Source organism: Streptomyces sp. NPDC005963, assembly GCF_040638655.1.
Classification (GTDB): Bacteria; Actinomycetota; Actinomycetes; order Streptomycetales; family Streptomycetaceae; genus Streptomyces.
Genome location: NZ_JBEXVD010000001.1, coordinates 403,701 through 517,262 on the forward strand (window position 1 = coordinate 403,701; position 113,562 = coordinate 517,262).

General features: G+C 68.3%; 103 protein-coding genes, 1 pseudogene and 1 riboswitch (2 of these 105 running past the window's edge). Of the genes and pseudogenes, 44 read left to right on the forward strand and 60 right to left on the reverse strand.

The genetic code is table 11. From position 1 onward, the window contains the following. The 8 genes from ABZ348_RS01650 to ABZ348_RS01685 form a co-directional block, all read right to left on the reverse strand. Nucleotides 1-1,152, reverse strand: the 5' portion of a protein-coding gene (locus tag ABZ348_RS01650) for a bi-domain-containing oxidoreductase (protein WP_358928197.1). Its footprint begins 1,065 nt before the window's first position; only the first 1,152 of its 2,217 coding nucleotides appear in the window; its start codon is at nt 1,150-1,152; the stop codon falls past the left edge of the window. Between the two features lie 25 nt (nt 1,153-1,177). After that, the gene (gene asnB / locus ABZ348_RS01655) at nt 1,178-3,106 is read right to left on the reverse strand and encodes an asparagine synthase (glutamine-hydrolyzing) (protein ID WP_358928199.1); all 1,929 of its coding nucleotides are present in this window, start codon (nt 3,104-3,106) and stop codon (nt 1,178-1,180) included. 3 nt (nt 3,107-3,109) lie between these two features. Next, entirely contained in the window at nt 3,110-4,681 is a 1,572-nt protein-coding gene (locus ABZ348_RS01660; protein ID WP_358928201.1) for a Wzz/FepE/Etk N-terminal domain-containing protein, read from the reverse strand. Continuing rightward, entirely contained in the window at nt 4,678-6,045 is a 1,368-nt protein-coding gene (locus ABZ348_RS01665; RefSeq protein WP_358928203.1) for a Wzz/FepE/Etk N-terminal domain-containing protein, read from the reverse strand. Before ABZ348_RS01665 ends, ABZ348_RS01660 begins: the two co-directional genes overlap by 4 nt. Continuing rightward, nucleotides 6,042-7,319: a glycosyltransferase family 4 protein gene (locus ABZ348_RS01670; protein WP_358928205.1), complete on the reverse strand. Its 1,278-nt coding sequence runs from the start codon at nt 7,317-7,319 to the stop codon at nt 6,042-6,044. Before ABZ348_RS01670 ends, ABZ348_RS01665 begins: the two co-directional genes overlap by 4 nt. Beyond that, nucleotides 7,309-8,625: a nucleotide sugar dehydrogenase gene (locus ABZ348_RS01675; protein WP_358928207.1), complete on the reverse strand. Its 1,317-nt coding sequence runs from the start codon at nt 8,623-8,625 to the stop codon at nt 7,309-7,311. The genes ABZ348_RS01670 and ABZ348_RS01675 overlap by 11 nt, the downstream gene beginning before the upstream one ends. 82 nt (nt 8,626-8,707) lie before the next feature. Further along, nucleotides 8,708-10,186: a sugar transferase gene (locus ABZ348_RS01680; protein WP_358928209.1), complete on the reverse strand. Its 1,479-nt coding sequence runs from the start codon at nt 10,184-10,186 to the stop codon at nt 8,708-8,710. A 1,245-nt stretch (nt 10,187-11,431) separates the two neighbouring features. After that, nucleotides 11,432-11,719: a hypothetical protein gene (locus ABZ348_RS01685; RefSeq protein ID WP_358928211.1), complete on the reverse strand. Its 288-nt coding sequence runs from the start codon at nt 11,717-11,719 to the stop codon at nt 11,432-11,434. Nucleotides 11,720-12,743: 1,024 nt separating this feature from the next. Between ABZ348_RS01685 and ABZ348_RS01690 the strand changes: the two genes are divergently transcribed. The 6 genes from ABZ348_RS01690 (at nt 12,744) to ABZ348_RS01715 (ending at nt 18,773) form a co-directional block, all read left to right on the forward strand. Beyond that, a complete protein-coding gene (locus ABZ348_RS01690; protein WP_358928213.1) occupies nt 12,744-13,280 on the forward strand; it encodes an EF-hand domain-containing protein in 537 nt (178 codons plus the stop codon). A 662-nt stretch (nt 13,281-13,942) separates the two neighbouring features. Next, complete coding sequence (locus tag ABZ348_RS01695) at nt 13,943-14,776, forward strand: zinc-binding alcohol dehydrogenase (RefSeq protein WP_358928215.1); 834 nt, start codon at nt 13,943-13,945, stop codon at nt 14,774-14,776. After that, nucleotides 14,773-15,816 carry a DegT/DnrJ/EryC1/StrS family aminotransferase gene (locus ABZ348_RS01700; RefSeq protein ID WP_358928217.1) on the forward strand — a complete coding sequence of 348 codons (1,044 nt, stop codon included), beginning with the start codon at nt 14,773-14,775 and terminating at the stop codon, nt 15,814-15,816. The genes ABZ348_RS01695 and ABZ348_RS01700 overlap by 4 nt, the downstream gene beginning before the upstream one ends. Next, entirely contained in the window at nt 15,813-17,000 is a 1,188-nt protein-coding gene (locus ABZ348_RS01705) for a hypothetical protein (protein WP_358928219.1), read from the forward strand. The genes ABZ348_RS01700 and ABZ348_RS01705 overlap by 4 nt, the downstream gene beginning before the upstream one ends. Further along, nucleotides 16,997-18,130 carry an LLM class flavin-dependent oxidoreductase gene (locus ABZ348_RS01710; protein ID WP_358928221.1) on the forward strand — a complete coding sequence of 378 codons (1,134 nt, stop codon included), beginning with the start codon at nt 16,997-16,999 and terminating at the stop codon, nt 18,128-18,130. Before ABZ348_RS01705 ends, ABZ348_RS01710 begins: the two co-directional genes overlap by 4 nt. After that, complete coding sequence (locus tag ABZ348_RS01715; RefSeq protein WP_358928223.1) at nt 18,123-18,773, forward strand: nucleoside deaminase; 651 nt, start codon at nt 18,123-18,125, stop codon at nt 18,771-18,773. Before ABZ348_RS01710 ends, ABZ348_RS01715 begins: the two co-directional genes overlap by 8 nt. Nucleotides 18,774-18,820: 47 nt before the next feature. Here ABZ348_RS01715 and ABZ348_RS01720 read toward each other — a convergent pair whose 3' ends face one another. After that, nucleotides 18,821-19,567, reverse strand: coding sequence for an IclR family transcriptional regulator (locus ABZ348_RS01720; protein WP_358928225.1), 747 nt, complete (start codon nt 19,565-19,567; stop codon nt 18,821-18,823). A gap of 357 nt (nt 19,568-19,924) precedes the next feature. On the opposite strand from ABZ348_RS01720, the gene ABZ348_RS01725 reads away from it, so the two are divergent. The 9 genes from ABZ348_RS01725 (at nt 19,925) to ABZ348_RS01765 (ending at nt 27,883) form a co-directional block, all read left to right on the forward strand. Then, nucleotides 19,925-20,032: a putative leader peptide gene (locus ABZ348_RS01725; RefSeq protein ID WP_358928227.1), complete on the forward strand. Its 108-nt coding sequence runs from the start codon at nt 19,925-19,927 to the stop codon at nt 20,030-20,032. Between the two features lie 259 nt (nt 20,033-20,291). Beyond that, on the forward strand, nt 20,292-21,308 hold the full coding sequence (locus tag ABZ348_RS01730; RefSeq protein WP_358928229.1) for an ABC transporter substrate-binding protein: 1,017 nt from the start codon (nt 20,292-20,294) through the stop codon (nt 21,306-21,308). Between the two features lie 5 nt (nt 21,309-21,313). Further along, the gene (locus ABZ348_RS01735; protein ID WP_358928787.1) at nt 21,314-22,315 is read left to right on the forward strand and encodes an NrtA/SsuA/CpmA family ABC transporter substrate-binding protein; all 1,002 of its coding nucleotides are present in this window, start codon (nt 21,314-21,316) and stop codon (nt 22,313-22,315) included. Then, nucleotides 22,312-23,142 (forward strand): ABC transporter permease, encoded by an 831-nt coding sequence (locus ABZ348_RS01740; protein ID WP_358928231.1) that lies wholly within the window; start codon nt 22,312-22,314, stop codon nt 23,140-23,142. The genes ABZ348_RS01735 and ABZ348_RS01740 overlap by 4 nt, the downstream gene beginning before the upstream one ends. Further along, nucleotides 23,139-24,032 carry an ABC transporter ATP-binding protein gene (locus tag ABZ348_RS01745; RefSeq protein ID WP_358928233.1) on the forward strand — a complete coding sequence of 298 codons (894 nt, stop codon included), beginning with the start codon at nt 23,139-23,141 and terminating at the stop codon, nt 24,030-24,032. The genes ABZ348_RS01740 and ABZ348_RS01745 overlap by 4 nt, the downstream gene beginning before the upstream one ends. After that, on the forward strand, nt 24,029-24,895 hold the full coding sequence (locus tag ABZ348_RS01750) for an ABC transporter substrate-binding protein (protein ID WP_358928235.1): 867 nt from the start codon (nt 24,029-24,031) through the stop codon (nt 24,893-24,895). The genes ABZ348_RS01745 and ABZ348_RS01750 overlap by 4 nt, the downstream gene beginning before the upstream one ends. A gap of 3 nt (nt 24,896-24,898) precedes the next feature. After that, nucleotides 24,899-25,969, forward strand: coding sequence for an LLM class flavin-dependent oxidoreductase (locus ABZ348_RS01755; RefSeq protein ID WP_358928237.1), 1,071 nt, complete (start codon nt 24,899-24,901; stop codon nt 25,967-25,969). An 86-nt stretch (nt 25,970-26,055) separates the two neighbouring features. After that, on the forward strand, nt 26,056-26,820 hold the full coding sequence (locus ABZ348_RS01760) for a tetratricopeptide repeat protein (RefSeq protein ID WP_358928239.1): 765 nt from the start codon (nt 26,056-26,058) through the stop codon (nt 26,818-26,820). 175 nt (nt 26,821-26,995) lie between these two features. Beyond that, nucleotides 26,996-27,883, forward strand: a complete 888-nt coding sequence (locus ABZ348_RS01765; protein ID WP_358928241.1) for a GNAT family N-acetyltransferase — start codon at nt 26,996-26,998, stop codon at nt 27,881-27,883. Between the two features lie 58 nt (nt 27,884-27,941). Here the strand turns inward: ABZ348_RS01765 and ABZ348_RS01770 are convergent, their stop codons facing one another. The 3 genes from ABZ348_RS01770 to ABZ348_RS01780 form a co-directional block, all read right to left on the reverse strand. Then, nucleotides 27,942-28,664, reverse strand: coding sequence for a class I SAM-dependent methyltransferase (locus ABZ348_RS01770; RefSeq protein WP_358928243.1), 723 nt, complete (start codon nt 28,662-28,664; stop codon nt 27,942-27,944). Nucleotides 28,665-28,985: 321 nt separating this feature from the next. Then, nucleotides 28,986-29,261 carry a hypothetical protein gene (locus tag ABZ348_RS01775; RefSeq protein WP_358928245.1) on the reverse strand — a complete coding sequence of 92 codons (276 nt, stop codon included), beginning with the start codon at nt 29,259-29,261 and terminating at the stop codon, nt 28,986-28,988. A 482-nt stretch (nt 29,262-29,743) separates the two neighbouring features. Continuing rightward, nucleotides 29,744-30,910 carry a low temperature requirement protein A gene (locus ABZ348_RS01780; RefSeq protein ID WP_358928247.1) on the reverse strand — a complete coding sequence of 389 codons (1,167 nt, stop codon included), beginning with the start codon at nt 30,908-30,910 and terminating at the stop codon, nt 29,744-29,746. A 490-nt stretch (nt 30,911-31,400) separates the two neighbouring features. Between ABZ348_RS01780 and ABZ348_RS01785 the strand changes: the two genes are divergently transcribed. Next, nucleotides 31,401-31,955 (forward strand): AAA family ATPase, encoded by a 555-nt coding sequence (locus tag ABZ348_RS01785; protein WP_358928248.1) that lies wholly within the window; start codon nt 31,401-31,403, stop codon nt 31,953-31,955. A gap of 191 nt (nt 31,956-32,146) precedes the next feature. Here ABZ348_RS01785 and ABZ348_RS01790 read toward each other — a convergent pair whose 3' ends face one another. The 4 genes from ABZ348_RS01790 to ABZ348_RS01805 form a co-directional block, all read right to left on the reverse strand. Then, entirely contained in the window at nt 32,147-32,719 is a 573-nt protein-coding gene (locus ABZ348_RS01790; protein ID WP_358928250.1) for a dihydrofolate reductase family protein, read from the reverse strand. Between the two features lie 75 nt (nt 32,720-32,794). After that, nucleotides 32,795-33,532, reverse strand: a complete 738-nt coding sequence (locus ABZ348_RS01795) for an SRPBCC domain-containing protein (RefSeq protein ID WP_358928252.1) — start codon at nt 33,530-33,532, stop codon at nt 32,795-32,797. Next, on the reverse strand, nt 33,529-34,215 hold the full coding sequence (locus tag ABZ348_RS01800) for a helix-turn-helix domain-containing protein (protein WP_358928254.1): 687 nt from the start codon (nt 34,213-34,215) through the stop codon (nt 33,529-33,531). The genes ABZ348_RS01795 and ABZ348_RS01800 overlap by 4 nt, the downstream gene beginning before the upstream one ends. Before the next feature lie 115 nt (nt 34,216-34,330). Next, entirely contained in the window at nt 34,331-35,320 is a 990-nt protein-coding gene (locus ABZ348_RS01805) for an alpha/beta hydrolase (RefSeq protein WP_358928256.1), read from the reverse strand. Nucleotides 35,321-35,463: 143 nt separating this feature from the next. On the opposite strand from ABZ348_RS01805, the gene ABZ348_RS01810 reads away from it, so the two are divergent. Next, nucleotides 35,464-36,093 carry a helix-turn-helix transcriptional regulator gene (locus ABZ348_RS01810; protein ID WP_358928258.1) on the forward strand — a complete coding sequence of 210 codons (630 nt, stop codon included), beginning with the start codon at nt 35,464-35,466 and terminating at the stop codon, nt 36,091-36,093. Between the two features lie 125 nt (nt 36,094-36,218). On the opposite strand, the gene ABZ348_RS01815 is transcribed toward ABZ348_RS01810, so the two are convergent. After that, entirely contained in the window at nt 36,219-36,842 is a 624-nt protein-coding gene (locus tag ABZ348_RS01815) for an anthrone oxygenase family protein (RefSeq protein ID WP_358928260.1), read from the reverse strand. Nucleotides 36,843-37,167: 325 nt separating this feature from the next. On the opposite strand from ABZ348_RS01815, the gene ABZ348_RS01820 reads away from it, so the two are divergent. After that, nucleotides 37,168-38,541 carry a serine/threonine-protein kinase gene (locus ABZ348_RS01820; protein WP_358928262.1) on the forward strand — a complete coding sequence of 458 codons (1,374 nt, stop codon included), beginning with the start codon at nt 37,168-37,170 and terminating at the stop codon, nt 38,539-38,541. A 329-nt stretch (nt 38,542-38,870) separates the two neighbouring features. Further along, entirely contained in the window at nt 38,871-39,974 is a 1,104-nt protein-coding gene (locus ABZ348_RS01825) for a hypothetical protein (RefSeq protein ID WP_358928264.1), read from the forward strand. Nucleotides 39,975-40,106: 132 nt separating this feature from the next. Here ABZ348_RS01825 and ABZ348_RS01830 read toward each other — a convergent pair whose 3' ends face one another. Next, nucleotides 40,107-40,652 (reverse strand): type 1 glutamine amidotransferase domain-containing protein, encoded by a 546-nt coding sequence (locus ABZ348_RS01830; protein WP_358928266.1) that lies wholly within the window; start codon nt 40,650-40,652, stop codon nt 40,107-40,109. A 311-nt stretch (nt 40,653-40,963) separates the two neighbouring features. Here ABZ348_RS01830 and ABZ348_RS01835 point away from each other — a divergent pair, with 311 nt between their 5' ends. Together ABZ348_RS01835 and ABZ348_RS01840 are read left to right on the forward strand one after the other, a co-directional pair. Beyond that, on the forward strand, nt 40,964-41,212 hold the full coding sequence (locus ABZ348_RS01835; RefSeq protein ID WP_358928268.1) for a DUF397 domain-containing protein: 249 nt from the start codon (nt 40,964-40,966) through the stop codon (nt 41,210-41,212). Nucleotides 41,213-41,316: 104 nt separating this feature from the next. Beyond that, the gene (locus tag ABZ348_RS01840; protein ID WP_358928270.1) at nt 41,317-42,273 is read left to right on the forward strand and encodes a helix-turn-helix transcriptional regulator; all 957 of its coding nucleotides are present in this window, start codon (nt 41,317-41,319) and stop codon (nt 42,271-42,273) included. 16 nt (nt 42,274-42,289) lie between these two features. On the opposite strand, the gene ABZ348_RS01845 is transcribed toward ABZ348_RS01840, so the two are convergent. The 4 genes from ABZ348_RS01845 to ABZ348_RS01860 form a co-directional block, all read right to left on the reverse strand. Then, the gene (locus ABZ348_RS01845) at nt 42,290-43,102 is read right to left on the reverse strand and encodes an SAM-dependent methyltransferase (RefSeq protein ID WP_358928272.1); all 813 of its coding nucleotides are present in this window, start codon (nt 43,100-43,102) and stop codon (nt 42,290-42,292) included. A 174-nt stretch (nt 43,103-43,276) separates the two neighbouring features. Beyond that, nucleotides 43,277-43,735, reverse strand: coding sequence for a hypothetical protein (locus ABZ348_RS01850; protein WP_358928274.1), 459 nt, complete (start codon nt 43,733-43,735; stop codon nt 43,277-43,279). Beyond that, a complete protein-coding gene (locus tag ABZ348_RS01855; protein ID WP_358928276.1) occupies nt 43,692-44,252 on the reverse strand; it encodes a helix-turn-helix transcriptional regulator in 561 nt (186 codons plus the stop codon). Before ABZ348_RS01855 ends, ABZ348_RS01850 begins: the two co-directional genes overlap by 44 nt. Before the next feature lie 1,144 nt (nt 44,253-45,396). Beyond that, entirely contained in the window at nt 45,397-46,356 is a 960-nt protein-coding gene (locus tag ABZ348_RS01860; RefSeq protein ID WP_358928278.1) for a LuxR C-terminal-related transcriptional regulator, read from the reverse strand. A gap of 366 nt (nt 46,357-46,722) precedes the next feature. Here ABZ348_RS01860 and ABZ348_RS01865 point away from each other — a divergent pair, with 366 nt between their 5' ends. After that, nucleotides 46,723-47,886 (forward strand): S8 family peptidase, encoded by a 1,164-nt coding sequence (locus ABZ348_RS01865; protein WP_358928279.1) that lies wholly within the window; start codon nt 46,723-46,725, stop codon nt 47,884-47,886. Between the two features lie 498 nt (nt 47,887-48,384). Here the strand turns inward: ABZ348_RS01865 and ABZ348_RS01870 are convergent, their stop codons facing one another. Beyond that, nucleotides 48,385-50,991, reverse strand: coding sequence for a tetratricopeptide repeat protein (locus tag ABZ348_RS01870; protein ID WP_358928281.1), 2,607 nt, complete (start codon nt 50,989-50,991; stop codon nt 48,385-48,387). 257 nt (nt 50,992-51,248) lie between these two features. Between ABZ348_RS01870 and ABZ348_RS01875 the strand changes: the two genes are divergently transcribed. Together ABZ348_RS01875 and ABZ348_RS01880 are read left to right on the forward strand one after the other, a co-directional pair. Next, entirely contained in the window at nt 51,249-51,869 is a 621-nt protein-coding gene (locus ABZ348_RS01875; RefSeq protein ID WP_358928283.1) for a TetR/AcrR family transcriptional regulator, read from the forward strand. After that, a complete protein-coding gene (locus ABZ348_RS01880) occupies nt 51,866-52,285 on the forward strand; it encodes a DUF6069 family protein (RefSeq protein ID WP_358928285.1) in 420 nt (139 codons plus the stop codon). The genes ABZ348_RS01875 and ABZ348_RS01880 overlap by 4 nt, the downstream gene beginning before the upstream one ends. A gap of 157 nt (nt 52,286-52,442) precedes the next feature. Here ABZ348_RS01880 and ABZ348_RS01885 read toward each other — a convergent pair whose 3' ends face one another. After that, nucleotides 52,443-53,714 carry a collagen-like protein gene (locus ABZ348_RS01885; protein ID WP_358928287.1) on the reverse strand — a complete coding sequence of 424 codons (1,272 nt, stop codon included), beginning with the start codon at nt 53,712-53,714 and terminating at the stop codon, nt 52,443-52,445. 632 nt (nt 53,715-54,346) lie between these two features. Between ABZ348_RS01885 and rfbA the strand changes: the two genes are divergently transcribed. From rfbA to rfbD, 4 genes are read left to right on the forward strand one after another with little or no spacing between them, the layout of a single operon-like run. Further along, a complete protein-coding gene (gene rfbA, locus ABZ348_RS01890; RefSeq protein ID WP_358928289.1) occupies nt 54,347-55,276 on the forward strand; it encodes a glucose-1-phosphate thymidylyltransferase RfbA in 930 nt (309 codons plus the stop codon). A gap of 34 nt (nt 55,277-55,310) precedes the next feature. Beyond that, entirely contained in the window at nt 55,311-55,943 is a 633-nt protein-coding gene (gene rfbC, locus ABZ348_RS01895; protein WP_358928291.1) for a dTDP-4-dehydrorhamnose 3,5-epimerase, read from the forward strand. Then, nucleotides 55,928-56,902: a dTDP-glucose 4,6-dehydratase gene (rfbB, locus tag ABZ348_RS01900; protein ID WP_358928293.1), complete on the forward strand. Its 975-nt coding sequence runs from the start codon at nt 55,928-55,930 to the stop codon at nt 56,900-56,902. The genes rfbC and rfbB overlap by 16 nt, the downstream gene beginning before the upstream one ends. Continuing rightward, a complete protein-coding gene (gene rfbD / locus ABZ348_RS01905) occupies nt 56,899-57,834 on the forward strand; it encodes a dTDP-4-dehydrorhamnose reductase (RefSeq protein WP_358928295.1) in 936 nt (311 codons plus the stop codon). Before rfbB ends, rfbD begins: the two co-directional genes overlap by 4 nt. A gap of 28 nt (nt 57,835-57,862) precedes the next feature. On the opposite strand, the gene ABZ348_RS01910 is transcribed toward rfbD, so the two are convergent. The 4 genes from ABZ348_RS01910 to ABZ348_RS01925 all read right to left on the reverse strand — a co-directional run bounded on the left by ABZ348_RS01910 (nt 57,863) and on the right by ABZ348_RS01925 (nt 62,208). After that, nucleotides 57,863-59,137 (reverse strand): glycosyltransferase, encoded by a 1,275-nt coding sequence (locus tag ABZ348_RS01910; RefSeq protein ID WP_358928297.1) that lies wholly within the window; start codon nt 59,135-59,137, stop codon nt 57,863-57,865. 5 nt (nt 59,138-59,142) lie between these two features. Continuing rightward, on the reverse strand, nt 59,143-59,787 hold the full coding sequence (locus tag ABZ348_RS01915; RefSeq protein ID WP_358928298.1) for a tetratricopeptide repeat protein: 645 nt from the start codon (nt 59,785-59,787) through the stop codon (nt 59,143-59,145). Between the two features lie 305 nt (nt 59,788-60,092). Then, nucleotides 60,093-60,905, reverse strand: coding sequence for a DUF4253 domain-containing protein (locus ABZ348_RS01920; RefSeq protein WP_358928299.1), 813 nt, complete (start codon nt 60,903-60,905; stop codon nt 60,093-60,095). A 91-nt stretch (nt 60,906-60,996) separates the two neighbouring features. Beyond that, nucleotides 60,997-62,208, reverse strand: coding sequence for a helix-turn-helix transcriptional regulator (locus ABZ348_RS01925; RefSeq protein ID WP_358928300.1), 1,212 nt, complete (start codon nt 62,206-62,208; stop codon nt 60,997-60,999). Nucleotides 62,209-62,455: 247 nt separating this feature from the next. Here ABZ348_RS01925 and ABZ348_RS01930 point away from each other — a divergent pair, with 247 nt between their 5' ends. Both ABZ348_RS01930 and ABZ348_RS01935 read left to right on the forward strand, forming a co-directional pair. After that, entirely contained in the window at nt 62,456-62,614 is a 159-nt protein-coding gene (locus tag ABZ348_RS01930; protein ID WP_358928302.1) for a type II toxin-antitoxin system HicA family toxin, read from the forward strand. A gap of 147 nt (nt 62,615-62,761) precedes the next feature. Beyond that, nucleotides 62,762-63,586 (forward strand): hypothetical protein, encoded by an 825-nt coding sequence (locus ABZ348_RS01935; RefSeq protein ID WP_358928304.1) that lies wholly within the window; start codon nt 62,762-62,764, stop codon nt 63,584-63,586. A 207-nt stretch (nt 63,587-63,793) separates the two neighbouring features. Here ABZ348_RS01935 and ABZ348_RS01940 read toward each other — a convergent pair whose 3' ends face one another. The 4 genes and pseudogenes from ABZ348_RS01940 to ABZ348_RS01955 all read right to left on the reverse strand — a co-directional run bounded on the left by ABZ348_RS01940 (nt 63,794) and on the right by ABZ348_RS01955 (nt 69,061). Continuing rightward, a complete protein-coding gene (locus tag ABZ348_RS01940) occupies nt 63,794-64,066 on the reverse strand; it encodes a hypothetical protein (protein WP_358928306.1) in 273 nt (90 codons plus the stop codon). A 674-nt stretch (nt 64,067-64,740) separates the two neighbouring features. Beyond that, nucleotides 64,741-65,818 (reverse strand): annotated as a pseudogene (locus ABZ348_RS01945) (4-hydroxy-3-methylbut-2-enyl diphosphate reductase). A gap of 226 nt (nt 65,819-66,044) precedes the next feature. Next, nucleotides 66,045-67,193 carry a flavodoxin-dependent (E)-4-hydroxy-3-methylbut-2-enyl-diphosphate synthase gene (ispG, locus tag ABZ348_RS01950; RefSeq protein WP_358928308.1) on the reverse strand — a complete coding sequence of 383 codons (1,149 nt, stop codon included), beginning with the start codon at nt 67,191-67,193 and terminating at the stop codon, nt 66,045-66,047. Further along, complete coding sequence (locus ABZ348_RS01955) at nt 67,193-69,061, reverse strand: 1-deoxy-D-xylulose-5-phosphate synthase (protein WP_358928310.1); 1,869 nt, start codon at nt 69,059-69,061, stop codon at nt 67,193-67,195. Before ABZ348_RS01955 ends, ispG begins: the two co-directional genes overlap by 1 nt. Before the next feature lie 756 nt (nt 69,062-69,817). On the opposite strand from ABZ348_RS01955, the gene ABZ348_RS01960 reads away from it, so the two are divergent. Next, on the forward strand, nt 69,818-71,035 hold the full coding sequence (locus ABZ348_RS01960; RefSeq protein WP_358928312.1) for a hypothetical protein: 1,218 nt from the start codon (nt 69,818-69,820) through the stop codon (nt 71,033-71,035). 209 nt (nt 71,036-71,244) lie between these two features. Here the strand turns inward: ABZ348_RS01960 and ABZ348_RS01965 are convergent, their stop codons facing one another. The 5 genes from ABZ348_RS01965 to ABZ348_RS01985 all read right to left on the reverse strand — a co-directional run bounded on the left by ABZ348_RS01965 (nt 71,245) and on the right by ABZ348_RS01985 (nt 75,345). After that, nucleotides 71,245-71,985 (reverse strand): (2Fe-2S)-binding protein, encoded by a 741-nt coding sequence (locus ABZ348_RS01965; RefSeq protein ID WP_358928314.1) that lies wholly within the window; start codon nt 71,983-71,985, stop codon nt 71,245-71,247. Next, nucleotides 71,982-72,809, reverse strand: coding sequence for an ABC transporter ATP-binding protein (locus tag ABZ348_RS01970; RefSeq protein WP_358928316.1), 828 nt, complete (start codon nt 72,807-72,809; stop codon nt 71,982-71,984). The genes ABZ348_RS01965 and ABZ348_RS01970 overlap by 4 nt, the downstream gene beginning before the upstream one ends. Then, nucleotides 72,806-73,807 (reverse strand): iron ABC transporter permease, encoded by a 1,002-nt coding sequence (locus ABZ348_RS01975; RefSeq protein ID WP_358928789.1) that lies wholly within the window; start codon nt 73,805-73,807, stop codon nt 72,806-72,808. The genes ABZ348_RS01970 and ABZ348_RS01975 overlap by 4 nt, the downstream gene beginning before the upstream one ends. A gap of 104 nt (nt 73,808-73,911) precedes the next feature. Continuing rightward, the gene (locus ABZ348_RS01980; RefSeq protein ID WP_358928318.1) at nt 73,912-74,898 is read right to left on the reverse strand and encodes an ABC transporter substrate-binding protein; all 987 of its coding nucleotides are present in this window, start codon (nt 74,896-74,898) and stop codon (nt 73,912-73,914) included. Between the two features lie 57 nt (nt 74,899-74,955). After that, on the reverse strand, nt 74,956-75,345 hold the full coding sequence (locus ABZ348_RS01985) for a (2Fe-2S) ferredoxin domain-containing protein (RefSeq protein ID WP_358928320.1): 390 nt from the start codon (nt 75,343-75,345) through the stop codon (nt 74,956-74,958). A gap of 60 nt (nt 75,346-75,405) precedes the next feature. Continuing rightward, a riboswitch (cobalamin riboswitch) is annotated at nt 75,406-75,530 on the reverse strand. A 254-nt stretch (nt 75,531-75,784) separates the two neighbouring features. On the opposite strand from ABZ348_RS01985, the gene ABZ348_RS01990 reads away from it, so the two are divergent. Continuing rightward, nucleotides 75,785-76,369: a dihydrofolate reductase family protein gene (locus tag ABZ348_RS01990; RefSeq protein ID WP_358928322.1), complete on the forward strand. Its 585-nt coding sequence runs from the start codon at nt 75,785-75,787 to the stop codon at nt 76,367-76,369. A 306-nt stretch (nt 76,370-76,675) separates the two neighbouring features. Here ABZ348_RS01990 and ABZ348_RS01995 read toward each other — a convergent pair whose 3' ends face one another. Then, nucleotides 76,676-77,371 (reverse strand): substrate-binding domain-containing protein, encoded by a 696-nt coding sequence (locus ABZ348_RS01995; RefSeq protein WP_358928324.1) that lies wholly within the window; start codon nt 77,369-77,371, stop codon nt 76,676-76,678. Between the two features lie 75 nt (nt 77,372-77,446). On the opposite strand from ABZ348_RS01995, the gene ABZ348_RS02000 reads away from it, so the two are divergent. The 7 genes from ABZ348_RS02000 to ABZ348_RS02030 all read left to right on the forward strand — a co-directional run bounded on the left by ABZ348_RS02000 (nt 77,447) and on the right by ABZ348_RS02030 (nt 84,518). Beyond that, nucleotides 77,447-78,214, forward strand: coding sequence for an IclR family transcriptional regulator (locus ABZ348_RS02000; RefSeq protein ID WP_358928326.1), 768 nt, complete (start codon nt 77,447-77,449; stop codon nt 78,212-78,214). A 103-nt stretch (nt 78,215-78,317) separates the two neighbouring features. Next, nucleotides 78,318-79,529 carry a 4-hydroxybenzoate 3-monooxygenase gene (locus tag ABZ348_RS02005; protein WP_358928328.1) on the forward strand — a complete coding sequence of 404 codons (1,212 nt, stop codon included), beginning with the start codon at nt 78,318-78,320 and terminating at the stop codon, nt 79,527-79,529. 25 nt (nt 79,530-79,554) lie between these two features. After that, nucleotides 79,555-80,580, forward strand: a complete 1,026-nt coding sequence (locus tag ABZ348_RS02010) for an amidohydrolase family protein (RefSeq protein ID WP_358928329.1) — start codon at nt 79,555-79,557, stop codon at nt 80,578-80,580. Between the two features lie 19 nt (nt 80,581-80,599). Continuing rightward, nucleotides 80,600-81,289 carry a 4-carboxy-4-hydroxy-2-oxoadipate aldolase/oxaloacetate decarboxylase gene (ligK, locus tag ABZ348_RS02015; protein WP_358928331.1) on the forward strand — a complete coding sequence of 230 codons (690 nt, stop codon included), beginning with the start codon at nt 80,600-80,602 and terminating at the stop codon, nt 81,287-81,289. 1 nt (nt 81,290) lies between these two features. Then, entirely contained in the window at nt 81,291-82,208 is a 918-nt protein-coding gene (locus ABZ348_RS02020) for an amidohydrolase family protein (protein WP_358928333.1), read from the forward strand. A 26-nt stretch (nt 82,209-82,234) separates the two neighbouring features. After that, a complete protein-coding gene (gene ligA, locus ABZ348_RS02025) occupies nt 82,235-83,542 on the forward strand; it encodes a protocatechuate 4,5-dioxygenase subunit alpha (RefSeq protein ID WP_358928335.1) in 1,308 nt (435 codons plus the stop codon). A gap of 1 nt (nt 83,543) precedes the next feature. Further along, nucleotides 83,544-84,518 carry a Gfo/Idh/MocA family oxidoreductase gene (locus tag ABZ348_RS02030; RefSeq protein WP_358928337.1) on the forward strand — a complete coding sequence of 325 codons (975 nt, stop codon included), beginning with the start codon at nt 83,544-83,546 and terminating at the stop codon, nt 84,516-84,518. Between the two features lie 342 nt (nt 84,519-84,860). On the opposite strand, the gene ABZ348_RS02035 is transcribed toward ABZ348_RS02030, so the two are convergent. The 4 genes from ABZ348_RS02035 to ABZ348_RS02050 all read right to left on the reverse strand — a co-directional run bounded on the left by ABZ348_RS02035 (nt 84,861) and on the right by ABZ348_RS02050 (nt 88,819). After that, nucleotides 84,861-86,126 carry an FAD-dependent monooxygenase gene (locus ABZ348_RS02035; RefSeq protein WP_358928339.1) on the reverse strand — a complete coding sequence of 422 codons (1,266 nt, stop codon included), beginning with the start codon at nt 86,124-86,126 and terminating at the stop codon, nt 84,861-84,863. A 62-nt stretch (nt 86,127-86,188) separates the two neighbouring features. Then, nucleotides 86,189-86,833, reverse strand: a complete 645-nt coding sequence (locus ABZ348_RS02040; RefSeq protein ID WP_358928341.1) for a maleylpyruvate isomerase family mycothiol-dependent enzyme — start codon at nt 86,831-86,833, stop codon at nt 86,189-86,191. A 1-nt stretch (nt 86,834) separates the two neighbouring features. Further along, nucleotides 86,835-87,668, reverse strand: a complete 834-nt coding sequence (locus ABZ348_RS02045) for a fumarylacetoacetate hydrolase family protein (RefSeq protein WP_358928343.1) — start codon at nt 87,666-87,668, stop codon at nt 86,835-86,837. Then, complete coding sequence (locus tag ABZ348_RS02050) at nt 87,665-88,819, reverse strand: cupin domain-containing protein (RefSeq protein ID WP_358928345.1); 1,155 nt, start codon at nt 88,817-88,819, stop codon at nt 87,665-87,667. Before ABZ348_RS02050 ends, ABZ348_RS02045 begins: the two co-directional genes overlap by 4 nt. A gap of 71 nt (nt 88,820-88,890) precedes the next feature. Between ABZ348_RS02050 and ABZ348_RS02055 the strand changes: the two genes are divergently transcribed. Further along, nucleotides 88,891-89,697, forward strand: a complete 807-nt coding sequence (locus ABZ348_RS02055) for an IclR family transcriptional regulator (RefSeq protein ID WP_358928346.1) — start codon at nt 88,891-88,893, stop codon at nt 89,695-89,697. A gap of 249 nt (nt 89,698-89,946) precedes the next feature. Here ABZ348_RS02055 and ABZ348_RS02060 read toward each other — a convergent pair whose 3' ends face one another. The 8 genes from ABZ348_RS02060 to ABZ348_RS02095 form a co-directional block, all read right to left on the reverse strand. After that, nucleotides 89,947-90,402 carry a VOC family protein gene (locus ABZ348_RS02060; protein WP_358928348.1) on the reverse strand — a complete coding sequence of 152 codons (456 nt, stop codon included), beginning with the start codon at nt 90,400-90,402 and terminating at the stop codon, nt 89,947-89,949. A gap of 193 nt (nt 90,403-90,595) precedes the next feature. Beyond that, nucleotides 90,596-91,348: a class II aldolase/adducin family protein gene (locus ABZ348_RS02065; protein WP_358928350.1), complete on the reverse strand. Its 753-nt coding sequence runs from the start codon at nt 91,346-91,348 to the stop codon at nt 90,596-90,598. Next, nucleotides 91,345-92,589: an FAD-dependent oxidoreductase gene (locus tag ABZ348_RS02070; protein ID WP_358928352.1), complete on the reverse strand. Its 1,245-nt coding sequence runs from the start codon at nt 92,587-92,589 to the stop codon at nt 91,345-91,347. Before ABZ348_RS02070 ends, ABZ348_RS02065 begins: the two co-directional genes overlap by 4 nt. Before the next feature lie 130 nt (nt 92,590-92,719). After that, the gene (locus ABZ348_RS02075; protein WP_358928353.1) at nt 92,720-92,917 is read right to left on the reverse strand and encodes a ferredoxin; all 198 of its coding nucleotides are present in this window, start codon (nt 92,915-92,917) and stop codon (nt 92,720-92,722) included. A 29-nt stretch (nt 92,918-92,946) separates the two neighbouring features. Then, entirely contained in the window at nt 92,947-93,732 is a 786-nt protein-coding gene (gene hcaB, locus ABZ348_RS02080) for a 3-(cis-5,6-dihydroxycyclohexa-1,3-dien-1-yl)propanoate dehydrogenase (protein ID WP_358928355.1), read from the reverse strand. Next, nucleotides 93,729-94,037, reverse strand: coding sequence for a hypothetical protein (locus ABZ348_RS02085; RefSeq protein WP_358928357.1), 309 nt, complete (start codon nt 94,035-94,037; stop codon nt 93,729-93,731). The genes hcaB and ABZ348_RS02085 overlap by 4 nt, the downstream gene beginning before the upstream one ends. Further along, entirely contained in the window at nt 94,034-94,660 is a 627-nt protein-coding gene (locus ABZ348_RS02090) for a 3-phenylpropionate/cinnamic acid dioxygenase subunit beta (protein ID WP_358928359.1), read from the reverse strand. The genes ABZ348_RS02085 and ABZ348_RS02090 overlap by 4 nt, the downstream gene beginning before the upstream one ends. Beyond that, entirely contained in the window at nt 94,657-96,069 is a 1,413-nt protein-coding gene (locus tag ABZ348_RS02095; protein WP_358928361.1) for a Rieske 2Fe-2S domain-containing protein, read from the reverse strand. The genes ABZ348_RS02090 and ABZ348_RS02095 overlap by 4 nt, the downstream gene beginning before the upstream one ends. Nucleotides 96,070-96,386: 317 nt before the next feature. On the opposite strand from ABZ348_RS02095, the gene ABZ348_RS02100 reads away from it, so the two are divergent. Beyond that, a complete protein-coding gene (locus ABZ348_RS02100) occupies nt 96,387-97,181 on the forward strand; it encodes an IclR family transcriptional regulator (protein WP_358928363.1) in 795 nt (264 codons plus the stop codon). 184 nt (nt 97,182-97,365) lie between these two features. Here the strand turns inward: ABZ348_RS02100 and ABZ348_RS02105 are convergent, their stop codons facing one another. After that, complete coding sequence (locus ABZ348_RS02105; protein ID WP_358928365.1) at nt 97,366-98,727, reverse strand: MFS transporter; 1,362 nt, start codon at nt 98,725-98,727, stop codon at nt 97,366-97,368. 519 nt (nt 98,728-99,246) lie between these two features. On the opposite strand from ABZ348_RS02105, the gene ABZ348_RS02110 reads away from it, so the two are divergent. Further along, entirely contained in the window at nt 99,247-100,230 is a 984-nt protein-coding gene (locus ABZ348_RS02110; RefSeq protein WP_358928367.1) for a TAXI family TRAP transporter solute-binding subunit, read from the forward strand. A 433-nt stretch (nt 100,231-100,663) separates the two neighbouring features. Next, nucleotides 100,664-101,647 carry a hypothetical protein gene (locus ABZ348_RS02115; protein ID WP_358928369.1) on the forward strand — a complete coding sequence of 328 codons (984 nt, stop codon included), beginning with the start codon at nt 100,664-100,666 and terminating at the stop codon, nt 101,645-101,647. A 225-nt stretch (nt 101,648-101,872) separates the two neighbouring features. Here ABZ348_RS02115 and ABZ348_RS02120 read toward each other — a convergent pair whose 3' ends face one another. Together ABZ348_RS02120 and ABZ348_RS02125 are read right to left on the reverse strand one after the other, a co-directional pair. After that, nucleotides 101,873-102,922: an alpha/beta fold hydrolase gene (locus tag ABZ348_RS02120; protein ID WP_358928371.1), complete on the reverse strand. Its 1,050-nt coding sequence runs from the start codon at nt 102,920-102,922 to the stop codon at nt 101,873-101,875. A 182-nt stretch (nt 102,923-103,104) separates the two neighbouring features. After that, nucleotides 103,105-104,364, reverse strand: a complete 1,260-nt coding sequence (locus tag ABZ348_RS02125) for a helix-turn-helix domain-containing protein (RefSeq protein WP_358928373.1) — start codon at nt 104,362-104,364, stop codon at nt 103,105-103,107. Between the two features lie 151 nt (nt 104,365-104,515). Between ABZ348_RS02125 and ABZ348_RS02130 the strand changes: the two genes are divergently transcribed. After that, nucleotides 104,516-104,974 (forward strand): hypothetical protein, encoded by a 459-nt coding sequence (locus ABZ348_RS02130; protein WP_358928375.1) that lies wholly within the window; start codon nt 104,516-104,518, stop codon nt 104,972-104,974. Between the two features lie 69 nt (nt 104,975-105,043). Here the strand turns inward: ABZ348_RS02130 and ABZ348_RS02135 are convergent, their stop codons facing one another. From ABZ348_RS02135 to ABZ348_RS02165, 7 genes are all read right to left on the reverse strand, one after another. Then, nucleotides 105,044-106,921 (reverse strand): hypothetical protein, encoded by a 1,878-nt coding sequence (locus ABZ348_RS02135; protein ID WP_358928377.1) that lies wholly within the window; start codon nt 106,919-106,921, stop codon nt 105,044-105,046. Nucleotides 106,922-107,169: 248 nt separating this feature from the next. Continuing rightward, the gene (locus ABZ348_RS02140; RefSeq protein WP_358928379.1) at nt 107,170-108,396 is read right to left on the reverse strand and encodes a flavin reductase; all 1,227 of its coding nucleotides are present in this window, start codon (nt 108,394-108,396) and stop codon (nt 107,170-107,172) included. Then, nucleotides 108,393-109,886 carry a 4-hydroxyphenylacetate 3-hydroxylase N-terminal domain-containing protein gene (locus ABZ348_RS02145; protein WP_358928381.1) on the reverse strand — a complete coding sequence of 498 codons (1,494 nt, stop codon included), beginning with the start codon at nt 109,884-109,886 and terminating at the stop codon, nt 108,393-108,395. The genes ABZ348_RS02140 and ABZ348_RS02145 overlap by 4 nt, the downstream gene beginning before the upstream one ends. A gap of 38 nt (nt 109,887-109,924) precedes the next feature. Beyond that, nucleotides 109,925-111,601 carry a thiamine pyrophosphate-binding protein gene (locus tag ABZ348_RS02150; RefSeq protein ID WP_358928383.1) on the reverse strand — a complete coding sequence of 559 codons (1,677 nt, stop codon included), beginning with the start codon at nt 111,599-111,601 and terminating at the stop codon, nt 109,925-109,927. Nucleotides 111,602-111,669: 68 nt separating this feature from the next. Beyond that, entirely contained in the window at nt 111,670-112,446 is a 777-nt protein-coding gene (locus ABZ348_RS02155; protein ID WP_358928385.1) for an SDR family oxidoreductase, read from the reverse strand. Next, entirely contained in the window at nt 112,431-113,333 is a 903-nt protein-coding gene (locus ABZ348_RS02160; RefSeq protein WP_358928387.1) for an alpha/beta fold hydrolase, read from the reverse strand. Before ABZ348_RS02160 ends, ABZ348_RS02155 begins: the two co-directional genes overlap by 16 nt. Beyond that, nucleotides 113,330-113,562, reverse strand: the final stretch of a protein-coding gene (locus ABZ348_RS02165) for an aspartate dehydrogenase domain-containing protein (protein ID WP_358928389.1). It continues 556 nt past the right edge of the window; 233 of the gene's 789 nt are visible here — the last part of the coding sequence; the start codon falls outside the window, past its right edge — the gene reads right to left on this strand; the stop codon is at nt 113,330-113,332. The genes ABZ348_RS02160 and ABZ348_RS02165 overlap by 4 nt, the downstream gene beginning before the upstream one ends.

Genomic DNA, 113,562 nt, shown 5'->3' on the forward strand with positions numbered 1-113,562 from the left:
GTGTTCCGACGCTTCGGTGGCTGCGGAGTGGTCGGGGTAGCGGAACAACACGGCCACGGCCTTGAGTTCGCCGTCCTTGAGGCTCTGGTACGTCTTCACGGCGTCGTCGAAGTCGGCAATGTGGGTGACCAAGGGCTCGACGTCGAGACGACCGCGGGCGGCGAGATCGAGGAAGCACGCCAGGTTGCGGCGCTCGGTCCAGCGCACGTAGCCGATGGGGTAGTCCCGCCCCTCAAGCTCGTACTCCGGGTCGTAGCGCCCGGGTCCGTACGAACGGGAGAAGCGGACGTCGAGCTCCTTCATGTAGTACGCGTTCCACGGCAGGTCCAGACGGCACTTGCCGATGTCGATGACCCGGCCGCGGTCCCGGCTCAACCGGACGGCCAGTTCCACGGGCTGATTGCTGCTGCCGCCGGCCGCCAGATACACCTGGTCCACGCCGTGACCTTCGGTGAGCTCGGCGACGGCACTCTCCACGGTCGCGGACGAGGGATCACCGCAGGCCGCAGCACCGAGGCGCGCGGCGAGCTCGCAGCGCACCGGGTCGGGGTCGACTCCGACGACACGGACTCCCGAGGCGGTCAGCAGTTGCACCACCAACTGGCCGATCAACCCGAGGCCGATGACCAGCGCCACGTCGCCGAGCTGCGACTCGCCGCGGCGGACGCCCTGCAAGGCGATCGAGCCGACGGTGCCGAAGGCCGCGTGCTGCGGCGCGAGGCCGTCCGGCACCGGTGCGTAGAGGTTCTTCGGCACCCAGTTCAGCTCGGCGTGCAGCGCGTGCTCATTGCCGGCGCAGGCCACGAGGTCGCCGACCTTCACATCGTCGATGCCGGAGCCGACCTGCTCGACCACCCCGCACAGCGAGTAGCCCAACGGCGTGTAGGAGTCGAGTTTGCCCATCACCTTGCGGTAGGTGGCGGGCACGCCGTTGGTGGCGACGCTCTGCATGACCTTGGCCACCTGGTCGGGCCGGGAGCGGGCTTTGCCCACCATCGACATGCCGGCCTCGGACACCTTCATCAGCTCGGTCCCGGTGGAGATCAGCGAGTAGGCGCTCCGGACCAGCACACCGCCCGGCTTGCACCCCGGCACCGGTACGTCGAGCAGCGCCAGCTCGCCGCTCTTGTAGTTCTGCACAACCTGTTTCACCCGAGCTCCTCTTGTTTCTACGCCGTCAAGCCGTCTGGCTCTGGCCGGAGCCAGAGGTCGCAGCGCGGTACCAGTACTCAAGGGTCAGCACGTGCCAAAGGTGCTTGGAGAAGTCCCGCTGCCCTGCGGCGTCCTCGGCGACCATCCGCGCCAGCGCTTCGCGGCGCAGAAGACCGGAGTTGACGAGTACGCCGTCGTGCACCACTTCGCGCACCAGCGGCGCCAGGTCGCGGCTCATCCAGGCCCGCAGCGGGGCGCTGAACAGGCCCTTGGGCCGGTACACGATCTCCCGGGGCAGGATCGAGGTGGCCGCCTCCTTGAGGACGGCCTTGCCCTGCCGTCCGACGATCTTGCGATCTCCGGGCACGGTGAACGCCGCCTTGACCACCTCAACGTCCACGTACGGCACCCGCACCTCGATCGACGCGGCCATGCTCGACCGGTCCGTGTAGGCGAGGTTCAGCCCCGGCAGGAACATCCGGGCGTCACCCAGGCACATGCGGTTGACGAAGTCATCGAGGTCGTTGTCCTCGTAGACGTCCCGATGTTCGGTCAGCACGTCGTCGACCGTCCCCGCCAGGTCGGGATCGACCAGGGCGAGCAGCTCGTTCTGGTCGTACATGGTGTAGCTGCGTCGGAACGCGGTCTCCTCCGGCAGATCGGCGAAGGAGAGGAACCGCTTGGCGAAGCGCACCGACCGGAATCCCCGGCGGGAGGTGGCGACCGGCAGCCGGTCCACGGTCGTGGACAGGCCGCGCCGCAGGGGCCGTGGGATGCGCTGGTAGCGCAGCGCGAGCAGGTTCGCGAGGTGCTTGCGGTACCCCGCGAACAGCTCGTCGGCTCCCATCCCCGAGAGCATCACCTTGACCCCGGCCTCACGGGCGGCCGAGCAGATCAGGAATGTGTTGATCGCGGCGGGGTCGCCGATCGGCTCGTCGAGGTGGTACGTCATCTGCGGCAGCAGGTCGGTGACCCGTGGGGCGATCTCGATCTCGTGCAGGTCGACGCCGAACTGCTCGGCGACCTGCCGGGCGTAGCGCAGGTCGTCCGGCATCGCCTCGAACCTGGTGTCCTCGGCGCGGAACCCGATCGTGTACGCGGAGATCCCGGGTCGGTGGCGGGCCGCCAGTGCCGTCAGATAGCTGGAGTCGAGCCCGCCGGAGAGGAAGGTCGCCACCGGTACGTCGGAGAGCAGGTGCAGACGGTTGGACTCCTCGACGATGGCGGCCACATCGGGCTGCTCGCCACTGCGGGCCCGTTCGCGGCCCTCGCTCGCGACGTCCCGGAGGTTCCAGAACCGGCCGCGGTCCACCCGGCCGTCGGGTCGGCACCGCAGCCAACTCCCCGGCGGCAGCTTCTCCGCTTCACGGAACGCGCAGCGCGAGTCCGGCACCCAGTAGTACAGCAGCGAGGCGACCAGCGCCGCGTGGTCGACCTCCAGCGTCCCACCGGTCGCCGTGGCGAGTGCCTTGAGCTCGGATGCGAACATCAGGCCCGTACCGCGCCTGAGCACGAACAGCGGTTTGATGCCGAGTTGGTCGCGGGCGAGGAACAGCTCGCCGGTCCGCTCGTCGAAGACGGCGAACGCGAACATGCCGCGCAGTCGGGGCAAGCACTCCGTGCCCCAGCGCCGCCACGCCTCCAACAGCACCTCGGTGTCGGAGGTTCCGCGGAAGCGCACCCCAGCGGCTGACAGCTCGGCACGCAGTTCGGGCGCGTTGTACAGCTCGCCGTTGTACGTCAGGGCGAGGCCGCCCGAGACCATCGGCTGGGCCCCGGTCTCGGACAGGTCGATGATGGCCAGTCGACGGTGCCCGAGGTGCACTTCGCCGTCACCGACGGGGTGGCCGTACCGGCCGGCCCCGTCCGGTCCGCGATGGGCGAGGACGTCGGTGAGCCGGTCGGTCACGACCTTCCCGTCCGGCCATCGGTAGGTGCCTGCGATGCCACACATGTTCTACTGCCCCTCCTGCTCGCTGTCCGGGACCAATGCGGCGGGCATCGACGACCGCTCCGTACGCAGCTGGCCCGTTCCGTTCTGGCGGGCCAGCCGCTCCTTGCGCAGGTGACCCGTCCCGTTCTGCCGGGCCAGCCGCTCGTGTTGGCCGCGCAACGCCGTGTGCAGCCCGTCCCATAGCGTGCCGTCCGTCCGATCCCGCGGATCGGGGTCGATCAACACCACACCGGCCACCGGTATGCGCTGGTCGGCGAGCTGCCGCGCCACGGTGTGCAGCCAGGCGGCGCTGCCGTGCCCGGCCCGTACGACGAGCACGGTCTGGCCGCCGAGGTACTGGAGGTCGGTCCACGCCGTGCCGGGCGCGACCGAGCCGACACCGAGCCTGCGCACCTCGTGCGGAACGGCGGCGGCTTCTTCGCCGCTGACCACGGTGATGCCTTCCGGCTGCTGGCGGCTCTTGGCGAGCTCCGGTCCGGGCAGACCGTCGATGACGGTGACCGGCCCGTCCGCCGCCAGTGCCCTGGCGACGTCCAGGGCGATCGCGCCCGTGCTGCGTGCACAGCCCAGTTCCAGCAGTGACACCGGATCCGTGGAGCCGCGCACGGTGCGGGCGAGGGTCACGGTGAGCCGTTCGCGTGCCGCCCGGGTGCGTCGACCCTGCCACCGTCCGGTCGACCGGCGCGGTACGCGGCGTATCTCCGCGATGACCGAGGCGCCCAGGTTGGCTGCGATCTCCCGGCGCAGCACGGGGCGGTCCGCCACGACCGTGCCGACCGCGGCCAGTGCGAGCCCGAGGACCAGCCCGAGGACCAGCCCGATCGCGGCATGGGTGACGAGGGCCTTGGGAAGGGAGTGCTGCACCGCCCGCGGGGCGTCCACGATCTGCGTGCCGGTGACGACCTGGGGCGAGCCGGTGCGCGCCTGGGCGGCGCGCTGGTCGAAATCGGCGATCCGCGAGTTGAGTTCGGCCCGGCGGGCGAAGAGCGACTCGATGCTCGCGGATGCCTTGGGGTCGCTTCCCTCCGTTGGGCCTCCTATGGCCTTGTTGACCCCGGCGAGCTCGACCCTCATGCGGTCGCGCTGGTCGAGCAGGGCCTTGGACTCGGCCTTCGCGGCTGCCCACATCCGACTCACGTGGTCCGCGACGAACGCATCGGCCAGTGCCTTGGCCCGAGCCACCGCCTGTGCGTCGCTGTCACCGGTCACATCGATCTGCAACAGGTTGTTGGTCAAGGCGGTGCCCCGATAGTCGCGCAGGAAGTCTTCGGGTCTTTCCGGGGACTTGAGGGACTTCAGGGCCTTGTCGGCGATCCGGGTGGTCCCCAGCAGTGCGACATCGGTGCGGATCAGTGTTCCGGTGTCGTTCGGCTGGTCCTCCTTGTGAGCGACCAGCACCTTGGTCACCGCGCTCGGCGGCGGCGGTAGCAGGATCGCCATGGCCGTGCCGGCCAGCAGCCCCAGGAGCGCCAGGGAGGACCAGAGGCGCCGACGTCTGCGTACCGCCACCACCAGTGACTGGAGGTCCAGCAAGGGAGTGGGGGGCGAGGACTGTGAGGTCGTGCTGGTTGTCACGCCGAACCTCCGGTCGCGGAGCCGTGCCCTGCGAGCGCAGGTGTGGCACTGCCCGAAGGGCGGCCCGCTGACGGCGCTGGACGGGGGCGGACCGTGCCGACGACGACGACGCCGACGACCTCATGCCGGCCGTCCGCACACGCCTCGGCGATGCCGGCGAGCTCCCCCGCGCTCCAGTTGCCCGCGCTGAGCACCACCAGGGCACCGGACTCGTCGTCCCGGTCCGGCAACATCGGTCGGGACACCGGGACCTCCACCACTCTCAACAACAGATCGCCCTGGGCTTCGGCGACGAGTTGCTCGGCGGCCCGACGGGCGTTCTCGTCACCGCCGGGTATGACCGCCAACAGCCTTTTGGGGGAGATAAGTTGATCATGCAGACGAGCACACACGCGGCGGTACCGGACACGTCTGCTCGCCTCGTCGCCGGACGCCTGCGGAGTGGGTACGTCCCATCGGGTGTCGATGTCCAGCAGTCGGCGGATCCTGGCTCGCGGACCACGGTCCTCGGGTCGGTGCGCCGGCCGTTCGGCAGACACGTCGACCGTACCCAGCAGCGCCGTACCCAGCGCAGCTGCGATCTCCGGTTCGGTGCGCAGTCGGTGGTTCATCCGTGCGGAGGCGAGATGTCCGATGACCGCGACCAGGAAGAACACCAGTGCCCCGGTGGCGATGAGCTGCAACCTCGTCGGCGGCGCCTCACCGGTCGGCCGGACCGCCGGCCCCATGAGGACCATGCCGGCCTTGCTGGTCGCCGGGTCGGCCTGGTCCAGCTTCTTCATGGCCTCTTCCAGCGCGGTGCGCAGCTTTTCGAGGGCGGTGCGGGCCTGCACGCTCTCCACGCTCCGCCCCGGATCGGCCGCCTTGGCCAGATCCGTGATGTGGCGGTTGGTCTGCACCACCTTCTGCCGCAGCGCCTCGGGTCCGGTGACGGCTTCCGGATCGTTGCCGTCGCCCGCGATCCGCGCGGCGAAGGCCACGAGTTGCTGGGCCACGTGGTCGGCGAGCTTCTGTGCGCGCTCCGGGGTTTCGGCCGTACCCGAGATCTGGATGATGTTCCCGTCGGCGGCCTCGGCGCTCACCCGGTCCCGGAGTTCGGCACCGCTGACGCCCTTCCAGCCCAGCGTGGCAGCCGCGCGGTCGACCACTGCCGAACTGGTGGCGATGTTCACCTGGGTCAGCAGTTCGCGCTCTTCCCACTGCCCCGGCAGCAGCACGGATGCCGATGCCGTGTATCGCGGCGGAAACACCACCGAGGTGCCGTAACCGACGAGTGCGCCCACCATCGCGATGACGGTGAGGAGCCGCCAACGCCGACGGATAATCCGCCCGATCGTGCCCAGGCGTATCGTGTCCTCGATCAACTGCGCGGCCTCTTCACGGTCCGGACCGGGCCTGCCGACACAGGGATGTGGTCGCGACAGGCAGCGGCGTAGGCGGCGAGCAGTGATCGCTGGGAGTTCCGCCAGGAGAGCTGTCCGCTGATCCGTTCCTGGCCGATCTTGCCCATGCGGGCCCGTTTCTCCGGATCGTCCAACAACAGCGCGATGAGCTTGGCGAACTCGGCCTCGTCGTTGGCGGGCGCGTAGAGGGCGGCGTCATCGGCGGAGACGCGCGCCTCCCGGAGGTCGAACGAGACGATCGGACGGCCCATCGCCATGTACTCGAGGACCTTGTTCATGGTCGACACGTCATTGAGCGGATTGCGCGGGTCCGGAGAGAGGCACACGTCCGCGGTGGACAGGTAGCGCGCCAGGTCGGCGTCCGGAATGCGCCCGGTGAACTGCACCTGGTCAGAGAGCCCGAGCTGCCGGGACAGCTCCACCATCGCGTCGAAGGCATCGCCGGAGCCGACGAACACCGCGTGCCAGTCGCTGCGCCCGAGTTCGTCACGCAGCTTCGCAAGGGCCCGCAGGGCGTAGTCGACGCCGTCCTGGGGGCCCATGACACCGAGGTAGCACAACAGGTGGGGCTTGCCGCGCTTCAGCTCCGGCTCGGCCGGTACGGGCTGGAAGCGGTCGACATCGGGCGCGCTGCGCACCACGAAGACGTCCTCCGGCCGCTGACCGCCACGGCTCGTCGCAACGTCCCGGTAGCTCTCGTTCGTGGCGAGCACGACGTCCGCCGCCCGGTAGGTCAGCCGCTCCAGCGCGCACACGGCGCGATAGAGCAGGTCTTCGCCGCGGTCGAACCGGGAGAGGTACAGCTCGGGCACCAGGTCGTGCTGATCGAAGACGAACCGCGCGCCGCGCCGCTTCAGCCAGAGGGCCGGCAGAAACAGCAGGTCGGGCGGGTTGCAGGCGTGGACCACGTCGACCGGGCCGACCTTGCGGGCCAACCGGGCCGTGTGCCACAACGCCGTTCCGTACTCCCGCAGATATCCGGCGGGCCCTCCGGTGGCAGCGCGCAAGGGGTAGCGGTGGATACGCACCCCGTCGATCTCCGTCTCCGCCTCCGTGTCCCGCTTGCTCCCCTGGGGACAGATGACGTGCACTTCCCAGCCCGCGTCACGCAGCGTCTTGCACTCCTGCCACACCCGCCGGTCGAACGGCACCGACAGGTTCTCGACCAGGATCAGCGCCCGCCGGCCCGGTCGGTCTCCACTGGCCTTGTCATCGAACGATGTTTCACCAAGCAAGGCCTATGTACCCCGGTTCAGTTCGGCGCGCCTCGGCGTCGGGAAGGTGGATGAGGTCGATGAGCACCGGGCCCTCGCCATGGGGCAGTGCGGACAGTACGGCCGGGTCCCTGGTCCCGATGAGACACACCTCGGCGTGTTCGAGGACCTCGTCGACGGAATCCGCGAGCAACTGCGCAAGATGGGGCAGCCGGGTTTCGATGTACTCGCGGTTCGCGCCGAGCAGCCGGGAGAGGCTCACATTGGCGTCGTAGATCCGCAGGTCGTAGCCCTTGCCGAAGAGCCTCTCCGCCAGCTCGACGAGCGGGCTCTCGCGGAGGTCGTCGGTGCCGGGTTTGAAGGACAATCCGAACAGGCCCGCCCGGCGCTTGCCGGTGCGCTCGACCAGTTCCACCGCGCGTTGGAGGTGCGCGGAGTTGGAGGGCAACACATTGGAGAGGATGGGGACCGAGACGTCGGCCCGCTGTGCCGCGTGGACCAGGCTGCGTAAGTCCTTGGGGAGGCAGGAACCTCCGAAGGCGAAGCCGGGCCGCAGATAGGCGGGGCTGATGTTCAGCTTGCGGTCGGCCAGGAACACATCCATCACCTGGTGCGAGTCCACCCCGAGCGCCTGGCACACCGCGCCCAGTTCGTTCGCGAAGCCGACCTTGAGGCCGTGGAACGCATTGTCCGCGTACTTGATCGCTTCGGCGGTCGGGATCGGCACCCGGAACACCTCGCCGGGTAACTCCTCGTACAGCGCCGCCACAGCATCGCCGCTCTTCGGGTCGAGCTCGCCGATGACGGTCTTGGGCGGGTCGAAGAAGTCCCGCACGCTCGTGCCCTCGCGCAGGAACTCCGGGTTGACCGCGACCCCGAAGTCCACTCCGGCCGTGCCGCCGACGTACTTCTCCAGAATCGGTACCAACAGTTTCAGACAGGTTCCCGGGAGCATGGTGCTCCGGAACACGACGGTCTGCCACCCGCCCCGCTCGGCCAGGACCGCACCGATCTCTTCGGTGACCCGCTCCAGGTACGTGGTGCACAGGCTGCCGTTGGGTTCCGACGGTGTGCCCACGCAGACCAGTGACACCTCGCTCTCCATGATCGCCTCACGGACGTCGGTGGTGGCGCGCAACGCGCCGGTCCGTACGACGCCGGCGATGAGCTCGCCGATCCGCTCCTCGACCACGGGGGCCTTGCCATCGTTGACCAGGTCGACCTTCACCTGGTTGACGTCCACTCCGATGACTTCGTGACCCATGCTGGCCAGGCACGCGGCTGACACGCAGCCCACGTAGCCGAGCCCGAAAACGCTGACCTTCATGACTCGTCCCTCCCCCCAGGCAGGCCCTGTTGGCCTGCGGTGTTCACGCCGGCGGGACCCTTGAGCCGTAGCCCCCCGCGCATCAGTACGCTCCCTGCCCGTAGAGCACCGCACGCAGCGTCTTCCACAAGATCACCGTGTCCAGGGCGAGCGACCAGTCCTCCACATACCGAAGGTCCAGGCGGACCGCTTCCTCCCACGGCAGGTCGCTGCGACCGCTTATCTGCCACAGGCCGGTGAGTCCGGGCTTGACCAACAGCCGCCGCCGGATGTCCGGGCCGTACGCAGCGGACTCCTCCGGTAGCGGAGGCCGCGGACCGACGAGCGACATCGATCCGGTGAGTACGTTGAAGAGTTGCGGAAGTTCGTCGAGTGAGTAGCGGCGCAACACCGTTCCCACTCGCGTCACCCGCGGATCCCTGCGGAGCTTGAACAGCAGGCCGGCGCCTTCGTTGCGGTCGGCCAGTGCGGCACGTGCCCGGTCGGCTCCGGCGACCATGGTGCGGAACTTGAGAATGGTGAACTCGCGGCCGTCCTTGCCGACCCTGCGCTGGCGGTAGAACGCCCCGCCCCTGCTGTCCATCAGCACCAGCAGTCCCACCAGCGCCATCAGCGGTGCGAACACCATCAGCAGGATCGCCGCGCCCATCCGGTCGACGACCGCTTTGACCACCCTGCGGCCCCCGGTGAAGGTCGGCATGCTGACCCTCAGCAGTGGTATTCCGAGCACCGCATCGACGTGTAACCGCGGGCCGGCCACCTCCATCAGCACGGGAGCGACGACCATCTCGGCGTCGCTGCCTTCGAGGTTCCAGGCCAGCCGCTGTAATCGGTCAGGTGACCAATGCGGGTCCGGTGTGACCGCGACGACGCGGTAGCCGTTGCGACGGACGTGATTGGCGACGTCCGCCAGTCGGCCGACCACCGGCACCCCGTCCAACTGGTCACCGTCGAGTCCGCGACCGTCCGTCGTGCACACCGCGTCCACCCGCCAGCCGAGGTGCGGGGACTTACGGGCCCGGGTGATCAGATCGCGTACGGTGGCCGGGCTCCCGGCAGCGAGCACCGGTCGCAGACACCGACCTTCTTTCCGCTGTTTGTGTAAGCGGAGACGCAACAGATATCGCGCGGTCATGGTGACGAGTGCGATCGCAGGGATCGCAACGAATATCCAGAGCTTGATGTTGCGCGAGGTGAGGGCGATCCCACCGAGCGCCAGTACGACGGCCGCCGTGAAAAGTGAACGTCCCAGCCGGCGGAACTCCTCGGCACCCTGGCCGAGCACGGCCGGCGCCCACGACCGGCTCGAAGCAAGCGCTCCCAGCACCAGCAGTTCGGTGCCGAATGCGAGTATTCCCCACTTCTCGTGCCAGTTGGCGGCGTCTCGGGCTCCGAAGAAGTTGCCGATCGCCGCCACCACTAAAGCGGTGGCCACGGTATCGCTGGTTATCACGGTACGGCGGTACCGCTCCTCCCAGTCGATCGCGGGTTGGCCCATTGCCCCGTTCGTCGGACGCCCGCGCGCCGACGAATACGGTTTGACTAACTCCCCCTGCTCCACAAAACCCCCCAGGTCACCAGCAGTTCGACGTACTCGCCTCACACTGTTCCTGTCTCGGGAGCTCCCGTCTCCCGAGCCGCGCTGTTCCTCCCCTCGGGAGGCCCCCGCCCCCCCGTGCACGACATCCCACCCATGGAAGTGCTACTCGAACAACCCACCCTGGCGGCAGCGGACTCGCATGTCCTGCCAGGCTCTTGTGGTGCACGGAAACCCGTCAAAACCTCGGGTGCTCCCCCGCACCGAAGGCCCCTGTCGGGCTCTTTGAACTGATCATCCCCAAGGTCTGGGGCCGGGTACTGCTGCCTGTTTGTAGCGCCGGATCTGTAGATCATTGACGTTCGCCTCGGGCCCGAACGGCTGAAGCACGGTCAATCTAGACCATCGGGGCCAGCATGAGGAGGGGATGTGTGTAATTTGTGCTTAGCCTTGAGATTGGGTCCGCTGAGCGGTGATCACCAAGGGGTGTCATGGCGGCGAAGACATGCGGTGTGACCTGTGGTGTTGGGAGTTATCCGGACTTCGGACACTGGGGACCCGAGGCGTCCGCCACCGCCAACGGGCCCGCCCGTGCCCTGCTCCGTCAGGTGGAGTCACTCATGGGCGCGGATCTTGATCCGACGCGCCGGCGGAGCACCGGCTCCCCCATGGTCGCGGCGGCGGAAGAGCGGTTTTCACCGTTGCCACTGAACACCACGGTGGCGTACGTGACTTCAGGTGCCACTGCAACCTCTGATGGTTGTGCGTCCGTCCAGTTGTGATGACCCCGATGACGCAACCCTGGCTGAGAATGTACGTCGTGTGAGCGCGGCCCGTTCCGCTGGGTCGAAGCGACGCCCCCACCTGACTCCATCTGACTCCGCCGACTGTCGACACACTCTTTCGGCCACGCACTGACCGGCGTCCAGCGGCCTTGGCCAGAAGACGGATGAGAGGACCGGCGCGCGGGTGGGGGGTGGAGAAACGGCAATAAATTGCAGACCCGAGCAAGCTGCCGGGGCCTGTCCGACCCACCCCCCATGGCCGCGAGTCCCTCACGATCTCCGTCCGGCCCATCGCCCGTGGGATCCTATCCCGGGGCACTGACATGGATGCTGACACTCGGGTTCCAGCACTGGTGTCAAACACTCGGGGGCCCTGGCGCGCATGGCTCGGCCATTGAGCTCATGCCCCCTTGGGCCGTCTCCGTGTGATGGTGCTCGGCTGCCGGAATCCGCCGTCACGGCTCCTGCCGGGGGCCACCCCGTCTCAGCCGAACGAATTCCGGAACGTCTCCTCGAATGCGGCCTGCACAACGGCCTCGACGGATTCCCAGCTCAGGTTGTGCTCCTCCGCCTGGCTCTCCAACTCTTCCTTCACTTCGTCCCAATGCCACTCGTACCAAAAGCCGACATCGTTGGCGACTGACTCCCAACCTCCGGATTCCCGGTACGCAAAGTCGCCACCCCGCCCCTCCGCCTCCTCGCGTGCCACGCCGATGAGTTCGGCTATGGCCGCCGACTCGGCGCTCGGTTCGCTCTTCGGGTGTTCTTCCATGACTCCACTCTGATTTCTTCAGATCGAATTTTCTCTGCGCAGGCCACGGCCCGCACTCTCTGTTGGGACGTGAGCCAGCGCATCACCGACACCGGGGTGGCATTGAAACGACGGAGAAGCGTGCCCGACAGTACGGCGGTGCCATCGCCTCGGTCCCTGCCCCGCAGATCGTCCGGCCATCCGCCTTTCACGGCTGGCCATCACCCTCAACCACTGGACCGTTCAGTCCCGCCCGTCAGCGGAACGCGTACGTCCCGCAGGGGTTCCCTACCGAGCACCTCGACGTACATGATCCGTCCGTTCACAACGTCCAGGACGAGCATTCCCTCAGCGGGCGACAGGGGTACGCACCGATGCCCCGGGCCGAACGGCTGCCCACTCGGGTGTGGTTCCGTTGTGAAACTCTGACAGCACTCGTCACCACAGTCACACGGAGCGACCCATCGGAGATCCCGAGCAGCGATCGCCAGTTCGTGCTCGCCGTCTTCCGCCAGAAGAGTCACCAACTCGTTGACGAGCTCAGGAAACCGTTCGCGAACGAGGGGGCGCTGGGGGCTCATGAGGCACGACGATACCCAACTCCTCCTCCCACCCGCACAGCTCGGGATCCCGTGAACAATAGGAAGTCAGGAACTCGTCCCGCTGCTGGAAGACCTCCCGTCGATCCGCCCCCGCCGGGCCCGGAGTCGCAGTTGCCCGGCCGGACGACCCTGACATCGAACTGGCGTCTCCTCCCGGCGCCAAGCCCATGGAGGTCACCGTCGCCACTCGTCCGAGCCCCGGCAGTACGACCGCGTTCCCAGTCGTGAGCCGTGTCATGCGCTGCGCTGGTGGTTTGCCTCCGATGGTGTGCACTCGGCGGATTTCGTGGCCCGGAGCCGGGGGCCGCCCGGATAGTGGGGCGCCAGCGGGGTCTGTCCCCGACAGCCTCCCCAGACCTGCCCACACACCCGCCAGTCTCCGTACGCCCGACAACCCCCACACCCACCGGTCTCCGTACACCAGGAAAGCAGAGGTATCCCCCATGCCCACCAACGAGGCCACCGCCCGCGCGCAGCTCGTGTTCTCCCTCTTCGACGCCGACGGCAACGGCTTCCTCGAACCGGCCGACTTCGAACTGATGGCACGCCGGACGGTCGCGGCCCTGCCATCCGCCGACGAGGAGGCCGGTCAGGCGCTCCTCTCCGCCTTCCGACGGTACGGCGACACGCTGGTGTCGGAGCTGGACGTCGACGGTGACGGGCGGATCAGCCCGGAGGAGTTCACCGCCGTCGTGCTCGATCCGCAGCGGTTCGACGCAGTCGTCGACGAGTTCGCCGAGGCGCTGTCCACAACGGGCGATCCGGACGGCGACGGGTTCGTCACCCGGCCGGACTTCTTCGCTCTGATGACCGCCATCGGGTTCGCACAGCCGAACATCGGCGATTTGTTCGATGTCTTCGGCCCGGTGGAGGGCGACCGCATCCCGGTCGCCGTCTGGGCGGAGGGCATCCGGGACTACTACCGTCCTGACAGGGCCGGCATCGCGGGCGACCGTCTCGTCCCGAGCGCGACTTCCTGACGGAACCGCCCCATCGAGCCGCACGGTACCGGTCACATACCGGCCGGGGATGGGTTCTTCGACCTGTCGACGGCTCTGTTGGCACCCGTGGCGGATTCATGGCTGTTGGCAGCCGTGGCGGAGCCGTTCGAGCAGACGGTTCAAGCAGTGCCCTACGGAGAGCGTTGTGATCGCCGCGTCACAACCGTCGAAGGCTACGGCCCGTCGGCGCCGACAACACACCCGGCGTCGACGGCCGTACCAACGACACCAACGACACCAACGAGTACGTCGACTGATCGCCGTGGCGGACGTCCTCCGCACCCAGCCTGCCAGTACGACGCCGTTCGCACCAGGGCGCACCCTGTGCGCGATCAGACGCGTGTGCCCCCGCGACTGTGCGCGCGTTCCGTTGGGTAGGGCCAGGGACGACCGACACGCCTAGCAGGAGGTGCTTCGTGCCGCTCCGTGTCATGTTGACGGCTGCCGAAACGATCCATCTGCAACCGTATAGCGCTGGAGAAATTGACCCCTACGGTGTTCGGCTCGAATCGCTGTACTCGGCCATCAGCCATGGCACCGAGTTAATGGCCTACAGCGGACAGGCACCGAAATTCTCCTACACCTGGGATACGGACTTACGACAACTCGTTCCGCGTTCACCGGCAAAGAGCCCGTACCCCATGGCCCTCGGATACGAAAACGTGGCGAAAGTCGTCCAGGTGGGAACGGAAGCCAGTGGTTTTGACCTGGGCTCACGGTATTGGTTGGACGCTCCCCATCAGACCACCCATTTGCTGGACACCCGGACCATGCCGCCGCACTTCCGCATACCGGATGCGGTCAGTCCGCGGGTCTTCAGCGTCTTCGCGCTCACCCGGGTGGCGCTCGGGGCGGTGCACGACGCCAACCCCCTGATCGGTGACATCGCACTCGTCACCGGGATGGGCGTGGTTGGACTCCTCACCGTGCAGCTGCTCAAGTTGGCGGGCGTGCGCCGGGTGATCGCGGTCGACCCGGACCCCTCCCGAATGGAACTCGCCGTCCGCTTCGGTGCCGAACCGGTCCGCGGGGCGCAAGAAGAAGTGGCCCATGCGGTGAAGCTCCTGGCCACCGAGATCGACTTCGCCATCGAGGCGTCCGGTCGCTACGAAGCCCTCGACGTGGCGGTCCGCTCCGTCAGGCCGGGTGGGCGGGTGGTCATCGTGTCGTCCTACGGCAACCAGGACGCCGGCCTGTTCCTCGGTCACGAGTTCCACCGCAACCGCGTCACGCTGCTCTCCTCCATGACGGTGAACGGCTGCGCCCACCGTGCGGCACCGCTGTGGGATCTCCACCGGTTGAACGCCGAATCGGCGCATCTGCTGTCCACGGGAGCACTCGACGTCGAGAGTCTCATCTCGGACGTCATGCCCTTCTCCTCGGCCCAGGCGGCGTACCGTCGCCTGACCGGTGACAGACCTCCGCTCAAAATCCTGCTCAACTACGCCGATGTCGACGGCGGGCGTTCGTTGTGAACGAGCGGGAAGCGCTGGAGCTCGCGCTGAGCAGCCCTAACCAGTCCGGAAAATCGGAGCTCGTCACCCGGTACGAGTCCGAGCTCGCGGCACACTTCGGAACCGCTCACGCGGTCGCGGTGAACTCGGGCAGCGCCGCGATCGAGGCGACCCTCGTCGCCCTCGGCGCTCGGCCCGGCAAACGTGTGCTCGTGTCGGCAGCGGCCCCACTGCCCACGCTGATGCCCATCCTGGCAACCGGCGCGGCGCCGAAGTTCGTCGACTGTCTGCCGCGCAGCCCGGCAATGGATCCCGACCAGGTCGTGCGCGCCGTGGACGACAGCGTGGTCGCCGCCGTGGAGGTGCCGCTGTGGGGGTACCCCTTCCCCCACACCGCGATGGAGCGTGCTGTGGCGGAGGTGAAGATCCCCCTGGTCGAGGACGCCTCCCACGCCCATGGCGCGCTGACGGCCGACGGGCGGCAGGTGGGCACCCACGGAACCGCCGGGTGCTTCTCCACCCACCATATGAAGATGCTCAGTACCGGTGAGGGCGGCTTCGTCCTCACGAACTCCGGTGACCTGGCCCGTTCCGTCCGAAGCTACTGTCGGCTCGGCGATCTGGACGGCAGCCACGACGGCCGCAACTACAAGCCGTCGGCGTTCACCGCGGCCATCGGACTTGCCAGGCTCGGCCAACTCGCACAGAAGGTCTCCGCCCGCCGCCAGATCGCGGTCGACACGATGGCTCTGTTGGCGGGACTGCCCGTGCGGGAGCTCGACGTGCACGGCACACCGAACGGCTACAACCTCGTCCTCTCACTGCCGGACGGGACCGAGTGGCGCTCGTTCCACCTGGCATTGAGGGCCGAGGGAATCGGCACCGACCCCATCACCTACCGCTACTCCGTCGGCCATGCGAAACCGCGCACCGAGCGGTGGGCGGTGGACTGTCCGAATGCAGAGGGGCTGGTCTGGCAACTCGTGCAGCTGCCCACTGCACGCACCACTCCGGAGGCGACGGCGGACGCGGTACTGCGAGCGTGGGAGCGGTGGGCTTGAGGGCATCCCTGGACTTCGACGGCGTCCTCACCCACCACGGCGAACTCGATCTGCGGGGGATTAATCCGCACGTCTTCTTCAGATCGCCGAGATCCGTGGCCGCCGCCGGGCCGAGACCCGGCGTACGGCAATTGGCCGCCCTCCTGGACTGTTTCGCCGAAGTCGTGATCCTCACGGCTCGACCCATCGACCATCATCCCGCGATCAAACAGTGGCTGTCGGAGTACGTGCCGGAGTTGGAGGAATGCGTCGTCTTCAGTTCCGGCGGCCGGAGCAAAGCCGTTGTCGCCGAGGAATTGGCGATCTCCCTCCACATCGATGACGATCCCATGGCCGCGTCCGACAGCGCGCCCGACGACCCTCGGATCGTGCTGTGGCGCCGCGAAGATCCCGCCCGCATCATGGCCGAAGTCGTAGACCGGCTCAACAGATTGATGGAGAACGGGACGGCGACGAAGGTCGTGGATGCGGCCCGGATCCGCGCGGTAGGGGTGTCGAGTGCAACGCCCGTCTTCCACGTCCTGCGCCGATCCCGGCAGAACCTCAAGATACGTCTGTTCGACAGCACCGGGCGCGCCGCGCTGGTTGCGAGGTTCCACCGTGAAGCACCCCATGGGGACGGGGGCGTACACGTACCGGACATCGTGTCGAGCACGCCGCTGACGATGACGACCCCGTGGATCGACGGCGACATGGTGCGGGACGTCGACGCGGCGGAGAGGAAGTCGATCATCCCCCGAGCAGCCGGGTTCCTTGCCGCGTTGCACGCGCTGGGCCCATCGGACTCCGGCTCATCGCGCCTGATCAGTTGTGCCATGGACGCGTACAACCTCTGCCGGACACCCGATGGGATGCTCCATCTGATCGATGTCGGGGACTGCACGATCGGTACGCGGTGGCTGGATGTCATGTGGACCGAGCAACTGCTCTGTGTCTCCGATGACGAGAGGGAGCATCTCGTGAACTGCTACATCAACGCATCGGGCCACCGGCCCACCGCCACGGAGGCGCAGGACGCCGCCGCCGAGTACTACGGCTATCTCCACAGCATCCTGATGCACTCGAAGCGGCTGCACACCGGTTCCACGAGCGCATGGCGACGGTGCGACGAAATCGCCCGCCGCAGACGGACGCCGGTGACGGCCAGTGCCCTGTTCTCCCGGGCCCAGGGGCTGCTCCCATGAAATTCCTCCACTACACCTCGGCTCCGTGGCCCGATCTCACCGAGCCGTTCGGCACCTTCCCCCATCCGAACCGGGCGTGCGATCCCGACCGCGCCGGTGAGGTCCTGCGGGACACCCTGGCGCACATGGTGGCCGCGGAGGACGTGGGGTTCGACTGGCTGGGCATGGGCGAGGAACACATGAACGCCTACGGCATGGTGCCGAATCCCACCCAACTCCTCGCCGTCGTCGCGGCCAGGACCCGTCGGGCGAGCATCGCGGTGTTGGGAAATCCGCTGCCCCTGCTGAATCCGGTCAGGGTGGCGGAGGAGTACGCGATGATCGACGTGCTCTCCGACGGGCGGCTCGTCGCGGGCTTCCCGAGGGGAGTGCCGCAGAACTACTCCGCCTACGGGATCAGTACCGACGACTCCCGCGACGTCCTGTGCGAAGCGATCGATTTGGTGCTCGCCGCCTGGGAACGCCCCGAGCCGTTCGCCTGGCAGGGCAAGCACTTCTCCTTCCCGGCGGTGTCCATCTGGCCACGCCCGGTGCAACGGCGTCCCGAGATTGTGATGTCCTCCAAATCGGCGGAGGGCGTGCGGATGGCCGCGAAGCGCCGCGCGGTCATGGCGGAGATCTTCGTGCGCGACGGGGCCGTGTTGGAACACTTCGAGACCAGCCGCACGATCTACCTGAGACAGGCGGCAGAGGACGGTTGGTCACCGGGCCTCGACCGTTTCGCCATCAACGTCCCGTGCGTCATCGCAAGCTCGGACGCCGCGGCCCGACGTCTGGCGGCCGGGGCTCTGCACTACCAACACACCTGTTTGACCGGGTCGTTCGAGGTCCAGAAACAGGCGCTCGCGAACCAGTACTACCAGGAGTCGGCGCATCTGCTGGGCCGTCGCTTCGACTCGGTGGCCGATCGCATCGCCTACGGCGGCCTGATCTGCGGGTCCCCGGGTACGGCGGTGGATCAGATACGGACTCTGCTGCGTCGCCACCCGGTCGGCGTACTGGGGCTACAGACGCACTTCGGCAACCTCACCCCGGATCACGTCCATGACAGCCTGGTCCTGTTCGGCGCCCGGGTGCGCGACGACGTCCTCACCTGGGACGCGGAAAGGACACGGCAACCGCATGAATGACCTCCCAGCGGACGGCGTGCTGCGTCATGTGCTGGACGCGGTCTGGACGTCGTTCGCCGCCGGAAACCACGGGATCGGCGCGGCCGTCGTGGATGCGGACGTGGCCCTGGTCGGTTCCGGTCACAACCAGATCTTCGACACCAGGGGTGACAGCCCGGCACTGAGCGGGTCACCGCTCGCCCATGCCGAGATCAACGCCCTCTACAGCTTGGGACGGGACCGCGCGCCGGGGTGCACGCTCGTCACCTCGCTGGCACCGTGTCCCTTGTGCGTGGGTGCCGCGGCAGTCTTCAGGATCTCCCGCATTCGCTACCTCGGCCACGATCCGTCCTGCGACGGCACCGAACCGGGCACCACCAGCGGGTCCTGGCGTCTGCCACACATCACCCAGGAAGCCGACACCAGTTGGTCCCTGTGGTGCGAGGTCCTGCCCATGGTGAGTTCCATTCAGCGCCATGGACGCGACAGCATCCTGCTGGGGTCGTACGAACGCTCGCGCCCGGACCTCCTGGCAGCCGTCCACAAGTTCGCCGAGGTGTGCCCCCTGGATGCGAAGGGGGTGCGGAACATTGCCTTCAGCGAAGCGCGTGCTGCCTTCTGGACCTTCTTCTCGGACACCTCACCCACCATCCCCCGGCTCTGACGTGCTCGTACACGATCGGCCGTCAGGGGTTTCGCTCGGTTCGGTAATCACGGCCGGGTGGTGGGGCGACGCTCGACCGGTGGCAGCAACAGGACCTCAAGGGCGGCGGCACAGGCCCGGGCCTGATCGACGAACCAGGGCAGACGGTCGTCCGTCAGCACGGTCGGGGTCGCGCGCAGGGCGAGCGCGAAGCGGGCGCGTTCGGTGTGGTCGAAGACGGGGACGGCCACCGTGCGCACACCGTGCGCCGACTCACCGTCATTGACGGCGTACCCCCGCTCGCGCACTCGTACGAGTTCGGTCCGCAGGGCCTGTGGATCGACGATGGTGCGATCCGTGAAGGCGGCCAGGCCGGGCAGCGCGTCCACCGGATCCTGGTCGTCGCCGGGCCAGGCGAGCAGAACCTTGCCGAGCGCGGTGGAGTGCAGCGGTCGGCGCAGTCCGATACCGGTGTTGTGACGTACTGAACCGCCGACGAGGATCAGCGCGTGAACGCCGTCACGCAGGGCGAGGTCGGCGGTGGCGCCGGTGCGTGCCCCGAGGTCGGCGAGTTCCGGGACGGTGAGGTGCAGTCCGCGTTGGTGGTAGGAGAGTTGGCCGAGTTCGGTGATGGCGGGGCCCAGTCGGTAGCGGGCGGTGTGTGTGTCCTGTTCGAGGAATCCTGCCGCGACGAGGGTCCGGGCCAGCCGGTGGGCCGTCGACACCGACAGGGAGGTGCGGCGCGCGATGTCCGAGGCACTCAGCGGGGTGCCGTTGTCTCGGAAACAGTGCAGAACGCCGAGAGCCCGGCTCACGGCCTGTGAACCGGTGGGGACGACCGGGGCCGTTGGCCCCGGCGGTCGGGGCTCGGATACGGGGTCCGCCGGTGCTTCGGCCGGTGCTTCGGTGGGCTTTAACCGCCCGGCGGATCGCGGGGCAGTCAGGTCATCATCGATTGGGCTTCCCATGATGTGGCAGCTTTCCCTGACTCCCGGTCCGGGTCAACTCACCCTGTTCTCAGGTGTCATAGCGTGGGAGGGCCCGCACCACTCTTGTGCAATGCGTTGGTGAGACCGAGGTATCCCACATTGTGGGAAGCAACTTGTCCCTGAGGCAAAGGGCGTGGCAGAGTCGGCGCACCGACCCCGTCGACCGTCGAGAGGAGCGCTGCCGTGACCGTCCGCCGGACCTTCACCGCCCTGGCGCCCTCGGTGACGCCTGCCCTCAGCAGCCGTCGCCACATCGATCTGGTCCGGGTCGCCAGCTCCGGCTGTCGCTGACCCCTGGAGCCCGGCCGCGCGCCACATCGCCCCACCGCACCATGTGAATCCTCCGCCGCATAGGCGTACGTCGGGCCGGGTCGCATCCCACTGACAGGTGCCGGCTCAACCAGCCACACCCGTACGCCCCTGGCATCCCCCGGCCACCGTCCCCTGGCCACCTGCACTCACTCTCCGCACGCACGGCGTCGCCGTGCGCATGCGTCGGTCTGTCGGTCCATGACGCGACCGCCACCACACCTACGGCCGAGAAGGGCCCATGACGCTTTCCACACCACCCGCAACCCTGTGGTTCACCCGCTGCCCCGTGCCCACCGCAACCGGAATCGCCGCCGACCTCGGCTGGTTGGACGACGAGTTCACGACCGACGGCATCTCCGTCCGTTCCCTCCAGGAAGCGCCCGCCGCCACCGCCCGGGACCACCACTACACCCATGCGCTGGACGGGCTCTTCCGCGAAGGCGGCAACGTGCCCGCCCTGTGGGCGCGTTCGCGCGGCGAACCCACCCGGCTCATCGGTCTCACCTGGATCGAGGAACGCCAAGTCGTCCTCGTCGCCGCCGACTCCCCCATCCAGGAGGCCGCCGAACTGCGGGGCCAACGGCTCGCCATCCCACGGCATCCGCTGCCGATCGACTTCTGGCGGGCGATGGCGCTCCGCGGCTTCGACGGTGCGCTGTCCACCGCCGGCCTCACCCTCGCGGACACCATCCCCGTCGACGTACCCGCCGAGGCGCACGCCGACCAGTGGTCCGCCGAACTCGCGGCCCTGCGCGCCGGAACCGTCGACGCCGTGTACGCGAAGGGGGCCACGGCCGTCGAGGCAGCGGCCCGGTACGGCGCGCGGATCGCCGTCGAACTCGATGACCACCCCGACCACCGCACCCGGATCAACAACGGCACCCCCCGCCCCATCACCGTCCGCGAGAGCCTGTTGGAAGAGCGGCCCGACCTGGTCTCACGCTTCCTCACCGTCCTCGTCCGGGCCGCCGACTGGGCCGCAGAGCACACCGACGAACTCGCCCACGTACTGAGCCGGGAGACCGGAGCGAACGCCGCGAGCGTCGCCGGCGCCTACCGCGCCCACACCCATCGCGATCTGCGCATCGACCTATCCGACGAGCGCCTCGACCTGCTCGCCCGCCAGGAGAGCGCCCTACGCGGCCACGGCTTCCTGGCCGCCCCCGTCGACGTACGGGACTGGACCGCCCACGAACCCCTCCGTCGGGCAGTCGCCCACAGCAACCGACCTTCCACCACAGAGGACCACCAGTGAACTCCCTGAACCGCCGGGCCAAGCGCACCGCCACCGCCTTCGCCGTGACCGCCGTCCTCCTCCCACTCGCCGCCTGCGGTACCGCCGAAGGGAACACGACGGGCGACAAGAAGACCGTCGTCATCCGCATCCCCGACCCGAAGAACTCGGGCGTCCTCGCGCTCGGCAAGAAGGACGGCAGCCTCGACAAGGCGCTCGCCCGGGTCGGGGCACGGGTCGAATGGACGGGCAGCAGCGGGCCGTTCGCCCCCGCCGCCCAAGCCCTCAACGCCGGACAACTCGACATCGCCACCGGATCCATCACCTCTGGAGTGACCGCCCTCACCCAGAAGCCCGGGTTCAAGCTGTTCAGCGCCATCACCCCGGACGGCGCGGGCGAGGGCATCCTCGTCCGCAAGGACTCCGGGATCAACACGGTCAAGGACCTCGCCGGGCGCAAGGTCGCCGTGAACCAGGGGGGCACCGGCGAGTACCTCCTCCTCAAGGCTCTCGCCCGACACGGCGTCCCCGCCGGCGACGTCGAACGCGTCTATCTCCGCCCCGACCAGACCGCATCCGTGTACAAGACGGGCCAGGTGGACGCCTGGGCGTCCTGGGCCGCCTACTCCGTCGCGGAACTCGGCAGCGGCGACTCCCGCTTCGTCGCCGACGGAGCCGCCGTCGGCTCGGACAACTACAGCTTCCACGCCGTGCGCACCGGTTTCGCCGAGCAGAACCCCAAGGTGGTCAAGGCCCTCTACGACTACCTCCGCACCGGCAGCAGGGCCCAGAAGGCCGACCCGGAGAAGTACGTCAACGTCTTCACCGATCGCGGACCGACCGCCGTCACCGGCGCGGCCAAGGAACTCCAGCTCCGCATCCTGCGCGAGGGCGGGACCGTCGAGCCGATCGGAGCGGACGACATCAAACGCTTCGAGTCCGTGGCCCGCTTCTACCTCGACCAGAAGGTGCTCAGGAAGCCGGTCGACATCAAGCCTCACATCCTGGACGTCGAGGCCCTGGGATGAGCTCCGCGACCCGGTCCGCCGAAGGGCTCGTCACCCCACGGCCCGACCTGCCCCGGGACCGGCCGAGGGCCGTCTCCCTCACCGTGCGCGCCCTCGGACCGCTGCTGCTGATCGGCGCCTGGTGGACCTCGTCCGGCACCGGACTGCTCACCCCCGACATCCTCGCCGGACCCCCCGACGTCGTGCGCGCGGTGGGCGAACTGTGGGGCAACGGTGAACTGCCGGACGCCCTCGCCGCTTCGCTGACCCGCTCGGGGACCGGACTGCTCCTGGGGCTGGTCGCAGGCGTCGTCCTCGGAGTCGTCACCGGTTTCAGCAGACCCGGCGATGAGCTCCTCGACTCCTCCCTCCAAGCGATGCGCACGATCCCCTTCCTCGCCCTGGTCCCCCTGTTCATGGTCTGGTTCGGGATCACCGAGACGGCGAAGATCCTGCTGATCGCCTTCGCGACGACGTTCCCCATGTACGTCAGCACCGCAGGCGGAGTGCGCGGCACCGACCGCAAACTCCTGGAGGCGATGCGCTCCTTCGGAATGGGCCGGCTCGCGCTCGTCCGCGAAGTCGTCCTGCCCGCCGCGCTGCCGTCATTGCTGTCGGGACTGCGGCTGTCCATGACCCTGAGCGTGATCGCACTGGTCGCAGCGGAGGAGATCAACGCCACCGCGGGCATCGGCTATCTCATGGCCCAGGCCCAGGCGTACGCCCGTACGGACGTCCTGGCGGTGTGCATCCTCGTGTACGCGCTGCTCGGGCTCACCGCCGACGGCACCGTCCGGCTGCTGGAGCGGTTGCTGATGCCCTGGCCCACCTTGGGAGCGGTCCGATGACCGACACCGCCCCTGCCGAGACCGCTGTCACCGCCGGCACCGCCGTCAGGGTCGATGGACTGCGGCGGGTGTTCGGCGAGCGGGCCGTCCTCGACGGACTCGATCTGACCATCGCCCGCGGTGAGTTCGTCGCCCTGCTCGGTGCCAGTGGCAGCGGCAAGACCACCCTGCTGCGCATCCTCGGCGCCCTCGACCGGTCCGACGGCGGCCGGGTCCTGGTGCCCGAGGCCCGCACCATCGTGTTCCAGGAACCCCGACTCGTCCCCTCCAAAAGGGTCCTCGCCAACACCGTCGTCGCCATGCCGCGCGGCGCCGCCACCCGGGAGACCGGGCTGCGGGCCCTCCGCGAAGTGGGCCTCGCCTCCCACGCCGATGCCTGGCCCGGCACCCTGTCCGGCGGTGAGGCCCAGCGCGTCGCCCTCGCCCGCGCCCTGGTGCGGCGCCCCGAACTCCTGCTCCTTGACGAGCCGTTCGCCGCGCTCGATGCCTTGACCCGGCTAAGGATGCAGGACCTCGTGGGACAGCTGTGCCGCCGCTACCGGCCCGCCGTACTGCTGGTCACCCATGACGTGGACGAGGCCGTCCGGCTCGCGGACCGGGTCGCCGTGCTGCGCGACGGACGTCTCGTCACCGACGAGACGGTCGGCATCGAGCATCCCCGCGATCCCGCACACCCTGCCTTCTCCGCACTGCGCCGACGGCTACTCGGCGACCTCGGTGTCCACCCGAACACCGCCCGGGAAGCCGACTCCTCACCCGATCACAACAGCGAGCTCGGTCAGGACCGCCCGTCCGATCACGAGCGCGCGTCCGACCCCCGTTCTGATTCCGACTCCGTTAGAGCCCCTGCACTCGAAGCCCCCGAACCGACCGGAGCGACCCTGCCATGACCGTGACCATCGGTGTCCACGCCAACAACCCCACCCTCACCTACCTCTCACGACTCGACCATGCACAACGGGCCCTCGCGCCCCTCGGTGAGACCGTCGCCTTCCACCACTACACCAACGGAGTCACCACCGGTGCCCTCCTGAGCGAGGGGACGTTCGACTTCGGCGGCACCGGCTCCACTCCGCCGATCAGCGCACAGGCCGACGGCCACGACATCGTGTACGCCGCAGTCTCCGCACCCCGCCCCGACCACGGCGCCCTTCTCGTCGCCGCGGACGGACCCGTCCATGACATCACCGGGCTGAAGGGTGGCACCGTCCACCTCGGCATCGGGTCCTGGCAGACCCATCTGCTCGCCAAAGCACTCGACTCCGCCGGACTCTCCTACGGTACGGACGTCACGCCAGCCGCTGCTGGACAGGACAGCGCACGGCTCCTCGCGGACGGCACGATCACCGGCTGGATCACCCAGGGCGCCGACCTCGCCGCCGCGGTGCGCAGTGGTTCCGCCCGAGTCCTCCTGCGCTCCGGCGATGTGATCGTCGACCGCTCCGTGTTCTTCACCCGTCGCGACTTCGCCGAAGGACGCCCCGAGATCGTCGCCGCCCTGGTCACGGCACTCCAGCAGGCCGACGACTGGGCCGCCGAGCACCCCCGGGAGGCCGCCCGGATCGCAGCCGACGACCTCGGTGGTTCCACCGACGACTGGGAGGCAGCGCTGGCGGCCCTGCCCTGGCGCATCGAGCCGGTCACCGGAACTTTCCTCGCGGAGCAGCAGGAGGCCGCCGACATCCTGCACCGCGCGGGATTCCTGTCCAGCGCGGTCACCACCACGCGCGCCGTCGCCCGTACGGAGGGTTGAGCGATGGCCTCCGAGTTCCTCTGGTACATCATCCCCCGGGAGGGGGCCTACCCCTGGGAACCCGAGGGACGCCGTCCCGTGGACCTGGGCTACCTCCAGCAGCTCGCGGGGACGGTGGAGCGCCTCGGCTACAGCGGTGCGCTGCTGGCCACCGACCTGTACGACGTCTGGCCGCTGGGGAGCGCGCTCGCCGCTTCGACCGGTCCGGGATTCAAGCCGCTGCTGGCCGTCCATCCCGGGCTGATCGCACCCACCCTGCTGGCGAAGATGGCGCTGACGTTCGACACGCTGTTCGGCGGTCGGCTGCGGTTCAACGTCGTCAACGGTTCCACCGCGTCCCTGCGGGAGTTCGGCCTTCACGTGGAGCACGACGAGCGGTATGCGCTCAGCGCCGAGTACTGGTCGATCGTGAAGCGGTTGACCTCGGGTGAGGTGTTCGACCACCACGGCCGCTTCTACGACTTGCGGAACGCGGGCGCATCGCTGCGCGAGCTCACGCCCGTCCAGGAACCGCACATCCCCCTGTGGTTCGGCGGCTCGTCCCCGGCGGGGATCGAGATGGCCGCCGAGCACGTGGACGTGTACCTCACCTGGGCCGAGCCGCCGCATCTGCTGAAGGAGAAGCTCGACCGGGTGCGCGAACGGGCCGCGGCACACGGGCGGACGCTGAGGATCGGACTGCGGGTCCATCTGATCGTCCGGGACACGGAGGACGCGGCCTGGGCCGCGGCCGACCGGCTGTTGGACGTCACCAGCGAAGCCACCTACGCCCGCCAACTGGGAGTGAAGGCGACCGAGGACGGCGTCGGCTGGCAGCGCCAGTTCCGGCACGGCGGCCGGGTTCCGGCGCACGCACGCGACCTGGAGGAGCACCCCAACATCTGGCCGGGGATGAGCCTCTTCCGGCCCGGCCCCGGTACGGCGGTCGTGGGCTCCACTGCGCAGGTGGTGGAACGGCTCGCGGAGTACCAGGCCCTCGGTGTCGACACCTTCATCCTGTCGGGCAACCCCCTGCTGGAGGAGGCGTACCGAGTGGCGGAAACAGTTCTTCCGGCATTGCGCGACCACGGCTGAGCCTGCCCGGACCGCGAGGATGCGGCTCGGGCGCCCGAGCAGTTCGACCGCTTCCTCTCGGTCAACGCAGACGCGATGATGACCGAATGCAGCGAATCTCGAAGTCGTGGCGCTGGCCCTTGGCGGGACTAATCCTCAGCAGCGCGGGTGCCCTGTTCGTGCCGATCGGAGACATGCTCTGGATCCATCTGTTTGTGACGCTGTTCGCGGTCGTGCTGCTCACACGACTCGCCCACCAGGAGGTGCCGTTCCCCCTGGCCTTGGCCCAGTTACGCCTCGGCGCCGACGATCCGGCCGTTCTGCGCGCACGTGTCATGTCGGCGGCGGTGTGTCTGCCACAGGGGCGGGCGGACCTCGCACTCTCCCGGGTCAAGTCCGTCCTGCCGGACCTGACCCGCGTACTGGGTCCGCTCCACCCTGACACCCTGTCCGCCCGTTTGTTGAGCCTGCAAGTGCAGGGCGAGACCGGCGGCCTGCCCGACCGCCTCACCTCGATACGGGAGCTGATCGCCGACATCACACCGGTCCTGTCCCCCGGCCACCCCGACGTCCTGGCCGCCCACTACTGCCTCGCCGAGTGGCTCAATCAGGACGGCCGCACCGACGAGGCCGAAGCGGCGTACGGGACTGTCGTCACGGCCGGCACCGAGCAACTGGGCCCCGATCATCTGGTCGTCCTCATCGCCCGCAGTTCCCTCACCATCCTGCACTACGACCGCACCGCACCCGACAACCATGCGGCCGTCGACGAGATGACCACCGTCGTCGCCGCCATGGAACGCACCCTGGGCGCGACCCATCCGACCGCGGCCTCCACCCGCCACCTCCTCACTCAATGGCAGAACACATAGGCGGGGACGGAAGCATAGGGTTGGGGAACGGCGATGAGTCGGCCCCTCCCTTCTCCCCAGGTGTGAATGGTCCCCGCCCGCTCAGCCGTACCGCCTGGGGTGTGGATCGAGTCGTGGGGACTATGCATCTCTGAGCACGTGCTCCCCGTGTCGCGGCCATCCGGGATCATGAAGCATGATCCCGGATGACTGGCAACTCACGGCAGACGTCGACGGCTTTCTCACTCAAGCCGAAGACTTCCTGCACTCACGTCCCGCCCTGCACAACACACCGCTGACGGACATCGAGAAACTCCGAAAACACAGGGCGTCCTCCCAGGGCACCGAAGGCGCTGTCTTCGGCCTGCTCTGGACAGGAGGCGAGGTCCAGGCCGTCTGCTACTGCACTCCCCAGGGCCGCTTGGGCATCACACCCCTCTCAGCCGAGCAGACGGACACCCTCGCCGCTCGTCTGGCCGCCCTCGGCCACGTCCCCGGCCATGTCATCGCGGACCACACCACGGCCACCGCCTTTGCCGAGACCTGGCAGCGGCAGACGGGCACAACGCCGGTACCGTTCTGGCGGACGCACCTCTACCGTCTCGGCTCACTCACCCCACCACAGCCGCTCCCGGACGGACGGGGACGCGCCACGGACGAGCAGGACCACGAGCAAGTCGTCCGCTGGTGCCGGGAGTTCTGTGTCGAGGTCGGAGAGACCGTCTCCATCGAGGCGATTGACGCCGGTTCCTGGGCCCACTCGCGCTTCGGCGACAGACACTTCACGTTCTGGGAGACCCCGGACGGCACGCCCACCTCCATGGCAGCCGCGACCTCGGTGATCGGCGGCATGGTCCGGGTGGACCCCGTCTACACCCCGGCTCACCTGCGAGGTCAAGGCTACGCGGGGGCCGTGACAGTCGAGGCGAGCAGGGCCGCGCTGGCTGCCGGTGCCACGGAAGTCGTGCTCTTCACCGACCCGGGCAACCCCACGAGCAACGCCCTCTACCAGCGCATCGGATATGTCCACATCGGCGATTTCGCCGGGTACAAGTTCTCCCACGGCGCGCCGGAAGCCGACTAGGGAGAATCCCGATGCCATCCCAGCGACCACCAGGAGAGTGACGAACCGGCACTGCTCGTCACGGCCGACGGCCCAGGAAGACGAATTCTCTCCCTGGGCGGTCGGGTGCGTCGCGGACTTCGTCCACCACGAAGCCGTGGGCGACCAGGTCCCGTTCGACTTCATCGCGCTCGCGGAAACGCAACGTCGAATCCGATGTCAGCACCTGTCCGTCCGCGAACGCGTATGTCCAGCGAAAGGTCACCAGGGGCAGGCTCACATCGACCAGTTCCCCCCAGTTCTCGACAGCGCCCACTCCGGGGATCTCGACCACCTCGTGGGAGTCCTCGCGCGTCCACTCCTCCCAGGCGCGCCTGGCGGGGTCTCGCGTCTCGAAGACCAGGCGGCCACCGGGACGCAGTGCTTCATGCGTTCCCCGGAGCGTCTCGTGCCAGAGGTGCGGATCGGTGATGGCCTGGGCGACGTTCCCCGTCATCGTCGCGAGATCGACCTGCAATGGGGGAAGGTCCGTGGCATCACCGCAGACCCAGCGAACCCGCTCGCTCCCCGGTTTGGCCCGGGCGACCTCGATGGACGCCCGTGCGGGATCGACTCCGACGACCTCGACGCCCCGGTCGGCCAGGAGAAGTGCAAACACCCCCGTCCCACAGCCGATGTCCAACACCCGGGACGCCTCGAACTCCTCCGTGACCTGCCGGTACACATCCAGATCGCTGCGGTCGGGGTGGAGCGAATCGTAGATCGCAGCGAGCCGTGGATGCGCGAAACAGTCGTCAGCCATGCCACCGAACGTAGCAACGATCGAGCCCGGACAACCATCGAGTTTCGCGGACCACGCAGGGCGGCGGCGATCAGCCGTAGCGGCGGGGGAACAGTGCTCCCCCATCCCATCAGCGCCCTCATATCAACGCCGTAGCGTTGGCTCCCACCCATCACATCCATCTCGCTGAGCAGACGCAAGGGGGCAAGCTCAACGCACGCTAGTGCTGTGACCGGACGAACCGGACGGACCGGACGCGCGAGGCGCCCGCGACCGGTGACCGGTCGCGGGCGATTCGTGCTGCTGGTGCTGGTGTCAGTACTGCGGGTGTTGGTGGAGGTGCTACGGGCGCCAGATGCGGAGTTCGTATCGCTGGGTGGTCGCGTTGAAGGGGCACTCGTAGTAGGACGCGCCGCCCCACATGACGAACCACCCTCCGGCATGGGCGCACTCACCCGGAGTGGCGTAGTCCCCTCGGGACGACCAACTCGTCGTTCCGACCGCTGATTTCGCCGAGGCGCCCTGTGGTGCGGCCTGGGCCAACGGAGCGGTCATGAGCCCGGCACCGGCCACGGTCGCGGCGACTGCCATGGTGGCGAACACCTTGCGAACAGACATGAGGTTGAGCCCTCCCTCGTCGTCTTCGCCGTCGGGGTCCCTGCCCCGGTGGCGAAAAGAAGAGTGTCCCTGTACATCGCATGAATCAACGGGAAGCGCATATTCCTCAATGAATTGGCTGATATGCAAATAATCCGGCCGATAATACTCGCGTGACCTCCAGATGGCGGGGGCCTACTCGTACATCTGCGGTTGATTGCCGACACCTCAGCCGCCATGACGGCAAGCCAGGGGGGTTCGGTTCCGGATAGGTCCGGACCATTACAGCAGGGCTCGGCCCGGGACCGGATCCTGCTGCCCGGGTGGAGATCTTCATCGCAGTGCTTCCCCTCGATGCCCGAACGGCGCGCCGGTCAACAAGGAAAGGGCGTACGGCAGGGCGTGACCCCCACGCGCGACGGCCGGAAGTCCCCGTTGAGGTTCGTGCTGTCTGGTTCGTGCTGTCTGGTTCGTGTTGCATGGCGCCGCAGTTGTACGCACGGCTACGGACGGCCGTGTCGCCGTTTCCACCGGGGACGGGCGGTGAACCACAGTTGGCCTCCGTTGAGCAGGGCGGCGGCGGCCACGGTCGCCCAGGCGGGCAGGACCAGCCCGACGGGGTACAGAACACCGAGGTTGAGGACCAGGCACAGCGGATACCAGGACGCCAGGGCGCGGGGTTCGTGACCGTGGCGGAGGAACAGGGCTGCGTTCGCCGTATGGAATGCGAGGAGGCCGCCGCACAGTGCCCAGAGGGCGCCGGGCGGCAGTGTGTCCTGGGGTTCCGTGACGGTGGTACCGAGCGCGGCGGCCAGCACGGCGACCCCCGAGAGAAGGAGGAAGGGCAAGAACATAACGCTGTCGCGGATCGTGCCGGCCGCTTGCGTCCGTTCGGCGAGGTCCAGGATGCGGGCGGCGCCGGGGGAGCTCCGGAGGTAGTAGTTTCCGGCGAGGACGGTGACGGTGGCGAACCCGGCCAGGGCGGCGGTACCGGAGGCGAGGGTGAAGCTGTCGGCGAGTGTGGTCACCGTGGTGAGGACGCTCTCCCCGAGCGCGATGACCACGAAGAGTCCGACCCGTTCGACGAGGTGTCCCACGGACATGGCGCCGAAGGCCCCGGACAGCCCCCCGCCCGTGGTGAGCAGGAGGAGTTCCAGTCCGACGGCCACCGCCCACAGGACGAAGCGGCCTGCGCCGGGGACCGCGGCTGAGACGGCCCACAACATTCCGGGCAACAGCCCGTAGAGCAGGGGCTGCCACGGAGAGAGCAGGGCGCCGGAGTTGCGGGCCCGTCCCCACCACAGAGGCAGGTACGCAAGCCGTACCCACGCGGCGCCCAGTGCGTACGCCCATGCCCGGTCGCCCAGCCCTTCCGGTGAGGCGGCGGCCATCAGCCCGAACCCCGGCATGGCAGCCACCAGCATGGCGAGTGCACGCGGGTTGGCCGGTCCGAAGACATTGACGGTCATCATCAGGTTCACCCAACCCCACCAGGCAGGGAAGAACAGGACGAGGAAGGCGCCGAAGTCGGCGGGGGACGGGTCCCCGCGCAGTTCGTGCGCCATCACGTAGAGGGTGGCCACGAAGACGAGGTCGAAGAAGAGCTCGAACCAGTTGGCTCGGGTCTCCTGCCCTCGCGGGGCCGCGCCCGGCCGGGTTGCGTTGCTCACTCCCCCAGGCTGTGCGCACGACGTCGTCCGGAACGGCCGACACTCCGCAGGTCCCCCCTTGTGTCCTCCGCACGACGGTCTCGGCCCCGGGCCTTCCCGTACGGCCGTCCGCCGCCGGGTCGGCCGGGGCCGATCGCCCATGACGGCAGGCGGTCGGCCCCGGCAGTCGTTGCGGCGGGTGACGCTCGACGTCAGGCGGGAGAGACGTGATAGTGACGGATGCGCCAAAGTGCATCATGGTGCGGTGGCCAAAGACGCACGCTGCTCGCTCAGTACCGAACGCGCCGTCGTCCTCCTCCTGGTGTGCGACGACCGGAACGCCGCGGAACCGTCGTACCCTCATCTGCCCTGACGGCGCCGCGGGCCACAGACCGGTGCCGGCCCTGCTGGCGAACTGCCCCACGACACGACCAGCACTGCCGCGGCGCGGTCAGGGGATACGGCCCTGCAACTCCCGCGCACCGGTGCGGGATCGATACAGTGACCGCCCATGCAACGGTACGTTCTCACCGGCACACCGGGCGCGGGCAAGACATCGATCCTGCGGCGCCTGGGAGAGCTCGGCTACGGAGTGGTCGAGGAGGCGGCAACAGCCGTCATCGCACAGGCGCAGGGTCGCGGCGAGGACCAGCCCTGGACACGGGCGCCGTTCATCGACGAGATCGTCGCACTTCAACGGCACCGACAGCTGGAAGCCACCGGCCCTGTGCAGGTGTTCGACCGATCGCCGGTCTGCACCCACGCCCTCACCACCTACTTGGGATGGCCGGTGTCCCCCGCCCTGGCCGCAGAGCTTGAACGGATCACCTCGCAGGGGGTCTACGAGCGGCACGTGTTCTTCGTCCGCAATCTCGGGTTCTGCGAGCCCACCGCCGCCCGACGCATCACCTTCAAGGAATCACTGGCTTTCGAGAAGATCCACGAAGAGAGCTACCGCAGATTCGGCTACGAGCTCATCGACATCCCTGCCGCCGACCTGGCCCACCGCGTCGCCACGGTCCAGTCAACGATCGCCAACGCCCTGCCGCAGACACCCGCGCAGTGAAACGGGGGCCGTGACATGCCTCCCGTCTTCGCGACCGGCAACGGGCCGGACTCGTCCGACGTCACCGGGTCCGTACTCCCGTTGTCCTGACGCCGTGCGGGCGGGTGGGGACAGCAACCCTCGTTGCGTCGTCGAGGCGCACAGGTCCGCGCAGAGGCGTGGGTGCCCAGGGGGCTGGTTCCCGTGGCCGGTCAGCGGACGACGTCGAGGACGTTCAACTGGAGGCCGTTGGCGTACACGGCGTGCTCGACCAGCTTCAGCTTCTGCGTGTCCTTGTCGGTGGCGGGGAACAGTCGCTTGCCCGCGCCGAGCAGCAGTGGGTAGACGAGCAGGTGGTAGCGGTCGATCAGACCGGCGTCGGCGAGGCTTCGGTTCAGGGTGGCGCTGCCGTGGACGATGATCGGACCGCCTTCGGTCTCCTTGAGGGCGGCGACCTCGTCGAGGGAGCGCAAGATCGTCGTCTCACCCCAGTTCGCAACCAGGTCGTCGTCGGTGAGGGTGGTGGAGACGACGTACTTCGGCATCGACTTGTAGTCGGCGAAGTCCTCCATCTCCGGCCAGACCGGGCTGAACGCCTCGTAGCTGGTCCGCCCCATCAGGATCGCGGTGGCTTCCTTCTGTTCCCGCCCCTTGATGTCGAAGGCCTCGGGGAGGAACTCGACGTCCTTGAACGTCCATCCGGAGTTGCGGTAGCCGGGCTCACCGCCCGGTCCCTCCACGACGCCGTCGAGCGAGATGAACGCGGTGCTGATCAGGGTACGCATCGGTTGCTTCCTTGCTGTCTTGTGTCGATCTTCGCTTGTTCGGGGGACCATCGCCGACTCGGGGAGCGGCCGTTGTCAGACGAGGAGACCGGTCAGCCAGCGCTGCCAGGCGGCCTCGGCCCCGTCCGTGTCCGGCCCGAACAGGTGGTGGAACATGAGCGCCACGCCGGAGCCGTGGTGGAAGGTGTAGATCCCGTCGGCGGTACGGACTTCCATCCGCTCGTCGTCGGACCAGACGACTTCACCGTCCAGCGGCGGCAGTCCAGCCAGCTCGGCGTGCACGCGTGCGCCGACAGCGACCCGAGCCGGCAGCGACAGTGCACGGGTGAGTGACGCCCTCACCTCCTGCGGCGTCTTCCCATGCGATGGCGCCATGGCGAAGACGGGGACCGCGGTCCGTCCGGGGAAGTGGGCCAGGTACTCGCGGAGCGTGTGGAGGTGGAAGGGCCAGCCGCGGCGCAGCGCGTCGTACTCGTCCTGCCAGTCGTCGCCGAGCAGACCGCTGTGCACCACGCGGAGCACGGTACTGCCGCGGTCCCGCCCCTCGATCAGGTACTCGAAGGCCATGAACCGGCCGTCCTCGCCCTGGGCGGTCCGGGCGGCGAAGCGTTTGCCGGGCTCGAAGGCGGTGATCACCGCCTCCTCGCGGTGGCCCCCGGTGTCCATGGCGGAGACCCCGCCCTCACGTTGCTCCACCTCGTTGCGGCCCATGAACCAGGAGTCGATCCCCGGTCCTGTTGCGATCGCTTCCCAGACCTCTTCCGGGCTCGCAGGGAGGACCGTCTCCAACTCGATCTCGAACGGGTGCGTCATGGTCGTTCTTCCTGTCCTGCTTCCTGTCCTGCTTCGATTTCGTACGCGCGAGTCCCCCGGGCTTCCTGCTGGGGGCCTGTTGTGCTCGGCCGAGCGCCGGGGTGGGGTGCGGGGATCTGGTGGAGCCCGACGATCACGCGGTTCCTCCGCCCTCCCGGGGCGGACTCGTCGTGGTAGCGGCCGACGAGACCGGCCACCGCCTGCGCCAGTTCGTCCGCGAACGCCATCCGGTCGGCCGCTGATGCGAAGCGCACCTCTGCGTCGATGCCGAAGCTCGCGACCCGCTGTTTGGCCCGGGCGGCTCCGGTCAGCAACGTTCCGACCTCTTGTACCAGCCGGGCCCCCAGGGCCAGCAGCCAGCGGGCGGAAAGTTGGTCGGGAGACCGGGAGGGATCCGGGCTGACGGCTGCCAGAGCGCTCGGGGAGATCACGTAGGAGGCGGCGGTCGCCCCGTACACCCGCTCGGTGACGCTGCCCTTGCGACGCTCCTCGGCCAGCTCGACCAGCCCGTGGCGCTCCAGCTCCTTCAGGTGGTAGTTGACCTTCTGCCGGGGCAACCCCAGGCGGACGGCCAGCATGGCGGCCGAGCCCGGCTCGGCCAGGGCGGCGAGGATCCGGGATCGCATCGGGTCCAGGGACGCCTCGGCCGCAGCGGGTTCTTCGATCACAGCGACATCCAGCACCCCTCCAGGGTCCATCCGACAGGTAAAATTGTCAAGACAAAAATATTGTTCGGCATGGGTGATGCAACCGACTATCGACGACACCAACCGGGGCCGGGGCCGGCTGTCATGGGTTTCAGCCCTGAAGGGTTGCGAGCCACGCGATCAGAAGGCGGTTGGTCTCCTCTGCGCGCTCCTGCTGGATCCAGTGCCCGCAGCCGTCCAGGACGTGGGAGGAGACAAGACCCGGGAGTGTGGTCGCGTGGGCGTCGATCGCGTCGGCCATCCAGGTCGTGGAGGCGTCCAGGGCGCCGCCGATGAACAGCGACGGTTGCTCGATCGGGGCGCCGTGGTACGGGGCGAGGTCCTCCCAGTCGCGGTCCATGTTGCGGTAGCGGTTGAGTGCGCCGGTCATACCGGTGCGCTCGAACTCGCCGGCGTACACGTCGAGGTCGTCTTCGGTCAGCCAGGCGGGGAGCTTGCCACTGGGGAAGCGGTCGCGCAGTTCGCCGTCGGCGCGGTGCACGAAGTGTGGGTCGGGTTCGTTCCGTGCCGGCATGGTGTCGGCGGACAGTGCCGCGTAGAAGCCCGCGAGCCAGCCGCGGATGTCGGGTTCCATCTCTGACTCGGCCCGGCCGGGCTCCTGGAAGTACGAGACGTAGAACTCCTGGTCCCCTCCCATCCGCTCGAAGACACCGGTCGGGCGGGGGCCGCCGGGCGGGGCGTAGGGGACGCTCAGCAGTCCAACGGCGCGGAAGACCTCGGGGTGGAGCAGGGCGGAGGTCGCCGCGATGTTCGCGCCCCAGTCGTGTCCGATGATCACCGCCGTGTCCTCGTCCAGGGCGCGCACGAGGGCGAGGTTGTCCTCCACCAGGTCGAGCATCCGGTAGGCGTCCACCGCGGCCGGCTTGGACGAGCGGCCGTAGCCGCGCACGTCGAGCGCGACGGCCCGGTATCCCGCTGCCGCGAGGACCGGGAGTTGGTGGCGCCAGGAGTACCAGGACTCGGGGAAGCCGTGGACGAGTACGACCAGCGGTCCGGTGCCCAGTTCGACCAGGTGGAGGCGCCCGGCGGGTGCTTCGACGAGGCGGTGGCGGAGGTCGGGGGACAGTGCGGGCTGGTGCACGGCTTCTCCTCGGTTCACGGGCGGCCACGGCGATGCACCGATCATGCGGCGGGGTGGTCGCCCGACGCGAACGGTCTTGCCGTTCTGGCAAACTTGCAGGGCAGGGCGGCGGATGCGACACGGGCGGAGGCAGCGCGGCGACGATGGTGGACGACGGAACATCCGACACATTGGCAGCCATGGGGCCCCGGCTGCGGGCCGTGCGCGAGCAACGGCGCGCCACGCTCACCGATGTCAGCCGTATGACCGGCATCTCGTTGAGCACGCTGTCGCGGATCGAGACGGGCCGGCGCAAGCCCACCCTGGAGGTGCTGCTCCAGTTGGCGAGGGCGTATGACGTCTCCCTGGACGAGCTGGCGGGCACCGCACCTTCGACGGCGACCGGACCGCCTGCCCCAACGCCCCGGCACATCGGCAGCGGCAGCGGCAGCGGCAGCGGCAAGACCGTACTGCCACTGACCCGGTACGTCGGAGGTCTGCACGCCCACAAGCATGTCCTACTGGCCGCCGACGAACCGCCGACGCGGCCGGCCCAGGCCGTCCACGACGGCTACGAATGGCTGTGCGTCCTGTACGGGCGGCTGTGGCTCACGCTCGGGGACCAGGATCTCCTCCTCACCGCCGGGGACATCGCCGAGTTCGACACCCGCACCCCCCACGGAGTCACCAACGCCGGCCCCGGTGGACCGGTCGAGTACCTGATCCTGTTCGGGCCACAGGGAGAACGCCCGCGACCGCGCACCCGTCCGGCCCCCGGCCCTGGAGTCCGATAGCCACAACGCACCCTCCGGCCCGGTGGCGGGCCATGTCCCCGTGCCCGTGCCCGACAACGACGGGTCGGGCCAGCGGCATCGGCCGCGTGAAGCTCGTTACGTCGTAGCGTCCGCTGCTCACCGGGCTACCGCACAGGGGCCGGGGCCGTGCTCCTGCCGTGCAGGACCAGGGCACGGGTCAGACAGCCGAGAGCCGCCGCGCAGAGCACCGCGCGCAGTGCGTTGGCCGCGACCCAGGTGGTCTTGAACCTGTCCACGATGGCGAAGTCCGTCATCGTAGACGGGTCCCCCAGCGCTGCCAGGTCACTGTTCATGGGAATGTTGAATCCGGCCGTGACCAGCAAGGCACCCAGATAGAGGATCGCCGCGTAGGCTGCCCATCTCGCGGCGGCCCGGCGGCCGTTGCGATGGTCCAGGACCGCCGCGACCACGGTGGCCGGCAGCACCCCGGCGAAGAGCACGGCGAGAGCCCAGTTGCTCTGGATCGTGTCGTTGAAGCTCTGCATGGCGGTCACATAGGTGGGGTCATCGGTCTCCGCGAGTCCGGGCATGACAGCAACACCGAAGGTGAAGAGCAGACCCGCCGTCAGCCCCAGCGCGACGGTCGAGATCATCAACAGCACTCCGGCGGACAGATGGGCCGGGAGGTCTCGCCCTCCCCGCTTCGCCAAGGAGTCCTGGCCGCCGAGTGGTCCAGGACGTGTGCCGGACACATGCTCGCTTGGATGGGAGAACGAGTCGGTTCTCATGCCGGATCCTTCCCAGTTCGTTTGTTCGAGGCGCGCGCAGGTGGGCGGGGTCGTTGGCCGGTACCCCGGGTGCTGCGCCCAACCAGCCAAACTCACGGTGACGTTCCGGGGCCATGGTCGAGGAACTCACGCGCATACTCCTGCGTCCAAATCCCGTACGGACACCACAGCCCCGGTACGGCCCGGGCGGGGCAGGCCCCGGCACCGTGGAACACATCGCCCCCGGAGGACATCCCACGGTGCTGCGGTTGTCTTCACCCATAGATCAGTCCCGTCTGAAAGGATCCACGCGCCAGGGGACGTTGACCGAGGGGCAGGAGTACCCATGGAAGCTTTACAGCCGGGCGACCCGGAACGAGTAGGTGGTTACCGGCTGGTGGGCCGACTGGGCACCGGTGGCATGGGAGAGGTCTTCCTCGGATACTCGGCAGGTGGGCGGCCCGTAGCCGTGAAGCTGATTCGCCCCGAGTACGGTACGGACGCGGGATTCCGGCGGAGCTTCGCACGGGAGGTGGAGGCCGCCAGGCGAGTGGGCGGCTTCTTCACCGCTCAGGTCGTCGACGCCGACCCGAACGCCGACCGGCCTTGGCTCGTGAGCGCCTATGTACCGGGGCCCTCGTTGCATACGGCGGTTGCCGAGCACGGCGCGCTGCCGGCCACAGCACTACGAGTTCTGGCGGCGGGGCTCGCCGAGGGACTGATCGCCATCCACAACTGCGCATTGGTGCACCGCGATCTGAAGCCGGGGAATGTCATCCTGGCCGCCGATGGGCCACGGGTTATCGATTTCGGTATCGCCCGCGCGCTGGAAGCCACCTCGCAGACGGCCACCGGCGTCATCTCCGGAACCCCGGCGTACATGTCTCCGGAACAGGCGCGCGGTGACGCGGACATCACTCCCGCCAGCGATGTGTTCGCACTGGGATCCGTACTGGCCTTCGCTTCGACCGGTGTTGCTCCGTTCGGCGCTGGGCATCCCGCTGCCGTGTTGTACCGGGTCGTCCAGGAGACTCCCGACCTCCTGCTCGTCGACCACGAGCTACGCGGATTGGTGGCGGCCTGCCTGGCCAAAGATCCGGCCGATCGCCCGACGATGACCGAGATACTGGACACGTTCGGCGACGCCCACGCGAGCGCGGACTGGCTGCCACAACCAGTCACCACCATGATCAGCAACGTGGATGTCGATGTTGCCAGGTCACGTGGTGCCGATGTGACCGAAGGTGCGACCAGTGTTGTCGAGACGCCCGGGACGGGGAAGCAGCGCCGGGGCCTTTCTCGGTTCTTGCCCACCGGTCGACGTAGAACGGTCAACGCAACGCCGACGGCCCCGAAGTCCAGCGCGATCGAACGGGGCTGGAACGGGCTGGCGTGGGGATCGACGGTTTCACACTTCCAGGAGCGGTTCCCCCGGGCCGCTCAGGAGAACGGCGAGTGGTGGGTCACCGGGCAGGGACCGGAATCGTTCTGCGGGATCGTGATGCCCACGCAGTACGCGTTCGACGACCGCGGCCGGCTCTATCTGGTGGTCTTCTACCCCGAAGTGGAGGACCGCGAGCGACTGCCCGGAGCCGTCCTGGAGACGCTGGGTGCGCCTGATGGCTCGACAACGAGGTGGACGCGGGGCGAGGTCGTGGTGGACGTGAAGGTGGCGAGCGTCGCTGCGAGCATCACGTACTTCGGGGGCGAGCCCCGCTGAATCCTCGGGTGAGATCCACGCCACCCCTCTCTGCCGCCGAATCCGACGTACTCGTGACAGGCCCGACGAGGTTCGGACCCGACCCAACCCGACCCAACTCGACCTGCGCCTTGCCTTCGCGCCGGTCATTCTGGGAGAGCCGTGGCGCCCGGCCGGTGCCGGGCCGCGGATGCCGATCCCCGCGTGGTCGCAAAGGGCCGCTCCCAACATGGCCGAATCCACGCCTCTCGGTCATGTGACGCATTGACCCCACAGACCCATCGCGGTTGCATGCTCGTGGTCCTCCGGTAGGGAACCGGAGAAGAGACCGTGTCGTACCTGGGGGGAAGATGAGGGGAAACACGAGCCGCAGCACCACCAGACGTGGGAGGGCCGCGCTGAGCACGGCGGTGGCGGTCTGCGCGGTGACGGCGGTGTTACCCGGAGCCGCTTCGGCCGAGCCCACGGCGGCTGGCCACCGTGGCGCTGGCGTCGAGCGGATCAGTGTCGCGACTGACGGCGCCCAGGCCGACGACAACTCCGCCGGCGCTTCGATCACGCCCGACGGCCGCCATGTCGTCTTCTCGTCGTCGGCGAGCAACCTCACGACCGACGGCCCACCCGGAGGTGACCGGGTGTACGTCCGCGACCAGCGGACGGGCCAGGCCAAGCGAATGGGGTCCTACGCACCACTCCAGCCCCCGGTGATCAGCGGCAATGGTGGCTACGTCGCCTATCCGTTGCAGTGGATGAGTGGCGTACGGATTCGCCAGTACCAGGTGAGCACGGGAGCCACGGCCTCCGCCAACTGCTCGGCCCACAGCTGCAACCAGCCGTCGCTGACCGCCGACGGCCGCTCCCTCGCCCTGGCCGTCCTCTTCAGACCGCCGGCGACCGGCCAGCGCATCGAGGTCCAGGACTGGGACGGCACCCAGAAGACCGTCGCCGACCTCACCCACACCCGTCCGTCCCTGCCGTCCATCAGTGGCAACGGCCGCTACGTCGCCTATCAGGACGGCATGGCCGGGGACGTCTTCGTGTGGGACCGGACCACCGGCACCACCTCAGCACCGATCGAGGGCCCGTCCGCAGGGGCGACGCTCGTGCAGCTCAGCGACGACGGCAGCAAGGTCGTCTATCGGTCGGGTGCCGACACCTATGTCCACGATCTGGGCTCGGGCACCGCCCAACTGGTGCCGAATGTGCGGGGCGTGGCCATCGATCCCACCGGCCGCTATCTGCTGTACGCCCCGCACGGCACGGGCGGCCCTTCACTCACCCTGCGCGACCTGCTGACGGGCACCGACGAGATCGTCGCGAACCAACCCGCATCGGCCGGGGTCGACGCGGTCAGCGCCGGTGGTCGCGACGTGGTCTTCCAGTCCACTGCGGACGACATCGTGCCCGGCGACACGAACGCCAAGTCGGACGTCTTCGTCCGTCACTTCTTCTGATCGGCCGTCCACGGCACCCGCCACGGAACAGACCGTCGAGCTACATCGCGCACTCCCGCTACGGTGCGGGAGTGCGCGTATGTGAGCCGCGAACCATGGCGTCCGCGGTTGAGGCCGTGGGGGCGGCCACGGTCAGGCTGGCGCCGTCCGGGCGAACTCCTGGGTGAAGGCCCGGGAGAAGTCGCCAAGGTCGTCCGGCTTACGGCTGGTGATCAGGGTGTTCGGCCCGTTGCGACAGATATGGACGGGCTCGTCCACCCACGTGCCCCCCGCATTACGGATGTCGGTGCGCAGACTCGGCCAGGAGGTCAGGGTCCGCCCCCTGAGCGCGTCGGCCTCGACGAGCGTCCACGGCGCATGACAGATGGCGGCCACCGGCTTTCCCGCCTCGAAGAACGAACGGGCGAAGGCCACGGCGCCCTCGTCCATCCGCAGGGCGTCCGGGTTGGCGACCCCACCCGGCAGGACCAGAGCCCCGTACCCGGCCGCGTCCGTGTCGCCCACGACCTCGTCGACGGGGAAGGTGTCGCCCCGGTCGAGGTGGTGGAACGCCTGTACCGTCCCTTCTCCCGTGGAGACCAGGACCGGTGTGTCTCCGGCGTCGACGACCGCCTGCCACGGCTCGGTCAACTCCACCTGCTCGATGCCTTCGGACGCAACCAGAAAGGCAATCCTCATACCCACTCCTCACACCCACAGCGAACACCGGACCCCGTACGGCCACGTCCGAGTGCGTGGCCGGGGCCGGTTTGGCCGTACGGGTACCCGAAGCCGCTGCACCCATAGCTCGAATCCGTCACGAGCCACCCTCGCTCCGACCGCTCCCAGTCGAGATCATTTAACGGGCGGTTCCATGAATTCCAGCCGTACGGGCGTCATCTCCCGGCCGTTCTTGCACGGAAGGGCTTTGGCATCTTGCATATGGGAAATCCAGGAGTGAGTTGATGCAAAGAATCCGGCCGTGGCCGGGTCAACGGGGCCAAGAGGAGTTGTTCATGATGTTCGAGAACGGTGTCGCGGCGGAAGAGATCCCTGGTGCACGCTGGCAAAAGAGCAGCGCCAGCGCGGGGATCGGGAACTGCGTGGAAGTGGCCGGCCTGGGGAACGGCGGTGTGGCCGTACGGAACTCGCGCGACGCATCGGGCCCTGCGCTGATCTTCACGGGCGACGAAATGCGGGCTTTCGTGGCCGGTGCGAAAAATGGCGAGTTCGACGACCTCGACAAGCCTGACTGCTGAAGTGGTTGAGTTGCGCGTTTAGTTCGGCGGACGTTTGATCGTGGTGCTGTAATACTGGGCTGCCCACAGCCATATCAGCCTTTGTGGCCCCGCGAGGAGATTGCGTGTCCGCCGAACACTCCCATAGTGAAGCCCCGATAGCGCCGGTCACGGAGCTGCGACCGCCGAAGCCCAACCCACGGGCGCGCCCCCTGGGCGCTGGGCTCAGGGGGCTGCGAAAGGCTCAGGGGCGCTCACTGGCGGAGGCGGCCAAGAAGGCGTTCGACGGCTCGGCATCCAAGCTGAGCCGGATGGAACGGGCCCAGAGCCCCGTCGTCGAGTCGGACATGTGGAACCTGATCAGGTTCTACGAGACTCCGCAGGAGCGGTGGCCCGAGTTCTACGATCTGTGGCGCCAAGCACAGCCCGACTCCGGTGAGCGTCCGGTCAGCGATGTCGCACCGGATTGGCTGCACCGTCTGATCGTCCTGGAACAGACGGCGAGCCGGATCATGGCCTACGAGCCCTTGGTCGTCCCGGGGCTGCTCCAGACACCCGCCTACGCCCGGGCCCTGGTCCGGGCTGAACTCGCCCGCCCCAAACGAGAACTCGACGCCATGACGGTGGAACGGCACGTTCTCGTCCGGAGGGAGCGGTGGGAGGCGTTCCAGAAACAGGAGGACTGTGAGCTGGTCGTCATCCTGGGCGAGGGGGTGTTGCGTTCCCTGATCGGTGACATCGCCGTGATGTACGAGCAGGTGAAGCACCTACGTGACGCAGCCGACCTCCCGCATGTCAGCATCCACATCATTCCCTACGACCGGGACGGACTGAGCAGAGCCCCGAGCCTGCCGGTCACCCACCTCAAGTGGGAGGACGGCGGGCCCCCTGAACTCCTCTACGTCGAAGGGCTCAACCGCGCCGACTACATCGACGATCCAGACGAGGTTCAGGAAGGCCGTTTCCGGGTGGAGAGCGCGATGCACGTAGCGCACATGCGGAAGGGAAGCATCGCACTGCTGGACCAGTTCGTTGCGATGTACGCGAAACTCCTCGGGGAAAGGCGGGCCCAGGAGCAGTAGTCGATGCGCGGGCAGATCAGCCCAGTCGGCCGATGCCGCCCCATTCTTCCCAGTCCTCGATGCGCTGCCGTGGGACGACCTCGTTCTCCGCGCGCCACTCGGTGACGTTCATGAGACCGGGCTCCAGGATGGTCAGCCCTGCGAAGTACGTGCGGACCTCGTCCTTGGTCCGTACGCGCCCCCAGTTGTCCTGCGTCGCTTCCCTCATCAGTGCGGACACACCATCGCGGATCTCCGCGCGTTCACTGACAAGCTGACAGATCACGAACAAGCTGCCGGGCGCCAGTCTGTTCCTGACCCGTTCGAGAAGCGGAACGACCTGATCGTCCTTGAGGCAGTGCATCACGGACACGAACAGGGCGGCGGTCCGCTCACCCGGGAGGATCAGACGCTCGACGTCGGGGTGCTCGAAGATCAGATCGCTGTCGCGCATGTCCGCCTGTACGACTGCGGTGCGATCGTTCTGGTCGAGTCGGGTCTTGCCGTGCGCCAGGACGATGGGGTCGTTGTCGATGTAGACGACGCGCGAGGAGGGGTCGACCCTCTGGGCGATCTGGTGGACGTTGTCGACCGTGGGTAGACCAGACCCGTGGTCCAGGAACTGCCGTATGCCGTGCTCGGTGGCGAGGTACCCGACCACCCTCCGCAGGAACGCCCGGTTGTTCAGGGCGAGTGCGCGGGAGTCCGGGACGATCTCCAGCAGGCGTTCGCAGGCGTCACGGTCGACCTGGTAGTGGTCCACACCGCCGAGAAGATGGTCGTACATGCGGGCGACACTCGGTATGCCTGTGTCCAAGGTGTCAGAATCGAAATTCTCTCCGTCGCGCATGCGCCCCCCAGGCAGCCCGCCCCCGCGGGTAGTCGGCACGGTAAGTGGCCATGTTATAGCGCTAGTTGATGGTGCGCCAGGTCACATCGGCGGGAGCTGGGCCGTTCAGGGGAGTGGGAGAGAAACTCCGCGCAGGGCCATGGGAGCGGGGAGAAATAGGGTTCGCCCTGCGGCTCAGGAGGTACGCGGGCACTCGCCGGTGATACGGGCGAGGTCGCGGTCCGCGCGGGCGAGAAGGGCGCGGACCTCGCAGGTGTCCATGCCCATCAGATCCGCGATCTGCCGCAGCGGCATGCCCAGCCGGCGGTGGAGCAGAAGCGTGTCGGCCGCGGCGTGGTCCAGTACGCGGTGGGCCAGGGAAGCACTGCCGGCTGTGGCGTCCGCATAGCAAGTGACGGTCCGGCTCAACAGTTGCCATGCCGTCCGGGGCGCGGAGGCACTGGAGAGCGTACGGGGCCAGGTTCGGCGGATGGCGACGAACGTGGTGCTCACCGCCACCCGGGTCAGTGGCAGCTGCGCTATGCGGGCGTGGGCGTAGCGGGTGTAGGCGTCGTGGACGAGTTCACGGAAGGCGAGGTAGTCCAGGGGTTCACCGGGGGCGGGGTGGTGGGGCCGAAGGTTGGAGTTGCCCACGGCTGGGTCCCTTCTCCTGAGTGAGGGTTGGTGGCGGCGTCGGGGGGCTGTGTTGGGTGGTGGGGATGGGCATTCCGTGTCGCGGGAACGGGTCGGGTGAGATGAGGAAGGCGTAGTGCAGGCGCTCCCACAAGGGCCGGAGCAGTCCGGGTTCCGCGCCCAGGGCTCTCGCCAGGTGCGCTGCGGTCGGCCAGTCCGGTACCCACTCCCCGCGCAGGATCGCGGTCACCACGGGAGCGTGCAGGCCGGTGGTACGCGCGAGGTCGACCGCGGTGGGGCGAAGGGCGGCGCGGTGGAGGCTGGAGAGCAAGTCCCGCAGGTCGCCGGCGGCAGCGTCGACGGACGCCGCCGGCTGGATGTTCAGCCCCTGGGCGCACTCCCACAGGCGTTGCACTTCCCCTGCCCCCACGCTCAGCGCGTCAGCGAGTCGGAGTGTCTCCGCCCAGGAGAGGAGGGCGGCTCCGTTGAGAACCTCACGCACTTGGTGCGGGGACAGACCTGCTCTGGACGCAACCATCAGGTCATCCAGCCGCAGTTCCGTTCGCGCCGACTCCAGGACCCTCCCGAGCAGGCGCCGCCCCGAAACCCCGGACTGGGGGAACCCGGCAACGGAGGGCGGCGGATCGGCACGACCTCGGTCGCGCTGCCGCTGGGCACGACGACGGCAGGCGACCGTGCAGTAGCTCTTGCGACGCCCAGGCCCGGGCCGCAGGGGGAACTCGATCTGGCAGGAGGCGCATAGCGCCATGGGTGGCGCACCCACAATGAACCCTTCGGTGCCGGTGGCAGGCGTAGGCCCGGCAGGACGCCTGCGGCCCAACGCACGTTCCGCAATCGGGTGGGGCCTACGGCCCTCCGACGGAACCAGAGCCGGAGCAGCGCGCCCGCCCGTGCGTCGTCGATGCGCCCCTGCGCCGTGTGGGCGATGAAGAGCACCACCGCCGCGCACACCTTTTCACTCCCCCGGGCGCCGGTTTGGGGCTCACCGGGTGCGGGGTACTCCCGTCACGAGAAGCCGGGACCCATATGCGGAGCTCCCGGTGGATCGGGTCAAGCATGATGATCGTCTCCCTTGTTTGATCACAGTCCTGAAGCGGTGGCCGCCGCTTCAGGACTTCTCATGCGAACGGGTCGCCTTACCGGTCGACTTGTCGGTCAACGTACCCCCCGCATCCGCACAGCCCGATCTGTCACGGACAGCGGAATTCGGAGCCGCTCTGCAAAAGGAATCCGCCGACAGGGCAAAGGCTTCTCCGTCAACACGGCGCCGCTCACCGAACGGCAGTCCACTAAGCCGCAAATTGGCAGATTCCACACGACAACCGAACGCAACTCAGCGGTCTGTCAAAGAGGAACAAACAATTTGCACCGAAGTCGGACTCGTTTTGCCGCATGACAAGCCGATCGGCCAGTCACAGACAAGCCAGCCGGAAGCCAGAGTTCATCCTTATGGATGATTTCCAAATAGACCTTGCACATTCCCGTAGCCGTAGTTCTCCGCCACGGATGCGCTGCACAGAGGCGGAAGGCGGCGAAGGGCGAGGCTGGACGGGGCAGCCTCGGAGCCGACCTCTCGCAACCTGCTCACGTCTCCTGGTGCGTGGGCAGAACTGTGGAGGGTTTCCACCCGGGGCCACTGCTCACACCCCCGGCCGCAGCGCTCAGGGCTCGTCCAGCAGCCCGAGCCTCGCCGCCCGTACCCCCGCAGCGAAACGGCTCTCCGCGCCGAGGCGGGTCACCAGGCCGGCCAGCAAGCGGCGCAGTGTTCGCTCGGAGCAGCCCAGACGGCGGGCTATCGTCTCGTCCTTGGTGCCCGCAGCGAGGAGGGCGAGGACTTCGCGTTCCCTCGGGGTCCATTCCTCCGCACAGTCGGTGCCGTAGGGGAGGCCGGTTCCCCAGTGGTGTTCGAAGACCCGGGCGAAGCAGGACGCCAGCCGCGGACTGTGGAGCACCACGTCCTCGGCCGGCTCGCAACCGTCCTCCGTCGGACCCAGGGCGAGGATGGTCACGGCGCGGTCGACCACATTGAGGTGGAGAGGGACGGCCGGGGCCAGCCGGATGCGCGTGCCGTGTTCGTGCATCCGGGAGAGGTAGCGCGCCACCCCGGGCAGACGCGCGGCCCGGGTCGCAACGAGGAGCCGGATGCGCACGCCCCGAGCGAGCATGGGCAGATCCTCGCTCAGGCTCTGCTCCAGCGCCTCGGGGTCGGGGAAGCCGGAGCGCATCCCGAGGATCTCGTCACGACAGAGGGTGTCGAGGTCTTCCATTCGATCCTTCAGCCGGGCCCTGTCGGCGAAGAACTCCGCCTTCACCACCTCGCGTCCCGGGGGACGCAGAGCGGGCGTCAGCCGCAGGACGTCATGGAGCGCGTTCAGCCCCTGCTCCAACTCGTCGAGTCCGCGCCGCTGGTCGGCGACCAGTTCATGGAGAGCGCGCTCGGGTGAGCAGACGTGCTGCCGGTCGGCGTCCACCAGTCGCCGGGCAACGAGCCACTCGCGTACCGCTTCGGGGAGTGTGTCGAGGCTCTCCCCGCCACAGTCCAGTTCCCGGTAGGCGGCCTTCGCAGCAGCCTCGACTTCTTCGGTTCCGGCGCCTTCGCCGTACGGATCTCCCGCAGACATGACCCGACCTTAGAGCGGCTGTCCTTACTTGACCATGGTTTCTACAGCCCCACCCGCACCGATGACCGCATTCGGTCACGCCCGTTTCGGCCGTGGTCAACTCCACTGGGCTCCGGCTATGTTGTCGCCACGCCTGGCTGACACGGGTGGCCGCGAGCGGAGACCCCGGTCACGGCCCCCCGTACCGGGGCGTATCGGCCGGCCCGTCGCGAGGGGCGGTCGGACTCCGCCTTCGGCACTCCCGTCACCACGCGCACCGTGCGCCCCGCGCCGTTCCCCACTTCTCCCCACGGCACGCCGGCGCTTCCCCCACCCCCGGCCGTCCCAACCATACGACTGCCGGAACACGAAAGGTGACCGTCCCTCATGCGCAGATCGCACCTCGCCACCGTCGCCATCGGCCTCGCGGCCCCGCTCGCCCTGATCCCGTCCGTCGGATCCGCCGCACCCGCCCCGGAGCCGACCCCGCTGATCACGGTCGCCCAGGCCCCCACCGCCGGAGAGATCAAAGGGCAGTACATCGTCACCCTCAAGAAGGGGGTCGACGCCTCAGCCCTCGCCGAGTCGAAGTCGGTGAAGACGGAGTACGTGTACGACGCGGTCCTCAACGGATTCGCCGCCGAGCTGACCCCGGCCCGGCTCGCGGCGCTGCGCGCCGACTCCCGCGTCGCCTCCATCGAGGAGGACCAGAAGGTCACCTCCACCGCGACGCAGTACAACGCCCCCTGGGGGCTGGACCGAATAGACCAGCGCAGCGGACGTGACGGCGCCTACACCTACACCCGCAACGGCTCCGGCGTCACCGCCTACATCATCGACTCGGGGATCTTCACCAGCCACCCCGACTTCGGCAACCGGGCCCGCAACGTCTTCGACGCCTTCGGCGGCAACGGCTCCGACTGCAACGGCCACGGCACCCATGTAGCCGGTACGGTCGGCGGCTCAACCTATGGCGTGGCCAAGGGCGTTCAGCTGCGTGGTGTGAAGGTCCTCGACTGCCAGGGCTCGGGCTCCTTCTCCGGCATCATCGCCGGCTTCGACTGGGTCCGGCAGAACGCCGCGCGGCCCGCCGTTGCCAACGCCTCCCTCGGCGGCGGCTACTCCGCCGCACTCAACAACGCGGCCACCGCCCTCGCCAACTCCGGTGTCCACACCACGGTCGCGGCGGGCAACAACAACCAGAACGCCTGCAACTACTCCCCGGCGAGCGCTGCCGGCGCCCTCTCGATCGCCGCATCCGACTCGGCGGACAACAAGGCGAGCTTCAGCAACCACGGCCAGTGCGTCGACCTCTACGGCCCCGGTGTGAACATCCTCTCGACCCGCTCCGGTGGCGGCACCACCACCATGAGCGGTACGTCGATGGCCGCACCGCACGTCGCGGGCGTCGCGGCGCTCTACAAGGCGACGTACGGCGATGCCTCCAGCACCACGGTCAACAACTGGATCGTCACCAACAGCACGGCCAACGCGATCCGGGGCAACGTCAGCGGCACCCCGAACCGGATGCTGTTCAAGTCAACCCTCTGATTCACCCCACTCTCGTCGGCGTCGCGTGGATTTCCTCGCCGAAGTCCTCGTCGAAGTCGATGCGGGACGGGGCCCGGAGGCAGTGCCCCGCGCTCAAGTGAGGTCACCCGCCCTGTTGCACCCAGCAGGGCGGGTGCTGCGTCCGGCCCGTACGCGGCCGGGCACGCTCACCGGCGCCGCTGCCATCACCGATGACCGATTCCCAGAACGGCTCCGGCTACCCCACCGGCAAGACCCGCCCACCCGGGGCCAGGGCGCAACGCCCGAGCTCCCGTCCTGGCCCCGGCCGTGCACGACGCTCGGCGCTGTCCATCCCGTCCAGCACGAGAACGGTTCACGTTCGCTTGCGCTGCGGCCCCGGGCATCGCAGGGCAGTCGGCCGGCACCGTACGTCCCCTGGGACTCGCGGGATGATCACAACCCCGAACCTGGCAGACACCCGCGCGCCCGTGCTCCATAAAGCGCAGGCGTGCACCGTCGGCTCACCGGTCCGGCCGGTCACGCCGTGGGCCCCGGTGCACCCTGCTGGGTCAGCCCGTCCGTCGAGGGCTCGGGGACCCTGCCGAGCGCGTCCCGGAAGTGCTGCTCCGAGCGGTCCATGCCGAGCCATTCCGCCAGCGTCTGCCAGACGGCCGAGTAGGCCACGCACAGGTTGTGCACAGGCTTCGGTTTCAGCCAGGCCACGCCGTTGGCCGTCGCCCTGCTGAAGTTCTCCTGCCCCTCCTGCATTTTCACCCGGTGGGTTTCGTTGCCCTGCAAGTCTTTCTGAAGGTCCCGCAGGGTTGTCTGGATGTGCCGGCAGTCGTCCAACGCCATCCCCCGCGAGAGCATCGACGGAGGGAATCCGGGCGTGACCGGCAGGACCGGGTGACTGGTGCGGACGGCAGCGATGAGTTCCACCCGGTCCTCCCAATGGCCCATCCGGTCGGGGTCGGTCACCTTCTTCACGGAATCCCAGATGCGGCATTCGCTCTGGAGCCACTCCGCCGCGACCCGAATGTCGAAGCTGGACTCCATCCCGCGCAGGGCCCAGACCCTTTCCATCACATGGGCGGCTTCTTGGAGAAGCCGGTGGTCGTACGCCCGCATCTGCGCCTCGGACCAGTTGTCCGGAGGTGTTTCGGCCGGAATCTCCACCCCTGGGTACGCGGTGAGTTCAAAGCGCTGGAACAGGGGGTCCTTCCGCAGATGTGCCAGATCCGGGTCTTCATGGGCCATCCAGGTCCGCTCGACCGTCGCGAAATCGCCCCGGGGAAGCAGAACGGCCTGCTCCAGTTCCTCGACGGCGAACTTCACGTGCGTCTCCCTCTCTTGTTCCCTTCTCCTTCTCTCCCTTTCCGTCCCTGCCGCGGTTTTGTCGTCGAAGCTCCCCGCCTTCAGCGCAACGGCGTGTACGCAAGCGCTGTTGTAGCGCGTCAGCCAGTCGCTACGGCGACACAGCGGGAGTACACGGCGCAGCAGTACCAGTCGGCTCCGGGCCCTGTTGATCAGGTCTGCGAGTTCCTTGGCAGAGATGTCCGTCCTCACCGAAGGCCCGGTGCGCCAGTGGTAGCCCCGGGACGGGTCGAGGTCGGCCGAATGATGCGAGCGCGCGTATTGGAGGGACCAGGCGAGCCGGAGGGGCGCCCACACGATCTGGTTGATCCGGAAGGCGCCTCTGGTCACGCTCTGCCGCGGTCCGAGGTAGCTCTGCACGCTGGAGAACGGTGACAGGAGTCGCAGAAGGCTCCCCACGCGTGCGGGCCAGTAGAGGCCGGCGACCCGTGCCCAGCGGTCATCCGCCGCCAGCCGGTTCGTCTCCTGCATGGAGGCCCGTTGGAAGACCAGGCGCACCAGTTCCTTATCGGGGTAGGACGCACCGGTCATACGAACGGGGTGCGGCTTCAGCGCACGGGCGAGCCACTTCTCCTCGGTGCCACTCGGGACGAGTCCTATCGCCGCTCTCCAGTAGCGGTTCGCGATCAGGCCCGCGAGGCGTCCGCGCGTGCCGTCGTCCCGGACCCCGCCCGTGTCGAACCACTGCTTCGTCGTTTCCTCGGAGGTTCCGAGGATGACGGCGTTCCGATACCGCAGGCCGAGCACCTCGCGGTAGCGGTGAGGGTGGAACAGATAGCGCAGGCGGCACCGGCCGGGTTCCCACGGCCGCAGCCACAGGCGCTTGGTGTACTGCCCGGTGGTCTGCCCGTCCAGGGTGAGGGCCCGCTGGCAGGTCTCCAACGCGTCGATGTGCAGTCCCATCTTCTCCTGTACCTCCGCCAACTCGCTGCGGAGGTGCGGATTCTCGGGGTCGAGCGCAATGGCGTCGTAGTAGCGTGACAGCGCCTCGTGATACCGGCCGGCCCGGCTCAGTTCGTTGGCGTTCTGGTAGGACTCGTACAGTTCGGGACTGAGCTCCCGCCCCCACCACCTTCGCCACGGCGGCTGCCTCCCGGCATGGGTGACCGGAAGCAGGGTGCTGATCACCCAACAGCCCGCCTTGCGGATGACCTCGTCCCATTCGCTTCCCCACAGCGTGGTCGAACGGGACCCGCCGAACACATAGGCCGTGACGGTCACGGTCATGCCCAGCCGGTCCGGCTCCTGCTCCCGGATCCGGAGCACACCGCCGACCCGGTACGCGAGCTTCGGCCGGAGTCGGCTGAGCAGACGCGGTATGGCGCTGCCCAACGACTTGGCGTCGAACTCGACATCGCCGACCAGTTCGAGAAAGCTCATGGGCGGTGCTTCCGCAGGCAGCGTCGTCGGTGCGTACATGCTGCAGTCGGACAACTGCTGACGCAGTTCGGCGGTGAGATCCGTGGCTGACTGGACGAGGGACTTCGGCGGTGTGGCGTCGATGAGCTCCTGGACGTCCACCGGGCCCGGTTTGTAGGCGAGGTAGGCCCGCGTCGCCCGCCAGTACAGGTAAAGGACCAGCAGGGCCACGGCGAAGAACCCCAGTCGCTGGCCGAGGATCAGGCCGCCGTCGGGGTCGAAGACCTGCCCGAGGCCACCGCACACCCGGGCCAGCCAATCGCTGATGCCCCAGGCCCAGTCACCGCCGCTCCATGCCTTGTGGCCCTTCCCCGCGAGGGTCAGGAGTGCGAGCAGAGCAACCGTCCCCACACAACTCCACACCCACCATGCGATCCGTCTGGGGGCGGGGAGCGCGGACGTCAGCGCGGTGTCGTTTTCCCTTCGGCGATTGACCATCGAGAGAACCCCGGATCCGGAGGAAGACCCCGAAGACCCCCCTTTCAGGCTAGCCGTGATCACCGCGGTGGGCAGGACGAGCGATCGGAACTCGGCACGGGCGCCGGAGAATCGCGGAGTGAGTGCTCACTCATTGACGGAGTGAGCACTCACTCCGTACTCTTGTCGTCATGACAGCACCCAAGGAGAACCAGACCACCCGCCGCCGAGCCCCCGGCATGTCACCGGAACAACGGCGCGCGATGATCATCCAGACCACGATTCCGCTGATCGCCGAGTACGGCGCCGCGGTGACCACCGCGAAGGTCGCCCGTGCCGCGGGCATCGGGGAGGGCACGATCTTCCGGGTCTTCGCCGACAAGGACGAGTTGCTGCAAGCCTGCCTGGCGGAGGCGCTCTCCCCCGAACACGCGATCCGCGAACTCAGCACGATCGAACTATCCCAACCGCTGCCCGAGCGGCTCGCCGAGGCAGCCCAGGCGCTCCGGGCGCATCTGTCCCGCATGGGGGTGATCGCCGGCTCGTTGCACGCCTCCGGACACCGTGGCGGCAAGCACCCTGGAACGGTGCGCGGCGCCGGCCGAGAGGAGTCGACGGCGCGCATCCGTGCGGCCCTCGCGGAGTTGCTGGAGCCCGAGGCGGCCGGGCTGCGCCGGCCGCCGGAGCAAATCGCGGCCCTCTTCTTCGGGCTGCTCTTCACCCAGACGCACATGGAGGAGGAGCAGGAGCTGATCACGGAGGAACTGGTGGAGATCTTCCTGCACGGCGCACTCGCGGGCGGCAGCAAGTGAGCGCGCATAGGCGGCGCTTGGCGGTCACGGGCCTTGCGGCTCTGGCACCCGTCCTGGTGTGGCTGGCCGCGGACCCGATACTGGGGCACCGGCTGGGGATCGTCGACGGCGAGCAGACGCTCGACATCGGTGTGACGTCGGTGGTGTTAGCCGCGTTTCTTGCAGTGCTCGCCGGCTGGGGGCTCCTGGCCCTCCTGGAACGGCTGTGGTCACGCCGCGCCCGTGCCATCTGGACCGGACTCGCCATGACCGTACTGGCCGTGTCCTTCCTCCCGTTGACCGGGGACGGCATGGACGCCGGCACCCGGACCACGCTGGCCCTGATGCACCTGGCGGTGGCGGCGGTATTGATCCCGGGCCTGCGCACCAAGGACGCCACGCCCACACCACCGCCCGCCAACCAGTTGCAGGTGTGACAGCGTTCTTGAAACTCGCGTTGTTCGGCGCTCACCGCGCCCGTTGGTGTGGTGGAGCCGCGGGAAGCAAGCTCCACCACACCAGTGGACCGACCGGAGTCACACGCCTACTCGACGACGACGAGTAACTACCTCAGCCGGACATGCCTGATCTGGGCTACTGGTCCACACAGACCACGTATGCCTGGAACCCGCCGCCGAGCACCGTGACGGATGCCTGGGTCTGCCATCCAGTGGCCGGCCCGGACTGAGTGCCGGCGCCCTTGGGGATCGGGGCGTTCTCAATGACGTTGACCGTGCTGAGCAGCCCGAAGGTGTCATAGCCACCGCCGGTGGCCACGTCGCCGGCCAGGCAGTTGGCCGTGGACGTCACGCCGACGCCAATGAGCACCGGGAGGGCCTGAGGGCCTCGGATGACATAGGTGCTCAGCGTCGCCGGACCCTGCGGACCCTGTGCGCCGGTGGCGCCTTGAGTGCCCTGGGTGCCATTAGAACCCTGAGCACCGGTGGCGCCCTGCGTACCCTGAGGACCCTGGCCCCCGTTAGCACCCTGCGTACCGGTGGTGCCGTTGGCGCCCTGCGTACCCTGAGGTCCCTGGGTGCCGTTGGAACCCTGAGCGCCCTGAGCGCCCTGGGTGCCATTAGAACCCTGAGCACCGGCGGTGCCCTGCGTGCCCTGGGGGCCCTGAGATCCGGTGGCACCCTGCGCACCATCCGTACCGTTGGCACCCTGGGTCCCGTTGGCGCCCTGAGCGCCCTGAGGACCTTGGGTGCCGTTGGAACCCTGAGCACCGGCGGTGCCCTGCGTACCCTGGGGGCCCTGGGCCCCGTTAGCACCCTGCGTACCGGTGGTGCCGTTGGCGCCCTGCGTACCCTGAGGTCCCTGGGTGCCGTTGGAACCCTGAGCGCCCTGAGCGCCCTGGGTGCCCTGGGTGCCCTGGGTGCCGTTAGAACCCTGAGCACCGGTGGCGCCCTGCGTACCCTGGGGGCCCTGAGATCCGGGGGTACCCTGCGCACCGTTCGTACCGTTGGCACCCTGGGAGCCCTGGGGGCCCTGAGATCCGGTGGCGCCCTGCGTACCACTGGCTCCCTGTGCGCCGGTGCTGCCCTGTGCGCCAGTAGCACCCTGCGGGCCCTGCGGACCGGTCGCCCCCTGGGGACCCTGCGGGCCTCGCGGCCCGCCCTGCTGGCCGCCCTTGCCCTTCCCGCCGCCGTCGCCTCTTGGTCGATCAGGGTCGGCGTTCTGTCCACTGACCGACGTGGCACCGTTCGGTCCTGGCAGGCCCAAGCTGTGCTGAGTGCCCGAGCGCTCGACGGCATCGGCGACGGCCACCGCACTCGGCACCACGTTGAGCACGGCAGCCAACGTGCCGACCGAAACCATGGTGATGGCTCTCACCCGGCTACGGCTGATGGTTTTACGGTTCAACTGAATTCCTCTCACGAAGAAGTGACGGAGTCGGGTCCCAGCAGCCAGGTGAAAAGCTGTCAGAGAACCCGACACAGCTACCGCGTATGGCAACTGTGGTCCGAACGTGCATTTGTGCGACGTTCGTAGAGGATGATGAGCCGGGTCATCTTCAGCAGGATCCGAGGCCGAGCACGCAAATGGCTCGCGGCACATATGAAACATCACACGAATGGAGACGCAAAGCGGTGACGTGGTGGCGTTCGTCGCAGATCGAATGGCCGCGGACTCCGTTACATATCGTTCGATGGAGGCCGTGGAGCTTCCTTGGCAGCGACCCACTGAGCCCCCGAAAGCGGGGTCCGACTACGGGTGGGTGTTGCATGTGAAGAAGCACCACAATCTGCGGCGCCAGCTCCCGGAAGTCCGCGCGGGGCCTACGACCGCCGATCGGCGTGCGACATGCCGTGCCAGCGGGAACAGCTCGTAGGAGGGAAGCGGTCTGTACTCTCTGGCTGGCGAAATCTGCTATTCGAAAGCGATGTGACCATGTCAGGAAGACCATCGGTGCGCCGTGTGCGGGAAATCGCAGGCCCGAAGTGAAAGGGGGACGGGGCAGCGGGCCTGCACAGGCATCACGCCCCTGAGTACCCATGCGTGGAATTCTGCTGGCTGGTGGTACGGGTTCACGGCTCTGGCCGCTGACCCGTTCCATTTCGAAACAGCTTCTGCCGGTGTTCGACAAACCGATGGTCTATTACCCGCTCTCCACGCTGGTACTGGCGGGCGTGAGTGAAGTCCTCGTCATCACGACCCCGGAACACCAACAACACTTCCGCTCGCTGCTCGGCGACGGCAGTCAGCTCGGCCTGCGCATCGACTACGCGACGCAGGAGCGGCCGGAAGGCATCGCCCAGGCGTTTCTGCTGGGTGCCGATTTCATCGGGGGCGAGTCGGTCGTACTGATCCTCGGTGACAACATCTTCCACGGTTCGGGGCTGAGCGCCCGGCTGGAGCGGGTGGGTCGGACGCACGGCGGTCATGTCTTCGCGTACCAGGTGGCGAACCCCTCGGCCTACGGTGTGGTCGAGTTCGACGAGCACGGCAGGGCGTTGTCGATCGAAGAGAAGCCCTCCCGCCCGAGGTCCCGTTACGCCGTGCCGGGACTCTACTTCTATGACAACCGCGTGGTGGAGATCGCCCGCGGGCTGCGGCCGAGCCCGCGTGGCGAGTTGGAGATCACCGATCTCAACCGCGTCTACCTGGAGGCCGGCGAACTCGCCGTCACCCGGCTCGACCGGGGCACGGCCTGGCTGGACACGGGGACCTTCGCGTCCATGGTCCAGGCGTCCGAGTTCGTCCGGGTCGTCGAGGAGCGCCAGGGCCTCAAGATCGGCTGTGTGGAGGAAGCGGCCTGGCGGATCGGTCTGATCGACGACGACCAGCTCCGCGCCCTGGCACGTCCGCTCCTGACGAGTGGATACGGACAGTACTTGTTGGACCTGTTGGAGCACGACGGGCAGTACGCCGTCGTATCGCCCCGGGATGGCGGATCGCAGGCGCAGCCCGTGGCGAGTGTCTGAATCGAAGGCCGCGAAGACGGAAGGAGCGCTTCGGGTGGAACCGTTGGGTATCGAAGGCGCCTGGGTGGACACGCCGCAGGTGTTCGCGGATCGCAGGGGGCGCTTCCACGAGTGGTTCAAGGCCGACCGGTTCCGTGGACTGACCGGTCACCCACTGCGCCTGGAGCAGGCGAACTGCTCCAAGTCCGGGCGCGGCACCTTGCGGGGAATCCACTACGCCGCGGTGCCGCCGGGGCAGGCCAAGTACGTGACGTGCGTCAGTGGAGCGGTGCTCGACGTGGTGGTGGACATCCGTACCGGCTCCCCCACGTTCGGCACCTGGGAGGCGGTGCGCCTCGATGATCGGGAGCACCGGGCCGTGTATCTGTCGGAGGGCCTGGGTCATGCCTTCATGGCATTGGAGGAGGGCTCCGTCGTGGTCTACCTCTGTTCCGAGGGGTATGCGCCGGACCGGGAGTTCGGCATCCACCCCCTCGATCCGGTGTTGGCGATTCCCTGGCCCGACGGGCTCACCCCGGAGCTTTCCGACAAGGACGCTGCGGCGCCCACGCTGACGGATGCCGGACTGCGGGGCTTGTTGCCCAGCTACGAGGAGTGTGTCGCTCATCGGCGACGGCTGCAGTGGGAGACCCATGGGACTCAGGGAGCGACATGCGTCTCCTCGTGACCGGTGGGGCCGGGTTCATCGGTTCGGAGTTCGTCCGCGGTTGGCTGCGATCCGATCCGGCGGCGCACATCACGGTCCTTGACGCGCTCACGTACTCCGGGGTGGAGGCGAACCTCGCGTCGGTCGCTGACCATCCCGGGTACCGTTTCGTTCGCGGCGATGTGTGCGATCCCGATGTGGTCGGCCAGGTGATGGCGGGGCAGGACGTCGTCGTGCACTTCGCGGCCGAGTCGCACGTGGACCGGTCGATCGAGGGAGCCGGGCCGTTCGTCCACACCAATGTGGTCGGTACCCAGGTCCTGTTGGACGCGGCGCTGCGGCATGGTGTGGGTCGGTTCGTACAGGTGTCGACGGACGAGGTGTACGGCTCGATCAGCGAGGGTTCATGGACCGAGGAGTGGCCGCTCGCGCCCAACTCGCCCTACTCCGCTTCCAAGGCCGCGGCTGATCTTCTGGCACTCGCCTACCACCGCACCCACGGTCTGGACGTCGTGGTCACCCGGTGCACCAACAACTACGGGCCGCATCAGTTCCCCGAGAAGGTCATCCCGTTGTTCATCACCCAACTCCTCGATGGGAAGACCGTTCCGCTGTACGGCGACGGTCGCCACATCCGCGACTGGCTGCATGTCTCCGACCACTGTCGCGGCATCGAGCTGGTGTTGCGTGGCGGGAGGGCCGGGGAGGTGTACCACATCGGCGGTGGCACCGAGGTCAGCAACCACGCGCTCACCGGGCTGCTCCTCGATGCGGTCGGCGCGGACTGGGACCGGGTCGTCCGGGTGGCCGATCGCAAGGGCCACGACCTGCGTTACTCATTGGACGACAGCAAGATCCGCGAAGAACTCGGCTACGCGCCGAGGGTTGTGTTCGGGGAGGGCCTCGCGGCCACCGTCGGCTGGTACCGGGACAACCGCTGCTGGTGGGAGCCGCTCAGGGCCGGATCGGAGCGGGTATGAGGGGGTCCGCTGCGAGGACGGCCTGGCTGGTGACCGGTGCGGGCGGCATACTCGGCCGCGACGTTGTGGCGGAACTCGCTTCCGCTCAGGACATCGAGGTGACCGGGCTGACCCGCGGCGAGCTCGACATCACCGACCCGGAGGCGGTGCGGGTCGCAGTCGCCGGCCGCCGGGTGGTCGTCAATTGCGCGGCCTGGACCGATGTGGACGGTGCGGAGGCGAACGAAGCGGCGGCGACCGCCGTCAACGGCAGGGGCGTACGGCACCTCGCCCACGCCTGTGCCGAGTCGGGGGCGGTTCTGCTCCACGTCTCCACCGACTACGTCCTCTCCGGCGGCGCGGGCCGACCGTATGCCGAGGACGCACCGACCGGGCCGCTCAACGCGTACGGTCGGGGCAAACTGCTGGGCGAGCGGGCGGTCGCCGAACTGCTCCCGCGCACCGGATACACCGTGCGCACGGCCTGGCTCTACGGCACGCACGGATCCAACTTCGTGGCCACGATGCTCGAACTCGCCGGCAGGAGGGCGAGCGTGGACGTGGTCGCGGACCAGTACGGGCAGCCCACGTGGTCGGCGGGGCTCGCCAGACAACTGGCCGCGCTCGGCAGCGCCGCACTGGCCGGGCGTGCTCCGGCGGGCGTCTACCACGGTACGGCGTCGGGGTGCACGACCTGGTACGGGCTGGCCCGGGAGGTGTACCGGCTGAGCGGGCTCGACCCCGAGCGCGTTCGCCCCGTCGGCTCGGCCGCGTTCCCGAGGCCAGCGGTGCGACCGGCGTACGGAGTGTTGGCCCATGGCGCATGGGCTCGCGCCGGTGTCTTCTGCCAGCCGGGGTGGCGGGACCAGTTGGCGGCTGCGCTGAAAACCCCCCGGTTCGCGGAGCCGGGTGCCGCCGCTCGCGCTGCGGCCCTCACCCTTGTGGTGGGGTGAGGGCCGCAGCGCGAACCGGGGTGCCGTCTCAGACCAGCAAGGGTCCGCCGCAGCGCGTTGCGCCCTCCTTCATGGCGATCAGGTTGGCCACCACGTAGGAGATGTTGTTCGAGGAGTGCCACTCGGTCGGGAAGTACGTCACCAGACGGGAACTCTGGAAGCGCGCCTCGATCTCGGGGACGAACGTCCGGTACTGGTTATCCGTGTAGTACCAGAAGGAGTTCTCGTTGTAGAACGCAACATGCGTGGGGTCCTGATAGGCCCCGCGCCCGTCCGAGCTAGGCGTCGTGGTCAGCAGCATTCCCCCGGGCGCCAGCAGCCGGTAGAGCTCGTTGATGAGCGGCACCTTCGCGGGTACGTGTTCCAGGAAGTCCACCGCACGGATCAGGCCGACCGAGTTGTCCGGCAGGTCCAGCCGGTCGGGCAGCGTCGCCACGATGTCCACGCCGTCCCCCGGGTGCTGGTCCACGCCCAGATAGCCCGGCGGCTTGCGGTGTGCCGCGCCGAGGTCCAGTGCGAGCAGCCCGTGGCGCCGGCTCCAGGCCAGTGCGTTGGCCTCCACGTACTTGTCGTAGAGGGCGACCGTCTCCCGCTGGATGTGCGCGTTGACTTCTGCATCGCGTTGGGTGTTTCCCGCGTGCATGCGTTGGAGGTAGAGGCAGCGTTCGATGTGGTGGAAGTCGCCCACTTGGAACAGTCGACACATCAGGTCCTGGTCGTCCAGGACCAAACGGGTGGCGTCGTAGCCGCCGACCTTCATATAGGCGTCCCGGCGGAACGCGCGCACATGATTGGGTGCGTACCAGATGTACGAGACGTTGTGTGGCGTCGGCGCCATGGTCTTGGCTGCCAGCAGCTGCCGGCCGTCGACGAGTACCTCTTCGTACTGCCAGCCGTACGCCTCGTTGAACCGGGAGTCGTCCCGTTCGCCGTCCTCGGTGATTTGGGCGGTGTTGCTGTAGACGAAGACGGCGTCCGGATTCTCGTCGAACGCCCTCTCCAACTCGGCCAGACAGTCACGGGCGAGCAGGTCGTCGTGGTCGAGTTCGACCAGAATCTCGCCCCGGGCGAGTTCACACGCCCTGCGCTTCGTCGCGCCGACACCCCGGATGTCGTCGGCGATCTCCACGCGGATCCGCTCGTCGGGTTGCTCGGGTCGCCACCGGGCGCCGTTGTTGAGGAGGACGATCCACTCCCAATCACGGCAGGATTGCGCCTGGAGCGTGGCCAGGCACTCGTCCAGGAATCGTGGCCGGTGGCTGGGGGTGAAGATGGAGAACTTGGGTCTCGTGGTCGACGTCATCTGCGCTACCTGCCTGGGGGCTCGGAGTTCACGGCGGCTTCGGTGCTCTCGTCGGGTGAGGTGCTGGAGGCGACCGACTCCCTGAACGCCTGCGGCACGTGGGAGCGCAGGGCGGAGTCGAGCTCGACGGCCTGGCGGTAGGCGTCCCGCGCCTGTTCGCCCCGGCCCTCGCGGGCCAGCGTCTCGCCGATGTGGAAGTAGGCGGTGGACGCCTTCGGGTTGGCGACGACAGCTCGCCGCAGGAGCTTGAGTGCCGCGTCGGGGTCGCTCTTCTCCAGCAGCAGCGCCTTGTTGAAGAGCGCCGAGGTGTACGACGCGTCGGTCTTCAGGGCGGCGTCGTACGCCTTGTGGGCGTCCCCGGGGCGGCCCTCGTTCTGGGCGAGGACGCCAAGGTTGTACCAGGCGAACTTGTTCTTCGGGTCCAGGGCCAGGACCTGTTTAAAGGTGATCTCGGCATTGGGGATGTCCTGATGGCGGACCAGCAACAGACCGGACTCCAACAAGGCGTCGACCCTGAGCCTGTTGCCGTTCGCGTTGTCGAACGCGTCATGGTTCGATGCCGGGGTCGAATGGGTCGCCGTGACGACCCAGACGACGGCTCCGGCGGCGAGCGCGACCGCTACTCCGACTCCCGTCCACATTCGTCTCATCTATCACCATTCGGGTCGATAGGGATACGGCGGTCAAGGTAAACGACGCGCCTGCCGTGCCGTCATCTCTCACGGGCCCGGCTCCCCGCAGACCACTCGAACGTACGCAGAGCGGCCCAGGCGCCCCGCCTCATAGGCCCCTGCCGCCGCAGAGCGGTCAACACGCCCCGTACCCGATGCCGACAGCCCTGACTGCCCCCTTCACTGGCCCAGCAGCTAGGGCCGACTACCCGGCCCCGGAGCGTCGCGCCCCTGATCCGCCGCCGGCCTCACGGCGCGGCGCGCTTCGCACCCCTGACGTGCAGTCAGTCCCACCAGAAGTCCCAGAAGTAGGTGTCGACGAGTCGTTCGGCGTAGGAGGTCAGCGTAGGGAAATGGGAGCTCTGCCAGATGTTGTCCGGGCAGAACGCGAAGTGCTCCGCGGCGACGAGGAGGGCGTCTTCCATCTGCGTCGGGGGTGTGGCTACGCTGAGATGGAGGGTGTCGAACCCTGCGGCGACGACGCGCGCGCCGAAGCGCTGTTCCCAGCTGCGCAACACGGCGGAGAACTTCGCGGTGTCGTTGTCATAGTTGACGGGCCCCTCCCATCCCACAACGGCGAGCGCGTCAGCACCTGAAGCTGCGGGGATCAGCCCGAGCCGGACTCGCGGCCGGAGGGAGACGAAGAAGTGCGCGTGCTCGTCGGCCTCCTTGTCGGGATCGGATGCGGCCGGACGGCCGGGGGCGAGGTCCGGCCATTGCTGCCCGAAGGGCGCGGTGACGGGTAGCCGATCGCCGGGCGGAGGTGTGTCGTCTTCCTCGTCCACGACAGTGTGCTCGCGCCACCACCGTGCGAGGAGTGCCGCCGGATCGTGAGCTCCGGGCGAAGACATGCGCTCGGGGGACAGTTCACCCGAGCCCCAAGGCGGGAACTCGTCGTTGCGGGGATCCCGGGAATCGAGCAGGAGCGGCCACAGCCCGGTGCGGCTGTGTTCGGCACGTATCCGTGTCCACAATCCGGCGGAGGCCGGCCCGTCACTCAGCCAGAGGGGCTGGTTGACTCCGCTGCCGTCATCGGACGCGACCATTCGGCCTGGTGGCAGTGGGGTTTCGAGAAGCAGATGGTGTTCAGAGGTCATTCGCGCATGCTAGTCCGGGGGTCTGACACCTACGCACAGTCGACAGCGCCCTTCGCCGGTCCAGGCGAAAGCACCTGACCGCCAGCTTGGGTCACCCCGCGACCTGGCAGGCAGAACGCTTCTCCATCGCCCCGCGCCCGACTTCCCTCAAGCTGAGTGTGCCCGTACTCGCATAGAACCGGCTATAGGCATAATTTCCCCCACCAGCCTCGCTGAGACCGGTGACACGAAACGGTCGGCCATTATGGTCAATGACCGCCACTTTGCGCTCCTGATCGATGACATAGGTAACCAGAAGTCGAAAGGCAACGAAGTTTCTCTTGGTCACCGCCCGCACCGCCAGAGTCTCCTGACCCTTCTTCTCCAAGTCGATCGTCTTACTGAAGAAGAAGGAAGGTCCGACTTTGTTCATGGCCTCGTCCGTCGTGCGCGCGATCGGCTTCACACTGTCCAGATCGAAAAACATCTGCATATTCGGTGATCCCGCCTGCGGAGGAATGCAGAAGAGAGTTCCAGCCCAAGGCTTGCCACGCTCCACGATGTCAAGTCCGATGTTGACGATTTTGATCTTTCGATCTCGCTTATTGGTCAACAAGATGCTTGTCGTCACTGACTCGACCTCAATCGCATTCGCCGAATTCCTGACGATTTCAAAGTACTTTGGGCCACCCACGGCGTAGGGAGCGGAAAGAACCTTGCGGTCCTTGGGTGAGGGGATGAAGTCATTCTCCGCCGCAACGGTCAGACCCATGTCCGGTTGGTCGAGCAACTCGGCATACACAGCCATATCGCGATCCACACCTTCGGGCACCGTGCCATCCGAACTACCACCCCGATCTTCCATTGCCCTGTATCCGTACATCACACTGATGCCGAGCGAGAAAACAAGGATGCCACCGACCAGCAGGCGCAACCCGCTCCGCCGGTCCGCGGTCGACGGTTCTTCCGATGCCGTATCCATCGGCTCGCCCGTCGAGCGGGGGAAAGGTTCCTTGGAAGTACCGTAAGCGCTCGCTGATTCAGCGCGAACGGGATTGACCATCCCCTCCCGCGCCTTCTTCGCGGCGACCCAGCGCTGACGACACTCTTCTTCGAGCTCGCTGCTTCCAACAATTTTCGCAACAAGCATCTGAGCATTGTCATAAGCGGGTAAGCGTTTTCCAGAGAAGGCATCCGCAATGGTTGATCTAGGTATACCGGTTTTTCTACAGAGTGCGTCGTAGGTCAACCCTCCGTGCTCGATGCGCAAGTCCCGCAGCCAGCTTCCGAACTCTTCTACGGCACCGCTCGTGTGGTGTTCCATGCTCCGACCCCTGACGCCTCAAGAATGTCCCGCACTCTACCGATGCCGATCCGAAGCCGTCCGGGGTTCACCGTTTTCGTCCGACGTGCTGGCTTCGAGACACACCCAGGCTTCTGACTGAAGGCGCATTCACTCCGCGCCGGGCGCCTCGCCCTGCCGCCGGAGGCAACCTTCAAGGAGAAGCCAGCCAATGCCCACTCGACGCCGTGCGGACCAACCTCCCCCCTTCCCGTGCTCTGCCGCCGAGATGATCGAGTTCCTCAAGAGGCGCGGATTCCGCATGATCCGCAACGGCACACATTGCGTCCTGCGCGGTGGAGGAAATCGAATGGTCAGCGTGCCCAACCATGCACAGATCGCAAAGGGAACCCACTATCAAATCTTGCGAAGGGCTCTCGATCGTTGAAGAGAAATAGGGAGAATCATGACTCTGGACAGATGGAGTGCATATCAGGGTACAATGCGGCACCCGACTGCCATCGAAAGAATCCGTCAGGGCGTACGGCGCAGGCAGGAAGAGCGAAAGTAGATTCACCGGAAAGGGAAAACTTCGATGCACCGCAAGGGAAGTTTGATCTCGATCACGGCCGCATTAACGGCCGGACTTATCGCCGGCTACCTCTTATTCCCGTCGACGCACAGTACGCCTGGTTCAAAACCGCCCAAGAAGCACGAGAAGGACCACTTGGCGACTGGGGAGAAACCGGAGTTCTCTGTAAAGCTCGGCATGAGTGACCTGGGCACGGAAAAAGGTTGGGTCTTGATGGCATCCGAAGAACTCGCCCGACGCGATCCACCGGCCGCGGTTCGAGACTGTCGCAGTATGCACAAGTGGGCATTGGCCCAGGGAGCCGTCCCCACGGTGAGCGCCTTGCACACACTCACACTCTCCGCCAATTTTGCGACCAACATCCGAATCACATCGATTGAAATGAGGAAGGATCATCTACCCAGATCCCCAGATGTCAGTCGCGCGCCAGTCATAAGGCTCTCCTGCCTTCCGCGACCTGGCTCCAAAATGTTCTGGCACGATCCAGGGGATTTTTCGACCGTCGACACAGACGGGTACAGTTCGCATCCGAGTGTCATCAACGGGCACAAGGTGAGCCAACTCAAAGAGGCCCAGCAGAACGTACTGGTGGACCTCACTGGCTCAACTGGACCCTTCAGATACAGCTTGACGATCGGTCTCGAAACGAGCATCCGACACAAGAAGGTCATTGTCTCCGACGACGACGGACCCCTGCTGGGCACTGAGGACGGCGCGGCCATCGGGTACTGGCCGGCCGAGTACATATGGACGATGTCCCCCAGGAACCTCCTGCAGTGCCAGGAACAGAGGGATGTCCGTCCGGGCCAGAAGCCGAAGTGTTCCTGATCCCGTTGCCTGTGGCGTCCGCGAAGGGACGCGGCCCCGCGCGCAGTCCGTGGACCGTCGGCCCCCGGTGCGATGAGCCGGCAGGCAAGGTAGCCCACAGCACGGGCGCCATACGCATCTACGCACAGCGAGGGCCTCGTTTGGGTCGTCACGGACACACCAACGAGGCCCTCGCTCGTCACCCTCTCGCCGCTTGCAACGAACCGCTTAGGTCGTCGGCAGGCACAGGGCGTAGGCCGTCACCGTCGCCGTGGACGTGTCGGTCGCGTTGAAGCTCGGTAGCAGTTCGACCGTCCACGTCTTGGCCGCCGCGTCGGGGTACTCGCTGGACACTCCGAGGACATCGCTCGGCGTTGCACTCCACCCACCACCCGTCAAGGTGGTCCCGTCCGGGCAGGTGGCCGTCACCTTGAAGGGAAACGGCGAGTTCTGGTCGTGGAGCACGGGAGTGCCGGTGACGACGATCGTGGGCTTCGGCACACCAGCGGGACCTTGCGGACCAGCAGGACCTTGGGGACCCGCGGGCCCGGCAGGTCCCGCAGGGCCGGGAGGGCCGGGAGTTTGGCAGTTGTGGTTCCCGACATACGTGACGCAGTCCTGGTCCTTGTCTCCCGAATGAGCTGCGGCTGCGGGAACGGCCACACTGGCGAGCCCGAGAGCCAGCAGGCCGCTCGCTATCGTGACGGAAGTGCGCATCAAAACCTCCTGTACAGGTGAGTCCTGCACACTCCCTCCCCGCTCACGGGCCGGCGCTGTCACCTCACGGCCGACGTCCCCACGAATGGAGCAGAACTTCACCGGCGAGCCTCCTTGCGGTTTCCGTCGCAATGGATCTCAGTCGCAATGGATCTCAGAGGGGATCCGGGCAGCCCGCCGGACACCGGTGAACGTGGTCCGCGGACTCCGCCGGCCGACGCACGCACCCCATGACCTGGTCCGGCACGTCGTTCGCCGTGGGGAAGTACCTGGAACGACTGCGGCTAAGGATCTGCGTGCGGGGTGGGGAGTCAGCCCCTCACGGGAGAGCACACGACGGCCGAGCCCGTCACCGGCCGGGCGTGGCGCGCGGGCCCGATCGCGGGCGATCGGGGAGCCACCGATGGAACTCGGGGCCCGTTCGACCTGGCGAGAGGCAACGGCGGGATCGTGCCCGGTCATCTCTGTCCGCCCGGGTCGTCCCGTTGGTCGGTGGAGCGAAGGTCAGGTGCTGGAGCATCCGACGGCGACCTCGCGAGCCGGGTCCTTGCCGGCCCGGACCGTGGGGAAGGGTTGTCGTTGCGCAGGTTGCGACGCAGTTCTTGAGGCAGGGCGAACGTGATGGATTCGTCGGCGGTCCTGACGGTTTCAACGTCCGGTGTATCCGTGGTGGGCAAGGAAGCGCAGCACACCGTCGACGAGGACATCGGGGGCGGAGGCACCGGATGTGACACCGACGGTCACGACGTCGTGGAGCCAGGCTTCGTCGATGCCGTGGGCATCGTCGACGAGATGGGCGGCCCCGGCGCCGGAGTGGAGGGCGACCTCGACCATGCGGACGGAGTTGGAGGAGTTCGTGGAGCCGACGACGATGACCAACTCGGCCTGCTCGGCGAGTTTCTTCACGGCTGCCTGGCGGTTCTGGGTGGCGTAGCAGATGTCGTCACTCGGAGGTGAGACGAGCTGCGGGAATCTCTCCTTCAACTTGTCTACCGTCTCCATGGTCTCGTCGACGGAGAGGGTGGTCTGGGAGAGCCAGACCAGTCTGGACTCGTCCCTCACTTCGATGTTCGCAACGTCGTGGGGGCCGTCGACGAGGGTGATGCGGTCGGGTGCCTCGCCGGTGGTGCCGATGACTTCCTCATGGCCTTCATGGCCGATGAGGAGGATGTGGTAGTCGTCGTTCGCGTAGCGGATGGCTTCTCTGTGGACCTTGGTGACCAGGGGGCAGGTCGCGTCGATCGTGGTGAGGTTACGCTCGGCGGCCTCCGCGTGGACGGCCGGTGCGACGCCGTGGGCGGAGAACATGACGATGGAGCCCTCGGGCACCTGGTCCGTGCGTTCGACGAAGATGGCCCCCTTCTTCTCCAATGTCCGCACGACATAGGTGTTGTGGACGATCTCGTGGCGGACGTAGATCGGGGCGCCGTACTGCTCCAACGCCTGCTCCACGGCCTGAACCGCGCGGTCCACACCGGCGCACCAGCCTCGGGGCGCGGCCAGGAGGACCTTCTTGGGCGGGGTGTGTGCGCTCATGTCTGCCTGCGAACGTCGATTTCGGCGAAGCCCCGCACGGCCTGGACGGACGCGGGCTCCGGTGGCGCTGTTCGAAGGTGTCGTACTGCCTGTGCACGGCTTTCGGTGATCATATTTTTGACCCGGTGGTCCACTCCGGTCGCCGTGACAATCTGTCGAACGGCGACGATCTGTCGGGCAGTGTCGGGACTACGGGGCTCGGTCGGAAGGGCAGCGGTGGTGGTCATCAGGAGTTCCCAGCAGTGGCAGTTGGGAAGGCTTGCGGCTCTTCAGGGCCTTCGGTGAGGCGGAGTGCTTCGTCGAGGAGCGCTTCGACGATCTGGTGTTCGGGGACAGTGCGGATGACTCTGCCCTGGCGGAAGATCTGGCCTTTGCCGTTGCCGCAGGAGACACCGAGGTCTGCTTCCCGTGCCTCGCCGGGCCCGTTGACGACGCATCCCATCACCGCGACCCGCAGCGGGTGGGGGAAGCCGTCGAACGCGGCTTCCACACGGGAGGCGAGTCGGTGGATGTCGACCTGGAGGCGACCGCAGCCGGGGCAGGAGACGATCTCCAGCTTGCGGGGGCGCAGGCCGAGGGAGGACAGGATGTGACAACCGGCCTTGACCTGCTCGACCGGCGGCGCGGACAGGGAGACGCGGATGGTGTCCCCGATCCCCTCCCCCAACAGGATCCCGTACGCGACGGCGGACTTGATCGAGCCCTGGAAGGCGGGACCGGCTTCGGTGACGCCGAGGTGCAGGGGGTAGTCGCACGCCGCGGCGAGGAGCCGGTTCGCCGCGACCATCGTGAGCGGGTCGTGGTGCTTGACCGCGATCTTCAGGTCGGTGAAGCCGTGTTCCTCGAAGAGGGAGCACTCCCACAACGCGGACTCCACGAGGGCTTGAGGTGTGGCCTTGCCGTGCTTGGCCAGGAGCCGGGGGTCGAGGGAACCGGCGTTAACCCCGATCCGGATGGGCACTCCCGCCGCAGCCGCGGCCTTCGCGATGTCCCCGACCCGGTCGTCGAACTTGCGGATGTTGCCCGGGTTCACCCGTACGGCTGCGCAACCGGCGTCGATGGCGGCGAAGACATAGCGGGGTTGGAAGTGGATGTCGGCGATGACCGGGAGTTTCGACCGGGCGACGATACGGGGCAGTGCGTCCGCGTCGTCTTGGGAGGGAACGGCAACCCGGATGATGTCGCAGCCCGCTGCGGTGACTTCGGCGATCTGCTGGAGGGTGGCGTCGACATCGGCGGTGAGGGTGGTGGTCATGGTCTGCACGGAGACCGGTGCGCCGCCGCCGACGGCCACGCTCCCCACCTGAATGGGGCGGGTACGGCGGCGCACCGGAGTCGTGGGAATGGTGGTCAGGGCAAGGTCAATGGCAGCCATCACGCCCGCCGCGGGTCTGTCGCCGTCATGGCGTTCGTCGTGGCCACGCCGGGTGGGACGGGATGTGGTGTCAGCCGGTCGCGGTGTGCTGCGAGGGCGGCTGCCGCGATGCCCGGCCCGTCGAGACCGGCCTGGGCGAGCAGGGTGTCGCGGGCGCCGTGGGGGATGAAAGCGGTCGGCAGGCCGAGAGTGGTGACGGGGACGGCGACAGCGGTGTCGCGGCATGCCTGGGCGAGTGCGGTGCCCATGCCGCCCGTACGCAGACCGTCCTCCACGGTCACGACCGACCGGTGGCGGGCCGCGAGGGTCGGCAGGGCGGGGTTGATGGGGAGGACCCAGCGGGGATCGACGACCGTGACCCCCAGGCCCTGCTCCTCCAGCAGGGCTGCCGCGGCCAGGGCCGGTGCGGCCAGTGGGCCCGCGGATACGAGCAGGACATCATCGGGCACACCGGAGCGGGGCCGGTGGAGGACGTCCATGCCGTCCACCCGCGCCAGGGCGGGAACGGACGGGCCGACGGTGGCTTTGGGGAGGCGCAACACCGTCGGCCCTTCCTTGTGCGTCAGGGCTTCCCTGAGCAACTCTCCCAGCCGGTCGGGGTCCCGCGGAGCGGCCATGCGCAGCCCGGGTACGGCGGAGAGCAGGTTCAGGTCCCACATACCGTGGTGAGACGCACCGTCCGGGCCGGTGATTCCGGCCCGGTCCAGGACGAACGTCACTGCCAGCCGGTGCAGTGCCACGTCCATCAACACCTGGTCGAACGCCCGGTTCAGGAACGTCGCGTAGATCGCCACCACGGGATGGAATCCGCCCATGGCCAACCCGGCCGCTGATGTGACGGCGTGTTGCTCGGCGATCCCCACGTCGAAGACCCGCGTCGGGTACGCCTCCCGCATGGGGTGCAGACCGGTCGGCCGCAGCATGGAGGCGGTGACTGCGACGACATCGTCCCGTTCACCCGCCACCTTGAGCAGTTCCCGACCGAACACGCTCGTCCACGACCACCCGGAAGAGCCTGCGGGGCGGCCGGTTGACGCATCGACGACACCGACCGCGTGCAGACAGTCCGCCTCGTCGGCCTCGGCCGGCCGGTACCCCCGCCCCTTCACCGTCACCGCGTGCACCACCACCGGAGAGAGCATGGCCCGAGCGCCGCGCAGCGCTTCCTCAAGGGCGACGGTGTCATGGCCGTCCACCGGACCGAGGTAGGCGAAGCCCAAGTCAGTGAACACGTTGGCACGCGCGTTGGCGGTGTCGTTCCGCCTGAGCTTCGTCAAGTGCCCTGCGAGGGCGCCCGTGGTGGGGGCGTAAGAGCGGCCGTTGTCGTTGATGATCACGATCACCGGCCGGTCAGGGGCGGCACCGATGTTGTCCAGCGCCTCCCATGCCATCCCGCCGGTCAAGGCCCCATCGCCGATGACCGCCACCACTGCCCGATCGCCCTCGCCGGACAGGGCGCGGGCCTTCGCAAGACCGTCCGCGTACGACAGGGCAGTGGAGGCATGTGAGTTCTCCACCAGATCGTGCACGGACTCCGCACGGGAGGGGTAGCCGGTCAGCCCACCGGCCCGGCGCAGGGAGTCGAAGGCCTTTCGACGCCCCGTCAGGAGTTTGTGCACATAGCTCTGGTGCCCGATGTCGAACACGATCGTGTCGCGCGGCGAGTCGAATACCCGATGGAGCGCGAGGGTGAGCTCTACCATCCCCAGGTTCGGCCCCAGATGGCCGCCCGACGCACAGACCTTTTCGACGAGGAAGCTTCTGATCTCCTCTGCCAGAACTGAAAGATGCTCGGCGGGCAGGTCGCACAACCCGCCTTCCCCGTCGTCGGTGACCGTGTTCAACAGAGCGCTGGTCCGCGTCGTCATAAAGGGTCGCGCCTCCTCATGGAAATGGGGGCAGGTAAAGGAGCCGGCTTCTGCCGGTCGCCAGGCAGAATGCGGCGCAGCGGCGGGAAGTCGGCCACTCCTTTTGGCGCCTGTTACCAGTGAGCCAGGACCCGGCACATAAGGGGAACCCCGCAGACCAGATCGATACGTGCACACGTTGAACGCTTGTGCGGCTGTTCACAATGACCCGGGTACCCGTTCTCTCACCGGGAGCTGGATCCGACGACGGGCCTCCGTGGAATGGCGGAACCGGCCGAACCCGGTTCCGCCTCCCCAGGTATCCGGGAGAAGCATCCGATTCCGTGCGTCCCCGATGGGCCGAAGGAACGCTCCCACGGCCAGAACTCCGAAGGGTTCCATCCCGACGCACGGGCACCTCGTCCCGTCCACCGTCCCAGCGCACACGATCCCCTCGTCCATCGACGACGAAAAAGGGATTCACCGGGTCTGACGGTTGAACGGGCGCAGAAGGTAATCTCATAGAGGGTCAGCACCTTGGGAACTAGGGCACCTGTCGCCGGCCGGACACGAGCCCACCTTCTGTACGGGGTGCCCGGGTCGTTCCCACGTCGGGAGAAGCGACCTGATGGACGGGAACGACGGTCGCCGGAGTGTAGGAACCTCTTTCGGTGCGCTGAGGTCGGTTCCCGATCACGACCGGCTTTGCTCCATGCTTGAACGCCAGCCCCGCAGATCCGGGCGGCGTTGCGTGACCACTTCAGGAAGGGCAGAGGCATGGCACGCCATCATCCCAACCGCCTGCTCGCAGTCCTCCTCAGCGAGGCCGACTGGAATCCGGCGGAACTGGCACGGACCATCAACCATCTGGGGCGGGCCCAGGGTCTGACGCTGCGATACGACCGCACCTCGGTCGCCCACTGGCTCACCGGATCCCGCCCCAGGTCACCCGTACCCGACCTGGTCGCCTCCGCGTTGACGCGTCGCCTGGGGCGTCTGGTCACAGCCGAGGAGACCGGCCTGGCGCGGCCCTCCCCCTCGGTCGAAGGCACCGACGGATCACCACATGCGGAACCCCCCGAAACGAACGACGTCGTGGAGTGGCTGACCGCTCTCAGCCGTGCGGACGCCGACCCGGCCCGCCGCACCCCGCTCACCGGATCCGTGTACCGCCTGACCGCGATCGCATCGACCGCCTGGAATCCCGAAACCCCCACCGCTGCGCGCCCACACGACGGAGGCACCCCGGTCACATCGGACGACGTCCAGCGGCTCCAGGACATGTCCAAGCTGTTCGCCGATCTCTTGGAACGCTACGGGGGCGCCCACGCCCGTTCGATGCTGGCGGCCTACCTCACCGACGACGTCAGCCGCCTCCTGATCGCCCCCGCGCGACCCGAACCGCGCCGCGGCCTCTTCACCGGGGCGGCCCAGCTCACCCACATCATGGCGCGCATGACGATGGACACCGGCCAGCCCGCCCTGGCCCAGCGCTACTTCACCGCCGCCCTGAGCCTCGCCCGCGAAGCCGACGACCGGCGTCTCTACGCGATCACCCTGCGGGCCATGAGCCTCCAAGCCCTGCGCCTGGGATTTTCGACGCGGGCACGGCAGCTCGCCGACACCGCGATACAGACCGCGGGGCAGTCCACCGACCCGTCCACGCTGGCATTCCTCCTGAGCCAGCGGGCCGTCACGCACGCCCATGCCCAGGACCGACGGCAGGCCGTCATCGACCTCTCGGCCGCCGAAACGCAGCACAGCCGGGCGACCAGCCCGCCCGGCCCCTTCAGCGCCTACACCCGTCCCGGCCTCGACTACCAACGTGGTCTGGCCCTTCTCGCCCTCGGGGACAACGCCCAAGCCGCGCAGGCCCTCACCTCATCGGCCGCGTCCCGCGCCGAAGGTCGACGCAGGTCAACCGCTCTGACCCATGTCCGGCTCGCTTCGACACTGCTGCCCCTGGGCCGGCTGGAGGAGGCGTGCGTCCACTAGCACACGTTCCTCGACCACTATCCGAGTCTGCATCTGATCCCGGCGGATCAGGCGCTGACGCACCTGCGAACGTCCCTGCACGGATTTCGCGGTCAGCCGCACGCCGCGGCTGTTCTCCACCATGCGCGCGCCGTTACTCGTACGAAATCGCGGTGATGTCCAACCCGCGATGCGCATGCGTCCAGGAATCACGACGGCCCCCTGCCCGGTCAGTCGGCGGCGTCCCGGGCACCGTCGGCGGTGCGGTCGAGGAGGCCGCAGTCTCCGCACTTGGCGCCCGCCGGGGCCCGGTAGTAGAGACAGCAACTGCGGCGCCTGAACGTCAGCTGCGGGCCGGTGACCTGGCCGGTACCGGCGAGACGCCGGGTGCGCAGCAACTCGTCCACGAGGGCGGTGAGCGGCCCCCGCACACCGGGATGGGCGGCGAGGATCGCCCGGCTCGCCTCGACCAGTGCGGACGCCGCGTTGCCGTCGAGGAGCCGGGGCGCCACCTTCACCCGCAGCCCGTCCCGCAGCACATCCAGCTGCCCCGTCATCACGGATCCGTACAGCTCCTCGGCCAGCCGGGGCACCCGCTGCGCGTACTGTCCGGTGGCGTGGGGCAGCCGTAGGGCCGGGCCCTCGTCCGCACGCTGGAGCCCCGACAGATCGGGGACGATTCCGTGCAGGACCGTGCACGCCAGCACCGGTGACCACAGCCGGGCCGCGTGCCCGAGTTGGGCTATCGACGCCCCGAGCCGCGGCTCGGGGCTGCGGTGCCGGGCCGCCGTCGCGGCGACCAGGTCCGGGAACCCGCGGGCGTACGACTCGGTGACGGGGTGCCAACCCCGGTCCGGGCCGCCCAGCCGTACCGCGAAGAAGCCGCCCAGCCCAGCCACGTCGCGCAGCGCGGCCTCTACCTCCGTGCTCGGAGGCGTCTTGGGTGCCCGGTGGGCTCGGGACGCCGTCATGTCCGGTCCGGCAGCTGTTCCGCATCTGTCAGCAGGGTGATGTGCGGGGTACCGGTACGGGGGTGCGCGGTGACCTCCGCCTCGACCCGGTAGACGTCCGCCAGCAGTCCGGTCGTCAGCACCTCGGCGGGGGAACCGAGCGCGACCACCCGGCCGGCCTCCATGACACAGATGCGGTCGCAGAACGCGGCGGCGAGGTTGAGGTCGTGCAGGGCGACCAAGGTCGTGACCCCCAGCTGACGCACCAGCCGCAGCACATCCAACTGATGACGCAGGTCCAGATGGTTCGTCGGTTCGTCCAGCACCATGGTCCCGGTGCGCTGGGCGAGCGCGCGGGCGATCAGTACCCGTTGCTTCTCCCCTCCGGAGAGCCGTTCGAACGGCACGGGGGCCAGCGGTGTCACATCGAGGCGTGCCAGCGCGTCCGCGACGACCGCCCGGTCGTCGGCGTCATCACCGGCGAACGCCCGCTTGTGCGGGGTCCGGCCCATCGCGACCACGTCGTACACGGACAGTTCGAAGTCCCCGGCGCTCTCCTGGAGAACGGCGGCGAGCCGCCGCGCCAACCGTTTGCCGGGCAGTCCCCACACATCGTCGCCGTCCAGGAGGACCCGACCCGATGTGGGACGCAGTGTCCGGTACACCGTGCGCAACAGGGTCGACTTGCCGGCGCCGTTGGGACCCGCGAGCCCGACCACCTCCCCCGGTGCCACGCGCAGCGAGACTCCGTCCACCAGCGCCCGGCCGCCCATGACCACCGACACCTCTTGGAGGTCGAGCAGACCGGGCGTACGGCCCTGATGCCCCGTCAGCGGTGTCGTCATGAGGTCCTCCGTCGCATCAGCCAGAGGAAGAACGGTCCGCCGACGAGCGCCGTGAGGATGCCGACGGGCACCTCCTCCGGGCTCATCAGGGTCCGTGCGGCCAGATCCGTCATGATGAGGAACGCCGCGCCCAGCAGCGCCGCTGCGGGCAGCGCCCGGCGGTGGTCGGCGCCCACCAGCAGCCGCACCACATGCGGCATGATCAACCCGACGAACCCGATCTGCCCGCTGACCGCCACGATGGTGCCGATCATCAACGCCACCAGGGTGAACAGCGCGGCACGGAACCGGTGCACATCCAGCCCCAGCGCGGTCGCCGCCTCCTCACCGGCCAGCAACAGATTCAGCGGGCGGGTCACCCCGAGCAGCACCGCCGTACCGGCGAGCACCACCACGGCAGGTAGCCACACCATCGGCCAGGTCGTGCCCGCCAGGCCGCCGAGCATCCACCGCAGAGCCGACTGGGTCTTGTGCGGGTCGTTGGAGGTGACGATCAGGAAACTCGCCAGCGCGGAGAGCACCTCCGCCGTCGCGACCCCCGCCAGCACCAGCCGGATCGTGGTCATCCGACCGCCCGACCTGGCCAGGAAGTACACCGCGACCAGCGCCGCGAGTGCCCCGGCGAAGGCCGCCACCGGCAGGGTCACAAACCCGAACACGGTGATGTTGAGGACCAGTACCGACACCGCGCCGACCGATGCGCCCGATGAGACTCCCAGCAGCATCGGATCGGCCAGCGGATTGCGGACGAGCGCTTGGAGCGCCATGCCGGAGACGGCGAGGCCCGCGCCGACCACCCCGGCCAGCAGCACCCGGGGCAGCCGTACGTCCAGCACGATCGTCTCGCGGACCGGGGTCCAGGTGACCTCGGCGAGTCCAGGATGCACGTGGTGCAGAACGATCGCCCAGACCTGCCCGGCCGGGACCTTGATGGATCCGACCGCGATCCCTGCGGTCGCCGCGAGGACCACCAGGGCAGCCAGCACGGCGAGCACCAGCCCGTACGGTGGCCGGCCCCGGCCGCCCGCCGCGGCGGTGCCCGGCCCGGGAGCCTCGGCGACGGTGTCGAGGACAACGTTTCCCGAGGCCCGGGGGGCGCCCGTCACTGGAAACGGTCCGGGTGCAGCTGACGGGCCAGCGACTCCACGCCCGCCGGTACCCGCACCCCGAGCACGGTCGACGACAACGGGAGCACGGCGAACCGCTTGTTCTTGATGGCGGGCACGTCCTGGAGCGCCGGGTGTGACAACAGGAACTTCTTCTTGGCCGCCAGGGGTTGGTCCCCGTAGTCATAGATCACGACGACCTCGGGGGCGCGTTCGGCGACCTGCTCGAACGAGACGTCGCCGAACTGCTTGTCCAGATCGGCGAAGACGTTTACCCCGCCCGCCTCCTTGATCATCTCGTTGCCGACGCCCGCACCGCCCGCGGTGAACGCCGTCTTGTCGCCGCTGTCGTACACGAACACCTTGAGCGCATCGACCGCGCCGAGCTTCTTGTCGACCGTGCCGAGCGTCGCTTCGGCCTTCTTGACCTCGCGCTCCGCCCGCTCCGGAACCCCGAATATCTTCCCGATGCCGCGGAGTTCCTCGCCAATCATCGCCATCGTCACCGGCCCTGACGGGCACTCCTCCACATTGAGGTGGGAGTCGACGCCCGCTTTGGCGAGCGCGGCCCGGCTGCGGCCCTCCTTCTCGTCGAAGGTGCTCGCGAACCCGGCGTAGGCGAAGTCCGGTTCGGCGTTGAGCAGTACCTCGAAGGAGGGGTACTCCTTCGAGAGCACTTTGATCCCCTCGTAGGCTTCCTGGTACTCGGGGAGGATCTTGTCGTCGAGATAGGCGGTGCCCACCATCGACTTCTCCAGACCGAGGGCCAGCAGCACTTCCGTTGCGTGCTGGTTCAGCGTCACCGCGCGCTGCGGCGGACGCTCGTAGGTCGTCTTCACCCCGCAGTTGGTCACGGTGACGGGGAAGCCCTCGGCTGCGGATCCCGAGGCGGCCGGATCGTCCCGGTCGGTCGATGTGCCGCCACCGCAGCCCGCCACCAGGAAGGCAGCAGCGGCCAGCAGGGACAGGGAGCGTCTTGCCATGATGTGGTCGGTCCTCTCACCGCGGACGCCTGATGCGCCGCGGTCGGTTGGAAGGGTTCAGCGAGGGTCGGCGGAGGACGCTCCACGGACCCGCCGTGGCGGATCGAAGGCGTACAGACCGAGGATCTCCGGCAGCGGGGCCACTCCGGGGCCGCCCGCCCGTACCCAGTCGACGATGTCGTCGGTCGCGGCTGAGTCGTTGACGAGGCCGAGCCAGACAGGACGGGCACCGGCGGCACGTCCCGCGGCGGAGGGCTGGACGACGACCACATTCGCCTGGTCGCAGACGTCCAGACACTCGGAGATCCGTACCGGCAGGTCCCGGCTCAGCACGGCGACCTGCGCCGCGTGATCGACACCGGTCACCTTTGCGCTGCCGCAGCAGCAGTCCCGGCACACGACGACCCGGCACGGCACCGGAGTCCCGGAACGTTGCCCTTCGGGCATCCCGACTCACCCTCCCCTCTGGGGAGATCCGCCCCAGTTCTGTCGAGGAGGCGACCGCGTGAGTCTCCTGGCTCTCGGGTCAAGGCTCGCCCCGGCCTTCCCACCCGCGTAGGGGCAGTGGTCTGTTCGGGGTCCGCTCGCCGATCACAGTGGCGGGACCGCACCGGATTCACACCGGTTTCCTCGATCCGCCGTCGCCTTTCGGCGTCATCATGACAGACCGCGCCGCCGGATCGTATGCCTGGGCCGCAGTTGAAGCGGAGGTCACACGGCGAAGACGCCCGCCGGGTGGCGGAATCCACTGCTCGACGGCGCGCCGCCCCCTGATCCTTCCCGGATCAGGTGGTGGATCCGGGAAGGATGTGCGCGGCGATGAGTCTCGGCATGGAGTCGGGTCCGTACCAGCGAGTCCCATCGAACAGCACTCAAGGAGAGCACGATGACGGTCACCTACACATTCGACGTCTTCTCCAGCCTGGACGGCTTCGGGTCCTACAGCGGTGGGGACTGGGGCGGCTACTGGGGCAAGCAGGGACCCGAGCTCCTCGACCACCGCCTCGCCCAGTACGGCCCGGAGCAGCGGATGGTCCTCGGGGCCAACACCTACCGGGAGTTCGTGGAGCTGCTGGGCCCGGGCGCCGAGGGCTCCGGTGGGGGTGACCCGTGGGTCACGCGGATGCGGAGCCTGCCGATGACGGTGGTGTCGACGACGCTGGTAGAACCCCTCGACTGGCCGGGGGGCGCGAACGTCGTGCGCGGCGATGCCGTCGACGTCGTTGCCCGGCTCAAGGAGGAGTCCGCGGTACCGTTGCGCTCACACGGCAGCCTGTCGATGAACCGGGCGCTGCTGGCCTCCGGGCTGGTCGACCGCGTACAGCTGACGATCTTCCCGGTCATCACCGGTCAGACGGGTTCCGCCCCCGTCTTCCAGGGGGCTGCCGACTTCGACCTTGAGCTGATCGAGCACAGGACGCTCGACCGCCACATCCAAGAACTCGTCTATCGGCCCACTCCCCACGTCTGATGTGCTTGCCCATCAGATCTCCTCCACGCCCCCGGCTCGCCCCACTGCTCCCATGGGGAGGGCGGCGACGCCCTGAGAGGAAGCCGTGTGGGCTCAATCCCGTGGAGCGGTCTCTCTGTTGAGCTTCTGTCAGACCCCCGTGTCATGGTGTCCATGAACGCCGGCCAGTGTGTCCACCTCGGTATCGACCACAGCCGCGAAGCTGTTGAAGGAGTGCGCACCCATGCCCGGAACCGACGCCATCCGCACCTCTCTGGCAGCCGTCGCAGTCCACGGTCATCGGGCCGGCCCCGGCTAACCGATCTTCTAGCCCGCGGCCGAGTGCATGCCTCTGGCGCGGGCGATCTTCGTCGACGCGTCGGAGCCGAGGAAGTCGAGGACGTCCCGGGCCAGGCCCGGTTGGGCGGAGGTGGCCAGTACGGCCCCGCTGAACGTCGAGCTGATCGCGGTGTCGCCCGGCAGCGGTCCGATGACGACGACGTCCGGCAGGTCCATCAGCTCGCTGTGCTGTTGGAAGGCCAGGTCGGCCCGGCCCGACGACAGCAGACTGCCCGCGGGAACGCCCGGCGGTGCTTGGACGAGCCGGTCATGGAGCACTCCGGTGAGGTTCAGACGGGTGATCAGATCGACGAGCGCCGTGCCGCTGGGGCCGGTGGAGTAGGCGATCCTCTGCGCGCTCAGCAGGGCGGCCCGCAGGTCGGCTTCCGACTCCAATGACGGAACCGATGCTGTCTTCGGCACGGCGGCGACGACCTGGGAGACCCACAGCGGACGGACCGTACCGCCGAGGAGGAAACCCTCCGCTTCCAACTGGGCCAGCGCTGCATGGGCGAGCACGAGCAGGTCCGCCCCGGCGCCCCCGCGCACCCTGCGGGCGATCTCGATCCCGCCCGCGGATGCGAAGTGCACCGGGATCCTGTGGTCGAGTCGGATGCGTTCGGAAAGCTCGGTCACCACCGGCCGCGTCGCCATCGAGGACAGCCCAGAAATCTGTTGTTCCACGTCTCCTCCTTGCTGTCGGGCAGATGGTACGGCGCGCGATCGAGCAGCTCAACGCCGGTCTGCGAGACTTTCCACGTGAGCACAACCCACAGCACAGCGGCTGGAAAGGTCCTCCAGGTCCTCGCCGCCTTCGATCGCGAGCGCCCGTCCCAGACGCTGTCCCAGATCGCTCAGCGCACGGGACTGGCCCTGAGCACCGCGCATCGCGTGGTCGCGGAACTGGCGGAATGGGGGGCGTTGGAACGCGGAGAGGACGGATCGTGGCACATCGGGCTGAGACTCTGGGAGATCGCCTCCGGATGCCCGCGTACCCAGATCCTGCGCGATGTGGCACTGCCGTTTATGCAGGACCTCTACGAGGCGACGCACGAGAACATCCAGCTCGCCGTGCGCGAGGGCACTGAGCTGGTGTTCGTCGAACGGATCGCCGGGCATCGATCCGTGCAGCTCCTGACGATGGTCGGGAGCAGGTTTCCCATCAGTTCCACCGGTATGGGCCGGGTGCTGTTGGCGCACGCACCACCGGACCTCCAGGAGGAAGTCCTTGAGTCGCCGCTGCGGGCCTGGACCCCGCACACCGTCACCGATCCGAAGACGTTGCGCGCACAGTTGGACGGCATTCGCCGCGAGCAGGTCTTCATCAGTGACCGACAGCTCTCCGAGGACACGGTCGCCGTGGCCGCACCGGTGCGGATCGGCCGGGCCGGGCCGGTCAGCGCCGCTCTGGGAATCGTCATCGCGGCCCGGAGTGCGAGCCGTGCGGGCGGGCTGCGCAGGCCGCTCCACCAGGCCGTTCAGGGAATCTCCGACGAGCTCGGACGGCGTGCTCGCACGGCCCTCTGACATCGAGCGGTCTTCCGCCTGACGGAAACACCGGCGACCGGGTGCGACCGGGGGTGTCAACGTTCGGGGTGTTCGGAACGTTCGCAGCCGCTCAGGAGATGTCATGGCCGACGCCGCCGTCGATACCGTCGCTTCGGTTCCCGTCGCTGTCGTCGGTGCGGGGCCAGCGGGCCTGATGCTGGCGCACCTGCTCGGACGGGCGGGGGTTTCGGCCATCGCGATCGACACCCGCTCCCGGCATGAGATCGAGATGACGCAACGGGCCGGCATCCTTGAGGCCGATGCGGCCCGGGATCTGGTCGAAACCGGCGTGGGTGACCGCATCCTGCGCGACGGCCATGAGCACGAGGGCATCGAGCTTCGGTTCGACGGTCGACCGCACCGCATCCACTTCAAGGAACTGGTGGGCGAATCGGTGTGGCTCTACCCACAGACCGACGTGTTCATCGACCTGGCCGACGCCCGCGCCCGCGACGGCGGCACCGTCCACTTCGGTGTCGCGGACACCGAGGTCCTCGACGTCGCAACCAGCGCTCCCCGGGTCCGCTTCACCGCGCCCGATGGGACCCGCCACGAGATCCGGGCACGGTACGTGGTCGGTGCGGACGGATCGCGCAGCACGTGCCGCGATCTGGTGCCCGAGAAGCGACGGGTGCGCTACGGCAAGGAGTACCCCTTCGCATGGTTCGGCATCCTGGCCGAGGCGCCGATGAGTGCGCCCGAACTGGTCTACGCCCACTCGGAGCACGGGTTCGCCCTGATCAGCCAGCGCACCGAGACCGTGCAGCGGATGTACTTCCAGTGCGACCCGGACGAGTCAGCCGACGCGTGGCAGGACGACCGCATCTGGGAGACGCTCCAGGCCCGGGTTGCCGGCCGGGACGGATTCCGCCTCATGGAGGGACCGATCCTTGAGAAGACGGTGTTGCGGTTCCGCTCGTTCGTACAGGAGCCGATGCGTTGGGGCTCGATGGCACTCGCGGGCGATGCCGCACACACGGTGCCACCGACCGGCGCCCGCGGGCTCAACCTCGCACTGCACGATGTGAAGGTGCTCGCCGACGTCCTGCTGAAGGCACTCGGCAGCACGGGCGACGCCGCGTTGGACGAGTACCAACCGCGCGCTCTCCAGCGGGTCTGGCGGGCCCAGAACTTCTCCTCCTGGATGACCCAACTGCTGCACACCGCGCCCGGCGGCACTGCGTTCGACCTGCGGCGCCAGCTCGGCGAGCTCGACAACGTGGTGAGCACCCGCGGCGGACGCGCCTACCTCGCCGAGCAGTACACCGGCTGGCCCGCCAGCGCCCTGGGGTGACCCGAGAAACAACAGGAGCACGCACATGGTCATCGACTGTCACGGCCATTTCACCACCGCGCCGCCGCAACTGGGGCAGTGGCGGGATCGGCAGATCGCCGCGATCGGCACCCCGGCGGACGCCCCCGATCCCGACGACCTGGTCATCACCGACGAGGACCTGCGGCAGGCGATCGAGAGCAACCAGCTGCGGCTCATGGACGAACGCGGCATCGATCTGACGATCTTCTCCCCGCGGGCCAGCTTCATGGCCCACCACATCGGCGACTTCGCGGTCTCCTCGGTGTGGGCGCGCATCTGCAACGACCTGGTCCACCGCGTCAGCACGCTCTACCCCGACCGCTTCGCAACGGGCGCGATGCTGCCGCAGTCACCGGGCGTCGATCCCGCGACCTGCCTGCCGGAGCTGCGCCGTGCGGTCGAGGAACTCGGCGCGGTGACAATCAACCTCAACCCCGATCCATCGGGTGGCAGGTGGACCGCGCCCGCGCTGACCGACCGCAGTTGGTATCCGATCTACGAGGCGCTGGTCGAGTACGACATCCCCGCCATGATCCACGTCAGCACCTCGTGCAACCCGGTCTTCCACACCACCGGCGCCCACTACCTCAACGCCGACACCACGGCGTTTATGCAGTTGGTCCAGGGCGACCTGTTCGCCGACTTCCCCACGCTGCGATTCGTGATCCCACACGGCGGCGGCGCGGTGCCCTACCACTGGGGCCGGTTCCGCGGTCTGGCGATGGCACTGGGCAGACCGGACCCCGAGACGCTGCTCGACAACGTCTTCTTCGACACCTGCGTCTACCACCAGCCCGGCATCGACCTGCTCACCCAGGTCATCCCCAGCCGATCCATCCTGTTCGCCAGCGAGATGATCGGCGCGGTCCGCGACATCGACCCACGCACCCATCACCACTTCGACGACACCAGACGGTACGTCGAGGCCACCTCGAACCTCACCGACGAGGAACGCACTGCCGTCTACAGCGACAACGCACTGCGTGTGTACCCCCGACTCACCGCCGGCCCCGCCACCAACGTCCACTGACATCGCAGGAGAAGAACCCGTGCAACACACCGAGCTGGGTGTCGTCCACACCTCGATCACCCGCGCCGACCCCGAAGCCGTCACCGCACTGTCCGCATTCGGTGTCGCGACGATCCACGAGGCCATGGGCCGGGTGGGACTGATGCGCCCCTATCTGCGCCCCGTCTACTCCCGGGCCCGGCTGTGCGGTACGGCGGTGACCGTCCTGCTCCAGCCCGGCGACAACTGGATGTTCCACGTAGCCGCGGAGCAGATCCGCGAAGGTGACGTCGTGGTCGCGGCCTGCACGACCGAGAGCGAGGACGGCTTCTTCGGCGAGCTGCTCGCCACCTCGTTCCGCGCCCGGGGATGCGGGGGTCTGATCATCGACGGCGGTGTGCGCGACGTGGCCGACCTGGAGGAGATGGACTTTCCGGTCTTCGCCAGGTCCATCAACGCCAAGGGCACGGTCAAGGCCACGCTCGGCTCGGTCAACGTGCCGGTGGTCTGTGCCAACGCCCTGGTCAGGCCCGGTGATGTCGTCGTGGCGGACCGTGACGGAGTCGTGGTGGTGCCGCGTGAGCGGGCGGCCGAGGTCGCCGAGGCTTCAGCCGGGCGCGAGGCCAATGAGGAGAGCAAGCGCGTACGGTTCCGCGGGGGCGAACTCGGCCTGGACATGTACAAAATGCGCGGCCCGTTGGCCGAGCTCGGACTGCGGTACGAGGACTGAGATGACGGCCTTCGAGAAGACCCCCGGCTGGCTGGACTGGTACACCGATCCGAGCCGGCCGCAGTTCGAGATGCCCGAGGGCGCCGTCGACGCACACTGCCACGTCTTCGGCCCGGGCGCGGAGTTCCCCTTTGCCCCCGAGCGCAAGTACACGCCCTGCGACGCGTCTAAAGCGCAGCTCTTCGCACTGCGTGACCGCCTGGGTTTCGCCCGCAACATCGTGGTACAGGCGACCTGTCACGGAGCCGACAACAGTGCCATGACCGACGCTCTGCGGGCCGCGGGGGGCCAGGCCCGGGGTGTTGCGACGGTGCGACCCGGGATCTCGGACGCACAACTGCGGGAGCTGCACGGCGCCGGAGTCCGCGGCGTGCGCTTCAACTTCGTCAAGCGGCTCGTCGACGCGGCACCGCAGCAGGACCTGTGGGACGTCGTCGAGCGGATCGCGCCCTACGGCTGGCACGTCGTCGTCTATTTCGAGGCGGCCGACCTCGCCGACCTGCGCGACTTCTTCCTCTCGATCCCGGTCCCGCTGGTCATCGACCACATGGGCAGGCCCGATGTCACCAAGGACCCGCACGGCCCGGAGTTCGGGGCCTTCTTGGACTTCATGCGGGCGCGGGCGGACATCTGGTGCAAGGTGACCTGCCCGGAGCGTCTGTCGATGAGTGGCCCGCCCGCGCTCGACGGGGAGCAGCGTGCCTACCGTGACGTCGTCCCCTTCGCCCGCCGCGTGGTCGAGGAGTTCCCCGACCGGGTGTTGTGGGGCACCGACTGGCCGCACCCGAATCTCACCGGCCACATGCCGGACGACGGCCTGCTCGTCGACTTCATCCCGCACATCGCACCAACGCCACGACTACAACGCAAGCTCCTCGTCGACAACCCGATGCGCCTCTACTGGCCGGACGCCGACTGACGCACCACCACGATCGGAGCCCCACCATGTCACTGGACAAGACCTACAAACTGGTGCCGGGGACCACCGTCTTCGACGCCGAGCAGTCCGCCAAGGGGTACCACCTCAACCAGTTCTGCATGTCGCTGATGACCGCGGAGAACCGCGCCCTCTACCTCGCCGACGAGCGCGCCTATCTGGACGCCTGGCCCCTTCGGGAGGAGCAGAAGCGGGCGTTGCTCGACCGCGATCTCAACGCCGCGATGGACGAGGGCGGCAACATCTACTTCCTCGCCAAGTGGGGCGCGACGCTGGGACTGTCGTTCCAGCAGATGGCGGGCTCGATGACCGGCATGACCGAGCAGGAGTACCGGGGCATGATGGTCGGCGGCGGCCGGCCCGTCGAGGGCAACCGGATCGACCACGCGGTCCTCGAAGCGGCGTACGCCGATCCGGTGCCCCCGGCGGAGCACGCCACGGTCACCGGGGCGGTGTTCACCTCGCACGTACCCGCGATCGGCGCGGCGATGGACCACGACAAGACCGACGAGCCTTACTGGAGCCCGGTCTTCGAGGGGTACGAGTTCTCCCGGCAGTGGGAGAGGGAGAACCTTCCCGATGTGATCTTCCTGGTCTACAACGATCACGCCACCGCTTTCGACCAGTCGCTGATCCCGACCTTCGTGCTCGGCACGGGCGCCGCCTACCCCACCGCCGACGAGGGCTATGGGCCACGCCCGGTCCCCGGCATCGAGGGGGATCCCGATCTGGCCGCACACATCGCCCATTCGCTCATCAGGGACGACTTCGACCTCACCCTCGTCAACGAGATGGCCGTCGACCACGGTCTGACCGTCCCGCTGTCGCTGATGTTCGGGGACGTCGAGAAGTGGCCGTGCAGGGTGATCCCGTTCCACGTCAACGTCGTCCAGTACCCGGTGCCTTCGGGCGCCCGGTGCTTCGCACTCGGCCAGGCATTGCGCAGGGCGGTCGAGTCGTACGACAGACCGTTGAAGGTCCAGGTGTGGGGCACCGGCGGCATGAGCCACCAGTTGCAGGGCCCTCGCGCCGGCCTGATCAACCGGGAGTGGGACAACGCCTTCCTCGACAGACTGATCGAGGATCCGGTCGGTCTTTCGCAGGTGCCGCACTTGGAGTACGTCGAAGAGGCGGGTTCGGAGGGCATCGAACTGGTCATGTGGCTGATCGCCCGCGGGGCGATGAGCGACCTCGACGGCTCCGGACGGATCGAGGTCAAGCACCGCTTCTACCACGTGCCGGCGTCCAACACCGCCGTCGGCCACCTGATCGTGGAGAACCACCTGCGGGCCCCGGGGCCCGCCGCAAAGGAGTGACATGACTGATGACCAGACCGTCCGGATCGCTTTGGCCGGAGGCGGGGCCTTCGGCGCCAAGCACGCAGCGGCCCTGAAGCGGATCAAGGGCGTCGAGGTGGCCGCCGTCGTGAGCAGCACCCTTGACAGCGCGCGGAAGTTCGCCGCCGAGCAGGGTGTCGGCCGCGGCGTCGGAACCCTGGAAGAGGCGCTGGCGATGGACGACATCGACGCCGTCATCCTCGCCACCCCCACCCCGATGCACGCCGCGCAGACGCTCGCCTGCCTCGAAGCGGGAAAGCACGTCCAGGTGGAGATCCCGCTGGCCGCCTCACTGGCGGACGCGGAGGCGTGCCTGGCGGCACAACAGCGCACCGGACTCGTCGCCATGGTGGGGCACACACGGCGTTTCAACCCCAGCCACCAGTGGGTACGTCGGCGGGTCCAGGACGGTGACTACACCATCCAGCAGTTGGACGTGCAGACCTACTTCTTCCGCCGTACGAACCTCAACGCACTCGGTCAGCCGCGCTCCTGGACCGACCATCTGCTGTGGCACCACGCAGCGCACACCGTCGACCTGTTCGCCTACCAGACCGGCTCGCCGATCGTTCAGGCCAACGCGATCCAGGGCCCGATCCATCCCGAGCTCGGCATCGCCATGGACATGGCCATCCAGCTGCGTACGGAGAGCGGTGCCATCTGCACCCTGTCGCTGTCGTTCAACAACGACGGCCCCCTCGGTACGTTCTTCCGCTACATCGGCGACACCGGCACCTATCTCGCACGGTACGACGACCTGGTCACTGGGAAGGACGAGCCGATCGACGTGAGCGGGGTCGATGTCTCGATGGACGGCATCGAACTCCAGGACCGCGAGTTCATCACCGCCATCCGCGAGGGCCGCGAGCCCAACGCCTCCATCGCCCAGGTGATGCCCTGCTACCGGACACTGGCGGCCCTTGAGGAGCAGCTCGACGCCTTCCCGGTCTTGTGAGAACGGCCTCTGCGGCGCGGGTCACGCCCCGTGCCACAGAGGCCGCATCACGACGTCGGGGATTCGGGAGATCCCTCCCGTCCGCCGCACCGCACCCAGAGCCCGCAACGGTCTCTGGGTGCGGTGTTCCAGGCTGGGCGTTCCAGGCTGGGCGCGAACAGGCGCAAGCAGAGGGACCGGTACCTCCTTTCCGCATCTGAGTGGGAAGGAGGTACCGGTTCGAGTGCTTCCGCGCGGCGAAGGCAGGGGAGCCGAGAGCCGGCCCCGGGCGCCGAGAACAGTCTTACGGGCGTCGAGCTGAGGGCGTGGGCAGGGCTGGGGGCCGAAATCTACGGGATGGGCTCAGAGCTCCACCGAGTCCAAGGGAATCCCCAGGTAGAGATCCGGTTCCTCTTCCGGTGTGAGGGCCGTGGGGCCGTAGATCCAGTCGGTGAAGGCGTAGTCGTGGGTGTCGCGGGCGCGCAGCAGCACATTGCGCTGAAGCCGTTCGACCCCGTCGAGATGCCATAGTTCGCCCCACTGGCGTGCGGTGTTGACCACCCGGCGGCAGTGTTCGGGACGGACCGCCTCGTATGCTGCGAGGGCCTGCTCCCAGTCGATACCGGATGACCGATCCGACCGGCGGGCCTGCTGGGCGCGGACGTGCTCGGCCAGGACCCAACCGTCCTCGATGGCCATGACGGCGCCCTGTGCCATGTATTGCAGCGGTGGGTGGGCGGCGTCTCCGAGCAGTGCGATCCGGCCGTTGACCCAGGTGGTGATCGGGTCGCGGTCGAACATGCGCCACCAGCGGTCGCGCCACATGAGCGGTAGACCGCGTTGGATGGGGTCGCACGTGCCCTTGAACGCTTGGTCGAGCTCGTCGGGGGTTCCCCAGTCCTCCACGCCGGCCAGTGCCTTGGGCGACTCGAAGACGGCGACCTGGTTGAACATCTCTCCACCGCGCAGCGGGTACTGAACGAAGTGGCAGCGCGGTCCGACGTACACCACGACGTCCCTCTCGTGCACTTCATGGCCCCGCACCTGCTCGGATGGCATGGCGGAACGATAGGCAACGTAGGCCGAGTTGACCGTCTCGTCGTCCACGAGGAGTGCACGGGCGACCGAGTGGAGCCCGTCCGCGGCGATGACGACCTCGGCTTCATCGGTCCGGCCGTCGGCGAAGGCGACGCGTGCGCCGTTCGCGGTGTTCTCGTACGACACGCATCGTGCGTCGTTGACCAACTCGACGCCCAACCGTTCGCAGGCACGCAGGAGGAGGCCGTGCAGATCGCTGCGGTGGATCACCAGGTAGGGGAAGCCGTAGCGGCGCTCCAGGTGTTTGAGGTCCAGCCGGGTCAGTTCGGCGGCGTCCACGGCATCCTTCATCACCATGTGCGCGGGCGTCACTCCCAAGGCAACGGCCTCGTCGAGGAGACCGTACTCATGCAGGATGCGCGTGCAGTTGGGTGCGATCTGAAGTCCGGCGCCGACCTCGCCGAACCCGGGCGCCTGTTCGTAGAGGCGGACGTTCACCGCAGTGCGGGCCAGGGCCAGCGCCGCGGAAAGACCGCCGATTCCGCCGCCGATCACCAGCGCGTCGGGGTGGTGGCCGTCTGTGGTGCCCATGTTCGTTCCTTCGGTCTTCCGTACGGTCCTGAGTGTGGTGCGCTGTCCGCGGCCGTGTTGGGTCACATCCACGGTGGCAGGGGCTCGGCGGGGGCGCCGTCGGTGGTGGTGACACCGGAGTGGGGGCGGCCCGCGAGGTACGCCGTCACGTCCGCCGGGTGTCCGTGTGTGACGGGAACGGCGTTCTGGCCGCGTCTGGTCAGGATGTCGGCGCGGAGCTCGGTGAGGAACGCGGTGGGCAGATCCATGAACCGCACCCCGGCGCCCAGGTCGACGGCGTGGACCATGACCTCACGGCTACGCATCCACGGTGTCTCGCTGGCCGGCACCGTACGCCCTTGGACCGTGACCACCTGCGCCGACCACTGTTCCTCGGTGAGGGTGGCCATGGCGTCGGCCAGTGTTCGCGCGGAGTCCGTGAACCACGCGGTGAGCCGGTCACCGGACAGGGTCCCACCCGATTCGATGGTGGCCGTGCGCTGCTCCGGCGAGCTGTACATGGGTGTGGGTTCACCGGTGCGTGCCCAGTGGACGAGGTTTCCCAGGGCCTCCGCGTTGCCGGCCAGATGGGCCACGACCTGCTTGCGGGACCACCCCGGGAGCAGCGAGGGGGCACCGTACGAGGTCTCGTCGAGGCCGTCGAGGGCCCTGAGGCACAGCGCCGTGCCTTCGGCCATCCAAGCGAGCGTGGTGTGCGGTGTGTTCATATCAGGCTCCATCGGAGACGACTCGGTTTTCCAACCTGCCCAGACGCTCGATCTCGGTGATGACCGTGTCACCGTGCCGGAGGTAGACGGGGGGCTTGCGTGCGTGGCCGACGCCGCCGGGGGTGCCGGTGGCGATGATGTCGCCGGGGTCGAGCCGCACCATCGTGGAGATGTAGCGGACCAGGTCGACCGGGTCGAACAGCAGGTCACCGGTGGTGTCCTGCTGCACCACACGGCCGTTCACCTCGCAGCGGATGCCCAGTGCGGGGCGGGGTCCGCCGACTTCCTCGGGGGTGACGAGGTACGGGCCGAGTGGTGTGGTCGATTCCCAGTTCTTGCCCTGGAGCCACTCGCGGGTGCGAAATTGCCAGTCACGACAGGTGATGTCGTTCAGCACCGTGAATCCGGCGATGGCAGCCACTGCGGATGCCTCGTCGGCTCGGCGCACCGACCGGCCTATGACGACGGCCAGTTCGGCCTCCCAGTCGAACGACTCGGTCTCGTTCGGGCGCTGGATGTCGTCGTGGGAGCCGATGAGGGTCTCGGCGAACTTGTTGAAGAGAGTGGGGTACTCCGGCAGGTCCCGGCCCATCTCCTTGATGTGTCGTTGGTAGTTGAGACCGACGCAGATCACCTTGCCGGGACGCGGCACGAGGGGGGCGAACACGGCATCGGCCGCCGGGTGCGCCCGGCCCTCGGCGGTTGCCGCGTCCATGAGTCCGCTGCTGGAGCCGAGAACGGCACCCACGTCCGGCGGACCGATCTCAACGAGCAGGTCGCCTTCGACGCGAACCGCAGCGGTGCGATCCGCGAGGCGGATGGTGGCGAGCTTCATGCGTTCTCCTCGGTGTGGCTGCGGAACAGATTGAGCTTGGTGAGGACGGGGGCGTCGCTGAACTGGAACAGGTCGAGCGCACCGGAACCGGAGTCGGCGCCCGCAGCCTCGGAGCGAATCGACAGGGGTGTCCAGGAAGGAACCACGAACAGGTCCCCACGCTGGACGGACCAGGAGGTATCGCCGACGGTCACCCGACCCGAGCCATCGAACACCTGGTACACGGATGATCCGGTCTCTCGGCGCGGGGCGGTCTCCGTTCCGCTGCGGATGCGGTGGAACTGGGCACGGATGGTCGGCAGGACGTCCCGGGCGGTGGTGGGGTTGGTGTATCTGACGAGGGCGTGGCCGGGCTCGACGGTGCCGGGGTGGCCCGTGCGCTCCAGGTCCAGCTGTGCGGTCAGCGCGGCGTCGGTGTCCTCCCACCGATAGCGCAGCAGGGGGGTGCTCTCGCGGGGAGTGAGGCAGGACACGGGGGCCAGCCCGGGGTGGGCCCAGAGCCGTTCGGAGCGGGAGAGGTCGGGTGTGGTGCGTTCGTCTGCGGCCAGTTCGTCCCTGCCGAAGTCGAAGAACTGAGCTTCGACGCCGCATTGGAAGGGGATGTCGAGTCCGTCGATCCAGGCCATGGGGGTGTCGGCGGCGTTGTGATGGGCGTGCCAGTTCATGCCCGCCTGGGGCAGGAAGTCACCGCGGCGCATGGGTACCGGCTCGCCCTCCACAACGGTCCACACGCCGTCTCCCTCCACGACGAACCGAAACGCGTTCTGGGTGTGTCGGTGCTCAGGTGCGTCCTCGCCCGGCATCAGGTACTGGACGGCGGCCCACAGGGTGGGGGTGGCATACGGCTGACCGCCGAGGCCGGGGTTGGCCAGTGCGATGGCCCGCCGCTCACCGCCGCGGCCAACGGGGACGAGGTCACCGGAGCGGCCGGCCAGGTCGAGCAGTGTCCCCCACTCCCATCGGTGGGGCTGAGCCTTCGACCGGGGGTGCGGGGGCATCAGATCGCCGATCCGGGTCCACAGCGGTACGAGGAGGGCTTTCGCGAATCCGCGGTAGAGGTCTTCGAGTTCGGGGGTGACCAGCGGCTGGTCGGGCTGGTCCTCGGCCGTCAGGGTGACGGGCGAGACCACGTTCGGGTTGTGGTCGCTCATAGAGGGACAGTGCGCTCTGTGGCAGTATTCAGAACAGATGATTCTGCTGAGCGGAACAAAGTGGGAAAGCGGTGACCGGCTTGGCCAAGTCGATGAAGAACCCGCCGGCGTACGGGGTGACCAGCGTGGACCATGCGCTGCAACTGGCGGTGGTCCTTCAGGTCGAGGGTCCGCTCACGGTGAGCGAGGCCGCTCGGCGACTGGGAGTGGCTCGCTCCACCGCACACCGGCTGCTCTCCACCCTGGTGTACCGGGACTTCGCCGTGCAGGGCGAGGACCGTGTTTATCGCGCCGGTCCGGTCCTGGAGATCGCGGCCACGGCGGAGTCGAACGTCGGGGCCGTGCGCGCCGCCGCACTCGGGCCACTGAAAGCCCTGGCGGAGACCCTCGACGAGACGGCGAACCTCTGTGTCCGTACTGGTCGAACCGTCCGGTTCATCGCCTCGGTCGAGTGCGCTCAGGCGCTACGGGTCGGAAGTCGAGAGGGCATGGTCTTTCCGGCGCACCTGGTGAGCGGCGGACTGGTGATGCTCGCCTCGCTGAGCGATGACGAACTGGCCCTGCTCTACGCGGCCGGCACCACCGACGGGCCGTCTGCCGCATGGCCCGAACCGGCCCAATTGAAGGCGGACTTGCACTCGGTCCGACAGAGTGGTGTGGCCGTGAACCTGGAGCGGTCCGAACGCGGTGTCGTCGCGCTCGGTACGGGCGTGAGGGACGGCGCCGGAGTCACCGTCGCGGCCCTGTCGGTCTCCCTGCCCAGCGTGCGGTACTCACCACGCGGTGTGCAGCGGATCATCGCGGCCCTGACCACCGCGGCGGATGCGATCACCGCCGGGCTCGAAGCGGGGGCTGCTGTGACGCGCGCTCACGGCTGAAGGGCGGCGCTCACGGCTGAAGGGCGGGTCCGTTGACTGCGGTTTCCACGGCGCTGCTCGGGCTTCCTTCCGCGCATGCCTCGGGCCGCGGCGTACTCATGCCCCGGAGTCGGTCGCCACCGAGCGCAGGGGATTCCCCGAAAGGCGCACACGACGATGCTGCCGCCGGCGGCTTCGACTCGTCCTCGCCGACAGCGGCAGCAAGACCTGCCGCTGCGCGGGCAAGGCGACGAGCTGAGTCGGTGGGGATCAGGCTTCGGTGATCTGGTCGATCGCCCCGCTCCAGCGGCCCTTCTCCGCGCCGTGCGGAGTCCCCTTGTAGGGCTGTGTGATGCACTCGATGATGTGCCCGCTGGGGTCCCGCAGATAGACACCGCGCCCATCGTAGTTGTGGTTGATCTGGCCGGCTTCCTCAAGGAACTGGTCCGCGAAGTACTCGATGCCCGCGGCCTTGATGCGGTCGAACACCCCATCGAATTCCTCCTCGTTCATGAGGAATGCGTAGTGCTGCGGCTCGATAAGGTCCGACTTGGCCGCCTGGTAGTCGGTGATGTCGATGAAGTCCAGCGCCACGGGGGGAACCACAAGGGAGACGAAGGGGCCCCACACTCCTGAGATCTCCAGGCCGAGGATGTCAGCGAGGAATCGCGCCGACTGGTGCTTGTCATGGCAGACCACGATCGTGTGGTTGAGGGTGATGGTCATCGGTCTCTCCTAGTTCGAACAGCAGGGGTACGGGGGGGGACGACGGCGGGGCCGGACACTCGGGATCGGCACGGTGTTCCTAGGCTTTCACCTCTCCCACCTCGTGTGGGCTCCGTTCACCCGCGAGGGATCTCGGCCGGACTGCGTTGGGTGGCCCGTCGACTTTGATCCTCCGTCTACGCCACGGTCCACGTCACGGTCCCGAGCGGGGTGCGGGGTCCGACGCGCAGCGGGTGAGCTCATGGTTCCAGGCCGTCGTGTGGTTGAAGGAACTGCCCAGGTCGGGCAAGTCGGCCAGATCGTCATCCGGGAGGTCGGTCAAGGTGCCGCCGGCCTTGGCGATGTCCAGCGAGAGCCGTGCGATGGTGTCGACCGAGATGGCGCGCAGCACGGCTTCCTGCACGGTTTCACCGGTGGTGGTGAGGCCGTGGGCCCGGAGCACCACAGCGGGTTTGTCACCCAGTGCGTCGTTCATCTCCGTGGCGAGTCGACGGTCGTGGATCAGCACCCCCCGGGGATAGACGGGCACGCCGTGGCGGGCCAGCCGGTTCCCGGGGATGTCGAACGCCCCGATGATCGGGCGGATCGCCAGGCCGGCGAGGTCGGCGGCGACGACGGCCGGGGGATGCGTGTGGACGACCGCGTTGACGTCGGGCCTTCTCCGGAGTACCTCCGTGTGCAGGGGGAGTTCGTTCGGCGGGGTCCACCCTCCGTCGAGTTCGCCGGCGGCGGCCGGGGCTCCCTCCAGGTCGACGAGGTGGATGTCGTCCGCGGTGGTGTGGCGAAGGCCCCGTTCCTGGGGACCGCGGCATCGCACGAGGAGGGCGTCGCTGCCGATGCGAAGGCTGACGTGGCCCAGGATGCCGTCTGCGAGACCTCGTGCAGCGAGCACACGGCAGGCGTCGGACATGAGTTGCCGCAGGTCAGGGTATAGCCGCCGGGTCATGTCACCGCTCCTGCGGTGGGTACGGACTTGGCAGCGAGCTGGCCCAATCTGCTCAGCGCGGCCTCGACGGGGGTGTCCTTGGCCGTCAGTCGTCGGCACTCGATGAGAGCGCGGGGCCAGTTGACGGTCACGGCGGCGCACAGCCTGCCGGCCCCGTCGTGGTAGAGCGTGGCGCCCCGCGCGGCCGGGCCGGTGAAGTCCCCGACGGTGTGATGGCCCGAAGCCCGTGCCGGCGTGCCCACGATCTGGATCTTCCAGTCGTACTGGTCGCTCCACACGTACTCCACCGAGGAGTGTGACCTCAGGTCCTGGGGGTGGGCGATGTTGTGAGCGGCGCAGACAGCTTGGTCGACTGCGTTGGTCCAGTGCTCCGTCCGTACGTGCTCACGGTGGCGGGGGTGGAACCAGCGTGCCACGTCCCCCGCGGCGAAGACGTCAGGAGTGTCGGCCGCGCGGCCGTACTCATCGCAGACGACCCCGTTGTCGAGCAGCAGCCCGGAGGACGTCAGCCATGCGTCGTTGGGTACGGCACCGATGCCGATGACCACCGTCGAGGCGGACAGTGTGCGGTCGTCGGTGAGGACCACCCGTAGGTCGCCGGCCTCTCCCGCGATCGTCTGCACACCCACTCCGAACCGGGTGTCGACTCCGTGGCGCCGGTGAAGGTCGCGGAAGTGCCGGCCCACCTCCGTACCGAGGGCCCGGCCCATGGGGACCGGCTGGGGATCGACGATGGTGACCGCGCATCCCAACTGAACGGCGGTGGAAGCCACCTCGGAGCCGATGAAACCGCCTCCCACGACCACCACGGGGCCGCCACGTCGTAGGTCGGCGCGCAGGGCACGGCTGTCGCCGAGGGTACGCACGACGTGCACTCCGGAGGCTGCTTGCCATGGTGAGGGTCGGGCGGAGGCACCGGTGGCGATGAGACACGTGTCGTAGCCGAGGTGGCTGCCGTCGGCGAGCACGACACGGCGTTCGACCGGGTCCAGGTGCTGGGCGGCCACCCCGAGCCGCAGCCCGATGTCGAGCGTCGCCGCCTCGGCCTCGGTGAGCAGGGTGAGCCTGGGTGCGGTCCAGGTGCCGGACAGCAACTGCTTGGTCAGCGGGGGCTTGTCGTAGGGAAGCTCTGGCTCTGCGCCGACGAGTGTGATGCGCCCGTTGTGGCCCTCGTTGCGCAACGCCTGGGCGGCGCGCACGCCCGCCACCGAGGCTCCCACGATGACCACGGTGTCGCTCATCGGACCGTCCCTTCTGCGGTTCCCGTGGGCGCGATCGCGATGTCTCGGTCCCGGAAGGGGGCGGGTGGTGTGACGGCTGGCTTCCGTCTCCCGGTCGCTGCCGGGCGCCCGGGAGGACTGCTCAGGGCATTCATGCGTCCTCGATCGTCAGTGCGGAGACCGGGCAGCTGTGGACCGCCTCCCGGATTCTGGGGAGGTCTTCGGCGGTGATGCTGTCCTTGAGCAGGACGACCAGTCCTTCGTCGTCGATGTCGTAGGTGTCGGGCGCCGCGACCACGCAGTTCGCGTATCCCTGGCACGCGTCGAGATCGACCCTGAGTACAGGCATGATCTGGCTCCTTTCGGTGATGGATGGATTCAGTCCTTGACGCCGATGCCACCGTCGGGGTGGATGGCCGCGCCGGTGATGCCGCGGGCCCGGTCCGAGGCGAGGAACACATAGCTCCAGGCGTGGTCGATGGCGGAGAGGGCCACTTTGAGCGGGACGCGGTCGGCCAGTTCCTCGGCGCGCCCGGGCGCGTTGCCGAGGCTGCGGGTGCCGAGCCCGAGGCTGTCCAGTCCGCGCAGGTCGGTGCCCAGGGTGCCCCCCGGCGCGACACCGTTGACCCTGATGTCGGGAGCGAGCTCATGGGCGAGCGCGGTGACCAGGCCGCGTACCGCGAACTTCGACGACACGTATAGAACGCCGCCCCGGCCGGGGAAGTACCCGGAGGTCGATTCGGTGAGGATCACCGATCCCCGGGAAGCGCGCAGGGCCGGCAGGGCGGCCTTGACGGAGTGGAGGTGGCTTTTGACGTTGCTGGAGAACATCTCGTGGAACGCGGTGTCGATGACGTCCGCGTCCAGTTCCGCCAGCCCTTTGTAGTAGTCGAAAACTCCCACGCAGTTGACGAGGAGGTCCAGGCCGCCGAAGGCGGCCACCGCGTTGGCCACCGCCTGTTCGTTGGCGCTTCGGGTGGTGGCGTCACCTGTGGTGACCGGCACGTCCGGTGCCGTTTCGCGGATGGCCCGGCATTTGGCCGCGTCGAGTTCGAGTACCGCCACACGGGCACCCTCGGCACGGAACGCGTCCACGACCGCGCGGCCGATCCCCGAGCCTGCTCCAACCACGAGCGCCCGTTTGCCCGTGAGCCAGCCGCTCACTGGTCGTCCTCCGGGAGCAGCGGCCCGAAGGGCTTGCCGATCATCGCCGAGAAGGTGGTGGTGTTCTGCCATGTGATCGCCTCCAGTTCCAGTGGGCACAGGGCGACCCACTGCCCGGACTTCGGGGACTCGATCAGCAACCGTGATCCGTTGCGGGTCTCCACTCGGCTGACCCTGATCTCGGAGAACTCATTGCCGATGGTGAGGGGCTCTCCGCTGGTGTGAGTCGCCAACTCGGCCCGTTCGGCCGCCGCCTGCCGGGCGGCCCGTGCGTCCTCCTCCTCGCCGCTCCAGTGCAGCTTCACAGGAAGATCGCCAGATTCTGCATGCGGATCACGGAGTCGTCGACGAGGATGGTCCGGCGGGCCAGCCGCCAGCCGTCATCGGTGCGCCGGAGCAGGTCCTCACGGCCGGCGGACACCTGGGCGGCTTCCCGGACGTCTCCCCTGCTGCGGTAGAGCAGCACCCCCGAATCCACCACGATGTGGTCCTCGTCGTCCGTGGCGAAGGTGCGCACGTTGGTCAGGTGGTGGCGCAGTCGTGACGGGGGGTCCTCGGTCCAGGCGTGTTCCGTCATGAACCGCGCGACCCGTCGCGACAGGGAGTACTTGTCCTCGTCGAAGTGCGCCATGCCGGGTGCTGTGTCGAAGCCCGTGCCCCGGGCGGTGGTCACTCGGACCGGCATCACGTAGTGGATGTCATCGGTGAGCAGGTCGAGCCACTGTTCGTAGTGTTGTGCATCGAGGGTGTAGGTCTCGTCGACCAGCCATTGGTGTGCCTGTTGGTGGCGCTCGTCTCCGAAGGGGAGCGTGCGGCCGGTGCGCTGCACACGGGACGCCTTGCCTCCCAGTACGGCCTGGGAGGAGTGCGTGCCCGTACGGCCGGCTGAGTAGACGCCGGCGCGGTACTTTCCGGACTGGGAGGTCATGACTTCTTCACCGCCGAGTGGCTCTTGTGCTCCGTGGTGTGCGGGGTGGGGCCGCCGACTTCGGCGGAGACCGGGGCCTTGACCGGCTCGGCCAGTTGGTCGGCCCATCGGTTGAGGAGCTCGCGTTGGTTGTATTCGCCGTATCCGGTGTGCGCGATTCCAGGGCCGGAGAACTGGGTGGAGGTCAGCGCGGGAACCACCTCGGTGCCGTCCTCAAGGATGCCCATGCGGCTGTTGAGCAGGAGCCTGCGTGCCATCGAACCGGCCGCGGTGTTGGTCAGCGAGACCCAGTTCTCCACGTCGTCCTGCTCGAACATGCCGGTCGAGCCGAAGCACATCAGATACGCCTTGTAGGACAGTTCCTTGAACTCCTGTGGGGCTTCGGCGTCGACCGCGAACCAGGACAGGACCTCGGTTTCGTCCTTGCTGATCGGCTGCCACTGCCGGAGGGAGATGAACGGCAGGACGTCCTCGCCGTCCGCCACACGGGGCCAGTTGTGCACGAGGCTGAGATTGGGGAATGCCGAGGCGGCCGAGATCATGAACCCGTCGTCGCCGATCACCGCCAACTGATCGGCCGACCAGGACTCCTTCATCCGTTCGATCATGTCGTCGGGGTAGCCCACGTAGCGCAGGCGCTCCTCAAGTGTCCCCGGTGGCAGCTTGTAGGTGGTGCCGCCGCCGTTGCCCGCCCAGTAGGTGCAGCCGTCCTTGCGCTTCTCGGCTTTCGGCTCGCGGAACAGCCCGATCTCCACGACCGACGTATGGGTCTGAGGGGTGTGGTACATGTCGCCGGCGAAGTTCTCCGCGCCGATCTTCCAATTCGCCTTCATCCGCCACCGCTGGGGGCCGCGCAGTTCGATCCCACTGGGGCTCTGACGGGTGTAGTAGTCCAGGTAGAAGGCGAAGTCGCCGAGGTAGTCGCGCAGCGGCGGGGCCTCGGGGTCCATGCTGATGAAGATCAGGCCGTTGTACGTGTCGAAGCTGGGCGCCGGAAGCAGCCGCTGCCCCTTGCGCTTGAAACCCGCCTCGCCTCCGTACGCCTCCTGGTGGAAGGGCAGACCGACGATCCGGCCGTCGTTGCGGTAGGACCAGCCGTGGTAGGGGCACCGGAAGTGGGAGGCATTGCCCATCTCTGCTCTGCACACCTGCATGCCGCGGTGCAGACACATATTGAAGTGGGCGTGGACCTCGCCCTTCTCATCCCGCGTGAGGATGAACGAGTCCTCCAGTACCCGCCGTACCACGTAGTCACCTGGCTGCGGAATCTCGGACTCATGGCCCACGAACATCCAGGAGCGGCTGAACAGCCGCTCCTTCTCCAACTCGAAGATCGCTTCGTCGTTGTAGATGTGCGCCGGGATCATCCCCCTGCGCACGTCGTCCAATGTCTCGGCATGCTCGGTCATCGCGACCCCTCCTCCTCGGGACTGGGCAGCTCTAGAGCACCCGTCCTCAAGTTTTCTACTGAACAGATATTCGCTCTGCACAGTAGAACAATTCTCCATCGGGACGTCAATGCCTGGTCGAGAGGGGCATGGCTCCCCCGACTCGCCACACCCAGCCGGGCCAAGGGCACCCCTGGGGCCAGAACCGAAGATCCAGGAACGCCAGCAATCACGGGGCGGCCAGCGAGTCGGGCGAAGCAGCCGGACAGACAGGGTTCAGCGGCATTCGGGTGCGGAGACACGGGGAAACTGCCGAACAAGTGACGTATTCTTCTGCTATGAAGAAAACGGAGGCTGAGACGGTATCCATCGGAGGCCCGGAGCCCCAGTACCCGATCGAGTCGGTGGACAACGCCCTCAAGATCCTTCTGCTCCTGGGGGAGCAGAGCGAGTTGCGCCTGACCGACGTCGCGAACTATCTGGGGGTGGCGACCTCCACGGCGCACCGGCTTCTGGCGATGCTGCACTACCGGGGCTTCATCGGACAGGCCGAACGCGGCAAGACGTACGTACCGGGCACGGCGCTCACCGGCGTGGCCTTCTCCATCCTCCAGCGGTTCAACGTGCGCGATGCCCTGCACCCGTTCCTGGAGCAGCTCAACGAGGAGCTGTCGGAGACCGTCCACCTGGGGATTCTCGACGGCACCACCGTGCGCTTCATCGACGCGATCGAGAGTCCTCGCGCGGTACGCGTCGCCGCCCGTCTGGGCCGGTCGATGCCCGCACACTGCACGTCCACCGGCAAGTCGATGCTCTCCCAGTTGTCGGCAGAGGACCTGCACCGGCTCTATCCCGATGAGGAACTGGACGGACTCACCGCGAACTCCATCCGACACCGCTCCGAGTTGGAGGGTGAGGTGGAGATGGTGCGCCGACTCGGGTACGCCACCAGCACGGAGGAGAGCGAAGAGGGCGTCGCCTCGGTCGCCGTGGCGTTTCCGGCCCGACGCACCCCCATGCAGATGGCCTTCAACGTCTCCGTTCCGATCAGCCGAATGAACCGGACCGATCTTCGCCGTATCAGTGAAGCGCTCTGCAGGACGGTGGAGGAGGCCGCCGCGGTGCTCCACTGACGCCGCACAGGCCTCACGGCGGGCTGCGCAACAGGGTGCCCGGGGCGTTCTTCGGCAGCCCGCCTCACACCGACAGCACATGGTCGTGATCGACCGTGTACAAACACCCGGGACGCTCCGCGCGAGCGGAACGTCCCGGGTGGTCAGCGTCTCCGGTGCAGCCCCCAACCGGAGCCAAGGGCGGTTACGCGGATCCCTCCCGAAGGGGTTGGTCCGGGGCCGTGACCGCCTCGTCTGCGACTCCGCGCAGGTCGCGCCGGGTGCCTTCCCGCGCAAACGGAATGACCAGCAGGCCGAGGAGGAAGCTGCCCGCCGTCATCAGCGCGATCGGCGGGTAGCCGTGGCTCACGGCGAGAGCGACCGCGATGAGCGGGATGACGCCCCCGCCCAGTGTCCCTCCGACCTGGTAGGCGAGGGACGACCCGGTGTAGCGGTGCTCGGTGTCGAACATCTCCGAGATAAACGCCGCCACCGGCCCGTAGACCGCCGCCTGGACGATGGCGAGGCCCAGGACGAAGCCGGCGAACAGCAGAACGGGTGAGCCGGCTGAGATCATCCAGAAGACCGGGAACGCCGCCATCGCCCCCAGGGCCGAGCCGGCCATCAAGACCTTGCGCCGCCCGACGCGGTCGGACAGATGGGCACAGGCCGGGATGAGAGCGACCTGGAGGATCGCTCCGATCGATAGCGCGGCAAGCGCCGTCGATCGACTGTGTCCGCCGGTCGTCGTGGCCAACGTGAGGCCGTAGGAGGTCAGCAGACCGGTGTTCGCCGAGGCGCTCAGGGTGCCCGCGATGCAGATCAGTACGGTGCGCCAGTGGCGGGTCAGCACGCTTCGCAGCGGAGCCGCACCCTTCTGTCTGGCCTCGCCCTTCGCCTGGATCTCAGCGAACAGCGGCGATTCGACCATCCGCATGCGGATGAACAGGCCGATCACGGTCAGCACCGTGCCGATCAGGAAGGGAATCCGCCAACCCCACGCGAGGAAGTCGTCTTCCGGCATCAGGCCGAACAGGGCGAGCATCCCCGAGGCGAGCACCGATCCGCTCGGTGCCCCCATGTTGACGAACGAGGCGACGAAGCCGCGCCGCTCCGTGGGCGCCGTCTCGACGCTGATCGAGACGGACCCTCCCCAGTCACCACCGACCGCCAGTCCCTGGATGATGCGGATCGTCACCAGCAGGATGGGTGCCCACACCCCGATGGTCGAGTAGGCCGGAAGGATGCCGATCAGGCCGGTGGCCACACCGGTGATGCCGAGGGTGACGAGCAGGATCCGTCGACGGCCGTACTTGTCCCCCAGCAGGCCGAAGAGCACGCCGCCGAGCGGGCGGGCCAAGTATCCGGCGAGCATGGTCGCGAAGGCCAGGATGGTCCCGACGCCGGGATCGACCGCGCCGAAGAAGATCTTTCCGAAGACGAGGGCGGCAGCCGCCGTGTAGATCAGGAAGTCGTAGTACTCGATCGTCGTGCCGAAGTAGCTGGACAGCATCACGGTGCGCAGCTCGGACTTGCGAGGCGCCGCGCGGGAGCTCTGCTCGATCATTGGGGTCTCCACGGGGAGTGCGCGCCAGGCGCGCCGAGGACCTACAGGACATGGATGAGGTGCAGCACCGTTACCGCTCCGTCTGTGGCGGACCGCGGCGACGCTGGCGTCCCTCCGCAGGCGGCCTCGGTGAAGGGGGCCTACTCGCCCGGGTGCGTCCGTCGACCGGAGCACAGAGAGAGTTTCTGCTCTGCGGAGCTTTGCTGCGGAGTTTTCTACTCTGGGTCTCGCACTCCGTCAACAGCTCACACAACTCTTGACGAAACCGACGAAGCGGAGGCAAGGTTACCGAATAGACAGAGACACCTTCTGGCCAGCAGAAGACTACGGTGCAGATGTAGGAAGTTGGTCCCGGTGACCGGCTGAGGCATCTACTCCTCGGTTTCGCGCTCTCCCCTCGGAGAGAGGGCGAAGCCACGTCTCAAGGCCGACCCGATGTCGAGCCGTCCAAGCAGTCGACCGCCCGACATCGGCACGTGCGGCACTGATATCGAGTTCGACGTAGAAGGGAATCGGTTGATGGAAGAGCTTACAGAGGCTGTCGACATCCGAATTCTTGGCGCGGGCCAGAATTGGATGGATGTCTCAAGCCTGGTCGCGGTGGGGCTGGCCGGCTACTACAGTGCGCTCCCGCCGGGTTCCACGGCGGCAGCCATCTCGGGTAACCCGGGCGAGATGTGTATGAAGGCTCCCCAGCTCGTGACGGACGGGCAATACCACATGGCGGTGACGACACCACTGTGGTACTTGAAGATGGCGATCGAAGGACGCGGTCCTTTCACCGAACCGCTGCCGCTCAGTGTGATCGCGGTGTTCCCTCACGACGACCGGTTGGCATTCGCCGTGCGTCGTGAGACCGGGCTGAAGAGCCTGAGCGACATTCGCGCCCAGAAGTACCCGCTGCGTCTTTCCATGCCGACTCCGGAGATGCTCCATCCGGCAGGATGGGTGATCGAAGAAATTCTCGCCCAGTACGGGCTGACACGTGAAGACATCGAGAGCTGGGGCGGTGAGATCCTCCGTGACCGTCCCCAGGCGCTGAACTCCCCCACTGAGCCGCCTGTCGATCCGTCGTTCGACGCAGTCTTCGACGAAGCGTTTATGACGAGGCGCTGGCGACGCCTGGCAGAAGCTCACGACCTGCGCTTCCTTCCGGTCGACGACGACGTCCTCAGCCATTGCGAGGCGCTCGGCATGGAGCGCGGCGTGATCGAGAAGGGACGCCAGCGCGGTGTGGACGACGATGTACCGACGGTCGACTTCAGTGGCTGGGCGCTTTTCTGCCGGTCCGACATGAGCGAGCGCATCGCCTACCTCACCGCGGCAGCGCTGGACGCGAAGTCCGCGGAGATCTCGGCACGATTCACCGGCGACTTCGCAGCGATGACGAGGCCCATCGAACTCGCCCGGCTGACCGACACCTCGATGCCGATACATCCGGGTGCGGCTGCCTATTACCGTGAACAACTGGCAGCGCAAGCAGCACAGTCCTCGACGTCATGACGGCAGCGACCCGGTAAACCTGGATCGTACCGAGAACCGGTGCCTCTCTCTGCGAAGCCGGCACGGACCCGGTCACACAGTTTCGCGTGAACATTCCTGATGTACGGAGTCGTGCCGACATCTCAGGGCGGGCTGTCGACACGACTCCAGCCAGTTCTCGACGCAGCGATACGCTGGGCGGAGTCGATTCCCGTACGCACGTGCAACCGGATCGTGGGCGGTTGGCAGCGGGGTCAGGGGCAGTCAAGCCGCAGACGGCCCGTTCGAAACTGCCCACGTTCTTTTGGGCAAGCCCTCGAAATACACGAGTTGCAGGAGTAAGTGAACATGCTAAGGCGATTGACGATCCGGGGTACGGCCGCAAGGACGCATCCGCGGCCCGGCCGTCCGCCCCGGGGCCAGAGCGCACCCGCCAGACGGTTGAGGACGATCCATGCCCAGTGAAGCAAGCCCTGGACACACCCTCGTGCTGAGCCATGAGGACGTCGAAGACCTCCTCGACCTGCAACAGGCGATGCGGGTGACCCACGACGTACTGAAGGAGCAAGCCGAAGGAAAGGCGGTCGCACGTGCTCCGATGCACCTCGACGTGGGTGCTGGAGCGTTGCGCATCGTCAGTGGTGCGCTGACCGGATCCGGACGCATGGGACTGCGCGCATCCGGAGCGCAGGCCCTCGCATCGGATTCCGGAGCGGCCATGCTCTTCGACTCCGAGACGGGCGCACTGCTCAGTGTGCTCGCCTATCCGTTCGCGACACTGCGAACCGGAGCGATGTTCGGACTAGCCACCGACGTCCTCTCCCCGCCACACGCCCAGGATCTGGCCATGGTGGGAACCGGACGGAACGCCCTGGGCCTCATCCGCGCGGCATCGTTGGTGCGCGAGTTGAAGCGCATCCGTGTCTACGGTCGCAACGAGGAGCACCGCGCGGAGTTCGCCGCTCGGGTCACAGCGGAGTTGGGGATTCCCGCCGAGGCATCCACAACCGTGCAGGGCGCGACCAAGGACGCCGAGATCGTCTTCGTTTCGACCAACACCACGCGACCCGTCCTCCACCACGCTGACATCACCCGCGGTGCGTTCGTGGCCGGCATGGGAACTCCCTGCGAGTTCGGCGAAGACCTCTATCTCGCAGCGGACCGGGTCATCGTCACTTCGGTGGAACACGAGCAGAACTTCGCCGAGGTGTGGCGGGACGGCTCGATGCACAGCACCCTGGTCGACCTGAATCGGACCGGCAAGCTCCCGTGGACGGCGATGTCCGAGTTCGCAACGGTCATCGCCGACAAACGACCTGGTGAAGGTACGACCGTGTTCCGGGAATCTTCGGGCGGGTACGGCGACATCGCGTTCGCCACCTGGGTCTACGCCAGAGCCCGCGAGATGGGTAGAGGAACAGAAGTCTCGTTCGGCTAGCGCCCTGTGGAGTCGTCGATTCGTTGGGGCCTGCGCCCGGGCGATCGGTCCACGGCTCCGCAGCAGTTGTGCGCCGGCCTCGGCACGGGAAGAAGGGGGCCGCGTCCGGATGTGTGACCGGTGGGCCCCGCAGGATTCCCGCACGCACTGCGGCGGGCGGGAGTCCGGCGGGCGGGCGACGGGAGCCCTGTCAGCCTGACATGCCCGGCGACACCATCCGGCGCCTCACTGCTGCCGCGAGGCGTACGGGCGCAGTGGCGGCTCGTGGTTGCTCCGCGGAGCCGTGGCAAGTGCGGTGGCCGCAGCGGGCACCACCACGGCGCCCGCCCGGGCGATGTCGAGGGGGCCGACCCCGGCGACGTACGGGTATGCCAGACATGTGCCGATCGGCAGTCGCCGTGGATCGGCGGGGCCCGGTCGGCTCAGTGCGTCGAGCACCAGTCGGAACGCCACCGAGTCGTAGACCAGCCCGATGTGGGTCACCAGCCTTATGCCGCACACCTCCTGGAGACCGATGTTGCGCGCCCCGTCCCTGACAGCCGTTCGGTGCGGGACGACGACCAGGTCGTCGCGGGTGTAGATCGAGGTGTACGAGATGGCGCCGGGGGTCTGGTCGCCGGAGTTCAGCGCGGTGAGGAATGCCGAGCCCGGTGTCATCTGGTGGGCCGCCGCCGCGCAGGGAAGCGCGCACAGTAGATCACCGGCCGCGGTGCCGTGCTCGGGTGTGCCGAGGCTGACCACGTCGTCGACCATGTTCCGGAGCCCCGGCCACCAGGTCAGCCCCCATCTGATCTGAAGGCCGCCCTGGCTGTGGGCGATGACGTCGGCCTTGCGTCCGGTGGCGGAGTGCAGGGCGGCGACGGCATGGACGACGTACTCGGCGGACTCCTGGATGTCCCCGGTCGACCGGCCGGGCAGGTCGACCGTGCACACGTCGTACCCCCGCTCCCGTAGCGCGGGGGCCTGGTTCCAGCCCCAGTTGAGATCGGCGTCCACTCCTGTGCCGTGGACGAGGAGTACCGGCTCGCGCTCTGCACGCGGGAAGCCGGCCGGGCAGTTCAAGGCCGCGGCCAGCCGGTCCGGTGGTGTGCTCAGCGATGGACCGTCGACGGGGGCGATTCCGGCCCACCGCGCGGTCTGCGCGGCTGCGGGTGGGACGGGCACCATCGGCGCGAGCACGGTGGCCGCGACGAGCACGACGATGAGGACGCCGAGTCGGCCGTGGGCGGTGAAGACGTCGCGTACGCGGTTGCCTCGGGATTGGTGGGGGCGCATGGGGGCTCCTTCCATCCGGTGTTCCGGCGGCTGGGCAGGGGCTGCACAGCCGAAATGTCACACGGGGCCGGTGGGGCCGGTAGATGAGAGGAGCGCGTTGCTCCATCGCGCGGGCCATCCTGTGCACGCGCACACCACCGGGGCGGTTCACCGTGCTCGGGGCACAGACGGGCCACTCCGTGTCAGGGGCCCGCATCCGTTCGGATGTCGGGCGGTGTGCTCACCCACTGCGCTTCCAGGGCCATGGCCAGATCCACCACGTCACGCGGGTGTGCCAGCCGACGCCCGGTGAGCACTTCGAGTCGGCGCAGTCGGTTGAGGACGGTGTTGCGGTGGCAGTACAGCCGCTCGCCCGCCCGCCGGGTGGAGCCGTCGCAGTCCAGCCAGGCCGCCAGCGTGGTCAGCAGTTCGTTCCGGTCGGCGGGTGGTAGCCGCAGTACGGGACCGAGCACCTGGTCCGCGAGGTCTCCAGCCAAGTCCGGTCGGGTCAGGGCGAACGCCCGGGAGAGCCGGTCCCCCACCTGGGCCAACTCCCCGTCCGACCGGCACGCGCCGAGCGCCAACTCGGCGAGTTCACGGGCCCGGCCCAGTTCGGCCAGACCCGTCACCACCGTGCTGACGCCACCTCGGGTGTGCGCCCCCACGGGGACGAGCGCGCCCAGAGCTGTGAGCGGCCGGGCACCGAGCAGTGCCACGATCGCCACCCCATCGTCCTGCGGGCACCAGTACAACTCGACGCCGTTGCGGACCTCGTACCCTGACTCCGTTTCGAGTGGCCGTACGCCGGGGCCGCGCAGCAGGACGACCGCGTACCGGCCGTACCGGGGCAGGCCCGGGCACTGGGCCAAGGCCGACAGGTGCGCGGGGTGGGTGTGTCCACGCAACAGTGCCTGAAGCACGGGCCGGTGTCGGGGACCGCCACCGGCGGACGGCGGTCGGGCCATGGCCCGCCGGTGCGCCTCGACCACCAGGGCGACGTCCCCGTCCGCCCGCCGCCACACATCACCGGCGGCATACGCCATGGTCGCGACCCGCCCCGGCGACTCCCTCACCACCCGTGCGACCAGCGCGTCCCACAGGCCGGTCGTACCGATGCGGTAGGCGTCCAACAGCGTCTGGAGCGGGACGCCTTCCCGGCCGCGTCGGTCGCCGACGGCCCATGCGTGGTCGCCCGACTCCGCCACCCTGTCCGGTGTGATGAGCCCTGCGACGAAGGCGTCGAACGCCGTCAGTGCGGACCGCGCCAGATCGGGCGGGGGCAGCGTCGGATCGCCGTAGTACGCACTGACCGCGCGCACCCGGGCCACCACGCCCTCGGTGAACGCCGGCAGATCCGGCCGGAGCAACTCGGCCGAGTGCCGTAGCACCGACTCGACGTCCGCCTCGGACGGTCTGCCGGGAGCCCCGTCAGGACTCGCCTGGCAAGCGTCTGCCTCGCGCACGGCCACCTCCGCCAACCGAAACTTAAACAAGGGTTAGCAATAATTCACATCATGCAGCATGATCCATGCTAGTAGAGCTTCATAACTCTCTCCATGATGGGTATCAAGTGCTCACATACCATGGACTGGCACACCAAGTGAGGGGACCGCGATGTCGGCGCAGGCACCGACCGGAGGGACTGCGGACACTACGGGGACCGGGGACACCACACCCGGCGAGGCGGATGTGTCCTACGGTGAACTCGCCGAGTTCTACCGATTGATCGACACCGTTCTGGCCCGCTGCCGTGACTTCCAGAGCGCACTGGCGAGCGTGGAGGACTCCCTCATGGAGCTGCGCGCCACCCGCCGCCCCGGTCCACCGCCGGTGGTGCTCGGCGGCTTTGCCAGACAAGCGGCGTGGGCGGACTTCTCCGCCGCGTTCCGGGCCCTGAACGGCGCCGTGACCCTGGCTCGGGCGGAGGGCTACCGCGCCGCCGTCGACGACGGAGGGCTCACCCTCACCGAACTGGCGCGCGTCGCGGGCCGATCCCGGCAACAGGTGACCCGACTGGTCAACAGGGGCCGTGACTCGTACACGGCAGGGCAGCATCCTGCTCCCGGCCGGTGAGGTGCACCCGGCCGCGGCCCCGTCCGCGGACTGTGGCGGACGGGGCCGGGTGCCGTGTCGGCGCGAGGGTCAGAAGCCGGTGATCCCGGCGCCGGCCGCGGCTTCCCGCGCGTCCTTGGGCAGCCGGGTGTCCAGCGGTGCCCGCTTCGCGCCCGGAGTCAGCCGGTTGAGCTCCCAGCCACCACGGTCCTTGGCGGTCGCCCGGAGGTTCCAGGAAGAAGCCATGCCCGCGTACAGGAACCCCTTGTCCTCGAAGGGGAGGAAGACGCGCACGCCCTGCTGTGAACGGTTGCCGAAGCCGTTCAGCGTCTCGGCGACGGCCGGCTTGGCCGGGTCGTCCATCCGCCAGACGTCCCCACCGCCGAGGGTGGCCTTCAGCGACGGCCCGACCACCAACTCAAGGTTCTTCTTCGCCGCCTGCGACAAGCCGTTGTTGACCGCGGTGAAGTGCGATCCGGGGGTGATCAGCCCACTGCTGTCGAACGTGGCCATGTACAAGCGGTCCTGGAAGACCGTAAAGGTCCACGCGTACGCATTGCCGACGTTGCCGTTGAAGCCCGACGGGCCGAACTTCGGCTTCTGCCCCAGCAGGTTGGGCTTGGAGGTCCACCGCTTGGTGTTCGGGTTGTAGACCGGCAGCTTCTCCTCCCCGTACAGCAGGGTGGTGCGCTGCTTCTGCGAACCCGGATCACTGATCCGGAAGACCGTGGTCGGACGGGCGGCCGAGACCATGTCTCGCTTGCGCAGCACGTCTCCCTTGGGCTGCCCGTACGCCTTCCACATGGTCTGCACCGCGCCGACCGCGGCCTGGTTGTAACTGCCCACGTACAACTCGCCCCGCCACTCGGTCAGGGCACCCCAGGCGATGCCCTTGCTGAGCATCGGGTCGGGGTCGTACTCGTCCCAGGAGAAGATCGGCTCCCAAGCCGCAGCGCCGTCGAAGGTGAGCCCCGTCGACGGGATCGGCGGGCTCATCCACACCTTCGACGCACCGCCACTGACGGCGCCCCTCTCACCGGGCACCTGAGTGCCCCAGCCGGAGGCGACGAGACGGTCCTTGAAGGTGGTGAGGTAGCCGGGGTCGTTCTCCAACTGGGCGACGACGTCGAAGGCGAACGGGTTCTCCTTGTCACCAGTCCAGCGCAACACCCGACCGCCGTTGACCCCGGGCGCGCGGCCCGCCAGATACAGGTTGCCGTCCGCGGCCACCACGCCTCCGCGCGCGCTGACCAGGTCGGTGTACGCCTTGGAGCCGAGGAACTTGCCGGTGCTGCCCTCGAAGGCGAACATCGACAGCCCCTGGCCCACGGTCTGACCCTCGTTCACCGTCTGACCGAAGAGGAAGACCACGTCGTCGTGGGCCGCAGCGCCCCGCAGGCCCACCGTGCGCTTGAGCAGCGGGTCCGAGGTCGGCGTCAGGTCCTCGACCTTCTGGGTGTCGGCGTTGACGCGCAGCACCTGGGGGGTACGGGCGTCACCGTAGATCTCGCCCAGCGCCCCGGCGTTGGCGCCCTTGCCGAACTCGCACACGTCCGCGTTCTTCACCACGTACGGAGTGGTGTTGCTGGAGTAGGTGGAGGAGGCGTTGCACGTGATGTTGGACAGCGTGCCGAAGTACGCATAGTCACCGGACCGTGCCGCGCTCCACACATAGGCGCCGTTGATCTTCGGCTGGAACCCAGACGGGCAGGCGCCGCCCTGCGGTTGCGGCCGAGGGCCGCCGATGGACTTAAAGCACTCGTCCACCTGGGCACGGGCCGTCTGTTGCACATCGAGCACCGGCCCGCGATGGACCGGCGCCGACGAGCGGTCGCGCTCCTGCGGCGCGGTGGGCGCGGCCGTGGCGGTGGTGTACGGCGTGACCAACGCCGCGAGCGCGGTCGCGCTCGTGGCCAGCAGCACGATGCGGCGGCTGCGGGAAGGTCGGCCAGTTCTGGACAGTCTCATGTCAGGTGCACCTCTGTATCGTCGTCCACTCCCTGCGGGGACGTGACAGAGCATCAGGGCGCACGCCCGAGGTGCGTCAACGCCCCTCGATGCGGTTCTCCTGAAGTGCCGTGGACCCGACGCATCCGACCGTCGACAGCGAAGCCCGAAAGGCACACCGGACGTCCGATCAGCTGCTCGACCCGGACCGGACCGGTGCCCGTGGCCTCCCGGACGGCCGTGGGCACCGGGTCGGTCCGGACGTGGTGTCAGACCCGGCCGCCGGCATTGTGGATGCCCTGATGCTGCGCCTGCTTGGTGTGTTGGTTGTGCAGTGTCAGCAGTCGGGCGATCTCGATCGAGTCACCGGCGGCGAAGGCGTTGATGATCTCGTGGTGTTCGTCGATGGCGTGGGCGCTGGGAATGCCACTACCGCTCAGGGCGACGGCCATGAAGCCGGGGGTGCTGAGCCTGCGGTAGATCTGGTGCAGGGTGGGATTGCCGGAGAGTCCGATCAGGAAGTCGTGGAACTCCTCGATCGCAGTGAGGTAGCCGTCGAGATCGGTGATCCGGCCGTCCGTCACATGCCGTTCGGCGGTCGCGGCGATCTCGCGCCAACGATCGGCCACGGCCGGGCTCAGGGGGCCGGGGAGAGCGGCGGCCACCCCGAGTTCGATCGCGAGCCGTCCGTCGAACGCCTCGTCCGAGGCCCGGGTGTCCAAGGGCACGAGGACATAGCCGCGTCCGGGGTCGCGGCCCACGAGTCCCTCACCGACGAGACGGGTCATGGCGTAGTAGACCGCGGACGGCGGCGTCCTCAGACGGGCCGCGAGGTCGTCGACGTCGAGGGTGCCTTCGAGCGGAAGGGTGCGATTGACGACGAGTTCCCGCAACTGTTCGTACGCGGTCGTGTCCTGCGCCAGTTCGAAGCGGCCGAACTTGCCGCGGAAGTAGCCGAGGGGTGCGCCATCCCTGGCGCGGGCGCCGACGACCCGGGCGAGGAACACCCGGTGGGTGCCGCCGACGACGTCTTCGATCACCTCGCACTCCAGGGCGGCGAGGGCGGCCGAGAGCACCGGTACGCCCCCGACACCCCGGTCGCAGTCGACCCCGGCGAACTTGTCGGCGCGCGGGCCGGCGAACTGGGCGGCGAGGTGTTCCTGGTCCTCACCGAGGACGTTGACCGCGAACACCCCCGCGCGTTTGACCGCGGCATGGGTGGGTGCCTTGGTGTGGGCGCAGATCAACAGCATCGGCGGGTCGAGCGAGAGGGAGGACACCGCGCTGGCGGTCATCCCGTGATCGGTGCCGCCCTCATGGGTGGTGATGACCGCGACACCGCTCATGAAGTGGCCGATGACATGCCGGAAGAGGGTCTGGTCCAGGGGCTGGGCGAGCGGTTCGGGCTGGTCGGGAGCCACCGTCCGATCCGGTACGGGATGGTCCGGTCTCTGGGCCTGGGCCGTGTGCGCGGATGCGTTTCCGGGCCGCTTCACGACCGCACCCACGGTCCACGGGTCCAACCGTCGACGTCGTAGTCGCCCAGGCACTCCTCGACGAGGGAGTCGAGACGGGCGGCGAGACCACCGCGCCGGGCGGCGTTGAGGGCGTCGATCCTGACTTGGTCCGCATTGCCCGAGTAGACCCGCTCGTACAGTCCGTGACGCCCCCCGAACTCGGTTCCGATCGTGTCCCAGACCAGTTTGAAGAGCTTGATGCGGCTCTCGGCAGAGGAGTCGGAGCCCCGGTAGAAGCGGTCGATGAGCGGGCGGAGTTCGGGATGGGCCAGATCACGGTGACTGGAGGGGACGACCAGGGGCGCACCGCCGAGATGCGTTTCGAACAGTTCCCGGATCCGCTCCCACGCCTGCGAGGTGAACATCCGCAGCGCACCCGCGTGCTCGATGTTGGGCATGACGGTCCCGCCGGGCCCTTCGACCGGGTCCATCGCCATGACCGTGGTGAGCGCCCAGGCCGTGTTGCGCAGGGTGATGACCTCACCGAGAGCGGCCTGTACCCCGCGGAAGCCGTCGGTGCCGTTCGATGCGACCGCGCGGGCGAGCAGCCCGGCCATCAGGTCGAGTTTGACGGCGAACCGGGTCCCGGCCTGGAGGTGGGAGCGGTGGACGAATCCGGAGCGCGGGAAGAAGGAGTTGGCCCTCTCCACGTCCCGGTAGATCAGCACATTCTCCCAGGGGATCAGTGCTTCCTTGAAGATGAGCACCGCGTCGTTCTCGTCGAACCGGGACGACAGCGGATGGTCGAACGGACTCGCGGCACGGGCCTCGTACGAACTGCGGCTGATCAGGACGCAGCCGGGGGTGTCCATCGGGGCGATGAAGGCGAGCGCGAAGTTCTCGGCCTTGCCGGCCTCCAGGCTGACCGCGCTGTTCTGGGCGACGAAGGTGGCGTGGGTCAGCGCCGAGCCGGTCGCCAGCATCTTCGCTCCGCTGACCACGATGCCCCGGTCGTTGTCGCGGACGACCTGGACGTACACATCGCCGACCTCGTGGACCGGCCGGCTGCGGTCGACGGGCGGGTTGACGAGGACGTGGTTGAGGAAGAGGGCCTGCGAGGCGTAACGGCGGTACCAGGAACGGGCGTTGTCACCGTACGGGGCGTAGAGGTCGGGGTCGCTCGACAGGCTCGCCATGAACGCGGCCTTGTAGTCGGGGGTGCGTCCCATGAAGCCGTAGCCGAGGCGCGACCAGGCGGCGATGGCGTCCCGTGCCTTGAGCAGTTCGTCCGGGGTTCGGGACGGGGCGAAGAACCGGTGGGTCCTGATGCCCTGGTCGTCCTCGAAGGTGAGGGTGTCGCGCAGCTCGGGGTCGTGCAGCGCGTCGTAGAGCCGGGAGATGGAGCGGGCGCTGGTGCGGAACGCCGCGTGTTCGGTGACGTCCTTGACCTTCTCGCCGTCGATGTAGACGGTGCGACCGTCCCGCAGGCTTTCGAGGTAGGTCTGTCCGTCGAGGAGTGTGTCAGTCATGGGATCCGTCCATGGTGTCGGGGCCGATCGCAGCGGGGTCAGGAGCCCGGGATCGAGACGGGCGGGGTGAAGGGGACGGGAGTCGGGCCGATCGCGTTGACGTCGATCTCGATGACGGCGGGGCCGCGGGTGGCGAGGCTCTTGTCGAGCGCGCCGGGGAAGTCGGCGGCGTTGGTGACCCGCTGGAAGGGGAGCCCGTAGGCGGTGGCCAGTGCGGCGAAGTCGGGGGTGGCCAGGTCCACTCCGCTGCGCCGGCCGCGGTGGACGTCCTGCATGTTGCGCAGCACGCCGTACCCACCGTCGTTGAAGACGCACAGCACGAGCCAGGGGCGTTCCTGGGCGAGGGTGCCGAGTTCGCCGAGGTGTACGGCGAGCCCGCCGTCTCCGGCGATGACGAGGGTGGGCGCATCGGGTCGGGCGATGGCCCCGCCGATGCCCATGGCGAGGCCCTGGCCGATTCCGCCGCCGAGGGGGAAGAGATTGGTGGTGGGGTGGTGGATGTCCAGCAGTCGATTGCCCCACTGGCTGGATGCGATGGTGACATCGCGGGCGATCACCGATGCGCGGGGGAACCGGTCCCGGAGGGTGTCGCAGATCAGTGCGTAGGGGCCGATCGCGGTGCGCAGGGCGGCCCGGGCGCGCGTCGCGGCGGCAGCGCCGCGTTCGCGCCATCCGTCCTCACAGGTGTGCTCCCCCAGCAGTGCGAGGAGTGCGGTGAGGACCGGTGCCGCGGCGCCGACCACCCCGGCGGCGGCGGGGAACACCCGGCCGATCGCCCGTGGGTCGATGTCGATCTGCACATGCCGTGCGGGGACGGGGAGCGAGTAGTCGGCGGTCTCGTTGGAGCGGAAGTGGGTACCGACACTGAGCAGCAGATCGCAGTCGGTGAGCAGGTCCCGGCCGGCTGGTGAGGCGGCGAAGTTGCCGACCGCCAGGGGGTGGTCCTCGGGCAGGGCGCCCCGGCCCGCGTTGCTCGACAGCACGGGGGCGCCGAGCTGTTCGGCCAGGGTGCGGAGCGCTTCTCCGGCCTCCCGGGCACCACCGCCCGCCCAGATCAGGGGGCGGCGGGCCGTTGCCAGCAGTTCCGCTGCGTGGGCGAGTTGCCCGCCGTCGGCCCCGGGGGGTGTGGCGACGGGAGCGACCGGACCCGTCAGGGGTTGCGTCGCGTACTGGAGGTCGATCGGCCATTCGACGCTGACCGGGCCGCGGGGTGGTGTCCGGGCGCGGCCGGCGGCGTGGCGGAGCAGGGCCCCGGCGTCCGCTCCGGGCCGTACGGTCGCGGTGTGGTCGGAGACCGCGCGGAGCAGTCCGGTCTGGTCGCGGGTCTCGTGGATCACGCCCCGGCCGAGGCCGAGGTACCGGCTGTCGATCTGGCCGGTGATGTGGAGGACGGACGCTCCGCCGGACTGGGCTTCGATGAGGGATCCGGCCGCGTTGCCACTGCCGGTGCCGGTGCTCGTCAGCGCGACGCCGAGGCCGCCCGTGACGCGGGCGTGGGCGTCGGCGGCGTTCACGGCTGCGGCTTCGTGGCGCACGGGGACGAAGCGCAGTTCGCGGTCGACGGCTTCGACGAGCGGCATGTTGTGCACGCTCACCACGCCGAAGACCACTTCGGCGCGTTGTTCGCGCAACACGGTGACCAGCAGATCACCGCCGTCGCCGTACCGGTCACGGTCGTCGGGTTTCAGTCCTGCCCCTTCACTGCGGTGTGACATGCGGGGCTCCGTTCTCGATCTGGTGGTCGGGATGGGGTGTTCGACGCCCCCGCCCGGTGGGGCGCGGGTCAGACATAACGGCCCACCCCGCCTCCGACGTCGACCGTGGCGCCGGTGATGTACGCGGAGCGCGGGGAGAGCAGGGAAGCGATGGGGAAGGCGACTTCTTCGGCGGTGCCGAGGCGACCGAGGGGAATGCCCCGGTCTGCTGCGAGTTCGGCGCTCCACCGTTCGTAGTCGAGGGGACTACCGGCAGCCTCGTGGCGTCGCCGCCACTGTCCGGTGTCGATGAGACCCAGAGAGACCGAGTTGACTCGGACGCCCTGGGGCCCGAGGTCGGCGGCCAGGGTGCGGGTGAGGTTGAGGAGGGCGGCGCGTGCCGCGGAGGTGGCTGCGAGTCGGGGTTCGGGCTGTCGGGCGAGGATCGCGTTGACATTGACGACGGCCCCGGCGTCGGATGCCCTCAGCAGGGGTAGGGCCGCTTCGACGGTGTTGAGGACGGAGAACACCTTCAGTTCGAACTCGTTGCGCCACTGCGTGCGGGACGTGCTTGTCCAGGGGGCCATCAGTGAGCCGCCGGCGTTGTTGACGAGGCCGTCCAGCCGTCCGAAGCGGCGGTCGGCCGCGGCCGTGAGACGGGCGACCGCTTCCGGGTCGAGTACGTCGGCGGCCAGGGTGATGAGCCGGGGGCCGTCGGGGCCGAGGACCTGGGCGAGCCGGTCACCGTCGCGGGCGCAGGCGGCGACGGAACAGCCCTCGGCGAGGAGCAGTCGGGCGGTGGCGAGGCCGACGCCCGAACTGGCGCCGGTGACCGCATAGGCCCGTCCCTTCAGTCCGAGGTCCATGGGTCCTTCTTCCTTGGCGGGTCGGGGCGGTCGTCGTGGTGTGCGTCCGTGGTGGTCGCGGGACCCGGTGCCCCACCGTCCTGTTCGGCGAGGAAGTCGGCGACGAGCGCCGTGAAGAGGTCGGGCCGCTCCTGGTTGGCGAGGTGGCCGGCGCCGGGGATGACGGCGAGTCGACTGTCGGGGATGAGTCGGTGGATGGTGCGTGACTCCTGTACGCCGGTGACCCGGTCGTGTTCGCCGACGAGCACGAGCGTGGGGAGCTCCAGTCCGGGCAGGGCCGCGGTGTGGTCGGTGTCGGCCATGGATGCGGCGGCCTCGGCGTATCCCGGCAGCCGCACCGAGGCCGCCATGACCTCGCGTACGGCGGCGACGGCGGAGGCGGACGCCCGGTCGGAGAGCAGACGGGGTGCTCTGACGCGGGCGAACTCGCGTACCCCGTCCCGGTTCAGTTCGCTGGCGCGTTCCCGCATGGCCGCAGCGGCATCGGGGGTGCGACCGGAGCCGCGGGTCGAGTCCGCGAGGACGAGCGAGCGCACCAGTTCGGGGCGGCGCAGGGCGAGCCGGGTGGCGATGACCCCGCCCCAGGAGACCCCCACGACATGTGCGGGGCCCGGTGCGAGGGCGGTCAGCAGGGCCGCGGCGGCATCGGCGAAGTCGTCCAGGCGGTAGGGGGGCTCGGGGTCGTCGGATCGGGCGTAGCCGGGGGCGTCCCAGGCCATGACCCGGTGCCGGCGGGCGAGTTCGGTGAGTTGTGCGGTGAAGGATGCGGCGGACGAGCCGATGCCGTGGAGCAGCAGCACCGGTGAGCCGTGTCGGCCCGCGGTGTCGACGTGGATGCGGACCCCGGAGGCGGTGATGTGTTCGCCGATGACGGCCGGGGTGTTCATACGACGTCTCCGGATGCTCGGGCGAACGCGCGGATCGCCCGGAGCACGGCGTACGGCACGATGCCGCTGGTTCGGGGGTTCGCCGGCGAGGGCAGGTTGGCGATCTCGAAGCGGTAGTTGCCGGCGGGCCCGGTGGCTTCGATCTCATGACGGCTCAAGGTGGCTTCGGGGTCGGCGACGACCACGGCTTCCACCAGGTCCCAGTCACCGACGGCCAGGGCCACGGACG

What these genes read in the sequence shown, in the direction of transcription:
- ABZ348_RS02155 (WP_358928385.1), bottom strand. Translation starts at nt 112,446, where the DNA reads ATGGACCTCGGACTGAAGGGACGGGCCTATGCGGTCACCGGCGCCAGT.
- ABZ348_RS01785 (WP_358928248.1), top strand. Translation starts at nt 31,401, where the DNA reads ATGCAACGGTACGTTCTCACCGGCACACCGGGCGCGGGCAAGACATCG.
- ABZ348_RS01695 (WP_358928215.1), top strand. Translation starts at nt 13,943, where the DNA reads ATGGCCCTCGGATACGAAAACGTGGCGAAAGTCGTCCAGGTGGGAACG.
- ABZ348_RS01965 (WP_358928314.1), bottom strand. Translation starts at nt 71,985, where the DNA reads ATGACGGCGTCCCGAGCCCACCGGGCACCCAAGACGCCTCCGAGCACG.
- ABZ348_RS01685 (WP_358928211.1), bottom strand. Translation starts at nt 11,719, where the DNA reads ATGGAAGAACACCCGAAGAGCGAACCGAGCGCCGAGTCGGCGGCCATA.
- ABZ348_RS02160 (WP_358928387.1), bottom strand. Translation starts at nt 113,333, where the DNA reads ATGAACACCCCGGCCGTCATCGGCGAACACATCACCGCCTCCGGGGTC.
- ABZ348_RS01810 (WP_358928258.1), top strand. Translation starts at nt 35,464, where the DNA reads ATGGTGGACGACGGAACATCCGACACATTGGCAGCCATGGGGCCCCGG.
- ABZ348_RS01990 (WP_358928322.1), top strand. Translation starts at nt 75,785, where the DNA reads ATGACGGTCACCTACACATTCGACGTCTTCTCCAGCCTGGACGGCTTC.
- ABZ348_RS01745 (WP_358928233.1), top strand. Translation starts at nt 23,139, where the DNA reads ATGACCGACACCGCCCCTGCCGAGACCGCTGTCACCGCCGGCACCGCC.
- ABZ348_RS02075 (WP_358928353.1), bottom strand. Translation starts at nt 92,917, where the DNA reads ATGCCTGTACTCAGGGTCGATCTCGACGCGTGCCAGGGATACGCGAAC.
- ABZ348_RS01760 (WP_358928239.1), top strand. Translation starts at nt 26,056, where the DNA reads ATGCAGCGAATCTCGAAGTCGTGGCGCTGGCCCTTGGCGGGACTAATC.
- ABZ348_RS02095 (WP_358928361.1), bottom strand. Translation starts at nt 96,069, where the DNA reads ATGACCGAGCATGCCGAGACATTGGACGACGTGCGCAGGGGGATGATC.
- ABZ348_RS02005 (WP_358928328.1), top strand. Translation starts at nt 78,318, where the DNA reads ATGGCCGACGCCGCCGTCGATACCGTCGCTTCGGTTCCCGTCGCTGTC.
- ABZ348_RS02060 (WP_358928348.1), bottom strand. Translation starts at nt 90,402, where the DNA reads ATGACCATCACCCTCAACCACACGATCGTGGTCTGCCATGACAAGCAC.
- ABZ348_RS01970 (WP_358928316.1), bottom strand. Translation starts at nt 72,809, where the DNA reads ATGACGACACCGCTGACGGGGCATCAGGGCCGTACGCCCGGTCTGCTC.
- ABZ348_RS02020 (WP_358928333.1), top strand. Translation starts at nt 81,291, where the DNA reads ATGACGGCCTTCGAGAAGACCCCCGGCTGGCTGGACTGGTACACCGAT.
- ABZ348_RS02090 (WP_358928359.1), bottom strand. Translation starts at nt 94,660, where the DNA reads ATGACCTCCCAGTCCGGAAAGTACCGCGCCGGCGTCTACTCAGCCGGC.
- ABZ348_RS02150 (WP_358928383.1), bottom strand. Translation starts at nt 111,601, where the DNA reads ATGTCACACCGCAGTGAAGGGGCAGGACTGAAACCCGACGACCGTGAC.
- ABZ348_RS01770 (WP_358928243.1), bottom strand. Translation starts at nt 28,664, where the DNA reads ATGGCTGACGACTGTTTCGCGCATCCACGGCTCGCTGCGATCTACGAT.
- ABZ348_RS02030 (WP_358928337.1), top strand. Translation starts at nt 83,544, where the DNA reads ATGACTGATGACCAGACCGTCCGGATCGCTTTGGCCGGAGGCGGGGCC.
- ABZ348_RS01920 (WP_358928299.1), bottom strand. Translation starts at nt 60,905, where the DNA reads ATGACCTCTGAACACCATCTGCTTCTCGAAACCCCACTGCCACCAGGC.
- ABZ348_RS02070 (WP_358928352.1), bottom strand. Translation starts at nt 92,589, where the DNA reads ATGAGCGACACCGTGGTCATCGTGGGAGCCTCGGTGGCGGGCGTGCGC.
- ABZ348_RS01955 (WP_358928310.1), bottom strand. Translation starts at nt 69,061, where the DNA reads ATGACGACGCGGACCAGCGCTCTGTTGAACACGGTCACCGACGACGGG.
- ABZ348_RS02045 (WP_358928343.1), bottom strand. Translation starts at nt 87,668, where the DNA reads ATGAAGCTCGCCACCATCCGCCTCGCGGATCGCACCGCTGCGGTTCGC.
- ABZ348_RS02050 (WP_358928345.1), bottom strand. Translation starts at nt 88,819, where the DNA reads ATGAGCGACCACAACCCGAACGTGGTCTCGCCCGTCACCCTGACGGCC.
- ABZ348_RS01910 (WP_358928297.1), bottom strand. Translation starts at nt 59,137, where the DNA reads ATGACGTCGACCACGAGACCCAAGTTCTCCATCTTCACCCCCAGCCAC.
- ABZ348_RS01740 (WP_358928231.1), top strand. Translation starts at nt 22,312, where the DNA reads ATGAGCTCCGCGACCCGGTCCGCCGAAGGGCTCGTCACCCCACGGCCC.
- ABZ348_RS01845 (WP_358928272.1), bottom strand. Translation starts at nt 43,102, where the DNA reads ATGCGCGACGGAGAGAATTTCGATTCTGACACCTTGGACACAGGCATA.
- ABZ348_RS01985 (WP_358928320.1), bottom strand. Translation starts at nt 75,345, where the DNA reads ATGCCCGAAGGGCAACGTTCCGGGACTCCGGTGCCGTGCCGGGTCGTC.
- ABZ348_RS01795 (WP_358928252.1), bottom strand. Translation starts at nt 33,532, where the DNA reads ATGACGCACCCGTTCGAGATCGAGTTGGAGACGGTCCTCCCTGCGAGC.
- ABZ348_RS01710 (WP_358928221.1), top strand. Translation starts at nt 16,997, where the DNA reads ATGAAATTCCTCCACTACACCTCGGCTCCGTGGCCCGATCTCACCGAG.
- ABZ348_RS02105 (WP_358928365.1), bottom strand. Translation starts at nt 98,727, where the DNA reads ATGATCGAGCAGAGCTCCCGCGCGGCGCCTCGCAAGTCCGAGCTGCGC.
- ABZ348_RS01860 (WP_358928278.1), bottom strand. Translation starts at nt 46,356, where the DNA reads ATGTCTGCGGGAGATCCGTACGGCGAAGGCGCCGGAACCGAAGAAGTC.
- ABZ348_RS02135 (WP_358928377.1), bottom strand. Translation starts at nt 106,921, where the DNA reads ATGAGACTGTCCAGAACTGGCCGACCTTCCCGCAGCCGCCGCATCGTG.
- ABZ348_RS01980 (WP_358928318.1), bottom strand. Translation starts at nt 74,898, where the DNA reads ATGGCAAGACGCTCCCTGTCCCTGCTGGCCGCTGCTGCCTTCCTGGTG.
- ABZ348_RS01935 (WP_358928304.1), top strand. Translation starts at nt 62,762, where the DNA reads ATGCACCGCAAGGGAAGTTTGATCTCGATCACGGCCGCATTAACGGCC.
- ABZ348_RS01765 (WP_358928241.1), top strand. Translation starts at nt 26,996, where the DNA reads ATGATCCCGGATGACTGGCAACTCACGGCAGACGTCGACGGCTTTCTC.
- ABZ348_RS02115 (WP_358928369.1), top strand. Translation starts at nt 100,664, where the DNA reads ATGCCCAGTGAAGCAAGCCCTGGACACACCCTCGTGCTGAGCCATGAG.
- ABZ348_RS02110 (WP_358928367.1), top strand. Translation starts at nt 99,247, where the DNA reads ATGGAAGAGCTTACAGAGGCTGTCGACATCCGAATTCTTGGCGCGGGC.
- ABZ348_RS01730 (WP_358928229.1), top strand. Translation starts at nt 20,292, where the DNA reads ATGACGCTTTCCACACCACCCGCAACCCTGTGGTTCACCCGCTGCCCC.
- ABZ348_RS01960 (WP_358928312.1), top strand. Translation starts at nt 69,818, where the DNA reads ATGGCACGCCATCATCCCAACCGCCTGCTCGCAGTCCTCCTCAGCGAG.
- ABZ348_RS02040 (WP_358928341.1), bottom strand. Translation starts at nt 86,833, where the DNA reads ATGAACACACCGCACACCACGCTCGCTTGGATGGCCGAAGGCACGGCG.
- ABZ348_RS01875 (WP_358928283.1), top strand. Translation starts at nt 51,249, where the DNA reads ATGACAGCACCCAAGGAGAACCAGACCACCCGCCGCCGAGCCCCCGGC.
- ABZ348_RS01930 (WP_358928302.1), top strand. Translation starts at nt 62,456, where the DNA reads ATGATCGAGTTCCTCAAGAGGCGCGGATTCCGCATGATCCGCAACGGC.
- rfbA (WP_358928289.1), top strand. Translation starts at nt 54,347, where the DNA reads ATGCGTGGAATTCTGCTGGCTGGTGGTACGGGTTCACGGCTCTGGCCG.
- ABZ348_RS01820 (WP_358928262.1), top strand. Translation starts at nt 37,168, where the DNA reads ATGGAAGCTTTACAGCCGGGCGACCCGGAACGAGTAGGTGGTTACCGG.
- rfbB (WP_358928293.1), top strand. Translation starts at nt 55,928, where the DNA reads ATGCGTCTCCTCGTGACCGGTGGGGCCGGGTTCATCGGTTCGGAGTTC.
- ligA (WP_358928335.1), top strand. Translation starts at nt 82,235, where the DNA reads ATGTCACTGGACAAGACCTACAAACTGGTGCCGGGGACCACCGTCTTC.
- ABZ348_RS02010 (WP_358928329.1), top strand. Translation starts at nt 79,555, where the DNA reads ATGGTCATCGACTGTCACGGCCATTTCACCACCGCGCCGCCGCAACTG.
- ABZ348_RS02130 (WP_358928375.1), top strand. Translation starts at nt 104,516, where the DNA reads ATGTCGGCGCAGGCACCGACCGGAGGGACTGCGGACACTACGGGGACC.
- rfbD (WP_358928295.1), top strand. Translation starts at nt 56,899, where the DNA reads ATGAGGGGGTCCGCTGCGAGGACGGCCTGGCTGGTGACCGGTGCGGGC.
- ABZ348_RS01915 (WP_358928298.1), bottom strand. Translation starts at nt 59,787, where the DNA reads ATGAGACGAATGTGGACGGGAGTCGGAGTAGCGGTCGCGCTCGCCGCC.
- ABZ348_RS01815 (WP_358928260.1), bottom strand. Translation starts at nt 36,842, where the DNA reads ATGAGAACCGACTCGTTCTCCCATCCAAGCGAGCATGTGTCCGGCACA.
- ABZ348_RS01775 (WP_358928245.1), bottom strand. Translation starts at nt 29,261, where the DNA reads ATGTCTGTTCGCAAGGTGTTCGCCACCATGGCAGTCGCCGCGACCGTG.
- ispG (WP_358928308.1), bottom strand. Translation starts at nt 67,193, where the DNA reads ATGGCTGCCATTGACCTTGCCCTGACCACCATTCCCACGACTCCGGTG.
- ABZ348_RS01855 (WP_358928276.1), bottom strand. Translation starts at nt 44,252, where the DNA reads ATGGTTGCGTCCAGAGCAGGTCTGTCCCCGCACCAAGTGCGTGAGGTT.
- ABZ348_RS02035 (WP_358928339.1), bottom strand. Translation starts at nt 86,126, where the DNA reads ATGGGCACCACAGACGGCCACCACCCCGACGCGCTGGTGATCGGCGGC.
- ABZ348_RS01675 (WP_358928207.1), bottom strand. Translation starts at nt 8,625, where the DNA reads ATGAAGGTCAGCGTTTTCGGGCTCGGCTACGTGGGCTGCGTGTCAGCC.
- ABZ348_RS01690 (WP_358928213.1), top strand. Translation starts at nt 12,744, where the DNA reads ATGCCCACCAACGAGGCCACCGCCCGCGCGCAGCTCGTGTTCTCCCTC.
- ABZ348_RS01790 (WP_358928250.1), bottom strand. Translation starts at nt 32,719, where the DNA reads ATGCGTACCCTGATCAGCACCGCGTTCATCTCGCTCGACGGCGTCGTG.
- ABZ348_RS01750 (WP_358928235.1), top strand. Translation starts at nt 24,029, where the DNA reads ATGACCGTGACCATCGGTGTCCACGCCAACAACCCCACCCTCACCTAC.
- ABZ348_RS01830 (WP_358928266.1), bottom strand. Translation starts at nt 40,652, where the DNA reads ATGAGGATTGCCTTTCTGGTTGCGTCCGAAGGCATCGAGCAGGTGGAG.
- ABZ348_RS01925 (WP_358928300.1), bottom strand. Translation starts at nt 62,208, where the DNA reads ATGGAACACCACACGAGCGGTGCCGTAGAAGAGTTCGGAAGCTGGCTG.
- ABZ348_RS01715 (WP_358928223.1), top strand. Translation starts at nt 18,123, where the DNA reads ATGAATGACCTCCCAGCGGACGGCGTGCTGCGTCATGTGCTGGACGCG.
- ABZ348_RS01755 (WP_358928237.1), top strand. Translation starts at nt 24,899, where the DNA reads ATGGCCTCCGAGTTCCTCTGGTACATCATCCCCCGGGAGGGGGCCTAC.
- asnB (WP_358928199.1), bottom strand. Translation starts at nt 3,106, where the DNA reads ATGTGTGGCATCGCAGGCACCTACCGATGGCCGGACGGGAAGGTCGTG.
- ABZ348_RS01825 (WP_358928264.1), top strand. Translation starts at nt 38,871, where the DNA reads ATGAGGGGAAACACGAGCCGCAGCACCACCAGACGTGGGAGGGCCGCG.
- ABZ348_RS02065 (WP_358928350.1), bottom strand. Translation starts at nt 91,348, where the DNA reads ATGACCCGGCGGCTATACCCTGACCTGCGGCAACTCATGTCCGACGCC.
- ABZ348_RS02120 (WP_358928371.1), bottom strand. Translation starts at nt 102,922, where the DNA reads ATGCGCCCCCACCAATCCCGAGGCAACCGCGTACGCGACGTCTTCACC.
- ABZ348_RS01865 (WP_358928279.1), top strand. Translation starts at nt 46,723, where the DNA reads ATGCGCAGATCGCACCTCGCCACCGTCGCCATCGGCCTCGCGGCCCCG.
- ABZ348_RS02145 (WP_358928381.1), bottom strand. Translation starts at nt 109,886, where the DNA reads ATGACTGACACACTCCTCGACGGACAGACCTACCTCGAAAGCCTGCGG.
- ABZ348_RS02100 (WP_358928363.1), top strand. Translation starts at nt 96,387, where the DNA reads ATGAAGAAAACGGAGGCTGAGACGGTATCCATCGGAGGCCCGGAGCCC.